A 106,445-nucleotide genomic window follows, 5' to 3' on the forward strand; every position below is an offset into this window, starting at 1 on the left:
ATGTGGCAAACCCCGAGACCCCTTGTACCGCTTTTGGCGCAATCGTTGCGGCACTGAAGCAGCGTAGAGACCAAGGGAGTGGGCCCTTTACGGTGCAAAGCTGTGACAATTTGCAGGGTAACGGAACGATTCTTCGACAGACTATCATCTCCCTTGCCCGACTGAGTGATCCAGTTTTAGCAAGTTGGATTGATGAACACTGTACTTTCCCTAACTCGATGGTTGATTGCATCGTTCCGGCTACAGGTCCCGATGAGCGATCATTAGTCCGTGAAATGGGTATCGATGATGCCGTTCCCGTCACACATGAGAACTTTAGGCAATGGGTCATTGAAGATGCCTTTTGTGCAGGTCGTCCTGACTGGGAAAAGGTTGGTGCGCAGTTCTCAAACGATGTGCAAGGTTACGAGTCACAGAAGATTCGTATCTTAAATGCTGGTCATCAAATTATCGCAAACGTCGCGGAGGTGATTGGAATCGATACCGTCGCTCAGGCGATGAAAAATCCATTGATTTCTGCTCTTTTCCGTAAGATCCAGAAGGAAGAGATAGTGCCGCATATCCAGCCCGTTCCAGGCATGACGCCGGCGAGGTATGTTGAGCTTGTTGAGGCGCGATTCTCGAATTCAAGGATAGGAGACACTATTCGCCGTATCGCTTTTGATGGCTCTTCTCGCCACACGGGTATGGTTTTACCCACTATCCGAGACGCTCTTGCTTCAAATTCTCCGGTTAGCGGACTCACGCTGGTTGAGGCAGCATGGGCTCGTATGTGCGAAGGTACCCGGGAAGATGGTTCAGAGATAGTGCCTAACGATCCTATTTGGGCTAAGCTTAATTTTGCGGCGACAGCGGCTAAGTTTTCTCCCGTTGCATGGATAGAGCAACGGCAACTTTATGGTGATCTCGCTGATAATCAGACGTTTACCACTCATTTTTCTTACTGGCTGAACCTCATTTACAGTGAGGGCATGGAAGCAGCAATAAAAAACTACTTAAAGGATGTTTGAATGAGTTTTCTTGGCATTGACCTCGGGACTTCCGGTCTCCGAGCGTTACTCGTTAACGATCATGGAGATCCTATCGGCGCTACAGAACGACACTACAAAGCAATTCACCCTCATCCGGGGTGGTCGGAGCAAGATCCTTACGATTGGATCACAGCGCTGAATGATGCAATTGACGAGATGCGAAATACCTACTCCGCTTTCTCGAACTTGCGGGGGATTGGGGTTGCAGGGCATATGCATGGGGCGACTTTGCTTGATGCATCGGGCAACGTCCTTAGGCCTTGTATTCTTTGGAATGATACTCGCTCGCACGCTGAAGCCGCCCATCTTGACTCGACTGATGGCGTGCGCGAGATTTCAGGAAATATCGTTTTCCCAGGATTCACCGCACCAAAACTAGAATGGATTCGTAAATACGAGCCTGAGGTTTTTTCCAAGATTGATAAGGTGCTTCTCCCCGCCGCCTATCTTAATTACTATCTCACCGGTGATTATGTTGCGGATATGTCGGACAGTGCAGGGACATCCTGGCTGGATGTTGGGAAACGGAAATGGTCTGAGCGCCTATTAGAGGTCAGTCATATGCGCCTTGACCAGATGCCGCGTCTAGTAGAAGGCTCGGAGGTTGCTGGTCAGCTCCGTAAAGAACTTGCGGAAAAATGGGGAGTCAGTAGAACGGTGACGATTGCTGGTGGCGCAGGGGATAATGCCGCTGCCGCCTGTGGTATTGGTGCTTTAGATGAGGGGCGGGGGTTCGTTTCGCTGGGCACTTCAGGAGTTTTGCTCACAGCACGCCGCGGATACCAGCCCGATCCCGAGACGGCGGTGCACACATTTTGTCACGCATTACCTGATCGTTGGTATCAGATGGGCGTCATGCTATCAGCGACGGACAGTCTGAATTGGCTCGCTCATACCGTTGGGAATAAGCCAGAGGAACTGACAGCGTTGCTCGGTGAAAATCTTAGTCTACCGTCTTCGGTCAGATTCTTTCCATACCTGTCGGGAGAAAGAACACCCCACAATGATGCAGAAGTTAGGGGAACATTTTTAGGACTATCTACCGGCACGACTAAAGAGGACTTAACCCGTGCAGTATTAGAGGGGGTAGCCTTTGGTCTACGAGACAGTTTTGAAGCTTTAGCAGCAACAGATGCAAAGCTCGACTCCCTTATAGCGATTGGTGGGGGGAGCGCATCTCGGTATTGGCTTAAGCTCATTTCCACGGTCCTTGGTATCCCACTTCAATTACCCGCGTCTGGTGAATTCGGTGCAGCGCTTGGTGCGGCTCGACTTGGTATGATGGCAGCCTCTGGTGAGAGTGCTGAGAACATCATGTTATCACCGAGTATTCGCTATGAAATTCAGCCAGACATAACTCATCGTGCTGTTTGGGAAGAGGCTTACGGTAAATTTCGAACGGCATATTCTGGCATCAAAGCTATTCAATAAAAGATAGGGACGGTCAAAAACATAACTTTAATTCAAGGCGCGATCCAAACACGGCCTCTTAGCCATGAACCGGTAACCCCATACGGTTTATGCGTGGGTCTCATTACCTCAAACCTATCCATTCCTTGCGAAATTTGTCTCGACTCGCGAAATTTGCCTCGAATTGAACCTATTGATGATCTCTGAATTCAAGCATCTTCAGGTGCAAGCACGTCATAACCCCTTTAGTGAAATGAGAGGAGTATCTGCTGATACGTGCGGGTATATTCTGGGAATACTCGCAGGGGATGAGTCCACCACGTCAACCATAAAAAATACCCTCAAAAAAGATAAGTCTTTCATGAGGGGAGTTCAGGTTTCCAGGCTATAAAAATATCACTGTCCATGCATACCTTATGGACAGTGATTGGTTATTTCCAGATTTATTTACGTGTGTAAGATGCTTTTCCTACACTAACCCGTCATGGTAACAAACTCTTCCGAGCCCGTTGGGTGAATAGCCACCACGCTGTCGAAGTCTTCTTTGGTTGCGCCCATCTTCATGGCGACGCCGAAGCCTTGAATCATTTCGTCTACGGCGAAACCGATGCCGTGCAAGCCAACCACTTTTTCATCGGTGCCCGCGCAAACCAGTTTCATTTTGCAGGGTTGACGATGCTGAGTCACCGCCGTGTACATGGCGGTGAAGCCCGAGGTGTACACTTTGACGTTCTCTTCGCCGTATTGAGCAATGGCTTCTTGTTCGGTTAAGCCAATGGTGCCAATCGGTGGGTGGCTGAATACCACGGTAGGCACGAGGTTGTAATCCATTTTGGCGTTTGGCTTGTTGTTGAACAAACGCTCAGACAACTGGCGACCTGCTTTAACGGCAACAGGCGTTAGCTCGATACCGCCTTCCATGATGTCGCCGACACAGTAAATGCCATCAACGTTGGTTTGCTGGTATTCGTCTACTTTGATGTAGCCATAGTCGTTGGTTTCAACACCGGTTGACGCAAGGTTGATGGCATCGGTAGCAGGGTGACGACCGATAGCCCAAATCAGGGTGTCGACGTTTTGGCTACGACCACTTTCAAAGTGGATCGTCAGGCTGCCATCGTCTTCTTTGACGACTTCTTTGGGGACTGAGTTGGTGTGAAGTGTTGGCCCTTCGGCTTCCATCACTTCCATCAACGTTTCAACGATAAGCGGATCAAAGCTGCGAAGTGGTGACTCTTTACGCACAAACAGGTGCGTTTCCGTACCCAGTGCGTTCAGTACGCCTGCGATTTCGACGGCAATGTAACCTGCACCCACAACCGCGACACGTTTTGGCTGCTCTTCTAGGTCGAAAAAGCCATTGGAGTCGATGCCGTATTCAGCGCCAGGAATGTTCGGGATGGTCGGGCGGCCGCCTACGGCGATCAGAATGTGGTCTGCGGTGTAGTGCTCGCCATTGACTTCTACGGTTTTCGCATCAACACCTTCTTCATCAACAAAGCGGGCAAAGCCTTTGATCACGGTAACATTGTTTTTGCCAAGGACTCGGTCGTAAGACTGATGAATGCGACCAATGTAAGCTTGACGGCTTTCAACCAGCTTGCTCCAATTAAACCCTTTTACGTCAACATCGAAGCCATAGTCTTCGGCATACAGATTCATTGCTTCTGCAACTTGAGCGCCATGCCACATCACTTTCTTTGGAACGCAACCGACGTTTACGCATGTCCCGCCAAGATCTTGAGCTTCAATGAGCGCGACTTTGGCACCATACATCGATGCACGGTTTGCAGAGGCAATGCCGCCGCTGCCGCCGCCGATGCAAATATAATCAAAATGTGTTGCCATGACTTTCTCCGATTATTGTTTCATTTATTATTGGGTTGCGCTCTGAATGATTCGTTCAAGCTTATTCCGGAACGATCCACTCCACCTTGAAGTGACCCGTTACTGGCGCAATTACTTCCTTTAAATATGGAAGAATTTCTTTCATTTGGCTTTCTAGCTTCCAAGGCGGGTTGATCACAATCATCCCAGAAGCGGTCATGCCCCGCTCGTTGGTATCGGCAGAGACGCCCAGTTCTATTTGTAATATCTTTCTAATTCCGAGTTTTTCAAGCCCTGAGAGCATGTCATCGATGTCGTGACGATTCACCACTGGGTACCAGATCGCATAAATACCCGTCGACCAGCGTTTATGCGATTGGGCAATGGCGTTTACCACGTCGCGATATTCGTGTGACAGTTCGTACGGCGGATCAATCAAAACAAGACCACGGCGCTCTTTAGGAGGCAAGCTTGCTTTTAAACGTTGGAACCCGTCTTCTTTGTATATACTGACTTGGCGGTCACGATGGAATTCTTGTTCCAAAAGAGGGTGATCGCTGGGGTGAAGCTCGGTCAGAACCATTCTGTCTTGCTTACGAATATGAGCCCGCGCCACACGAGGCGACCCCGGGTAATAACGTAAATGGTTATCTTGATTCAAAGATTGGACAGCTTCAAGGTAAGTTTGTGCATCTTCAGGTAGGTTGTTTGCTGTCCATAAGCGGGCAATGCCCTGCTTGTATTCGCCTGTTTTTTCAGACCATTCGTGCGTTAAGTCGTAGCGACCTACTCCCGAATGTGTATCGTGATAAACGTAAGGTTTTTCTTTTTGATTCAATGCGTTCAGGATCAAAGACTGAACAATATGTTTCAGCACATCGGCATGGTTGCCGGCATGAAAGCTGTGACGGTAACTTAACAAAATAGTCTCTTACAAGTTAGAAATGACGAGCGCAAGAGGCTCATTATATCAAAGGCAGGGTTCACTGTGTGAGCCTTGCGGACATTGGCTATTGAAAAATCCCGTCACGACCTACATTTAGTAAAAGACAAAATGATAAAAGGAATGAAAAATGTCTAACCCATTACTGACGTTTACTGATCTTCCCCCGTTTTCTGATATTAAGCCAGAGCACGTTAAACCGGCTGTTGAGCAAGCGATTGATGTGTGTCGTGCAAAAGTAGATGAAGTGGTCGCAAGCAGTGCGGCTCCAAGCTGGGACACCATTTGTGCACCGTTGGCGGAAGTGGACGACAAGCTAAGCCGGATTTGGTCTCCAGTCAGTCACCTAAATGCGGTGAAAAACAGCAACGAGCTGCGCGAAGCGTATGAAAGCTGCCTTCCATTGCTGTCTGAATACGGCACGTGGGTTGGACAACACAAAGGTTTGTACGACGCCTACAAAGCAATAAAAGCATCAGACGAATTTGAAACTTTGTCTCAGGCGCAGAAGAAAAGCATCATTGATGCGCTGCGTGATTTTGATTTGTCGGGCATTGGCTTACCTGCCGATCAGCAGCATCGCTATGGTGAAATCAGCAAACGCATGTCGGAATTGGGTTCTCAATTTTCGAACAACGTGCTGGATGCCACCATGGGCTGGAGCAAGCACATCACCGACGAAAAAGAATTGGCGGGCATGCCAGAATCGGCGATGGCAGCCGCCAAAGCTGAGGCTGAAGCCAAAGAACTGGATGGTTGGTTGCTGACGCTGGACATTCCTTCTTACCTTCCGGTTATGACGTACTGTGACAACCCAGCACTGCGTAAAGAGTTGTATGAAGCGTACGTGACGCGCGCGTCGGATCGCGGCCCTAATGCGGGCAAGTGGGACAACACCGAGCTGATCACCGAGCAGTTGAAACTGCGCCACGAAATTGCCCGTCTACTGGGCTTCAGTTCGTACAGTGAGAAATCACTGGCGACCAAAATGGCGGAAAACCCACAGCAAGTGCTTGGCTTTTTGAACGAGTTAGCGGTGAAAGCCAAACCGCAAGGTGAACGTGAAGTTCAGGAATTACGCGACTTTGCAGAGCAAGAGTTTGGTGTATCTGAGCTGAACCTTTGGGACATCGCTTATTACAGCGAGAAACAAAAACAGCACTTGTTCCAGATCTCGGATGAAGAGCTGCGCCCATATTTCCCAGAAGACAAAGCGGTGTCTGGCTTATTTGAAGTCTTGGATCGTGTCTTTGGCATGAAAGTGACGGAGCGCGAAGGTGTGGATGTTTGGCATGAGTCGGTGAAGTTTTACGACATCGTCGACAGCCAAGGCACACTACGTGGTAGCTTTTACTTAGATTTATACGCTCGTGAACATAAGCGTGGTGGGGCGTGGATGGACGAGTGCCGTGTGCGTCGCACGACGCTGGACGGCGAATTGCAAACCCCAGTGGCTTACCTAACGTGTAACTTTAATAAGCCATTGGGTGATAAGCCTGCGTTATTCACGCACGATGAAGTGGTGACGTTATTCCACGAAACGGGCCACGGTATTCACCACATGCTGACGCAAATCGATGTGTCCGCAGTATCCGGAATCAACGGTGTGCCTTGGGATGCCGTCGAACTGCCAAGCCAGTTCCTCGAAAACTGGTGTTGGGAAGAAGAGGCGCTGGCGTTTATTTCAGGTCATTACGAAACGGGCGAGCCGCTTCCCAAAGCCATGTTGGACAAAATGCTGGCCGCGAAAAACTTCCAATCTGCGATGTTTATTCTTCGCCAGTTGGAGCTCGGTCTGTTCGACTTCACGCTTCACACGGAATACGATCCTGACATTGGTGCGCGCGTATTAGAAACGTTGGCGCAAGTGAAAGAGAAAGTGGCGGTATTACCAAGCATTGAGTGGAACCGTTTCTCACACAGTTTCAGCCATATTTTTGCCGGTGGCTACAGTGCGGGTTACTACAGCTATTTGTGGGCAGAAGTGTTGTCTTCAGACGCGTATTCGCGTTTCGAGGAAGAGGGCATCTTCAATGAAGAAACCGGTCGTTCATTCTTGAATAATATTCTGGAAATGGGGGGCAGCGAAGAGCCTATGGAATTGTTCAAGCGCTTCCGTGGTCGTGAGCCTGAAATCGACGCCTTACTGCGCCACTCTGGTATTACGGCCTAAGTTATTGTGCTCAAGTAACGTCTAACTGCTAAACTCAGTAGGCGTTGCTTGGGCATAAGTTTGGTCACAAGATAGATGTCGTGAAGGTGTGTTCTCCCCTTTATTTGGGATGTTTTAGGATGGTTTGATGTCAGGTACTTTGGATAATTCAGTTACAGATAAATCCCGCCGCTCGCGCATTCGCGAAGCACATGAAGAAAAAATTCTAAAAACCGCAGAAATTTTATTTTCTAAAAATGGCTACAATGGAACAGCATTGGAAGCGATCGCCGATAGTGCTGGTATGTCGAAACAGAACCTATTGTATTATGTTCAGTCAAAAGAAAAGCTGTATCACCGTGTCTTAACCAACATTCTTGATCAATGGGTCGAAAAAATGGTGTTGCTAGATCAGAGCGAGGACGAGCCCGCGGTAATGATTGGCAACTACATAAGAGCAAAAATGGAAATATCTCGCAGCAATCCTCATGCCTCTAAAGTGTTTGCTATGGAGATCATCAATGGTGCTCCCCATTTACAAGATTACCTAAAAGCTCAACTTTTTCCTGTCCTTGAAACCGACGTAAAATTGGTGGAAGGTTGGATTGCACAAAATAAGATGGATCCAGTGGACCCTTACCATTTCTTTTTCCTGATTTGGTCATCGACTCAAGCGTACGCGGATTTTTCTTCGCAAATGCAATTGGTGCTAGGAAAGGACGTTCTCGATCACAACGACTTTGAGACGGCAACCTCTCTATTGACCCACGTCATCACAAAAGGCATTGGATTAAAATCCTGACCAAGAATACATAGCAGCTTGCCTCATAAGGCAATGGGGCAGGGCTGTAATGATATTAAAAGTTCACCAAACCCTTATACCTTTTTCCTCCCTTATACCTTCTTTTCCTGTCTTGTTCCCTCTTTTCTTGTCTATCTGATGGGCTTTTCTCGTTCCCTGATTTTCTCCTTTCATCTCCTCATAACATTTTCGTAACATCTCTATTGACCAATTGGTAAAAATAGGCTTAGTATAAATTTTACCGTTTGGTAAAAATAACCAGTTGAAGAACAGCGAAAGTACGGACACCTTAAACAAGCATTCACCAGAGTGTCAGGCAATATTGGGGACTTTGAGGAAAGATTGTTTTTCATTTGGTTAACAGTTCAAACCGAATATAGGGAAGGAAATATGGATGTTTCGTTCACATCGACTTTGACAGATAACCCACTCATGGATTTCGATCATTTGTGGAAAAAACACATTGGTATTGATGAGGGTATTCAGCGGATATTACTGAGCGTTGTTGCTGGTAATGAATTGTCGGAAAAAGAGGCGATCACACTTTTTCATACCGAGGGGAAAGAGTTAGACGCATTGGTTGCCGTAGCGAACTATTTGCGTGAGCAAGCGGTCGGAAATCACGCCAGCTTTGTGATCACTCGAAATATCAACTTTACAAACGTATGTTACATGGGGTGCACTTTTTGTGGCTTCGCTAAGCCAAAAGAAGCGCCAGACGCGGAGTTACTTAGCCTAGATGAAGTCGCGAGCAGGGCAAAGGAAGCCTGGCAACGAGGTGCAACTGAAGTGTGCATTCAGGGTGGTTTGCATCCTAGCATTCGAGGAGACCACTATCGCAGTATTCTGAAGGCGATCAAAGACGTGACGCCCAACATGCATATCCACGCATTTTCTCCTTTCGAAATGTGGTTTGGTGCTCGAAAAAGCAAAATGTCGATATCGGATTTCATTCAAGATTTGATGGATCATGGATTAGGGTCGATGCCAGGCACCGCCGCTGAAATTCTTGATGTTGATATTCGAAAGCAGTTGACGAAAGACAAGCTCACGACTCAGCAGTGGATAGACATCATAAAAACGGCACACGAACTCGGATTACCCAGCACTGCCACCATTATGTACGGTCATATTGATGAGCCTAAACACTGGGCATCTCACCTTCGTCAAATCAGAGATATTCAAAAGCAAACCGGAGGGTTTACCGAGTTTGTTCCGTTGGGTTTTGTCCATTATGAATCCCCTTTGTTTTTAAGCCGAGACGATGTGCGCCCCGGTCCCACCATAGAAGAAAGCATTCGCATGCACGCCATTTCGAGATTGATGCTAAATGGTTGGATAGACAATATCCAAGCCTCTTGGGTGAAACTGGGGCCTCAATATGCTCAAAGCATGCTGAATGTGGGAGCGAATGATCTTGGTGGCACGCTGATGAACGAGAGCATCTCTAGAGCCGCAGGTGGGAAGAATGGTCAAGAAATCCAGCCAGAAGACATGGTCAAAATGATCAGAAATGCAGGCCGGACACCGTATCGTCGAAACACCTTGTACCAAGCCTTGGAATACTTTAATGAGGAAAATGAACCTTATTATGTCTGTGCTTCATCACTCTCCGGTGAATCGAGTAGCCAGACTGGGCAGCCCACTTTAGTGCCTACGAGGGAGTGCTCACTATGAACGCCCACAAAAATCACGAACCCAAAAAGGGTTACCGCATACTGGTTTTGTGTGGCGGAGTCGGCGGAACCAAACTTGCTGAAGGGTTCAGCCACAGTAAATACCATGATCAGCTTTCTGTTTTGGGAAATGTGGCAGATGATCAAGCGTTTCATGGGTTGTGGGTTTCTCCAGACATTGACACGCTCACATATACCCTTGCCAATAAGATTGAGCGCAAGCAAGGCTGGGGAATTGAGGACGACACGTTCACAGTGTTAGAAGGATTAAAAGCCTTTGGGTGTGAAACGTGGATGTCGCTTGGCGATAAAGATCTTGTCACTCATATATTTCGAACGGCATTAAGAAATAAAAAGGTTCGCCCTTCAGAGATAGCCACCAAGATTGCTGAAAAACTCGGAGTCACCACACCTATTCTCTTGCCGACGGATGATCGAATTCAAACTCAAATAAAAACCGACCAAGGTTGGATGGGGTTTCAAGATTATTTTGTTAAAAACCAGTGTCAGCCAGAAATTCAGAAAATTACAGTGAAAGGGATAGAAAATGCAAAGCCTACCCCCGAATCACTCGCTGCCATCGCGAAGGCAGATCTGATTGTTATCGCGCCGAGTAACCCAATTGTGAGTATCAGCCCTATTCTGAGTGTGCCTAGGATCACCGAGGCGATCAAAAACGCGTCGGCTATGAAGATTGCTGTTTCTCCTCTCATAGGGGGAAACGCGATAAAAGGACCTGCTGGCGCGATGATGGAATGGGCGGGGTACAGCCGCGATGTTGTAGGTGTGGCGCAAATCTATCAAGGCGTCATTGATACATTGGTGATTGACGTAGTCGACGAGCATTACACACCGTTGATCAGGCAGCAAAATATGGACGTCTTTTCAACCAACACTCTGATGAATACGCTTGAGGATAAAGTCCACTTAGTGGACAAGATAATGGGCTATTTTCAACATAAGCAGTTCAGCTTCAATCCGCCGTATTCTGACCCCTATCGCTCCAAGTACAAATTGGATGAGAAGAGTCGATTGTTCGATCCTGAACCAAACTACCGTGTACGGCAGGGGAGAGTACGATGAACACCTGCATTGTGATACCAATGAAAGATCCCCGTCGTGCCAAAACGCGACTGTCAGGCGTGCTAAACCAAACAGAGCGCGAGAATGTTGCCCTTAATCTGTTTGAGAAAAACGTAAAATTCATCCGACAGCATTTCTTCAACTACCGCTTGGTTGTCGTGTCCGATTCACTCGTTATTAAAAACTTAGCGGAATCTTATGGTGCTCATGTATTGCTCGAAGCGCGTCCAAACGGGTTGAATGCGGCAATCGACCTTGCCACTTCATATAGCGTTAGACACCACTTTCATTCTCAATTGGTGATCCCTGCGGATATCGAATCGCTGGATTATTTGGAGATCAGTCTTTTATTGACTCACCCTAGAGCACCACGATCTGTGATTGTGTGCCCTTCTGTCGATGAGGGAACCAATGCATTGCTCTCTACACCGCCAAATGTCATTTCATTCAGTTATGGTCCGCGATCGAGCCAAGTGCATTTAAAAAACGCCTACGACCTAGGGGTGAAAGCCACGAGGTTACATCTAGAAAAGCTATCGTTTGATGTTGATAAGCCTGAAGATCTTAATTGGGGCACATTCAGACGCGGGGAACTCACCGCGTAAGGGGGAAGAATGCCAAATACGCAATCATCAGAGGTCAGTATTCAGGTGTTAAAAGGAATCCCGGATATCCATCCTGGGGACAACTTACCTGACCTGATTCTCTACAGCATCCAAGAGAATGGGATGAGTTTAGCTGATGGGGACATTTTGGTTATCGCACACAAAGTGGTGTCAAAATCGGAAGGTCAGATTGTGGCGCTTTCAGATGTTACGCCGTCCTCAAAGGCGTTAGAGCTTGCAGAAACGCTGTCCAAAGATCCGAGAAAAGTCGAAGTAATCTTATCGGAATCCACTCGTTTGGTGAGGACGTCCAAGCGTGAAGATCAGGATGAAGGCACCATTATCGCCGAGCATCGATTGGGTTTCATTTGCGCGAACGCTGCCGTGGATGAGTCCAATGTGGATGGAGAAGGACAGGTCATTCTTCTTCCTAAAGACCCTGATAAAAGTGCTCGGGCGATCTGCCAAGCCTTAGAAGAGTTAACCGGTAAGAAGTTAGGAGTGGTCATTACCGATACGTTTGGTCGCCCATGGAGAATGGGGCTAGTTAACGTGGCCATTGGGCTAGCGAACGTACCAAGCAAAGTGGATTTAGCGGGGCAAGATGACGCCTATGGTCGATGCTTGAACGTTACAAGCCCAGCCTTGGCTGATGAGCTTGCCGCAGCATCGGGGTTGTTAATGAGCAAGAACGGTAAAGTGCCCATATTGTTATTCAAAGGCATTACCTGGGAAAGAAGCAACAGCTCCGCTCTCGATTTAATACGACCAAAAACGGAGGATCTCTTTAGATGAAAGTATCGATTATAGGTGGGACAGGCCCCCAAGGGAGGGGGCTAGCGTTACGATTCGCCTCAGCTGGGGTGGATGTGATTGTGGGTTCCCGAGATGGGCAAAGAGCGGCAGAGGTGGCGGTTCAGCTCAATGAGAGCCTAACTGGGGCGGTGGGGAGAATCCAAGGGGCAGACAATGTCGCTGCAACGCTCGCCGCTGATGAGATTGTCATACTGGCGGTGCCGTTCTCGGCTCATCACTCTACTTTAGAAGGCATCAAGCCAGCGCTGAAAAATAAGATATTGGTGGATATTGTGGTGCCACTTTCGCAAGACGATCCCAAAGCGGTAGATATGCCTCCTGAAGGTTCAGCAACCGAATCAGCGCAGCAGATACTGGGCGATGTGCCTGTGGTTGGTGCTCTACACAACGTTTCTGCGACAACCTTAAATAAACTGGATCACCCCATCAACTGCGACATCTTGGTTTGTGGGAACGATTTAGCCGCCAAAAATACCGTCATGGATTTGATTTCGAAATTGGGCGTGAAGGCGTACAACGCTGGCCCCGCAGTGAACGCACGCTGCTTAGAAGCCATCACTCCGATTTTAATCCGGCTGAATATATCCAAAAAAGTGCCTTTTTCTCATGCAGGAATAAAGATTTGGGCACCGTCTAGTTAAACATCATTGTAAGGAAAAGGAGAACACGATATGGATTTCGGCATTACTTTTAAAGGGTTTATCAGCCCACAAAGAGCGAGAAATCTCGCAAAGCAAGCAGAAGAAGCGGGTTTCACCCATTGTTATTTTTATGATTCACACATCCTTTGGCGTGAGTGCTACCCAGCGATAGCCATGTGTATGGAACATACATCAAAAATAAGCTTTGGACCTTGTGTGACCAACCCCAATGCAAGAGATTGGTCACTCGCCGCAAGCTTATTCGCCAGTTTAGCTTTGCAAAGTAATGGGCGCTTTCACCTTGGGTTAGGCCGAGGTGATAGCTCGGTAAGAGTGATGGGGAAAAAGCCCGCCAACTTGGCGAGAGTCGCGGAGTTTACTCAAAAAGTGAAAGCCATGGTTCGGGGTGAAAAAGTCATGTATGGCGAATGCCCAGAACCGGTGCAGTTCCCTTGGGCTGAAGGGTTTGAGCTTCCGGTTTACATTGGTGCCTATGGCCCCAAAGCCTTAAAAACGGCAGGCGAAGTGGGGGATGGCGTGGTATTGCAAATTGCCGAACCTTCCCTAATTAAGTGGTTTGCGGAACAAGCCATCAGCGCGGGAGAAGCCGAAGGTAGAGACATGAGTAATTATCAGGTGATAGCGTCTGCCCCTGCTTACGTGGGGAACAAAGCTCTGGGAATAGAAGCGACGCGCTGGTTCCCCGCAATGGTGGGTAATCATGTTGCGGATATTGTTGAAAAATATGGCGCTACAAGTGGTGCCGTACCAGATAGCCTTACGGCGTATATAGAAAACCGCAAAGGGTATGATTATTCGAAACATGGGCAAAGTGATAACCCCTACTTGGAATTTATTACCCCTGAGGTGGTCGAGAGCTTTTGCGTTTTAGGTGACATAGAAGACCACATTGAAAAAATGAAAGAACTGGAAGCCTCGGGAACAACGCAATTCAATATTTATTTAGACAATGGTGATGAGGAAAGTATCGTTGAACAATACGGGAAACATATTATTCCGAAGTTTAGTAAAAAATGAATAATGGATTTTTAATACGCGATGCACACAGTGTTTTATCAGCTTTGCACATCGAACGATATAGTAATAAATCCAATTCATATTAAATGAAAAGCCATATAGACAGCTAATGCTGATGCGTTTTCAAATATAACTTGTTAAATCCCTTAGTTCATATTGATGATTTTTTCATATTATCTCAATCACTGAATGACGACGAATGGCCAAATGAATAAATGAGATTTAAATATAAAATTATTTCTCTACCCATTTATGAACCAGTAAGTTGGATGGACTTTCAGTTTTGTATTTCCAGCTCATTTGGGTATTTGTTTTGAACCTTATTGTAAGGGAATTAGCGGATAACAGGAGTGACTAAGTGATGAAAAATTTAGAGGTCAATACTCAACGATTGTGGAATAGCTTAATGGAAATGGGCGAAATCGGCGGCACCAAAAAAGGAGGGTGCTGCCGATTAGCATTAACCGACTTAGATAAGCAAGCTAGGGACTTGTTTATTTCATGGTGTAAGGAGGCTGGTTGTACAGTACGTATCGATAAAATGGGCAACGTATTTGCACGTCGCCGCGGCAAACATGATCATCTGCCCCCTGTTGTGATGGGAAGCCATATTGATACGCAACCGACAGGCGGGAAGTTTGATGGTGTGTATGGTGTGCTTGCCGCATTAGAAGTGATTCGAACGCTCAACGAGCATGATATAGAGACAGAATACCCAGTTGAAGCTTCAATTTGGACGAATGAGGAAGGGTCTCGATTCCCACCCGCGATGGTGGCGTCGGGGGTTTTTGCTGGAGTCTTTGACTTAGAATATGGGCTATCTAGAGCGGATCTCGATGGTATCACCATGGGGGAAGAGCTTGAGCGGATCGGATACGCGGGCAAAGAAGAGGTTGGAAGCCCAGTGAAAGCCTTCTTTGAAGCGCATATCGAGCAAGGGCCTATTTTAGAGAATGAAGGAAAAACCATTGGTGTTGTAACCGATGCGCAAGGGCAGCGTTGGTACGAAATCACGCTCACTGGTCAAGAAGCCCATGCGGGGCCCACTCCCATGCTCAGTCGAAAAGATGCGTTACTTGGGGCATCTCAGATTGTGAATGAAGTGAATCAAATCGGCTTAGCTCATCTCCCTAACGCGTGTTCTACCGTGGGGTTGATGCAAGTTTTCCCAAATTCGCGCAATGTGATTCCCGGAGAGGTTTTCTTTACTGTTGATTTGCGTCATCCCGATGATGCTACGCTATCGAGTATGGATAAACGTTTGCGAGAAGCCAGCCAAAAAATAGCGGATGAGCTTGGGTTAAGAATCAACCTGACAGAGATCTGGTATTCTCCACCCGTGCCATTCAATAAAAGTTGCGTCGAGTCAGTCAGAAATGCGGCGACGGGATTTGGCTATAGCCACCGAGACATTGTCAGTGGAGCGGGGCATGATGCTTGTTATATCGCAAGGGTTGCGCCAACAGCCATGGTGTTTGTGCCTTGCGAGAATGGGATTAGCCACAACGAGGAAGAAAATGCCACGCCGGAAGATCTGAGTGCTGGGTGCAATGTACTGCTCCATGCCGTGCTGAACCAAGCGTGCGAATTAACAGAAAATACGTTGGAGCCTGCCAAGGCATAACCACGAGTAACGCATAAACACGAGATGTAATGGTAACGACAAAAAAGGAGCACATTGCTCCTTTTTTGTCACTTCGGGTTAGGCATTATTGTTGGAGCTCTCCAACACCTACGAACGTTCAACCGGTGTCGGTTGGTTGTTTTCAGCCTGCGTTTTTAATGCATCAAATATGGGGCTGAATGTTGGTCGGTCAATGTACCTACCAGCGCCTCTTTCCGCATTCAGCACACCATTGTCCCATACGACTTTTCCTCGGCTGATGGTGTAGGTCGGGATGCCAGTAACGGTTCGACCTTCAAAGATATTGAAATCAATATTTTGATGGTGTGTTTTGGCTGAAATGGTGCGCGTGCCTTTCGGATCCCAAACAACGATATCTGCATCGGAGCCCACGGCGATGACCCCTTTTTGAGGGAATATATTGAATATTTTGGCTGAGTTGGTCGAGGTCACGGCAACAAATTCGTTCATGGTGAGCTTGCCTGTATTCACGCCCGAATCCCACATGATGGCCATTCTGTCTTCTACCCCCGCTGTCCCGTTGGGGATTTTGGAGAAATCGTCTTTCCCCGCCGCTTTTTGGTCAGCACAAAAACAGCAATGATCGGTCGCTGTGGTTTGCAAGTTGCCCCCCTGCAAGCCTTTCCAAAGAGCTTGTTGGTGTTCTTTTGAGCGGAACGGTGGGCTCATGACGTGCGCGGCGGCAAATTCAAAGTTTTCATTCCTATACACACTGTCGTCAATGGTCAAGTGACCGGCTAGGCACTCCCCAAACACGCGCTGACCTTCGTTGCGCGCGCGCGTTATGGCATCGAGCGACTCCTTACACGATACGTGCACAAGATAAATCGGGACGCCCATCACCTGTGCAATTTGAATTGCTCTGTTGGCGGCTTCACCCTCGACAATAGGCGGTCGGGAAAGAGGGTGCCCTTCCGGTCCGGTAATGCCTTTTTTGAGCATCTCCTGTTGTAGTTGAAAGACCAATTCGCCATTTTCTGCATGCACAGTTGGCATCGCGCCTAACTCCACACAGCGACGGAAGCTGTTCACCAAGATTTCATCGTCGGCCATGATGGCATTTTTATACGCCATGAAGTGCTTAAAACTATTGACGCCGTGTTCTTTGACCAGTGTCTCCATGTCTTCCGACACAGAGTCGTCCCACCAAGTAACCGCGACATGAAAGGAGTAATCCGAGGCGGACTTTTCGGCCCACTCTCGCCATTTATTGTAGGCATCAAGTAGGCGCTCTTGAGGCGCTGGAATAACGAAGTCGATAATGGTGGTCGTCCCCCCAGCCAACCCTGCCGCTGTCCCAGTGTAAAAATCGTCTGAAGCGACCGTACCCATAAATGGCAGTTGCATGTGGGTGTGTGGGTCAATACCACCCGGTATAACGTACTGACCTGTCGCATCAATCTCGGTGGCTCCCTCTGGAGTAGGGATGCGTTCTTCTATGGCGACAATTTTGCCGTTTTCACAATAGACGTCGGAGGTGTAGCTTTGATCGGCATTCACAATGGTGCCATTTTTTATAACAATAGACATAGCAGTCACCTATATAATGGTTTCTTTATAAGCTAGGTAGGGTCACAGTTTTGTGTTCGTTTGGTTTTTGGTAAGCCACCAGTAAAGCAGCCCGCCACTGATCGAGCCTGCAAACCATCCATACTGATAAAACCAATTTAGATACCCGGTTAAAATCGAAAAAATGGTCAAAGCAGCCGGGATAAAAAATGCAATGAGCCCGTTGCGGTTAAACTCGCCGTACACGCCGTTCTTTAAGTAAAGATCGGGCAAGTTGAGGTTCTGCTTTTTGATTAAAAAATAATCGACAATCATGATGCCTGCGATAGGACCCAATAAGGACGAATAGCCCAATAGCCAACCGCTGTACATGGCTTCAACGCTCAAGTCGGACGTAACCCACCCCAGTTTCTTTAACAGCTCCCAGCTCATTAAGATGATGCCAATCAACCCAGTGAGCAGAACGCCCTTGGTTTGGTTGATTTTTTTAGGGGCGACATTTTGAAAATCATTCGTTGGGGACACGATGTTTGCCGCAGTATTGGTCGATAACGTAGCAATAATAATCATAATCATCGCCAATGTTACCCAAAATGGGCTATCGATTTTTCCAATTAAGGTCACTGGATCGGATATGGTTTCGCCCACTAAGCTGGTGGATGCGGCGGTTAATACAACGCCAAGCGCAGCGAAAAAGAACATCGTAATCGGCAATCCAATCACTTGTCCTAAGATCTGATCTTTTTGTGAGCGCACATATCGACTGAAATCGGGGATATTGAGAGACAGAGTTGCCCAAAAACCGACCATGGCGGTAATGCCTGCTAAGAAGTAAGAAAAAAACGAGGCATCTTCTGGGCGATCAGCGGGTGTCGCCCACAATTCCGAATAGGAGATATGAGGGCTTGCCCACATCATTAATCCAACAGCAACGACCAGTAAAAGTGGAGCAGAAAGTGTTTCTAGCGTTTTGATTGAATTGGCACCCTTAATGACGATATAGAGGTTGATCGATAAGAAAAGAAAGAACCCAATGACTTCACCGATGCCCCCCAATAGTTCCCATCCAGGAATGAGATTGGAAAACAGAATGTTGATGGCTAGCCCACCAAACATGGTTTGAATGCCAAACCAGCCGCAAGCAACGAGCGCTCGGATCAGGCAAGGGATGTTAGAACCCACGATCCCGAAAGAGGACCTGAGCAACACTGGGAAGGGAATGCCATATTTTGTGCCCGGAAAGGCGTTGAGTGTTAGCGGAATAAGCACAATGACGTTTGCTAACAATATTGTGATGAGCGCTTCTGATACAGAAAGCCCAAAATACGCAGTGAGTACACCCCCGAGGGTATACGTTGGAACACATATGGCCATTCCTACCCAAAGCGCCGTCACATTCCATACATTCCACGTTCGGTCTTTGATTTGAGTAGGCGCGATGTCTTCATTGTAATGTTGGCTGTTGGCTACATCAGTTTTTGTGTCTAATTCATAAAAATCACCGACCTCTACAGAGGTCGATATATTTGCAGATGTACTGTCCATGGTGCTTCCTTATTTTTACTTCAACAATCCGTGTTAGCCAAGCTGCGTTGGCTAGCATTGTAATGGCTAAAAATTGACCACTTGGTAAATGTAATGGTTAGAAAATAAGGAGGCAAGATATTTTTTACAGTTGGTAAAATACTTGAGATCTATATTTGATAAGAATATTGAGTAATATTCTTGGAGCGATGAAAAGCCAAGGTGTGGTTATTTCAGGATGTGTTTACCTTAATATCAATAATATTCCTTTTAAGATAAAGGGTTAGCCATTAATAGCCAGTTTTTGTAATGAATCGAGAAAGCTAGATAATACCAAATTTGTCGGGAGTTCTTTTTTTGTAATGGCCGCGTAAGTGGTATTGAAATGCAATTGCTCTTTAAGTACTGGTTTCATACTGCCATCGTCTACCCATTTTTTTGCAAAATGCGTGGGAAGATAGCCAATATAACCCCCAGTTAAAATAAGAAAAGCGACCCCTTCTCTATTTGATGCTTGAGCACTTTTTTTAAGGTAATTGAAATGTTTTTTGGTATCGCTAGGTTGCTGTACTGATGGAAATATAGAGTTAAAATTTTGTAGACTATTTATATGGATATCTCTATTTTCATCCAAATATAATGGGTGGTTTTTACCGCAATATAAGTTGGACTGCTCATTGTAGAGATAAATGTAATTTAAGTTAGGGTGCTTATCCGTCACAGGCGCCACACCAGTATGCAGACGCCCATCCAACACCCCTTTAATCACATCCGAGGCCGGGATCATCTCGATATTGATTCTTACGCTCGGTCCTTTTTCTTGCAGCGCTTTCAAAGAATCAGAAATTTGCATGCGAGGCATCGTAACGAGGCAATCGGTGATGCCGATATCGAGATCTCCTTGCAGGTCTAAATGTATATTATTGATTTTTAATTGAAATTCTTGGTGTGAATTGAGGAGCTGTATGGTGGCTTGGTACACTTGCTCTCCTTCTGGCGTCAGTGAAAAACCACTGCGACCTCGGCTGCACAGTTTTAGCGACAGCCGTTGTTCCAAATCTGACATCGCAATGCTGATTGCCGCACGGCTAATGTTCAGTTCGGATTCGGCAGCAGAAAACCCCCCACAACGGACCACAGACTTAAAGATTTTCAGTGTGCGAATGTCAGTGCCCGCGATGTGTCCCAACGCATTTCTTTTGGTCATAACTTCACCGGAATTCCTTTCCATACGGTCAGCCCTATTTGGGAATAGACTAGCTCATGGACTTGCAATAGGTAAGTAATTACTTTCCTGAAAGTAAGCTTTTTTAAATTTAATATCCCAACGTATCGAGTAAACATAAGTATTAAAAGAAGTTGGCGGATTGAGTTAGTTATTTTCTAGGTTAACTTTTTTGGGCGTATTTTCATCTGTCCTCCAATTTGAGGTGTAAGGTAATGAATGGATTCGATAGTCAAAAAGCGGCTGGGATGAGCAGGGATCAACTCGAGGCCTATTGGATGCCTTATACTGCCAATAGGCAGTTTAAGTCGGACCCTCGCATGGTTGTTGGGGCAAAAGGTGCATTTTTGATTGATGCACAGGGCCGTAAAATCTTTGATGGACTCTCGGGGCTGTGGACGTGTGGCGCGGGGCACTGCCGCCCAGAAATCGCAGAAGCCGTATCAAAACAGATCGGTCAATTGGATTATGCTCCGTCATTTCAGTACGGTCACCCCAAAGCATTTGAGCTCGCTAATAGACTGAAGTCCATCATGCCGAATGGTTTGGATTATGTGTTTTTTACTGGGTCGGGCTCTGAGAGTGCAGACACTTCTTTGAAAATCGCTCGCGCTTATTGGCGCAAGAAAGGGCAACCTTCAAAAACCAAACTAATCGGACGCTCTAAAGGGTATCACGGTACCAATTTTGGGGGGCTCAGTGTTGGAGGCATTGGCGCTAATCGGACACTGTTTGGACTAGGGGTGGATGCCGATCACCTCCCTCATACTCTGTTGGAAGAGAACCGTTTCTCTCGCGGAATGCCCGAAACGGGTGCCCACTGCGCAGATGAACTGCTTGAGCTTATTGCCCTCCATGACGCGTCAAACATCGCGGCCGTCATTGTCGAGCCGATGGCCGGCTCTGCTGGTGTGATTCCACCGCCTAAGGGCTACCTCAAGAGGTTAAGAGAAATATGTGATAGCCATAATATCTTACTGATCTTTGATGAGGTGATCACTGGGTTTGGTCGAATGGGATCGTATACCGGTTCGGATGAATTTGGCGTTGTGCCCGACATGATTAACGTGGCTAAGCAGCTGACCAATGGTGCCGTTCCTATGGGGGCAGTGATTGCAAAATCCGAGATTTACCAAACCTTTATGGAGCACGGGGGTGCCGAGTACATGATGGAAATCCCTCATGGCTACACCTATTCCGGACACCCTGTCGGTTGCGCGGCGGCGCTTGCATCATTGGATATTTTGGAAAAAGACCAGCTGATTCCTAGAGTGAGGGAATTAAGCCCTTACTTTGAAGATGCCCTTCATAGCTTAAAAGGTACTCAGTACATCACCGACATAAGAAACTATGGTTTTGCAGGCGGAATTACCCTTGCTCCCGCCCCTGGTGAACCAGCTCTTCGCCCTTATCAAGTTGCCATGAAATGCTGGGAGAAAGGCTTCTACGTTCGTTATGGCGGAGACACGATTCAGCTGGGCTTACCCTTCATCACCGAAAAGGAACAAATCGACGACGTAATCAGTGCTCTGGGCGATTCAATACTCGAGCTCGATTGATACTTTACTCCCAGAACATGGCTTTGAGCCGTTGTCTGGGGGAACCAACCTGAGTACAGGTTACTTAGGGACGACCGCAGAACAATAGGAAGGACAGTGAGGTTGAAATGGAAACTTTAGGGCACTTTATTAATGGCGAAATGCATAATGACGACATTCGTACTCAGGATGTATTTAACCCATCAACGGGTGAAGTAATCAAACAGGTAGCATTGGCTAGCCCTACAACCGTTGAGCAGGCAATTGCAGCCGCTGAAGAAGCCTACCCAGCTTGGCGTAACACCCCGCCAGCTAAGCGTGCACAGGTTATGTACAAATTTAAGTCGCTGTTGGAAGACAACGCCGACTACATCTGTCAATTAATTGGTGAAGAACACGGAAAAATTGCACATGATGCAGCGGGCGAGTTGCAGCGTGGTATTGAGAATGTGGAATTTGCCTGTTCTGCGCCCGAGTTATTGAAAGGGGAGCACAGCCGAAATGTGGGGCCCAACATCGATGCGTGGAGTGAATTTCAACCACTGGGTGTTGTGGCCGGAATTACGCCATTTAACTTCCCCGCTATGGTGCCATTGTGGATGTACCCAGCGGCCATTGTATGCGGTAACACCTTTGTGCTTAAGCCGTCTGAAAGAGACCCATCGTCTGCTATGTATATCGCTAAATTATTACAACAAGCAGGGCTGCCTGATGGCGTCATGAATGTGGTGAATGGGGATAAAGAAGCAGTAGATACGTTACTCAACGATAAACGAGTCAAAGCGATAAGCTTTGTGGGATCCACCCCCATCGCTCAATCTATTTACTCGCATGCCACTGCACAAGGTAAACGTTGCCAAGCGTTAGGCGGTGCCAAGAACCACGCCATCGTGATGCCGGATGCCGACCTTGACAATGCAGTGAACCAATTACTTGGTGCCGCGTTTGGATCATCGGGTGAGCGTTGTATGGCTTTGTCGGTTGTTGTCGCCGTCGGGGACCAAATAGCCAATGAGTTGGTGGAAAAAATGCGCCAAGCCATGAAGCCATTAAAGGTTGGGGCATTTAGCAACAGTGACAACGACTTTGGTCCGGTCATCACCTGCCAGCACCAACAAAAAGTGAATGGCTATATCGACAGCGCCGAGCAAGATGGGGCGACAGTGGTTGTAGATGGTCGCCACCCAACCGTTGAAGGGTATGCAAATGGCTTCTACGTGGGCGCGACCCTGCTTGATAATGTCTCACCAGAAATGAGCAGCTATCAAGAAGAGATATTTGGCCCCGTACTACAAGTTATGAGAGTCGCTTCAATGGAAGAAGCCATGCAACTGATTAATGACCACGAATATGGGAATGGGACGTGCATTTTTACTCGTGATGGCGAAGCCGCGCGTTACTTTTCGGATCATATTGAAGTGGGCATGGTGGGTATTAACGTTCCGTTGCCCGTACCCGTTTCTTATCATAGTTTCGGTGGATGGAAGCGTTCACTGTTCGGGGATTTGCATGCTTATGGTCCAGACTCGATACGTTTTTACACGAGAAGAAAGGCAATCACCCAACGGTGGCCATCCAGTGGCGTGAGAGAAGGGGTGTCATTTTCTTTCCCAAGCTAGGCAGTGAGTGCGACGACCTCAATGTGGTGTTCTACAGATCTGAAAAATGGCTGTCTGAGATCGGCACACGAGGTCGTTTGAGTGTAATTGAAGTCGCTTGATGGTATGAATTTTCATGCATAATTAAGCGTCTAATAGTGTCATCTTCATCACACAACAAATGAGTGGCAAACTGGATTTGCCCAAATTGCTAAGGATCTAGAGAGAACTACGATAATCTGATTAGGAAAATATTCAGGGATGAGGAAGATATTCAGGGATGAGGAATTGCCATGTTATCTAAGGAAGATGCCATTGGGTTAGAGCACGTGTCTGATGAAACTTTTCATGATATTAGGACGCGTGCATCGCAAGTTAGGGACTCCCATTGGGGAAAAACCGTCACATATTCCAAAAAAGTCTTTATCCCCCTGACGAATATGTGTCGAGATACCTGCGGTTATTGCACTTTTGTCAAACACCCAAGCTCGCCAGAAGCAAAATTGATGAGCCGAGAAGAGGTCATGGATATTGTGTTAGAAGGGGAGCGTTTGGGTTGTAAAGAAGTACTTTTTAGCTTAGGTGAGAAACCAGAAAAAAAATTCAAAGAAGCAAAGAATGCGTTGAAGAAACTCGGATTCGAAACCATGATCGACTATGTTCAGTCGATGTGCGAAGAGGTCATTGACCGTACGAGCTTGTTGCCACACGTAAACGCAGGCACGTTGTCTGAGGCAGATATTCTAAAATTAAAGCCCGTGACAGCGAGCATGGGGATGATGCTAGAGAGCGTCAGTACCCGTTTACTGAAAAAAGGGCAGGCGCATTTTGGGTGCCCAGACAAGCTGCCAAAAGTGCGTCTTCAAACTCTAGAATTGGCCGGGCAACACAATGTTCCTTTCACCACAGGTATTCTGATTGGCATTGGGGAAACGTGGGCTGAACGGATAGAAAGCTTGATTTCAATTAACGAGATGCATAAGAAATATGGACACATTCAAGAAGTGATCGTCCAAAATTTCAAAGCGAAATCGGGCACCGCCATGGCTGATTTTCCCGAACCCAGTTGCCAAGATATGTTGATGACCTTAGCGGTCGCCCGTTTGATTTTATCCCCATCAATAAGCCTACAAGCCCCCCCCAACTTACAAGACAGATTCAAAAGTTATATCCAATCAGGGATCAATGACTGGGGAGGAATATCTCCGTTGACTATCGATCATATTAACCCAGAAAGAGCGTGGCCAAAAATCAAAGCGATTGATATGGTTACGTCTGAATGCGGGTATGCGTTGTCGGAGCGTTTGGCGATATACCCCGAATACAAGAAAAAGCTGGATCAATATGTTTCTCCTTTGATACATCATCAAATACTGGATTTGGAAAAAAACGCAGGCAAAGAATTATCTCCCGACTACACTCGCTCGGTAGCCATTTGAAGAAAGGGAAGGGAATGCTGGATTTATTAATTAAAAACGTCAACTTACCCGATGGTCAGAAAGGGGTCGATATTGCTATTCATGATGGAAAAATCAAAGAGATAGCTCCCGATATACAGGTCCCTTCTATTGAAACCATTGATGGGGAGGGGCACCTTGCTACCCCCCCTTTTGTCGATAGCCACTTTCATATGGATTCCGCTTTAAGCCTAGGAAACCCGAGGTTGAATCAAAGTGGTACTCTGTTAGAAGGCATCGCGCTATGGGGGGAACTTAAACCAGATTTAACGGTGGATTCCATCAAAGCGCGTGCACGTGAAATGTGCAAATGGTCGATTGCCCGAGGCACACTGGCGATTCGAAGTCACGTTGATATATGTGACGACAGATTATTGGCTGTGGATGCACTCATCGACGTTCGCAATGAGATGAAAGACTTTATTGACTTGCAGCTCGTCGCTTTCCCTCAAGATGGCTACCTTCGATACAAAAATTCGCATCAAAATCTCATTAGAGCGCTAGACAAAGGCGTCGATGTGATTGGGGGGATTCCCCATTTTGAACGCACAATGAATGACGGGACCTTGTCTGTGACCCAATTGTGCGAACTCGCCGCCGAGCGAGGGTTAATGGTTGATATGCATTGTGACGAGAGTGACGATCCGCATTCTCGCCATGTAGAAACCTTAGCCTACGAAACCGTTAGGCTCGGGTTACAAGGGCGCGTAACGGGATCGCACCTAACCTCGATGCATTCAATGGACAATTACTATGTCAGTAAGTTGATTCCCTTGATGGCGGAAGCCCATTTAAACGTGGTCGCGAATCCACTGATCAACATTACCTTACAAGGCCGACACGACACCTACCCTAAACGAAGGGGGATGACGCGCGTTCCTGAGCTTTTAAACGCAGGGGTTAACGTTGCTTTCGGGCACGACTGTGTCATGGATCCTTGGTACAGCTTGGGGACTCACGACATGTTGGATGTGGCATCAATGGGGTTACACGTCGGGCAGATGACCAGTATTGAAGCGATGAATCAGGCGTTTGATGCTGTGACCCAAAATGGTGCTCGTGCGTTAGGGCTAGAGCACTATGGTCTAGAGGTAGGCTGTAAGGCGGATGTGGTTATCTTACAGGCAAGGAGCCCCATTGAAGCGATTCAGCTTCGCCCAGCAAGGCTTTTTGTGATTCGACAAGGGCGGATCATCTCGAAAACAGCAGTCACTGAACCCGAGTTACTTTTGGGGAACACACCAGAAAAAGTGAGTTACTCCAAGGGGCTTTTTTGACTCAGTGATTCTTTTTACTCAGTGACTTTTGAGGGTCACTTTTGATATAGGGACAAGGAAATGTCTGAACAATCAGAAAATAAACAGTACGCAGATGTCCATGATGACTACGCGTTATCACCTGTACCAGAAAGTGCGCGTCGGGGGTTATTCTCCATGTCATCCGTGATGCTTGGGTTTACCTTTTTTGCCGCGAGCATGTGGACGGGAGGGACTTTAGGACAAGGATTTCAATTGTGGCCCGACTTAATTATCGTCATTTTGTTAGGGAACCTAATCTTAGGTGTGTACGGGGCATTATTGGGGTACGCGGCAGCAAAAACTAACCTCTCCACTCACATTCTTGCTCGGTACGCCTTCGGTAGTTTCGGTTCAAAATTGCCCTCATTTATGTTGGCCTTTACTCAAATTGGGTGGTTTGGCGTTGGGGTGGCAATGTTTGCGTACCCAATAAACAAATTCATTGGTGTGCCCAATTTACCGTTGATCATTGGTGGCGGAATATTAATGACGTACACCGTGGTGATTGGTTTTAAAGCCATTGAGTGGTTAAGTGCGATCGCCGTACCCGCCATTCTCATCTTAGGGTTTATGTCAGTAACTAAGGCCATTTCTGACACGGAAGGTGGCTTAGACGCCTTGATGAGCATGACGCCAAACGAAAGCATGGCATTTTCGGTGGGGATTGCGCTGGCAGTGGGATCGTTCATTAGTGGTGCGACGCTTACTCCCGACTTTGTCCGCTACGCAAAGAGCAAGCGAATAGGGGTCGTTGCAACCATCGTTGGTTTTACGTTTGGAAACAGCCTAATGTTCTTATTCGGCGCTATTGGTGCCATTTCAACAGGTATGTCGGATATTGCAGAAGTACTGGCGTATCAGGGGTTACTTGGCGCGGGTATTGCGTTACTGGTGCTTAATATATGGACCACCAATGACAATGCTTTGTACGCTTCGGGTCTTGGTTTAGCCAATATAACCGGTTTGAAACGAGTGCATTTGGTGGTGGTAGCGGGGGCCATCGGCACGGTATTTGCGGATTTTCTTTATAACAATTTTGTCGGTTGGTTGGTTTTTTTAAGCGTCTCTTTACCCCCCATCGGAGGGATCATCATTGGTGATTTCTATTTCCGTTGTAAAGCCAAATACGCGGCGCCTAAAGAGCACACGTTTAAATCCATCAATTGGGCTGCGATGATTGCTTGGGCGCTGGCGATAGGCGTGTCGTTCTCCTCTCCTGAAACGGGTTTTTTCAGTATCGCCCCTCTTAATGCCATCATTACAGCCATTATTGCGTATGTGGTTGCGTATAAGGTGATTTACGGAACCGCTGAACAAAGCTTAGCGGCCCCCTAATTATTTTCAGATTAAGGTAAAAGTGTCAGCAGAAGAGGCAAGCATCAACATCGGAGAGTTGGTGCTTGTTATCTTAAGTTAAGGGTTTACATTGCGGTTGATGGGGTTTTGCAGCGAAATCAGGGTTTCAGTAGACTGAACTTCATCAATGGCTTGAAGCTTGTCGATCAGCACAAATTGCAGCTCTTCGATCGATTTGCACATCAGCTTTACAAAGATGTTGTACGCCCCCGTGGTGTAATAGGCCTCCACCACTTCATCTAAGGCATTCAGCTTTTCAAGGGCAGAATGGTAGTCACGCGCGGCGTTAAGGTTAATCCCAATAAAACAGCAGACGTCGTACCCCAGCTTTTTGGTATTGACGATCACTTCCGTGCCTTCAATGACCTCCGCCGCTTTCATCTTCTCAATACGAACATGAATGGTGGCGGGGCTGACGTTGAACTGTTTCGCCATTTCAGCGTAAGGGGTTCGGGCGTCTTCCATCAGTGCCTTTAGAATTTCACGGTCCAGATCATCCAGACGTGCGGTGGCGGTTTGCATACTCATTCCCTCTAGCCATCTCATTCCCTCTATCTGTGCCCCATAAAAGGAGGAGATAAGCCTCTGATTCAATGGCTACATCCTATCTTGCAAACTCACGCTTCACAACAGCTCTTGATGCCATCATCTGGTATACTCCCTGAAATTAAATGGATAGAGAGAGCGTACCGAATGCGGATGGTAGGGGTCATACTAACGCTCATGCTGAGCTTTACCTTACAGGCGAGCGAGAACGTATTGGTGGTGCATTCATACCATCAAGGTTTTTTCTGGACGGACAATTTTCAGGCCGGTCTGGCTCAGCGTCTTGACATTCATCAGATCCCAAATCGCGTGTTCTATCTCGACTCTAAACGCTTACAAACGCCAGAATATTTTTCGCAATTAGAAAACTTATTCAAAACCAAACTGGAACAAGAGTCTTTCAAAGCCATCATTGTGAGCGATAACAACGCGCTCAATTTGATGCAAAACCTGCATGAATACGTCGGTGACACGCCCGTAGTCTTTGGCGGCATCAACCATTACTCACCCAAACTTCACCAAGATCTCAATGCCACGGGTATTTCGGAGAATGTTGACCTCTACAACAATATTCGGTTGATCAAGAAGCTTCAGCCGAAGGTCGAACGTATCGTGGTGCTCACGGATTACTCGGTGACGGGGGAGGCGGCCAGAGCCCAGATCGACCAATACTTGCAGGAGAACCCAGACGACAGAACACTGGTGGAGACGGTTGTGCCAGAGACGTTTGATGACCTATTGAATTTTGCCTCCGGCTTGAATAAGAAAAGCAGCCTCCTATTTTGGGTGTATTTTCGAGATAAGCAGGGCAATGTGATTGAGGATGTGTCGTGGAAAACCCTCAATGAGTACGCCAATGCACCTGTGTATATGGTGTATCACGCGGGTCTCGGACTAGGCAGTGTCGGCGGTTTTATGCAAGACGGGTTTGCCAATGGTGCGGCGGTAGGGGAGCTGCTCGTTCAGGTTTTGAGCCGAAAAGAAGGGGAGCCCATGCCAACGCCCCGTCCGATTCGTACCCATTTAAAGCTGGATTATCAGGTTTTGCAAAAGTGGGGGATGGAAGATACCGCCGTACTTGCCGACACCATAGTGAACAAACCAGAGCCGTATTTTGTGCAATACGCGCGCGAGATAAAAGTGCTCTCTACGGCGGTATTCCTTCTCCTTGCGATTATCGGATCGCTGCTTTATTACATGAAGCGCCTCAAGCAGAGTGAAGCGCAAGCCAAGCAAAGCCAAGCTCTGTTGGAATCGGTATTCGATCAAAGCTATCAATACATTGGCATTGTGGATCAGTTTGGCAAATTGGTGTCGAGCAACAACAAACTCCAAGATTTGCTGTACGTAAAAGGAGCGCAATATGGGCGCCCAATTTGGCAATATCGAGGATGGTGCGAAGAGTCGAAAAAAACCTTCAAAGCCTACCTTGAGCAGATAGGGCAGGATGATTCCGTTCGATTTGAAGCGGAGTTGGTGCGGCAACATTATGGGTTAAGTGTTTTGGATGTGGCGATAAAGCCATTACCTCACGAAACTGGCGAGCAATGCCATTTCCTACTGGAAGCGCAGGACATCACCGCACGTAAAGCGACCGAGCAAAAACTGCTGGCCAGTGAGGCGGACTTCCGTCACTACTATGAAAAGCAACCCGTTATGATGATGACGCTGGACGAAAATAATCGCATTCAGGCGGTGAACCGTTTTGCACAGGAATTGTTGAGCTACTCTGCGCAGCAAATGCTTGGTCGGAAATTAGACGATTTCTATGCCAGCTCGGTCGAACTGAATGCGCGACAAGTGTTGTTGCAACCTAAGCCCCACCAGCTTTCTGTTTGGCGACGCGAAATTGAATACACCACCGCAAGCGGGTTTACTGTCTGGGTTCGGGAAAATATTCGACCTTTGACAGAAACCCACCAATTGCTGATTGTGGGAGAGGACATCAGCGAAACGCATAATTTGTCGCAACAATTGGCGTATCAGGCTCAACACGATTTATTAACGGGTACCTACAACCGCAATTTCTTTGAGCAACAACTGCAAAAAGCCATGGTGGAAGTTGAAGGGCATATTCGTACGCATGCCATGCTGTTTCTCGATCTCGATCAGCTTAAAGTCATCAACGATACGGTTGGTCATAAAGCGGGCGATGAAGCCATTGCATTTTGTGCCTTGCTGATCCAACAAATATTGCCCAATAGTGCCATTTTATCGCGTATGGGAGGCGATGAGTTTGCGGTGTTACTGCGAGATTGTGCCAAAGACGAAGCGACTCAGGTGGCTCAGTCGATCATTAATCAATTGAACCAGCACCCCTTTGTTCGTGATGACCTTACGCTGAAAATCAGTTGTTCCATTGGCATTCGGCTTATCGATCACACAGCGGATTCGCCACAGATGGTGCATGCGCATGCTGATACCGCGTGCCATGCCGCCAAGGAAGAAGGCAGAAACCGCTATCAACTTTATTTGTTAGACGATGAAGAGCTTAAACAACGCAAACGCGAGATGGAAAGCGTGAATTTGGTTCATGAAGCCATTGCCAATGATCGTTTACAACTCTTTGCTCAACAAATTCAGGGCTTAGAAAAAGAGAATGCCCATCAACGTTACTTTGAAATATTGGTTCGGCTGGTGGACGCCACTGGAGAATACATTTCTCCAGGCGTCTTCATGCCCGCAACCGAGCGTTACAATATTGCGCATTTGGTTGACAAATTCGTGGTCACTCGGACGCTGAGTTGGCTGGATAATCACCCAGAGCAAGCGGCGCACCTCGACCGAGTCTCGATAAACGTGTCGGGTCAATCGGTGGGTAATCAAGACTTTATGATGACGTTGAAAGAGGCGTTGCAGCAGAGCCAATTTCCTAATCACAAGATCTGCTTAGAGATAACCGAGACCGCAGCGATTCATAGTATCAAACAAGCAAGCCAAGCGTTTACCGAATTAAAATCCTTAGGTTGTTTAGTGGCGTTGGATGATTTTGGTTCGGGATTGTCTTCTTTCGGTTATCTGAAAACACTGCCCGTAGACATCGTGAAGATTGATGGCATCTTTGTGCGTGAAATAGACCAAAATGAGAGCGACTATGTGATGGTTCGCGCGATTAACGATCTTGCTCAGCAAATGGGGAAAGTCACGGTTGCTGAATTTGTGGAGTCGTCTGCTGTGATGGCTTGCTTGAGCCAATTGGGCGTCAATTACGGGCAGGGTTATCATATTGGTATGCCCAAACCTTTGTCAGAGTTGGTGGATGAGCTCGTTTTAGAAAAGCACACATTAGTCACTGAAAGCGAATAGCTAGTCACTGCAAGCGAATAGCCTTATTCACAGCCCCGTTCGTGATTGCCATTCGTGATTATTATGTGAATCTGAGGGTATTCAGGTAAACTGACGCAAACATTTCCCCTTGGAGCCAATTGTGCAGCTGAACCTGATCTGCGAAGCCCCTGACCGACAAACTGAACTCAATGCCATCGCACAGCAGTGGGGGCTGACTCATGATGCCGAATGTGAATTTGGTTTGGTGCTTACTCATGAACGTTTAGAACTACGCAAGTTAGATGAAATAAAACTGGGCGCTATTTATGTCGACCTAGTGGGGGGAGCGGTTGGTCACAGGCGAAAATTCGGCGGAGGCAAAGGTCAGGCGATCGCCAAAGCCGCAGGTTTAAATAAAGGGGCGACACCGACCATTTTGGATGGCACCGCCGGTTTGGGGCGAGATGCCTTTGTATTGGCTTCGCTGGGTTGCCACGTTCAGATGGTAGAGCGTAACCCCGTGGTGGCCGCCCTGCTAAACGACGGTTTATCCCGAGCCAAGCTCGATCCAGAAATCGGCTCATGGGTGGGGGAAAGAATGTCTCTTCTTCATGCATCCAGCCTTGATGCATTAAATGATTTGCGCAGCAATGCCGAATTTGACGCCCCTGATGTGGTCTATCTAGACCCAATGTACCCCCACCCTGAAAACAAAAAGAAATCGGCACTAGTGAAAAAAGAGATGCGTGTTTTTCAATCTTTAGTGGGCGCGGATCATGACGCCGATGGGTTGTTGGCTCCAGCGCTGGAGCTGGCGACAAAGCGTGTTGTCGTTAAACGTCCTGATTATGCGGATTGGTTAGATGGCACCAAACCGTCCATGGCGATAGAGACGAAAAAGAATCGATTTGACGTATATGTAAAGGCATCAATGACATAACAACTCGATGCAAATTACTGCTTGCTCTGGCGCACTTCGATCTGTATATCTAAGTAAGAATGATTCTTATAGTCAATGGCTTCCGTAATTGACAGACAGCAGAGCCGGAGCAGTAAAATGGCAGAGCGTTTTTGTAAATTAAATCGTCGGGACATCAGCGCCAGTCTGGGCGACATTCATGGTTTGGTGTCTTCCCCTCAATATCTCTGCCGGTCCTGTGCGCGTGCTTCCTCGGATAAAAGGAATTTATGTAAACCTGCCGCTATTCCGCCAGCCTCCTGCATGGAAAATGCCACAAAGAAACAGACCCAATGTGGCTTGGTTGCGGAATCTCTTGCGGCTGACCGTAAATTAGAGCCAGCCGTTTCTGCGGCTGATGACACCAAAATATTGATTGAACCTGCCCAGCTCCCTCTGGCGGAAAGCAATGCATTGATGCTGTCGGAAAAAGCATTGAAGAAGCAAAAGAAAAGTCAGAACAAGCTGACGAAGGTTTTGAAAAAACAAAAGAAACTTCAGAAACAACACAAGAAACTGCTTAAGAAACACAAGAAATTAGAAAAGCGATTTAGCCAAATCCATCAAGATATGCTTACGGCGCAAACGAAAATACCCCAGCCCCTGCAAGTTCATTGATTCAGAGTGAATCTGACTGGCAAGGAGGCAAAACAATGGTGAGCGGAATACTCGCCATTTTTTATGCCTTTCCGATCACGGCAAAACCTTATCGACAGATCACACGATCCTAGTTGTCTTGCAGCGGCACAACCAGCATATCGACGGGAGTGCAGTTGATGAGTTGCCGAGTCGATGAAAGCAGCTTGCTCCAAAAATCTTGGTGATGCCCACAGACCACCAAATCTATTTTTAGGTCGTTGATGGCTTCGCATAGCCCGCCACTTAAATCCCCTGTGCCAACTAACGTGTGTTTGATGGGGTAGTCGGCATGATCAGCCAGTATTTGCAGTTGTTTTTGGGAGGCTTCTGTATTGTGGTGCTGGGTACTGGCAAGGTTGATATCGATAAGCCCGGTATAGAGCTCGGCATAATTCACATCAATATGAATAAAGGAGACGTCAGCGTTCAGAGGAGAAGCAAGTTTAATGGCTTTCTCAATCAGAATTTTGCTGTCGTCTGATAGGTCGACAGTGACCAATATATGTTGATAGCTCATAACCAATCCTCCTGACCATATTAGGGTAATCCCGTTCAACCGTTCTGATTTAAGACTAGCATTTCATTCGTCTATATTTTGCTGAACAGATCTCATTGCTGTCTTATACGTAACAATTCATATCAAATGTGGGGAGATTTTGGGTTTGCGATAGGTTTTTTAGCCTAATTATTCTTATTCTCATTGAGGAAATTGATGCATCGACGCTCCCGTATATCGTGTTATAGTTGACAGTAATTACAAGTAGTTAACAGGAGCATTCCATGCTGTCTCAGACAATGGTCGATCAACTGAACGAGCAAATAAACCTCGAATTCTTTTCATCCAATCTATACTTACAAATGAGTGCTTGGTGTGAAGATAAAGGATTCGAAGGTGCGGCCGAGTTTTTGCGCGCTCACGCAGTTGAAGAAATGGAGCATATGCAACGTCTTTTCACCTATGTGAGCGAGACAGGAGCGATGCCTATCTTAGGTGCCATTGAGGCGCCAAAACACGAATTTGATAGCCTCGGGGATGTATTTCGTGAAACGTTTGAACATGAGCAAATGATCACTCAGAAAATCAACAAATTGGCTCACGTTGCATTCACTAGTCAAGATTACTCTACCTTTAATTTTCTTCAGTGGTACGTTGCAGAGCAACACGAAGAAGAGAAATTGTTTAAAGGGATTTTAGATAAGCTGGAACTTGTCGGCGAAGATGGTAAAGCGCTGTTCTTTATCGACAAAGATCTGGCAGCCATGGCAAAAGAAGAAGGTTCGTCTTCTATCATGGACGCTTCCGCTGCAGTTTAAGTAGCGAGTTAAAGTCAATTTGATTGTCTTTTCCTTTTGGCGTCTAAGAAGATGTAGGGAGGAAAAGATGATCAGTGCCGATACGATTCTATTCACGCTTATGCTCGTCAGCTGCGTTAACATGGCGAGATACCTAACCGCGCTACGCGCACTCATTTACATCATGCGCGAAGCCCATCCGTTACTCTACCAGCAGGTCGACGGGGGTGGTTTCTTTACCACACACGGCAATGTCACCAAACAAGTCCGACTCTTTCATTATTTGAAAAGCCGTGAGTATCTGCATCATCACGATCCTGTATTTACGGGAAAATGCAATAAAGTCAGAGAGTTATTTGTGCTGACAATCTCTTTGCTTGGTGTGACGGTTTTCGCGGCTTTTATGCTCTGAACTTCCAATGGGTCAAAGACCATTGCACGGGAGTGGTAACTCACCGTAAGACTGGGTAAAATACCCGCCAGATTTGCAAGGATGTGCGAGAGTTCGCGCATCTTTTTTTGTTTGTGCGTGGTCATTTTTATACCCAAGCATAGAAAAGTGACAAGCCGTTGGAAGAAGTCATGAGTGTTCAGTTTGATGTGGTGGTGATTGGTGCGGGTGCGGCAGGGCTAATGTGTGCGGCGCAGGCGGGCAAACGTGGTCGCCGTGTGCTGGTGGTCGATCATGCGAAAAAACCGGGGCGCAAAATCCTGATTTCGGGTGGCGGACGATGCAACTTCACCAACTATGATGTGACGGCAAATCACTTTTTGTGCCAAAACCCCCATTTCGTGAAATCCGCCTTGTCCCAATACACCAACTGGGATTTCATCGCGTTGGTGTCCAAGTACGGCATTGACTTTGAAGAGCGCGATCATGGGCAATTGTTTTGTCTTGATTCCGCCAAGGACATCGTGGATGTTCTGCTAAAAGAGTGCGATCAGCCAACAATAACCCAGCGCTACCGCGCGGATGTCCATACCATTGAGCAAACCGAAAATGGCTTTTCAATGCATATCGATACCGATGTGATTGAGTGCGAATCCCTTGTGATCGCCACGGGTGGGCTATCCATGCCGAAGCTGGGCGCAACGCCATTTGGCTATCAAATCGCCGAGCAATTTGGGTTGGAAGTGATGTCCACCACCGCAGGTTTGGTGCCGTTTACGCTGCATAAAGAAGACAAAGAAGCGTTTGAACCGCTATCTGGTGTTGCTGTGCCTTCCGAAATCACCGCCGAAGACGGCACGACGTTCAAAGAAGCCTTACTGTTCACCCACCGTGGTTTGTCTGGCCCCGCCGTGTTGCAGATCTCCTCATTCTGGCGCGCGGGTCAGAAGGTGTCCATTAACCTCGTTCCAGACGCAGATGTGATGGCGCTACTGACGGAATCTCGTGAAAAACACCCAAATCAAAGCTTAAAGAATACGTTAGCCAAAGTGCTGCCCAAGCGTTTGGTTGAGACGCTTATCGATCGAAAAGAGCTGACGGATAAACCGCTAAAGCAATTTAACGACAAAGACCTACAAGCGATAGAAGCTTACCTAGAAAACTGGCAAATCCTACCTAATGGCACCGAAGGCTATCGCACCGCAGAGGTCACTCTCGGTGGTGTGAATACCGATCATCTATCCTCCAAAACCATGGAATGCAAAACCGTTAAGGGCTTGTACTTTGTGGGAGAAGTGATGGACGTAACGGGCTGGCTCGGCGGCTACAACTTCCAATGGGCATGGTCGAGCGGCTTTGTGGCTGGGCAGTGGGCTTAACCCTTACTTCCTTGTTGATGAGGGGCAAATCCCTGAAAAACACAAAAAACAAGAGAAACTCGACACCAAAAAAATAAAGACGTTAGAGCTAAACTATAACCTTCTTTTCGATTTGGCTACAAAACGAAAAATCCCTGAGATTTCCAAGCAAGCTAAAGAATGTGGCACTGATAATAAAACAATATATAGGTTGCTTAACTTATATTGGAAATATGGACAGACAAAAAACGCTTTGCTTCCAGCATATAGTTTGAATGGTGGGAAAGGTAAAATAAGAGAGGATATGCGCTGAAGCAAAAAGTTATGCTTTGGATTGTCATAAAGTGGAAAGTTACAAATTTCACTCTGCATTTCTTTACCTGCAAATTAACGAGAAAGGCTATCCACAAGATTGGTACAATCTTGAGTTAAACCGTTCAATATTGTTAATAGAGAGTTGGAGATGAATCTTATTTTCCTTGGTATTGTAAGCTGCAAAAAATATCAGGTTGTGAAATAAATGGATGTTTAGTCTAATAGCACATTGTTTTAAATAAGAGTATAACGAAAACCATCCATTGCTATCCTCCACTTTATTTAGAAGCTTTTGGTGTTGATTTATTTCCTCATTGATATTTGGAAGCTTGAGTTCTGCGTTTTTGTCTCTAGCACATGATTATCCACAAACATCCCGTTTATTTAGAGGAACTCTCTTCGTTTTTTGGCATGAGATCTATTGGACAATGAAAACATTTGACCTAAAAATTTTTAAACGACGGGTCGACAGAAGGAGAGTTTTCTCGACTCCTCTCAGGTCGCCAATCAAAGCTTGTCTGGTGAAACTATTACACTTCTGGATGGTTTAAAAAAAACTGAAAAAGCCATTGCTCCCAATTTGCTTTTTCGGTCATTAATTCTTCAGGCTTTTCCTAAGCTCTTTCTCACGATTATTGGTCTTAATATCTTTGGGAAGCTGGCGTTTTTACTTGGTTTGCTGGTCAGTGAAAACCTTCTTCGCGAGAGTAACCCTTTATACTTGTCCATTGTTTTTGGGGTTATGTTCGCTTTTTCAAAAATATTGAGCCTTGTCACGCATTATTTTTCTGGATTGTATGGTGAAAAAACCTCTAGTGCCATTGGGCTCTTCTTTTTCTCAAACATTAACCGAAAACTGTTGACAGTTAATTCACTCAACCTTGATAGCACCCAATTCTCTTCAGGGAACCTAAAAGTATTGGTCGCCTCTGATATCGGACATGTTCAAAGATTTTTCAATGGTCTTCTTTCTAGTGTTGTTCCAGCTTTAACCACCCTTGCTATTTTAGGCCCATTTCTTTGGCAAAGAATGGGCCTTGCAGGTCTGTTGGCACTAATAGCGTCTTTTGGGCTTATCCCTTTTATATTAGGGATAGTCAAAGTGATTAACAGATTCCAAAAGTCTATCCAAAAGCAAGAGGATGATCTCACCACTCTAGTGGATGAATGGATGAATGGATGAATGGCTGAATAATGTCAGGCTTGTGCGTTACTTAAGTTTAAACACAACCATAAGTAACTCCATACATAAAGCGGTACATAAATTAGTATCACTGTGCTGTAAACAACACTCTGTTGTTATTGTGAGTGATACGTTAGCTATGGTTTGGTGGATGCTTCCCATTATATTACTGTGTTATGTCGCCAATTCAATGGAAGCTTCTTATTCCCTCGCCACACTGTTTGGCTCTGTGTGGATTCTTAATCAGCTTAATTCTGAAATAAAATTTATCCCATTTTCTATACGCGATTATGCCAGTGCAAAAGCGTCTTTAGATCGGATAAAACGCTTTCTGTCATTGCCCGATATGGATGAACAATTGCTACCACCTGTGGGTATAGGATCAAAGCCATTTGAACCGGTTAAAGTTCACTTTAGAGGAGTGTCACTCAGCCCTGGCGGGACGAAAGTCTTCAGTAACTTCAATACTTCTTTCGATCTTAGAGAAAAGACCTTCATCATCGGTGCAGTTGGCTCAGGTAAGTCTGTCCTGCTAAAGGCTATTATTGGCGAGATCGCACCTGATAAAGGTGAAATTAGTATCGAGCTTGAAAACGGTGAGGTATATAACCTTTGGCATGAGGATGTGTATAAGCAGTTTCGTCAGTACCTTGGATATGTGCCACAAAGCCCTTACCTTTCTAATGACTCACTTAAGAACAATATATCGTTGGACTCCAAACCAGATATTAACCGTGTTATGGATGCAGTACATTTCTCTCAAATGCTGCCCGATCTTGAGTCATTGCCTTCAGGAGTCGAAGAAGAAATTGGAGAGCAAGGCGTTAACCTATCAGGTGGACAGAAGCAAAGAGTCAGTATTGCAAGAGCTTTTTACATGGATAGACAAGTCTTAATAATGGATGACCCTTTTAGTTCTTTAGATCAAAACACCGAAAATTTCTTTTTTAATGAACTTACGGAACATGTTAAGTCTTTCATTATTTCAACGCATCGATTATCCAATATCGATAAAGTGGAACGGGTTCTCTTACTAGAAGGTGGGCAAATATTGGAGGATGGTCATGCAAGTGATCTACTTACCAGAGAAAAGTCTAAATTTGCAAAATTTATTAATAGCACTTATCAAATCATGGGTGAAACACAATTAAAGGGGGCTTCTAATGGGTAGGTTTACGTCTGTAGAAGCCCTTAGCGATAAAGAAAGCTCAGCCAGAACACTGTGGAAGTTTATTAACGATGCTTCATTATTAAAAAAGCTCTTTCTTGTTTCTTTTTTTACATCATTTATTAGTGCCGCATTACCGCAATTATTTCTTTTGTTATTGGGCTCGATGATTAATTGCGAAGAAGGTGAAGGATGCATTAGAGAGATTGCAGTGTTTGATTGGTCATTTAGCCTCCCATTAACTTTTTCTCTCTTTTTTTGCACTCTTTGCTCTGGCTGCGGCTGCTCGCCTAATCGCTTTGTCTACTTTAGAGCTTGCTGGGCTTTGGTCTTCTCAACGTATTCACAAAAAAATGATTCGCTCACTTTTACGTACACGTACGACCTTTTTCGATGAAAATCCGTCTGGGCGTTTAATTAACCGAGTTATGGGAGAGTTTGCAGCAATAAGGCTTGGTGGACCAATGCAACTGGCAGATGCATTGCATTCAAGCACAGAGCTGTTCTGCATGATGATTATTGTGGCTCTGGTTAACCCTTTACCGGCGCTGGGCATTATCCCTATTCTTTGTTTTTACTTGTACTTTCAAACTCGTTATGCACCGATGCTTGGTCACCTACGGGAATTAATTTCACAGGCTGATGGCGATGTTCTTCACAGAGAAACGGATCTTATTGAGGGTAGAAATATTTACCGTCAATATAATCGAGAAGACCACTTACTGAGCCGAGTTCATGATTCATATAAGAGAAAACTCAATCTACAGCTTTTCCGTGGCAAACTACAAAGCTGGGGAGGGTTGTGGAGAGGAGCGGCATCGGCTGTATTTTCAATTTCAGTTTATGGCTTTGTCATCGCGGGCATTTACAATGAAAGCCTGTCATTGGCTTTAGCTGGTGTCATTATCACAGTCCTGTTTGGCCTTGAGAAGAATATTCTCTCAGTCTCGCTTTCAACAACAAGCTTAAGTCGGACAACGGCTCATATACGAAGAATCTATGAATTTATCGATCTTCCCAACGAGATGGATGAAGAAAAAGACATCAAAAAGGGACGAGTCAATGAAGCCCCACAAGCGGGGGACATTGAGTTTTGTCATTTCAGTATGTCTTATCGGAAAGACAGTGCCCCAATTTTGGAAAATCTTAGCCTTACTATTCCGTTAGGGAAGCATGTTGGCATTGTCGGTAGAACAGGCTCAGGCAAATCTAGCCTTATTCAGTCACTTTTACGTATGGTTTACGTTAACAGTGGTGACATCAAAATAGCGGGTCGTTCAATATACGACTACGATACCGAAAATTACCGCCAACTATTTGGGGTAGTGCCCCAGGATCCTTATCTCTTCAAAGGTAGTGTGAGATTTAATCTGACGGGAAGTAATGAAGCTATTGTTGACAGCAAGCTTCAAACTATACTGAATAAATTAGGTCTTAGCGTTGATCTGGACGAACAAGTTCAGGAGGGAGGCAAAAACTTGAGCTTAGGGCAAAGGCAGCTTATGTCTCTAGGGCGGATTTTAGCTTCAAATCGTCAAATTATTATTCTCGACGAGCCAACAAGTTCCATCGATATTCATTCTGACACCCAGATTCAACGAATAATTAAAGAGGAATTTGTTGGATGTACAGTAATTACGGTTGCCCACCGTACCGGAACTCTAAAAGATGCCGATATGATATTTGAAATTGATAATGGGGCGGCAAAAGAAATTACGTTAGAACAATTCACTTAGTGCTCGGAATCAAGGAGATTGTTTCGACAAGGTTATTGATTGCTAATTCCCGCAGTTTGCTGGGTTTTTGTCCAGAGGGAAAGGCCCGACATTCCGTTATTATTGCTTGGCAAATCAGACCTGGCGACATTAGAGAGCTACATGTTGGCAGACTTTATTGTACCCACACATAAGTTAACGACAATAATGGTTGAGTTTACGAAGCTCTGCTATGTGTTAAATCCGATGCTCTCAAACATTGCTCGTGTTTGGTTTTGCGATGTTGCCTTAGGTGGCGTTTCTACTCCACCGGCTCCCTTTCTTTACTCAACCCATCTATCCACGCATCCCATCTATCCACGCATCCGTTTGTTTGTTCACGTTATTGAGCTATTTGTTATTTTACATTTGGTCCTATTTCTATGGATCAGAATGTTAACGTGCTTGTAACTTCATTTAAGTTGTTGCTTTCTATGCCTGCCTGAAATTCGGTAAATCTTAAATCAATTACTCTGATCGTGTGAATGAGTGTGCTGTTAATGCCTGTTTATCAGGAACTACTTAATATTTTGTTCTTAAAAAACAATATTCTATCGTTTCATCTGGGAAGTCGATGTCCGCCGCATTAGGTTATAAAACAAGTTGTTGTATGCCTTATTGTGTATAGCATCCATTCCACGTAAGCACTGCCTATCGATTTGTTAATACGCGTGCCTTTCTGTGTCTCTGTTATTTGCAGGAGCAATGGCAATTCCGCTTCACTTCGAACACTCAACTCGAAAATGCTTTTCCAGCGCAGTGTTTAAAAGCCCAATTATCCCTATATATCCAGTGTGTTTTATGGGGAGCCGTTAATTGACTTTTCATTAAGGGACGATTTTGTTTAAAAATATTGATTTGCCTGGTTTATATAAGAATTCATCTTCTTTATTTATGAATAAACAGGTTCTGGCTATTTTCCTTCTTGCGAGTGCAAGTGCCGCCGTTAACCCCTATAAAAATATATTTGGTATTGATGTTGTTGGTGTCTCTGAGCTTTCTTACAGCTTGGTGATGTTGTTTTCTGGCATCATCATTACGATATTCAGTATTTTTTTTGGCATGCGTTCCGATATAAATGGCAGCTTCGTAAAGTACATTTATATCTGTGCTTTTTGTGGCATTGTCGGAAACCTTAGCCTGTACTTTTGGCCGAATGACATTGTTTATTTTGTTGCTAACTGCCTGTTACTCCCCGTCTTTTTTGTCATTAACTCGTTGATCTTTGGTTATGCTGCGGCAAAGCGCCAGAACGTGGAAGGGGGGGATCCGCACAGAGAAAACGCGGCATTACGCTCGGTTTACTCCATGGGCTATGTACTGACACTTGGCGTGATTGGTTCTTTAGCGTTAGAGAAGAATCAACTGATTTATGTATGGCTGTACGCAGGCATCTTTGCTGCGCTGATATTGGGTGTGTTTTCCAATGAACCCATAAGAAATGCGGAGTATCAATCCGATAAGGCTTCCGAATCCTTATTCAATGTTTTTAATAAAGAAAATGTCATTAAGTTAATTAGCGTATCTCTTGTGACCAATATGCTGTTTACATTAGATGCGACGGTCCCCCTTATTATTGTGAATCAGGTTCAAGGTGGGTATTCCGGTATCGGTGCGTTTGAAGCAAGCATTGCGATTTTCGAAGTGTTCTTTATTTTTTACTGGTCGCGTTTAGCCTCAAAAATGCAACCATCCAGTGTCATTATTATTGGGGCTGTGATTTTTGCTATTTCTATCTCGCTGCTTTCCTTCACAAAAACCATGACACATATTTATTTGCTCATTCCTATGCTCGCGCTTGGCGCTGCATGCTTAATCAGTATTCCTATTGGTTTCTTGCAATCGCTGGCAACGGGGCGTGCTGGAGTGGGTGGTTCGTTACTGTCTATCTCTTTCTTTATTTCTTCGTCAGTGTCCTCTGTGGTCTATTTCGTTGGTATGTATTACTTCGAGACCAAAGGGGCTATTTGGTTATCGTCCATCGTTGGGCTGGTTGGCTTGCTCGTACTGTATTTCATTGACGAAAAGAAACATCAATAAAAACAATACAAGGAGAAAGTATGAGTAACCTATGCGTCGTTGGTGGTGGCTTATCGGGGTTAGAGTTTGCCCTCTATGCCGCAATAAGTGGAAAGCGTGTGCACATCTATGAAGCCGGTCCAAGCCAGCGTCAAGAGCATGTGCACTTTGATACCCGAATACTAGTGGGTGATGAAAAATTAAGACCTTGGATGGCGAATAACCATTGGGGGCAAGGTGGCATCAGTGAACGGCTGGGGGGGCGATCGCTGTGTTATCACGGGGTGATGTTGCCGCTTGAAGAGGCAGCAATAGCCTCTTGGCCTAAGAGCTGGCAACGGATCTTGGCGGGCAAAAATGGCTTATATCAAGAATTAACCCAAGAGTTTTCTGCTCAATTCCCAGAGATGACGCCTTCCAGCCCCGTTGCGGATTTTTTAACACATGTCCCTCAAGCCGCTCGGTTTATGGAAGATGGCCGATTCACTTCCTACAGCCCGATGTATCTTCTGGACAGTTTTATCCGAGACGGGGTGATCACCATTGAGCGGGCAAAAATCGCGAAGGTGGCAAAATCCAATGGTCAGTTTTATCTTACAGACACAAGCGGTAAGACCGTGAATCAAACAGGGTTTTCAAAGTGTGTGCTGGCGGCATCTGCCATGGTGAACAATGCCATCATGGCCAGCTCGCTTGGGCAAAGCTTTACCTCTGAACTGACCGATCATTACTGTTTGGGCATTGCCGTCAAAGTGAAAGAAGGCACCGAAATTGGTGCCTATCGACACGAAATGTTGTGGCATGGGTACAGCCAGCATCATGACCTGAACGCCAATATTTTTGTGGTGGAGCGACCTCGAACATCGGATGGCGACCGATTGTTGTTACTGATGGCGGTGGTGGAACAAAACCCAGAAGACTCCCCGTTGAGCCAGTTGCGCTGTCAGGTCCGTGGTGGCAAAGCTGAGCTCACGATCGATGCCCACCATTCCAAGCGTGACGTCGAAAATTACAACAACGTCGCCCATCGATTAGTGGCATTTGCTCGCGAAAAGTTGAATGTGGATCTGCGTGCGTTATCCCCTACGGAAGACGAAAAGCAGGGCAAACACTTCAAGTCCTTTGGTGACTTATCCATTCAAGATGAATTCGACAATGCGCTTAACAATTTAGAGACCACTTCTCAAACCAATGTTTTTACTCGGTTCACTTTTCCTTATGGCGCTTATGAACACGAGAGCGCTTGTCACCCGTTGGCAGGAAAAGGTGTTAACGCATTAACCGAGGAACTCGAATTAGCCGCGATGCCTGGGTTGTATGCCGTTGGTCCTGGGGCGTTTCCAAGGTTAGGCATTGCAAACCCTGCATTGACGATTTGTGCTATGTCCCGTTGGCTAGCATCACACATTTAGGAAAAGAAAATGAGCAACAAAACCTTAGCATTATTCGGTGGTGAGCCGATTGTTTCTGAGCCGCTTCCAGCGTGGCCGAGTTTGGATAAATCGGTACTGGGAGACATTGAGAACATTTTAGAAACCGGAGAAATTAACTACTGGACAGGAAACCGTGGGCGCAAGTTTGAGGCGGATTTGGAGTCTTACCTAGGTGATGGCCATGTGATCACGACCACCAATGGCACCTCGGCTTTGCATACGGCATTCAGTTCCCTCGGAATCGGTGATGGCGATGAAATCATCTGCCAGCCATACACCTTCATTGCCTCTGCTTTTTCCATCATGCAAGCCGGTGCGACCCCTGTATTTGCGGATGTGGATGAAACCCACACGTTGGATGCGAGCAAGTTAGAGCGCCATATTACGCCAAAAACCAAAGCCATCCTTGTGGTTCATACCTTCGGGGTGCCAAGCGATATGGATGCCATCAATGCCGTTGCCAAAACGCATGGTTTGTTGGTGATTGAAGACTGCGCGCAAGCGCTAGGGTCGCAATACGATGGTCAGTTATTGGGTACCGTGAGTGATGCGGGGTGTTTTAGCTTCTGTCAAAGCAAGCACATCACCACCGGTGGTGAAGGCGGTGCGATATTTGTCGGTTCTGACGATCTGGCGTGGAAATGTCGCTCGTTTCGGGATCACGGTTTTGATGTGGAAAAACGCCTGCACTTGTTTGAATTGGAGCAAAAGCTCCCCTACATTCACGTGAGATTGGGTTTCAACTTCAGAATGACCGAGATTCAATCGGCGATTGGCATCAAAGAGTTAGCGAAGTTTAACCGTGGCAATCTTGAGCAGCGCATCAAAAATGGTAAGCGCTTGACCGCTTTGCTGAAAGGGCACCCTTTGGTGGCACACCTGCCTGTAGACGATGAAAAAAGAGTGAATTCATATTGGTGGGCGCCTTACATCTTGGATATGTCACTGCTAGATTGTGACATCAAAACCTTTGCCGATGCGATGGCTGCCGAAGGGGTGCCTGCGTACCCGGTTCCTTGGCCAGAGATCTATAAAGAGCAAGCGTTTGCCAATATAGAGGGCTCACCTTCCTTAGAAGAATGGCAAGCCGACTGCCCAATGGCGAAAACATTGGGGGAAACGACATTGGTATTCCATACTCACCCCGTATACGACGAGCATTTAATGGAAGCGTTCTACGCCGCCTTCAATAAGGTGTATGAGCACTACAAGAAGTAATCAAACGTTAAGACCTTCCCATCGGAAGGTCTTATTTATTCCATTCATCCTCAAATATGTTGGGATAAATCACACACTAATTCCGCTGTGGAAACCTGATGTCAGGGGTGTCTTTTCCTTGGTGCTGAAACACGTGAACGAAGCAAAGGCATCGACCATCTAAGGTTAATGTCGGCTCACCACTTCTCAGCGTGACTCCCCCCTCATTTCCCCAGCCTGTTGCAAACTGAATGCCGTTAATGGGTCGATGTCTTTCACCATACTTTCGATGCGTTGTACGGCTTCGATGGCGGATGTGTCCTTGCGATAACTCAGATAAATAGGTCTATACCACGGTTCTATGTCGTTGATTTGATGTAGCTGACCAGACGCAACAAAGGGTTCAACAATGGAAGCGGGTAAATAGGCGGCACCGCCCTTATCTAAAATGAAATCCAACGCAATACGAGCGGTTGATGTCCTGAGAATCGGCGGAGCAAGTTTGCAATGTCGAGCAGCGTGCTCCGACGCAAATCGCGTCCCCCAATCGACATACACATAGCGGTTGTTCAGAGCGCTATGGGCATCGGTTTCTCTCGTTGAAACCAACAACAGAACCAAGTCCGCTACTTTCTTACAGGCCAGCTCGTCTGACTTGAGAGGATCAAACGCAAACGCCATATCGAGGGTTTTTTCCAATAACCGTCGGTTAAGGTTCTCTCGCGCTAATGCTTCAGCTTGAAAGGCGTAACCGCTAAATGTGTCGGCGATAACACTCAAACAGTTTTGCAAATACGCATCCCAGATATTGGGTGTGCCAGCCAAGGTCAGTTGAATGGACTTATCTTCTGCCAGCGACAGTTCTGTTTTGGCTTGCTGAAGCGTATTCACCATGATCTCGGCGTAGGCGATCAATTTTTCTCCGGCGTTGGTGAGCTTAATGCTGTTACGGTCGCGGATGAATAAGCTGGTATCGAAGTGGTTTTCTAACTGTTTGATCCGAGCGCTGACGGCAGCTTGGGTGATGTAGAGGTTTTCTGATGCTCGTCCAAAGTGACGAACTCGGGCAACTTCGAGAAACGTACGGAATACTTTTACATCCATAATTTATCCAGAGTGGCTTAGCCTGTTTTGATACCCAATAAACGCGCACTTGAACCCGTGTTTTGAGGCGACTTGGGTATATGTATTTTTAGAAATGTGAGACTCACAAATCAATAATAGCTTTTTGTGTTTACGATAAAAATAATTTGTTTTTCTTTTTCTAATTTACGTCCTAATTTCACCTCATACGACACCTTTTTATTAGAATCAATACCTGAGGCAACTATGTCAGACATCGAAGTTCGTGTTGGGCAAAAACGTTTTTTCGATAATAAGAAGTTTCCACGTGGATTTGGAAAATCCGGAGACTTTACTCTTACGGAGTGCGACCTTCTCACTACCTACGGTGAAACGCTTCATGCATTACAGCACGGAGAGCTAGAACCAGAAAATAGTGAAGAAAAACACTTCCTTAAGGTGCTGGAAAACCCTGGAAAGGCAAAGACAAAACTTGAGAATGTGTGGTTAAAATACCTTAAAATCGCCTACGGTCGCCGTACTTTCCATACTCTGCATACGATCGGTAAACCGAGCGAAGAAGAAGCGGACGACTTGGTCTCAATCGACGACGAATAACCCAAGTTTAACCGCCCCAACACTATCATTTCTACAGCTAACTGTTTGTAGAGCCTACGGCACCTATAAGGTGCCGTATTTGTTGCTTGAATTCGAGCGTTACTGACGGGCTTTAGGTGTGCGTTTGATTTGCTGAATGAGTAATCCACCCACGATCATCACTAAGCCGATGAAGGTGGAAGGGGGGATCTCCTCACCAATAATGGTCGCGAGCAGCATCAACGAAATAAACGGTGATGTGAATATGAGGTTACTGATTCGAGCGGTGTTGTCCGTTGCCTTTAGCGCACTCAGCCATAAAACGAATGTTACACCCATTTCAAACAGCCCGACATACGTTACAGCCGCCCAGCCTTTTAGGCTGATTTGCCCCCAACTTGCTCCTTCATAAAAACTGAGAGCAAAGGCAAACGGCAACGCGACCAGAAACCCAAGCAACACACCCAAAATAGGATCGGCTTTGTTTTTGGTGTTTAAGATCCAATAGCCTGCCCATAACACAGTGGACAGCAAGGCTAATCCAACACCCAGTGGATTCTCAAATTCCAGTGCCAGCACATTGCCTTTGGTTGCGATCACCACCACGCCAGCATAGCCAAATAGGCAAGCCGCCCAGTCTTGCTTACGAATCTTTTGCCCTAAAAACACCGCCGCCATTAACGTCAGTGTGATTGCCCAACTGTAGTTGAGGGGTTGAGCTTGCGAAGCCGGTAACAAGTCGTAGGCTTGGAACAGAATCAAATAGTAGAAGAGTGGGTTGATAAGCCCAAGCAACAGGTAGAACCAAGGGTTGGCAGTAAATGTGCCTTTTAGTTTGTGGAGCTTTCCTTGAGCACCACAAATCGACCCTAAAGCCATGGCAGAAACCAAACTGGCCACAGTGAGCATCTGGATTGGGGTGAATTCCGCCAGTGTCAATTTGAACGCAGTGGCGACCGTAGACCATAAAAGTACGGCACTGATGCCATAAATCAACGCCTGACGCTCATTTTTCATACTTCATTTTTCCTTATTGCTGGGCGCGCAAATGAATGGGATTTCAGCCAAAACTGGACATTTATCCAGTGTAAAAATACTATCAAAGGGTTAAGTCAGAAACCTAGGCAAACATTATGCAGTGGATAGTGGAGAATCAGCAGCTTCTTTTCAGCGCTTTTGGCATTTTTGTCACTGGAATGATCATGTCAGGCTGGTGGGTGAAACAAAAAATGCGGTTGGACGTGCAGCAACAAGCGCAAGAATTGGAGACAGAGAAACAACTCCACCAAAAAACAATCGAGCAACTCACCGCAGCGCAGCACGATTTGGATGAGCTTGATACTGCCCGAGACCAATCCGCGTTTGAGTTAAAACAGGCTCACGGAAAAATGCTGGTCGCAATGGAGAAGCTGAGGCAATTAGAATCACTCCGCCAAGAGAAGCAAGAGCTGACAGCCACGGTAGAACGGCTCAGGAGTGAACTGGCAGAAGCACAAGCCTGTTTGCGTGAGCAAGAGGCCCGCCATCAGCAAGCTCAGCAAGCCAATGAGGAAAAACTCGCCTTGCTAGAAAACGCGGAACAGCGCCTTAAGCAACAGTTCGAGCACCTTGCGAACCAATTGTTTGAAAACAAAACCGCCAAAGTCGATCAACAAAATCGCCAGAGCTTAGAAGGGCTACTCAACCCACTCAAAGACCAGATTGAAGGGTTTAAAAAACAAGTGTCAGACAGTTTTGGGCATGAAGCCAAAGAACGCCATACCTTGGTGCACGAACTGCGTAACCTACAAAAGCTCAATGAACAAATGGCGCAAGAAGCACTGAACCTTACTCAAGCGCTGAAAGGGGACAACAAGCAACAAGGCAATTGGGGAGAAGTGGTGCTGGCACGTGTGTTAGTGGAATCCGGTCTTCGTGAAGGGCACGAATACCAAACGCAAGTCAGTTTGCAAGACGAAGCGGGCAAGCGCTATCAACCCGATGTGATTGTTCACTTACCCCACGACAAACAAGTGGTGGTGGATTCCAAAATGGCGTTGGTCGCGTATGAACGTTATTTCCACGCCGATAGCGATTCTGAGCGCAATGCGGCATTAAGTGAGCACCTACTCGCGTTGCGTGCACACATTAAAGGCCTCAGCCAAAAAGATTACCATAAGCTCAAAGGCATTCAGAGCTTAGATTACGTGCTGATGTTTGTGCCCGTTGAACCTGCGTTTCAAGTCGCTATCCAAGCGGATCCGAGTTTGGTAAAAGACGCCATGAGGCACAACATCATTCTAGTGAGCCCAACCACTTTGCTGGTGGCACTGCGGACCATCGACAATTTGTGGCGTAATGACAGGCAAAATCAAAACGCCCAAATCATTGCTGAGCGAGCTGCCAAGTTGTACGACAAACTCCGTTTATTCCTGACCGATATGGAACATTTGGGGGGCGCGCTGGATAAAGCCAATCAGAATTTTCAAGGTGCCATGAACAAGCTGGTGACCGGAAGAGGCAATGTGGTGCGGCAAGCGGAGAGCTTCAAAGATCTTGGGGTCGAAGTGAAACGCAGTATTCCAGATACCCTGTTGGAAATCGCACAAAATGACACGTTAGTGGAAAGACAACCGCTTGAGGATAAAGTAGACTAAGCGCTCGCAATGCCCAAGCGATTGTTTACGAGGAAAGATAATGACAGAAACAAACGTTCAGAATACCCCTGCTTCACCCGTTGACGACACAACGCATTTTGGCTTCACAACCGTTGCCAAAGAAGAGAAAGTGGAGAAAGTGGCCGAAGTATTTCATTCGGTTGCGGCGAAATACGACATCATGAATGATTTGATGTCGGGTGGTATTCATCGGTTGTGGAAGCGTTTCACGGTTGATTGCAGTGGCGTGCGCCCTGGTCAGCAGGTTCTCGATTTGGGCGGCGGTACAGGCGACTTGACGGCAAAATTCTCTCGAATTGTGGGTGAAAAAGGGAATGTCATCCTTGCCGATATTAACAACTCCATGCTGAATGTCGGTCGCGACAAACTGCGTGATAAAGGCATCGTCGGTAACGTCAATTACGTTCAAGCCAATGCCGAAGAACTGCCCTTCCCAGACAATCACTTCGATTGCATAACCATCAGCTTTTGTTTACGTAATGTGACGGACAAAGAAAAAGCCCTGCGCTCAATGTACCGTGTGCTTAAGCCAGGTGGTCGCCTGTTGGTGCTGGAATTCTCTAAACCCGTCTTTGAACCGCTTTCTAAAGTCTATGACGCGTATTCTTTCCACTTACTGCCCAAAATGGGTGAACTGATCGCGAACGATGCGGAAAGCTATCGTTATTTGGCGGAATCCATCCGAATGCACCCAGACCAAGATACATTGCAAGGCATGATGGATGAAGCGGGCTTTGAACAAACCAAATACTACAATTTAACGGGCGGTATTGTTGCATTACACCGCGGTTTTAAATTTTGAGGTGATTATGCCATTTGAACCTTTGGTCACCGCCATGGTGGAAACCACACTGAACACTCTGATTCAAGATGACCCAGCTTTAGTGAAACGCATGACTCGTCTGAAAGGGCAGGTGATCCAGGTTCACGTAAAGGAAATCAACAAAACCCTCACGTTTATTTTTAGCCAGCAGATTGACGTACTGGCGCACTTTGAAGGGAAAGCGGATTGTTACTTGTCTTTAAGCTTGAGCGTATTGCCCGAGTTGCGTGAGCAGGCAAACATTACTCAGCTGATCAAACAAGACAAGCTGGTGCTGGAAGGCGATATTCAACTGGCACAAAAATTTTCCCAATTATTGACCGACGCCAAACCCGATCTCGAAGAATGGCTTTCTCGTATCACTGGCGATGTGATTGCTCACACCGTTGTCTCCGGTGCGAAACAAAGCGTAGAGTGGATCAAAAAAAATGCAGAGAAAAAGCAAGACCATTTGGCTCAAATTTTAACCGAAGAGTGGCGTATCGCCCCGCCTCCTCTTGAAGTCGCACACTTTTGTGATCAAGTGGATGATATTGCCAGTGCTGTCGCGCGCACGGAATCTCGCCTAAATGCACTGCTGGAGAAAGCATGACGCCAGCCGAATTACGCCGCCTATATCGCATTGTCAAAGTTCAGCTTGAATATGGGCTGGACGAATTATTACCTGAACATCATCTGACTCGCGCCCCACTTCTTGCTCGTAAAGGGCTGTTTTGGCTTAAAAACAAACATCAAGACAAAGATCTCGGTCATCGTATTCGTTTGGCGCTGCAAGAGTTGGGACCTGTTTGGATCAAGTTCGGTCAAATGATGTCGACTCGCCGCGATCTGTTTCCCCCTCACATCGCCGACCAATTGGCATTGCTGCAAGATCAAGTTGCTCCTTTTGATGGTCAGCTCGCGAAAGATCAGATGGAAAAAGCACTTGGCGGCAGCTTAGATAACTGGTTTACGGATTTTGATATCAAACCGCTTGCCTCGGCTTCAATTGCCCAAGTGCATACCGCGAAACTGAAAGACAGCGGACGCGAAGTGGTGCTTAAAATCATCCGCCCAGACATCAAGCCCATAATCGACGCCGATTTGAAACTGATGTATCGGATGGCGAAAATCGTCGCCAAAGCGTTGCCAGAAACCAGACGCCTAAAGCCCGTTGAAGTGGTGCGAGAATACGAAAAAACATTGTTGGATGAACTCGATCTAAGACGAGAAGCCGCCAACGCAATTCAACTAAGGCGCAATTTTGAAGGCAGCAAAGAGCTGTATGTACCTGAAGTGATTTCGGATTTAAGCAGTGAAACCTTGATGATATCTGAACGAATTTATGGGATTCAGGTATCGGACATAGAGGGGCTTCACGCCAACGGTACAAACATGAGCTTGTTGTCTGAGCGTGCTGTGAGCGTTTTCTTTACTCAGGTGTTTCGAGACAGCTTTTTCCACGCAGACATGCACCCAGGGAATGTGTTTGTGAAGCTGGAACACCCAGACGATCCAACGTGGATAGGTTTGGATTGTGGTATTGTCGGTACATTGAACAAAGAAGATCAGCGCTACTTGGCTGAAAACTTGTTGGCGTTTTTTAACCGCGATTATCGCAAAGTTGCTGAGTTGCACGTGGATTCAGGTTGGGTACCCGCCGACACCAATGTGCAGGAATTCGAATTTGCGATCCGTATGGTGTGTGAGCCGATATTTGCCAAGCCACTGGGGGATATCTCGTTTGGGCATGTCCTCCTAAACCTTTTCAATACTGCCCGACGCTTTAATATGGAAGTGCAGCCACAGCTGGTCCTTTTACAGAAAACGCTGCTTTATGTCGAAGGGTTGGGGCGTCAGCTCTACCCTCAGCTCGATCTGTGGAAAACCGCGAAGCCCTTTCTAGAAACTTGGATGGCAAATCAAGTCGGTCCACAGGCTGTGATCAATGCCGTGAAAGATAAAGCGCCCTTTTGGGCAGAAAAGCTGCCAGAATTACCAGAGCTGTTGTACGATAGCCTTAAACAAGGTAAGGCTTTAGATCAGCGGATGGATAGGCTATATCAAGGGTACTGTCAATCCAAGCGCCAGCAAGGAACCGGAAGGTTTTTATTTGGAATGGGGGCAACCTTAATTGTGTGCGGTGCTATCTTATTAGATAGCCAATATGAACCCTTTGCTTTAAGCAGTGGCCTCGTAGGTGTCACATTTTGGTTGTTTAGTTGGCGTGCTTATCGCAAATAGGCTGTAAACTTTCGTTAAAAGACAATATTTTTAAAAAACTAACCCGAGGTGAGAGAAATGGGTATTAGTGTAACCCAACTTATTATCATAGCCGTTATTGTGCTATTGCTGTTTGGAACTAAGAAGCTGCGTAACATTGGTGGCGACTTAGGCGGAGCTATAAAAGGTTTCAAAAAAGCGATGAACGATGAAGATAAAATCGCATCTGAGAAGAAAGACGCTGACTTTGAACCACAAAATATCGAGCAGAAGAAAACCGACGCCACTTCTGATACCGCTAAAAACAAAGAGCAGGCGTAATACGTGTTTGATATCGGTTTTTGGGAACTGGTATTAATATCGGTCGTCGGGCTGGTGGTTTTAGGTCCGGAACGGTTACCAGTTGCCATTCGTAGTGTTTCTCGATTCATCGGTGCAGCGAAGAGCATGGCAAATAACGTGAAAGAAGAACTGTCGCACGAGCTGAAAGTGCAAGAGCTGCAAGATAACCTGCGCAAAGCGGAACAAATGGGGATGGAAGATCTCTCTCCCGATTTGAAAGCCTCTGTTGATGAACTCAAACAGGCGGCGCAGGATGTACAGCGGCCTTATGCGAATAAGGAAGATGCTCCAGCACCTTCAGATAAGAAAACCGATGAGTAACCTAAAGGGCTGCATCAGGTAGCTCTTTTTTGATCCCCGTTGTTGAGGTTCGATATGTCTTCTGTTGAGCAAACGCAGCCATTGATCAGTCACCTAATTGAATTGCGTAACCGACTATTGAAAGCAATCGTGTCGGTTATGTTGGTTTTTCTGGGGTTGATCTGGTTTGCCAACGATATCTATGAGTTTGTTTCCGCCCCTTTAATTGAAAGGATGCCGGAAGGTGCGACCATGATCGCGACCGATGTGGCATCGCCATTCTTTACGCCGCTGAAGTTAACCTTGGTGGCCTCGATTTTTGTTGCCGTTCCTTTGATTCTTTATCAGATCTGGGCGTTTGTTGCCCCAGGTCTTTACAAGCACGAACGCAAGTTGATCATGCCACTGCTGTTTTCGAGCTCGATATTATTCTATTGTGGTGTCGCGTTCGCATACTTTGTGGTTTTTCCGCTTATATTTGGTTTCTTCACTGCGATTTCCCTTGGTGGTGTTGAGTTTGCGACGGACATTTCCAGTTATTTGGATTTTGTTTTGGCGCTGTTTATGGCGTTTGGTATTGCTTTTGAAGTGCCGGTAGCGATTATCTTACTGTGCTGGACTGGTGCCACGGATGTTAAAACGCTCGGTGAAAAACGCCCTTACATTGTGGTTGCCGCGTTTGTCGTCGGCATGATGTTGACGCCGCCAGATATGATTTCCCAAACGCTATTGGCGATTCCAATGTGTTTGTTGTTTGAGGTAGGGCTATTCTTCGCCCGCTTCTATGGACGGCGAGAGCCGCAAGAAATCGGGCAACCTGAAGAATAAAAAAACTGCGCCATCAGAGCGCAGTTTTTATTTTTAGGTGTCTATATTTCACAAAGCATTGTGGTTCTCATAAAATCTTGTAGTTTTCATAAAGATTGTGATTTCCATAAAGATGGTGATTTCCACACAGCAGTGCTGTATCCACAAAACAGCCTTAGTTGGCGATATGGTTTCGTACAGGTCTTTACGATAAACGGAACAGTTGTTTCGCATTCTGAGTCGTGAGCTGATCGACCTGTTCTAATGATAATGCTCTAAGGTCGGCTATGCGCTGGGCAACGAGCTGGGTGTAAGCGGGTTCATTCCGTTTTCCACGATGTGGGACGGGCGCAAGGTAAGGGCAGTCGGTTTCCATAATCACGTAATCCATGTCTAAATGAGGGATGACGTTGTCCATCCCGCCATTTTTGAATGTAGACACTCCCCCTAAGCCAAGATGAAAGCCTAGGTCATTGATCGCTTTGGCTTCTTCTAGGCTCCCCCCAAAACAATGAAATACACCAGAAAGACGCCCATCTTGCTCTTTCGCCAGTAGAGGTAACGTGTGTTCTATGGAATCTCGAGTGTGAATCACAACAGGTAAATCGAACTCTTTTGCCCAGTTGAGCTGGGTTGTGAATGCTTTTTCTTGTTCTGCTTTAAAGGTTGTATCCCAATAAAGGTCAATGCCGATTTCACCGACAGCAATAAAGTGATGCTTATCAAACCAAGAATAAATTTCAGCCAGAGTACTTTCTACATCGGCGTTCACATAGCAAGGATGCAGCCCCATCATCGAGTGGCAAATATTAGGAAATTGTGCCTGTGTTTTTAACATGGGTGCAATCGAATCGAGATCGATATTCGGCATTAGAATTTGGTTTACATTTTGTTCTAAAGCACGGGCAATCACGGCTTCTCGATCTTCATCAAATTCGGTGGCGTAAATGTGAGCGTGGGTATCTATCATGTTGGTATTTGGGCGTTGATGACAAAATTCTCGTCTCAGTATACCCGAGATTTTAAAACTCATACTCGGGATTTTAAAACTCATACTCGGGATTTTAAAACTATGCGTCTAAGGGCATTTTTGTTGATTCTTGCTGGCGTGATAGGGCGAGAGTGATATAGTTTCTGCCAGAATTTTTCCAGACAAGGAGAAGAGCGTGTCTGTTTCCATCCAAGGTCAATTTCCTGGTCGCCGTATGCGACGTATGCGAAAGCATGACTTTAGCCGCCGTTTAATGGCAGAAAACCAAGTAACAGTGAACGACTTGATTTACCCAATCTTTATCTTGATGGGTAAGAATCGACGTGAACCCGTGGAGTCAATGCCGGGCATTGAGCGTTTATCGATCGACTTGATGCTAGAAGAAGCGGAGTATTTGTCTAAATTGGGTGTGCCTGCCATTGCTCTTTTCCCGGTTGTTACTCAAGACGCTAAAAGCCTATGTGCGACAGAAGCGTATAGCCCTGATGGGTTAGTGCAACGTGCTGTGAAGCTGTTAAAAGAGCACATTCCAAATATTGGCGTCATCACCGACGTAGCATTAGATCCGTTTACGACGCATGGACAAGACGGCATCATTGATGATGATGGCTATGTGTTGAATGATGAAACGACAGAAGTGCTCATCAAACAAGCGATTTCCCATGCCGAAGCCGGCGCTGATGTTGTCGCACCTTCCGATATGATGGATGGCCGTATTGGCAAAATTCGTGAAGCGCTAGAAGAAGCGGGTCATATTCATACTCAGATCATGGCGTATTCCGCGAAGTACGCTTCACATTATTACGGTCCTTTCCGTGATGCCGTCGGATCGGCATCTAACCTAAAGGGTGGCGATAAGAAAAACTATCAAATGGATCCTGCTAACAGTGATGAAGCATTGCAAGAAGTCGCGATGGACATCAATGAAGGTGCGGACATGGTGATGGTGAAGCCCGGTATGCCATATCTTGATGTGGTTCGCCGCGTGAAAAGTGAATTGCAGGTGCCGACTTTTGCTTATCAAGTCTCGGGTGAATACGCAATGCATAAGGCGGCGATTCAGAATGGCTGGTTGAAAGAAAAAGAAACGGTCTTGGAATCCCTTCTCTGCTTTAAACGCGCAGGTGCCGATGGGATTTTGACTTACTTTGCCAAAGACGTCGCCGAGTGGCTTGCGGAAGAGGGTGCGCAAGCAAAAGAGAATACGCAATCGGTATAAGTGTTGACCGATGGTTTAATGTCATTCAAAAGCTGAGCCTGATGGTTCAGCTTTTTTTCTTTAGGAGTCAGTATAAAAATTCGAACGGAATGCCGAGATAAATGCATTTAAGTGGTGAGGGTATTGAGGTGGTGAAGGCGATTCCTGAAATTGTAATAAAGGAAACCGTCGTCAACCTAGTCAAGCGGCTGCAAGACAAGACCCTCTCATCTTTGTTGCAGAGGAAGGAAAAGAGGCATAGCTCAAATGTTAAAGAAGAAGCAGGAAGAATGGGCGATAAAAAAGCGGAGACAAGCAAAGTCCCGCAACGAATTTTGTCTATGTTGAGGTTGTTAATTTCCAACAGGTATTCTATTGATATGCTTAGAAATACCTCAAAATCTCTTGAATGTCGGATTCACGTTACCAAGGAATGCATAAAATAAATGAGAAAAATTCTCGTTTATTGCTTGACCTGTAAATGAGAATCATTATTATTGAGTTTGTCTTAGGGAATAAGGAACAGTTCCAAAGGAATTGATTTCAGTTTCAAGCGAACTTGCACTGATTCTTGAATGACACGACATTGCTCACATTGCTTCCAGTGTAATTTAGCTTTAAGGCAAAGTGATATATTTATCATTTTGACCAGTTCTGCTAGGCGACATCATTCGATGTCGCTTTCTTTTATCTAAAATTTACTCCTTTCTCTCCATCGCTGTTTCATTTTCATGGCTTCGCAGCGCAGTAGCTGTACCGCACTTAGATGATAGGAGTGGAGGTAAATTCACCTCAATTGGTTCATAGAACGTTCGCTATTGATTATTCAATACTCAGCATGGTGTTTTTTGACGCCATAATCGAATGCCCTTCCTTTTCTGCTGATTAAAATATCAAATATTTCTATTGATTTTTTAGAAATTTTTCTCCGGTTCAAATTATTTTCCACAAGGCATGATCATGGGAAGATCAAAGATCTTAGGAATTAACTTTGTTTAAGTTGTTGTATTAATTGATTTTAAAATGAAAATTAGCCTATTTTACTTACTGTTAATCTTCTGTGGGTAACTTTTACCAACAGAGTTATCCACAGTCATCTCTGTCGTTTGTTGCGCAACAAACCTTTTTTTCAGGCTCGTTTTTACTGAGGGGTGATAAATGGCACTCCCGCTTCAATTTGAGTTTGCGGACGTGGTATCACAAGGCGAGTCATGGCATTCTAAGCCCATTATTTCTCGCACTGTATTTGGACAGACAGATTATGGCAACCATACCAGACAACCCTTTGATTCTCATTGATGGCTCATCTTATCTTTATCGGGCGTTTCATGCTTACCCCGGTACCATGAGCAATGGCGACATACCGACCAATGCGGTTTATGGCGTGGTGAACATGCTGCGCAGTATGATGCGCCAGTTCAGCTCGGAGCGAATTGCGGTCATCTTTGATGCCAAGGGCAAAACATTCCGCGATGACATGTATCCGGAATACAAGGCTAACCGCCCCCCAATGCCTGATGACTTACGTTGTCAGATAGAGCCTTTACACAATGTGATTAAAGCGATGGGATTGCCCCTTATTTCCATTCCTGGTGTAGAGGCTGATGACGTTATCGGTACATTGGCAAGTCAGGCGTCGAGATTGGGTATGCCTGTATTGATCAGCACTGGCGACAAAGACATGGCGCAGCTGGTGGATGAAAATGTCACACTGATCAACACGATGACGAACGTTGTTATGGATCGTGAAGGCGTTGTGGATAAATTTGGTATCCCACCTGAGCTGATTATCGACTACCTCGCCCTGATGGGGGATAAAGTCGATAATATTCCAGGCGTTCCGGGGGTTGGGGATAAAACCGCGACGGCTTTGCTGCAAGGCATCGGAGGGTTGAATAAGCTGTATGAAAATTTAGACGATATTGCCTCTCTTGGCTTCCGTGGTTCAAGAACCATGGCGAAGAAGCTAGTGGACAACAAAGAGAATGCTTACCTATCTTATGAGCTGGCTACGATCAAACTGGATGTTGAGCTGGAAGAGACACCCGAAACGCTAAAAAAAGAGTCACCAAACAAAGATGAATTGATCAAGCTGTATGGGCAATTGGTTTTCAAATCATGGCTAAATGAATTGCTTGAAGGCGGTACCGGTGAAGTGGAAGCCATTGGTCGTCATGCGTCGGGTTCGAGTCCCGTTTCTTCTTCAGATGAGATGGATACCAGTGCCGTTTCCATTGATCGCAGTCAGTACGAGACGGTATTAACACAAGACAGTTTTCACCGTTGGTTAGATAAGCTGAAAGCCGCTCCGCTGATGGCCTTCGATACCGAGACGGATAGCTTAGATTATATGGTGGCGAACCTTGTGGGCTTATCGTTTGCGACTGAAGAAGGTGTGGCGGCGTATGTGCCTGTTGCGCATGACTATCTGGACGCGCCAGAGCAATTGGATCGAGACTGGGTACTGGCACAACTCAAGCCCCTACTGGAAGACAGCAATGTGGCTAAAGTGGGGCAGAATCTAAAGTACGATGCCAGCGTATTGGCACGTTATGGCATCGACATGCAGGGCATTCGGCACGACACCATGTTAGCGTCTTATGTGTATAACAGTGTCGGCGGTAAGCACGATATGGACAGCCTAGCGCTTCGCTTCCTTCAACACAGCTGCATGTCGTTTGAATCCATTGCAGGTAAGGGTAAAAATCAACTGACCTTTAACCAAATCGACTTGGAAGATGCATCGCCTTACGCGGCAGAAGACGCGGATGTGACGCTTCGTTTGCATAATCGTATTTACAGCAACCTTAAGCAAGATGAGAAGCTCAACCATATATACCAAGACATCGAGATGCCTTTGGTTCCAGTGCTATCACGTATTGAGCGCACAGGCGTGATGATTGACGACATGTTATTAGGAGCTCAATCGCAAGAAATTGCGGTGCGATTGGATGAATTGGAACAAAAAGCGTATGAGCTGGCCGGCGAAAAATTTAACTTAAGTTCGCCAAAGCAACTCCAAGCCATATTGTTTGAAAAAATGGGCCTACCTGTTTTAAAGAAAACACCATCGGGAGCCCCGTCAACGAATGAAGAAGTCTTGCAAGATTTAGCCTTGGATTATCCGCTGCCAAAAGTGCTTCTAGAATATCGCGGCTTGGCAAAACTGAAATCGACTTACACCGATAAACTGCCGAAGATGATCAATCCGACAACCGGTCGAGTGCATACGTCTTATCACCAAGCTGTTACCGCTACAGGGCGTTTTTCTTCAACGGATCCTAATTTACAGAATATCCCTATTCGAAATGAAGAAGGTCGACGAATTCGTCAAGCGTTCGTTGCGCCTCATGGTTGGAAGATCCTCGCGGTCGATTATTCTCAAATTGAATTGAGGATCATGGCGCACTTATCGGGCGACCAAGCGCTTTTGGATGCCTTTAGCCAAGGGAAAGACATTCACTCCGCAACGGCCGCAGAAGTGATGGGGGTCGATATTGATCAGGTCAGTAGTGAACAGCGCCGCCGTGCTAAAGCCGTCAACTTTGGGCTTATCTATGGTATGAGTGCGTTTGGGTTAGCGAAACAACTGGGTATTCCGCGTGGTGAGGCACAGGGGTACATGGATAAATACTTTGAGCGCTACCCTGGCGTGATGCAGTATATGGAAGACACTCGGAGCAGTGCAGCCGAGCGCGGGTATGTCGAAACGCTCGAAGGTCGTCGCTTGCACCTGCCGGAGATAAAATCACGTAACGGTATGCGTCGTAAAGCGGCTGAGCGTGCGGCGATTAACGCACCAATGCAGGGCACAGCAGCCGACATCATTAAGAAAGCCATGTTATTGGTGGACGAGTGGATACAAGCTGAAGGAGAGGGCAAAGTGAAGCTGCTGATGCAGGTACACGATGAATTGGTGTTTGAGGTAGAAGAGTCAGTCCTTTCCGAGGTTGAAAGTAAAGTACAAAAACTGATGGAATCTGCCGCAAGCCTAAATGTCCCATTAGTGGCTGAATCTGGGTATGGAGATAACTGGGATCAGGCCCATTAGCCAAATTTTGCTCTAATTCATCAAATAACTATGAGCCAGCGCACACGCTGGCTTTTTTTTAAGTAAAATAAAGTCGTATAAAATAAAGTGTTAATGTAGTTATTACAAAATATTAATGAAAAAAAACTACAAAATAGTTTTCATCTATGTGTAAATGTTGTACATTATCTCTCGTAGGGTACAGAGGTAAGATGTTCTATCTTTCAGACCTTTTGTTTCACGTTATTGGATTAGGCTGATTCAGCCGCCCCAGTCAGTTTTTGACTGGGGCGTTTTTTATTGCATAAAAAACAATACACTGCTGTCAAAGTAAGCATATATTGCTTGTTTTCCACACGTAGTCTCATTTGTCCTCGGCATGCTTTTCAAAGCGTATCTGCCCATTTTTTTGTTGAATTATCCTTTCTTAATCAAGTTAATTATTTCGATTCCATGAGAATAAATGTCGTCAATGAATATTTAGTGTAGGGCTTTTTGTAGTAAAAAACCTTATTGTCAATAAGATGTTTTTTGTAAAAAATTAAGCTTGATCTAAATTAAGTTACGGAAGACATGAAACAAGAGGTTTATGCAAATAAGCCCTGATAGGAAAAGGTGTCAGACGACAAGGTTTTTACAAAAAGTAGAGAAAGACCTTGAGTTTTAGCGGGAGATCATGAATGCTTTTTAACTATAATAATAATACCTCCTATTTCTCTCCCGTTGCCCCACCCAAGAGGTGGGGACTTTTGTATGTATGAGATAAAGTGACTTATTATTCACCGGGTTGAATCGGGTATTCATCCTCTTGCATCTCTTCTATCAGTGCTGGAGCAAACCATTCATCCATCTTAGCTCTTAATTGGTCGACCCCAATGCCTTTCAAAGAAGAAAACACGTCTACTCTCACTTCACCACCATACGCTAACGCGGCTTCACGAATTTTTAGTAGTGTGGCTTTTCTTGCTCCGCTTTTCAGTTTGTCTGCTTTTGTCAGCAATACTTGAACTGGGATGCCGGAATCGACAGCCCAGTAAATCAGTTGTTGATCCAAATCTTTCATTGGATGACGAATGTCCATCAGAACCACTAAGCCTTTAAGCGACTCACGTTTTTGAAGGTATTCACCTAGTGATTGCTGCCATTTCTTCTTCATTTCTAAAGGAACTTGAGCAAATCCATAGCCAGGAAGATCAACAATGTGGCAGTTGTCGTATACTTTAAATAAGTTGATTAACTGAGTTCGACCTGGAGTTTTGCTGGTTTTTGCTAAACTTCTTTGGTTAGTTAGTCGATTTAGGGCACTGGACTTACCAGCGTTAGAGCGACCAGCAAACGCAACTTCTATTCCCTTATCCTCTGGCAAGTGACGTATGTCAGGGGCGCTGGTAATAAAATGTGTGTTCTGGTAATGAATTTTTGCGCTCACTGTTAACTCCATCTCGTCTTTGTGTAGTCGATTGATTACTTTTTTGTGAATTTGTGTAAAATACCCTTGCTCGGCATAAGGTCGTTTTACTGTACCCATAGCCAACCACATTATGTGGTACTGGAAGCTTGATAATTATAATGGAATGTCATGAAAAAATTAGTGCTAATCTTGAGTTTATTAGCCAGCTGCTCTGTATGGGCCCAAGGTAGTATTGAAGCTGGTAAAGCAAAATCTCTTACATGTGCGGCCTGCCACGGTGCAGACGGTAACAGTTTGATTCCAATTAATCCAAAACTGGCTGGTCAGCATGCCAAATACCTTGAGAAACAGTTACAAGATCTCAGGTTAGGCGGGCAGACAGGCGGAAAGCAAGGTCGATATGATCCTGCTATGAGCGCCATGGCCGCTCCATTGTCGGACGAAGATATCGCAGATCTTGCTGCGTATTATTCGTCTCTTACAGCCGCAGAAGGCACCACTCCTGATGAAGTGGTCGATCGCGGAAAAGTACTGTATGCCGCTGGTGACATGCAACGTGGTATTACAGCATGTATTGCTTGCCATGGTCCTCGTGGTAACGGAACAGAGCTTTCAGGTTTCCCTAAAATATCGGGTCAACACCCTGACTACATCAAAGCTCAGTTGGTGAAATTTCGCTCTGGAGAACGCAGTAACGATATGAATGCAATGATGCGTGATATCGCGAAAAAGTTAACCGACGAAGACATCGACATACTGTCGAAATACATGGGCGGTTTGCATTAAGCTTTCTTGAAGACAGCTCAATCTGTCCTCATTATGATCAAAAAGCGGCGATTTTATTGCCGCTTTTTACATTTCAATTCCACCGACCGCTCTTTTTACCACGATTATGCAGAAAGTGCTCAATAAAACTCCACTCTAACCTCACTTTCTGGTATGTTTCGCATCCCTAACTGAGGATGCCTACATGCATGTATGTCCGCTCTGCGGCTCATCGCAGACTACCGACTACTTTGAAGACCATTGTCGACGTTATCATCAATGTCAGCAATGCGAATTGGTGTTTGTTGATCCTACCCAGCGTTTGACCGCTGAGGAAGAAAAAACCATGTATGATCGGCACGAGAATGACCCTTTAGATGAAGGATACCGTCGTTTTTTGAGCCGAATGTCTGTGCCTATTGTTGAACGCGTCAAACCCCACTCGTATGGGTTGGATTTTGGTTGTGGACCTGGGCCAACGTTATCTCTCATGTTAGAAGAGAGCGGGCATACCGTTTCTCTTTACGATCTCTACTATTATCCTGATAAGACGGTACTCGATAGAGCGTATGATTTTGTAACTGCCACCGAGGTAATAGAGCATCTCTACCAACCTGATAAGGTGTGGCAGCAGTGGTTGAGTTTAGTCAAACCAGGTGGATGGCTTGGGCTAATGACCAAAATGGTGATCAGCCTTGAAGCGTTTGCTGGATGGCATTATAAAAATGATCTGACGCATGTGATCTTTTTTAGTCGTGCAACGTTTCAATACTTAGCGCGACGGGACGGGCTCCAACTCGAATTTATTGGCAATGATGTAATTTTACTGAGGAAACCCAGTAATGAGTCGAAGTAAAAAATCTAGAAAACCAGGTGCCGTAATCGGCGAGCCTGAAGTAATTGTAACGCGTAACCGCAGTGAGTCTGACATTGAAGGTCGATTGCGTAAGAAGGCGAAAAGACGCAAAGGTTTGAAGTCTGGCAGTCGTCATTCTGAAGCCTCTGAATCTAAGCACTCTGGCAGTGGTCAAAAACGGGATCCTCGCTTGGGCAGCAAGAAAAAGATTCCACTGATCATTGAACCAACGAAAAAGCCGACGAAGCAGGAACGTCGCCTTTCTGCTGAGCAAGAGCTTGAGATGTTGGAAAATGATGCGCATCTAGCCGTATTATTAGACCGAATCGACGCGGGTGAAAGTTTGGGGAGAGGTTTACAGCAGTTCGTAGATGAAAAGCTGGATCGTATCGAAGTTCTGATGAATCAACTGGGGTTGATGGAACCAGAGATTGAGGAAGTGGAAGAAACGCTGGAAGCACCGACTAAAGCGAAATCTGACGATGATTTACTCTCTCAGTTCGAAGCTCTTGATATAGACAACTTGAAAGAATAAGCGAGAAGGTCATGTCAGTAACCGTATTGGCTGTGATAGGTGGGCTCATTATTTTGGGTCTAGCTGTGTACGCAGGTTATCTTTTACTGCAACTTAAAAAGCAGAAGGAACGGCAAGCAAAGCATCAAGCACTGGCGATTGATAAGCGCAACGCTAACATTTTTGAAAATGTTGATACGCTATGTGCGGCGGGTATTCAAGGACAATGTGACCTTTCGGAAATCAGCATTCGTGTGTATTGCATCCTAGATTATGTGCAGGGTGACGATCGAATTGATTTTGACAAAGAGTACCCTGCTATTGCTGAGTTGTATCATGTTGTTAAGGATATGGCTCGCGGGGAAGATAGGCAAACACTGGCGAAGAAAGAGCGGATGCAACAGACTCTGGCTCGCCAGAAAGCAGAAGCCCGCTTAAATGATGCTATTGTTGAAGAGTTGAAAATACTCAAAGACAAGATCAAACCGCTGAACAATCAGATCAATATCAATGTGATCACTTCCTGATTTATTGAGCATCGAGTGGATCGACCCAGATTATACTCTGGGTTCTATCTCAGTTTGCGAGTGATCTCACTAGCACTTCTGAACATTTCTATTATTAAATCCGTTAGCGTATACCATCACTGTCATTGTGATATGGCAAAATACGCCCCTAAGCACTAAACCGGAAGCACAAAGCAATGCCGAGTCACACAACAATGTCGAGTCAAAAAACAATGTCGAGTGAGCAAATTGTTTGGGATCAAACTGTATTAGACAAATACAATTACTCAGGGCCGAGGTACACCTCTTATCCAACTGCGTTGGAATTTCATGAAGCCTATACCATTGCTGAGTTCGATATGGCTTGTGCGCAATACCCAGAGCGCCCTCTGTCACTGTATGTGCATATTCCGTTTTGCCATAAGCTTTGTTACTACTGTGGGTGTAATAAAGTGATCACACGTCATCAGCATAAAGCGGATGAATACTTAGATGTGCTAGAACATGAAATTCGACAGCGCGCTTCTTTACTCCATCACCGCCGTGTGACGCAATTGCACTTTGGAGGGGGCACGCCAACCTTTTTAGATGAAGTTCAAATATCGCGCTTGATGTCTCTGCTTCGGGAAGAGTTTCAGTTTGACGCAAGTGCTGAAATCAGCATCGAAGTTGACCCAAGAGAAATTGAGTTAGAGATGCTTGATCACCTGCGAGCGGAAGGGTTTAACCGTTTAAGCATTGGGGTTCAAGATTTCGATAAAGAAGTGCAAAAGTTGGTTAACCGAGAACAAGATGAGCAATTTATCATCGACATGGTTGAAAAAGCCAAACAGCTTGGTTTTCGTTCCACCAATCTGGATTTGATCTATGGTTTACCTAAACAAACCCAAGCCTCTTTCGCAAAAACATTAGAGCAAGTACTGAAAATGCAGCCGGGTCGTTTATCGGTGTTTAACTATGCTCATATGCCTCAGTTATTTGCGGCACAACGTAAGATCAAAGATGCCGATTTACCCACCCCAAGTGAGAAGATGGCGATTCTTCAGGATACCATCAGCACGTTGACGGGAGCAGGATACCAGTTCATTGGTATGGATCACTTTGCTCAACCCGACGACGAACTTGCCATCGCTCAACGAAACGGCGTTCTTCATCGTAATTTCCAGGGTTATACCACACAGGGCGATTGTGATTTGGTTGGATTTGGGGTTTCTGCGATTTCTATGATTGGAGACAGCTACGCTCAAAATCAGAAAGAGCTAAAGAAATACTATGCCCAAGTCAACGAGTTGCGTCATGCGTTATGGAAAGGTGTGTCACTGGATGCGGATGACTTGCTGAGACGCGAAGTCATAAAGCAACTGATCTGCAACTTTAAACTGGATAAGACGTTCATTGAAAATGAATTTGATATTGAGTTTGACCGTTATTTCAAAGAAGACTTGGAATTGCTGCAAACTTTTATAAATGACAAATTAGTGGAAGTGAGTGATAGCGAAATTCGTGTTCAGTTGCGTGGGCGCCTGTTGATACGAAACATCTGCATGTGCTTCGATAAATATTTGCGAGTCAAAGCGCGTCAGCAGCAATTTTCGCGCGTCATCTAAATCGGTTTGGCTGTGAGCTTTTAAAGGTTGGATAAGAAGGGGCATCATGCCCCTTTTGGTGTTTTGTGTTCGTTTTTTGCATTGAAGTGAACGTTATCTAGCGCGAGCTCGTTAGGAATTCAGTTTATTTGAGCTTTGCTAAAAATTTATCCGATTCAGCAATAGCCAATTTCATCTCTTGGATCGCCACCTCGATGTCCTTCTCTAAACTCATAAACTCACCTTTCAGTGATCCAATAGCGCTCGCATTCAAGTTGTGCTTCAAATATAACGTGTTGTCTTGCAAGGTATTAAGCACAGGTTTCATTTTTTTCTCAGCCTGTTTCATTGCTCGCAACATGGTTTTGTATGATGCTTTGGTCTGTTTCAGCTTGGATTCACTATCACGGCGAAGTTTATTGTTGGTATAAAGATTGAGCTCTTCTGCCCATTCATCAAAAAGGGCGTCAGACACATCTTCAATGGAACGGATTCGGCTGGAAACCGTTTCGGCCGCATCTACGCTGTCTTCATACTTGGCGTCGATTTTCTTATACATCGACTCCAAGTCACCGCCATCAAACTGAGTCAGAGCAGACAGCGCTTCAAGTGCACTAGAAAACTCCTCTTGAGCTTTTTGTTGTGCGGTTCTGGCATTTTCCACCCTATCGACCATGATGTCACGTTTATGAATGCCCACTTTCTCCATCGCTGAGTAATACGTGGATTGGCATCCAGTAATCAAAAATAAAGATATTGCCATAGCAAAAACAAAACGCATTTGGATTTCCTTTTCGTATAGAATTGGAAGAACTATGGACGACTTAACAAGGAGATACAAGTGAAGTTCGAAGAGATAACCGTTCATTCTCAACAATTTTTCCGCTATCTGCTTGGACGCATGGGACACGATCGTTTAACCGTGAGTGCGGGGTACATGGCGTACATCACGTTATTATCGCTTGTTCCTATGTTGACCGTGTTGCTCTCAGTGCTTTCTACGTTTCCGGTGTTTGCCAATGCAGGCGATGTGCTTCAAGAGTTTGTGATTACTAATTTTGTGCCAGCTGCTGGCGCCGCCGTGAAGTCGGCACTGAATGACTTTGTTGCGAATACCGGGAAAATGACGGCAGTCGGTGGGGGATTTTTGTTTGTGGCAGCGTTAATGCTGATTTCCAACATTGATAAAAACTTGAACTATATTTGGCGTGTAGAAAAAAAACGCCGCCGCGTGTATTCGTTTTCCATGTATTGGATGGTGTTAACGCTAGGTCCGATTCTGGTAGGAACGTCTATTGCAGCAACGTCTTATGTGACGTCTCTCAATTTGATTGAAAGCGAGACCATATCGACGGTGTACTCAGAATTATTGAGTGGGTTGCCTTTTATTTTATCTTTCTGTGCATTCATGGGGCTATACATGTTGGTGCCAAACAAGAAGGTAATGTTGAAAGATGCAGCGCTAGGCGCTCTCGTGGCTGCCATACTGTTTGAACTGAGTAAAAAGGGCTTTGCTATGTATATCACTCAGTTCCCGTCTTACCAGCTTATTTACGGTGCATTGGCGGCCATACCGATTCTTTTTGTGTGGGTTTACCTCTGTTGGTTGATTGTTCTGGTAGGAGCAGAAGTGACGGCAAGCCTTGGAGAACGAGAATTGTGGTACCATACTGAGCCTGAAAATGAAGCAGAACAATAAGGAATGGGTGGATGATCGCCTTAATTCAAAGAGTCAGTGAGGCTGCAGTCCACGTCAATGGCGAATCCGTTGGCGAGATCAACAAAGGGATACTCATCCTGCTTGGTGTTGAAAAAGAAGACGACGAAGCCAAGGCTAAACGGCTGATGGAGCGTGTTTTAACCTACCGGATTTTTGACGATGATCAGGGGAAAATGAATCTGAATGTCCAAGAAGTGAACGGAAGTGTTTTAGTCGTGTCTCAATTTACATTACCAGCGGACACAAAAAAGGGGACGCGCCCGGGTTTCTCCAAAGGTGCCCATCCCGTTGAGGCAGAGCGTTTGTACGATTATTTCTCTGATCGATGCGCTGAAAAAATCAGTACAGAGCGAGGAAGGTTTGGTGCGGATATGAAAGTCTCATTGGTCAATGATGGACCGGTGACTTTCTGGCTACAAGTGTAGGGTTTGTTGACTTTTAGAACACAGTTTAATCGAGAAAGGTAAACCGTCCCGAGCAAGATTATGCGTTCAATCTCCGTACAAGCTTTCAATTTCAGTGCAAGCTTTCAATTTCAGAAAGAGTGCTAACGAGCAAAGGAATTTCATGTTTAAACTAGTCACCCCCAAAACAGCGAATCATCTGAATAAGTATTACCACTTTCGCTGGCAAATGCTGCGCGAACCTTGGCGTTTGCCTGTCGGTTCGGAAAGGGATGAATACGATGAACTTAGCCATCACCGAATGATTGTGGACGGCAAAGGTCGCCCGATGGCCATTGGGCGTTTATACATTACGCCTGATAATGAAGGTCAGATACGTTATATGGCGGTGAAGCCGAACCGCAGAAGTAAAGGCATCGGGTCGCTGGTCATGGTGGCACTAGAGTCGTTTGCTCGGCAAGAAGGCGTGAAGCGCTTGGTGTGTAATGCACGTGAAGACGCGATTGCTTTCTACGAGAAAAATGGCTTTGAAAGCCAAGGTGAACTCAGTGACGAACGGGGTCCCATGCGTCATCAGCAAATGGTGAAATCGCTGGATCCATTGGCGAACGTGTTGAGACGGCCGGAATGGTGTGCGGAATTGCAAGATCGTTGGGAAAGTCAAATTCCTATCAGTGATAAGATGGGGATTAAAATCAATCAATACACCGGTTACCGTTTTGAGTGCAGTGCTCAACTAAACCCTAACTTAAATCCTCACAACACCCTGTTTGCGGGTTCAGCGTTTACTTTGGCGACGTTAACAGGTTGGGGCATGACTTGGTTGTTGATGAAAGAGCGTGAATTGGAAGCGGATATTGTGCTGGTGGATAGCCGCATACGTTACTGTCACGCGGTGGAGCAAAGTCCAATAGCGGCGACGTCACTGGATGGTATCAGTGGAGACTTAGATAGGTTGGCTTCAGGGCGTAAGGCTCGAGTGGTCATTAACGTGACGATTTACAGTGGTGAGCATGCCGCTGTAGAGTTCACTGGCACTTACATTCTCTTACCTAATTATCAAGGAATGCTTGGACGTAAGGAATGCCAAGGTACGTAAGGGATACCGAATATTAAGGTATGAGCTTTTCTGATGCCTGACAATCTTTGCGTGTAATAGGTGTACTAGAGAGGGGTTGGTATTGCCACTCTCCACATTCCCCCTTTAGCATGAGTGTAATGCTGCCTTTTTCTGTATTGACCAAATCAACATTCCCAAGAATCGATCCTGTAAAATCACTACCCTGAATGCGTGATTCTTGCATTGTGATTCTTCCTCTATCGACATCGATAACGAAGTCAGACACGGAAACAGGCTCTGGTTCTTTCTTGGATAGCTCAAGAGGGATGCTGGGATCCATCAGTGCAGCGAAGTGAGAGGTGGTCGTTAAGTCGCGAAATTGGGTCGAAATGAAGCCTGAAACACTGTGATTGAACGACGCGGCGTCTCCCGACAATCCTGAGAGCTCAAATTGGGTGTCAGCCAGACCTGATAAGTCGAGTGGCAGTGGGTGAAGGTACTGAAGTGTCTCGATTGGAATGCCGTCACCTTGGAATTTGAGCGTCCATGGTTGGCTATATTGACTATAATCCCATTGCCCTTGTGCGCGAATAATTCCATCGCTCACTGGGAAGATGACCTTATCCAGATAACTGATGCCTGCGTTGGCACGTGCTTCCACAAGGAGTTGAGAACCAATCAGCTTCCCAATATTGGCGCTGTTGGCTGTTAAGGTTAACTGTCCTTGCCATAAGCCAACTTGACCATTTCTTAATATATCTAATTGATTACCTTGGATATTCAATCCGGAAATCTGACGTTTTGGCTCTGAGTTTAAGTCAATGTACTGTGCGCGTTTTACCGAAAGCTGATCAATGGTCAGATTGGTGAGACGATCGATTTGCGCTTTAAAGGGGGATAGAGACAGCTCGCTGTCGGTGTACCACTCAATCCCCGTTAAGTTAAGTTGCGCTAAATGCCAAGTATCGGGCGTAAACTCACCATTGACCTGAATATACCCTTGATTCATTCCAACATTAGCACTTTGAACGGTAATAAGATCCGGTGAAAAGCTGGCTTCAAGAGCAGGCTCTAACCAAAGTTGATCGGCATACTCAATGCTTTCAGCGTCGAGTGAAATGGAACCAGAAGGCTGTTTCCATAATTGGAAGGGAAAGCGAATGTTTTCCAATGTCATGTCTGCTTGAACCATTGCAAAAGAGGGAAACTCAAGATCGCTGCGCAGTACATCTAAGCGTTTTATGACAATTTCAGCGCTGTCTGCCCATTTGAATGTCTTGATGGTTTGCCAATCATCTTTAGTGACAGTCAGTTCATTCAGCGCGGCGTTAACGACGTTCCAGCGCCCGTTTTTCCATTCGGCTTGTCCTGATAGTGCGCCACCACGCCAATTGAAAGAGAGCCCATATATCTTTTTGCTGTCTCCAAAAATGTCGGCATCCAAAAGGACATTATTGAACGCTTCATTTTGCCAATAAATTTGATCGGCGCTCAATTGAGTTTCGCCGTACCAACGCCAGATAGGATGATCGCTAACAACGGGTTGTTTAATTTGGAATTTCAGCCCTCTTACAATCCATTCAGGGCTCGAGAAATCGAGGTTGTCTACGGCGAACTGGTGAACTTGAACAAAAGAGAGGGGGCGAATGTTAGGCACTCCCTTTTGTAATTGCAGCCCACTAAGCTGCAAACTCGCAATGCTGATTTTTGTGCCACTCAAGAGTTCAGAGTCGAGCCAGATGTTTACGGTTTCGATGAACATGGGTTCAGGCTGCGTTGAAAGTTCAACGCCATAGAGTGTTAATTGGTAAGGGGATTGATACTCCACGTTTTCAATTTGGATGGTGAGGTTGCTCAGCTGATTGGCAACAAAATTCACCACTGGCGTGGCGTAGCGGGTATGCAGGCTGCCAAATAATGCCAGCACTGAAACAACGATCAGCAGTAAGAATAAAACCACAACCGTAGAGGCTTTTCTCATCTTCCTTGTTCCAAATTTTTCAATCCAGCTTTCAGATTGGCTCAATTATTGATTGGATTCAATAAAAAGCCCCTCGAAAGAGGGGCTTGGTAATGGATTTGCTACTTTAATCCACTTTCATAAGCCTTAACCGAGTTGAGGCCCTGCTGCAACCAACGATTTACCTTCATCGTTGTCAGTGTATTGAGCAAAGTTTTTGATGAAGCGATTGGCTAAATCTTCGGCTTTGCTGTCCCACTGAAGTGGATCGGTGTAGGTATCTCGAGGATCAAGGATATTCGCATCAACGCCATGTAACGCAGTTGGCACTTCAAGGTTGAAGACGGGAATGACTTTCGTATCCGCATGGTCAATCGATCCATCCAGAATTGCATCGATGATTCCGCGAGTATCTTGGATTGAAATACGTTTTCCTGTGCCATTCCAACCAGTATTGACGAGGTAAGCTTCTGCTCCAGCTGCTTCCATGCGTTTCACCAGCACTTCAGCGTACTGGGTTGGGTGCAAGGTTAGGAATGCCGCACCAAATGCAGCAGAGAAGGTTGGGGTGGGTTCCGTAATGCCACGCTCTGTGCCTGCCAGTTTGGCAGTAAAACCAGATAAGAAGTGGTACTTCGTTTGCTCAGGCGTCAGTTTCGATACCGGAGGAAGCACACCAAAAGCATCGGCTGTAAGGAAAATCACTTTTTGGGCATGGCCTGCTTTCGATACCGGTTTAACGATATTATCGATATGATGAATGGGGTAAGAAACACGTGTATTTTCCGTCTTAGAGCCATCATCAAAATCGATTGACCCATCAGCACGAACGGTTACGTTTTCTAGCAATGCATCACGACGAATAGCATTAAAAATATCCGGTTCGGCTTCTTTGGATAGGCGAATCGTTTTGGCGTAGCAGCCTCCTTCAAAATTGAAGATACCGTCATCGTCCCAGCCGTGTTCATCATCGCCAATCAGTTCACGTTTAGGATCGGTGGATAAGGTTGTTTTACCTGTGCCAGACAAACCGAAGAAGACAGCAACATCTCCCTCTTTACCCACGTTAGCGCTGCAGTGCATTGAAGCAATCCCTTGCAAAGGAAGAAGGTAGTTCATAACGGCAAACATGCCTTTCTTCATTTCACCGCCGTACCATGTTCCTCCGATGATTTGTACACGCTCTGTAAGATTGAAGGCAATGAAGTTCTCAGAGTTCAAACCTTGAGCTTCCCAATTCGGGTTGGTTGCTTTCGCTCCATTCATCACAACAAAGTCTGGATCGAACGAGGCAAGTTCCTCATTTGTAGGTCGGATGAACATGTTTTTAACGAAGTGGGCCTGCCATGCCACTTCTGTAATGATACGTACACTTAAGCGAGTATCTGGGTTAGCACCACAAAAACCATCAATAACAAAAAGACGCTTACCAGAAAGCTGATCCGTCACCAAGTCTCTTAGTTCTGTCCATATTTCTTGCGTAATCGGTTTATTGTCATTCTTACCTTGATCAGACCACCATAGCGTGTCTTTCGTCACCTCATCTTTAACGATGTATTTATCTTTTGGTGAGCGACCAGTAAAAATCCCAGTGTCGACAGCAACGGCACCAAGTTCTGTAACGGTGCCTTTTTCGTAGCCTTCTAGTTCTGGGCGTGTTTCTTCTTCAAACAACTGCTCATAACTTGGGTTACGTAAAACCTCAGTCACGCCAGTGATTCCGTGTCGGGTAAGATCGATGTGTGCAGCCTTTGTATGTTCCATAACGGTCATAGGTGCTCCTTGTAGGGTATAAATTGTAGGGGTTTTGTAATTATTTATAGTTTTCTGCTCACCACTTTGGCAACTTTGAGCCATTCTCATCTCAGGTCTTGTTGAATATTTTATCCCTGGGTTGAGTAGGGTTTTTATGCTCTTGTCACAGTTTGGCATGCTTATTTTATCGCTCGCGCAATCCTTTGCGCTAGATCAAAAGGATTAATACTTTGACAAAAATAAGTATAGCGTACGGTGATATAAATACGTGTTTTAGTAGCGAAAAGGCATTAAAAAAGCCAGCATTGAGCTGACTTTAGAAAGTATTCTTACCGCTTATTAAAGCATGAAAAATAATGGATCAGTGAAGAGTGTCGCTGCTGTTAGAGGCTTGCTCATAAAGCTCAGACACTTGCTTTTCGTCGAACGAATAATCTGTGCCACAGTAATCACAATGTAAAGAAACGGATCCTTCAGTCGCTAAAATGTCATTAATTTCATCTCGTGAAACGGTGATAATGGCGGCGCCACTGCGTTCGCGTGAACAGCCACAGAAAAACTCGACGGGTTGCGCTTCAAACAACTGTACTTTCTCTTGGTTATAAAGACGATAAAGTACATCGTTAGCTGGTAATCCAAACAACTCTTCATTTTTCACCGTGTTAGTGAGTTGCTCTAGGTGCTCAAAATCGTTCGGCGAGCCAGTGCCATCAGGCATGATTTGTAACAACATGCCAGCGGCATGCGCTTTACCTTCATGCTCACCAAGGCGGAACCACAGGCGAGTTTTAAGTTGCTCAGAGCGTTCAAAATACACTTCAAGGACATCAGACAATGTTTCGCCTTCGAGCCCAACGACACCTTGATAACGCTCCCCTTGCTTAGGCGCAATGGTGATGACGAGGTGCCCATTACCCGTCAATTGATGCAATGTTGCATCGTCCGCAATAGTGCCTTCCCATCGTGCCACACCGCGAACTTTCTGATCATGATCGCCATTGATCACGACGAGAGAAACAGGACCGTCCCCCTGCAACTGAAGTGTGATAGAACCCTCGAATTTTAGAGTGGCGGTCAGTAAGGTTGTGGCAACAAGAAGCTCACCCAACAGGTTTTGAACCGGTACGGGGTACTCCTTGCTTGAAATGATTTCTTGGTATGTGCTATCCAGTTGTACCAATTCGCCACGAACGGATAAATCTTCGAATAGGTAGCGATGCAATTGGTTGTTTGCCATGCGAGGAGCTCCAGCATTTATTGATTCTTGAACTTAATGATGTCACGACGCTGTTTTTTATCCGGGCGTCTTTCCGGGCTTGGGCTGTGCAGGGTATTCAGCTTTCTTTTTTGTGCATTATCTTCACGTTTAAGAAGGCTATCTTCGGTTTCTCGGTAAAGCAGTTGAGCTTCTGGAGCGCCGCGACGTTGATCGGATATCTTTTCAATGATCACCGTTTTTTCTTCATTCCCCTGTCTTAGCACGATGGTTGCGCCAAGTTCGACAATCTTGCTTGGCTTGGAACGTTGACCATTATAATGGACTTTTCCGCCATCAACCATATTCCGTGCTATAGATCGCGTTTTGTAGAAACGTGCCGCCCAAAGCCATTTATCGAGCCGAACCGTGGCAGTATTTGAACTCATAGTAAATTCGTGCTTCTAATGATTGACTTGCTTCATTATTTACACAATGGTGACGAGTACAGGGTTTTTCAACCTAAAATGGATGAAACGGAATCAGTCTAAAGTCTGTTAATGTGAATTGTTGCTAATCTTTATAAGAATGACATTTGGTATCCATCAATTTATATGACAATGTGTCGGCCTTTGTGTAGGCTTTGGCTTTTATTTATCAGACTGCCTTAACATATCTAAAGTTTTATTATAGGGAGCGCAGGGTACATGTCATCTTCTGTGGTGCAAAAATATCAATTAGATCAGAAGTTTACTGCTTTTCTGACGTTCATCGTCAAACGACAAGGAAAGCTGAGTGCCTGGTTGACATTATTGCTGATAGCCATCTCCGCATGGATTGTCGGGCAGCTAAGTTGGCAATGGGTTCCTCAAGATACAGGGAAAGCTCGTTGGTCACCGACGACCGTGGTTTCACAGGCTGGTCCAGGTTCCAATGATGGGGTATCGGGTGATGCTATTGCTTCTTTACTCGATGCTCATTTATTCGGTCGTTACTCCGATAAACCTGAGGCACAGCCAAAGCCAAAACCAGTGGTGAAAGATGCTCCTAAAACTCGTTTAAGTTTGGTTTTAGTTGGAGTGGTAGCAAGCTCCCCTGAAGACAGAAGTTTAGCGGTTATTGCTAATAGAGGTCAGCAACAAACCTATGGTATTGGTGAGCAGATTGAAGGCACGAGCGCTTCTCTAAAAGGCGTTTGGGTGGATCGGGTGATTATCGATAATCAAGGTCAGGACGAAACTCTGATGTTTGAAGGTGTCGAATACAGCAAGCTGGAGCCAAAAGATTCATTCGAACCACAAGATTCACCGGCACCGCCGCCATCTGATGATTCGAATATCGGAAATTTGTCTGATGTAAACGACATTGAGCAGGTCAGACGCGAAATTTCACAAAATCCTCAACAAATAATGCAATACATTCGCCTTTCGCAGGTCAGAAGAGAGGACAAAATCATTGGTTATCGAGTTGGACCGGGTAGCCAACGAGAATTGTTTGATGCGGTCGGGCTTAAAGATGGCGATATAGCAACGCAACTTAATGGGGCGGATCTGAGTGACCCTTCAGCTATGGGAAAAGTATGGCAAACCATATCTGATATGACGGAATTGAACCTGACTGTCGAGCGAGACGGTCAAAGGCACGAAATATTTATTGAGTTTTAAACCTGCGCAAAGCTGCGTTGGGGTATGAGTGGGAGTATCACGTGAAACAGTGGTTAAACAAAGGAACCTGGTTGCTTGCTGGTAGCCTTGCTTGGTCACCAGCATTGGTGGCAAGTGAGTTTAGTGCCAGTTTCAAGGGAACCGATATTAAAGAGTTCATCAATATTGTTGGACGTAACCTCGAAAAAACCATCATTGTCGATCCGGCAATTCGAGGAAAAATCGATGTTCGAAGTTATGACGTGTTGAATGAAGAGCAGTACTACCACTTTTTTCTAAATGTTTTGGAAGTATATGGCTTTGCAGCCGTTGAAATGGAAAATGGTGTACTGAAAATCGTACGTGACAAAGACGCCAAAACGGCGGCTATCCCCGTTGTAGGGGATGAAACGCGTGTACAAGGCGATGCAGTCATCACACGAGTTGTCGCGGTACGAAATGTTTCTGTGCGAGAACTTTCTCCATTGTTACGTCAACTGAATGACAATGCGGGTGCAGGTAACGTTGTGCACTACGACCCAGCCAACATCATTTTGATTACTGGTCGAGCGGCCGTAGTGAACCGTTTGGCTGAAATTATCGAGCGTGTTGACCGAGCTGGTGACAAAGAAATAGAAGTAGTCGAACTTAGGAATGCTTCTGCAGCAGAAATGGTGCGTATTGTTGAAGCATTAAATAAAACCACTGCTCAGCAAAACACTCCCGCTTTCCTAGAGCCTAAATTGGTCGCGGACGAACGTACTAACTCGATTCTTATATCGGGTGATCCACAAGTTCGTAAACGCTTGCGTAAGCTTATCATGCAATTGGATGTTGAAATGGCAACCAAGGGCAACAACCGAGTGGTCTACCTTAAATATGCGAAAGCAGAAGACCTCGTTGAAGTGCTTAAAGGCGTATCTGACAATCTACAAGCCGAAAAGCAGAGCGGAGCTCCAGGTGGCGGTGGTGCTAAAGCGCGTAACGAAGTCATGATTTCTGCTCACGTTGGTACCAACGCCCTAGTCGTCACGGCTCCGCCGGATATCATGCGTGCCATTGAAGATGTGATTTCCCAGTTGGACATTCGTCGCGCGCAAGTTCTCATCGAAGCCATGATCGTTGAATTGGCGGAAGGTGATGGCACAAACCTTGGTGTTCAATGGGGCAACCTAAATACAGGCGCAATGATCCAATACTCCAACACCGGAGCCTCGATTGGTGGGGTTATGGTTGGATTGGAAGAAGCGAAAGACACCACCGAAACAAAAGCGGTGTATAACTCCGATGGCGAATTTTTACGAAATGAAACCACCACAACGAAAGGCAGCTATGACACGCTAGCCAAAGCCCTTGGTGGTGTGAATGGCGCCGCACTAAGTTTGATGGCCGGTGACTGGACAGCGCTGGTGAGTGCCGTTGCCAGCGATTCCAATTCGAACATTCTTTCTTCGCCAAGCATTACTGTTATGGACAACGGGGAAGCGTCATTTATTGTGGGTGAAGAAGTGCCGGTTTTAACTGGCTCTACAGCGGGTTCTAACAACGACAACCCATTCAGTACGGTCGAGCGAAAAGAAGTCGGTATCAAACTGAAAGTGGTGCCACAAATTAACGAAGGCGACTCAGTACAGCTGACTATCGAGCAAGAAGTGTCGAATGTATTAGGGGCGAACGGCGCAGTCGATGTTCGATTTGCTAAGCGTCAGCTCAATACGTCTGTGATGATTCAAGATGGTCAATTGTTGGTGCTCGGTGGTCTAATCGATGAACGTGCTTTAGAAAGTGAAGCTAAAGTGCCGCTGTTAGGGGATATTCCAATACTGGGTCACTTGTTTAAGTCCACCAGTACTCAGGTTGAGAAGAAGAACCTGATGGTGTTCATTAAGCCCACGATCATCCGAGATGGTGCGACTGCAGATAGTATTAGCCGACGTAAATACAGCTACATTCGTGCAGAGCAAATACTGAAAGCAGAAGAAGGTCTGAAGCTGATGGACGATTCTCTTGTACCAGTATTACCGAAATACGGTGAAGATATTCGCCATCCTGAAGAGCTGCGAGCATTCATTGAGCAGCTGGAGGCGAAATAATGGCGGATACGCTGGTCGTTTCTGAGGGCTTTGTTCGCTTGCCCTTTGCTTTTGCTAACCGACATAAAGTGGCGATGGAAGCCGCCACTCAGCCGGGTGCTTTACCTAGCCTTTATTATGTAGAGCCTTTGGCGCTAGACGTACTTACTGAAGTGCGTCGAGTTGTTCGAAAGTCATTTACGCCGGTTGCTCTTGTGGCTGAAGATTTCGAAAGCAAACTGACAGAGTTGTATCAACGCGACTCTTCGGAAGCTCGCCAGTTGATGGAAGACATTGGCGCGGATAACGACGACTTCTTCTCCTTGGCAGAAGAGCTGCCACAAAACGAAGACTTATTAGAATCAGAAGATGATGCACCAATCATCAAATTGATTAATGCCATGTTGGGTGAGGCGATCAAAGAAGGTGCGTCGGATATTCATATTGAAACCTTCGAAAAATCCCTTTCCATTCGTTTTCGTGTGGATGGCGTTTTGCGGGAGGTGCTCGCACCAAGCCGGAAGCTAGCACCGTTATTGGTTTCTCGCGTTAAAGTGATGGCGAAATTGGATATTGCGGAGAAGCGAGTTCCACAGGATGGTCGTATTTCATTGCGAATAGGTGGACGAGCTGTCGATGTTCGTGTGTCGACGATGCCTTCATCTCATGGTGAGCGAGTGGTGATGCGTCTTCTTGATAAAAACGCGACACGCCTTGACTTGCATAGCCTTGGTATGACGCCTCGCAATCGCGATAGCTTCCAAACTTTGATCAAACGCCCTCACGGTATCATTTTGGTGACGGGTCCTACGGGGTCAGGTAAATCAACAACGCTGTATGCGGGTCTTCAGGAGCTGAATAGCACCGAAAGCAACATTTTAACCGTGGAAGATCCGATTGAATTTGATATCGATGGTATTGGTCAGACTCAGGTAAACCCAAAGGTAGACATGACCTTTGCCCGTGGTTTGCGTGCCATTCTGCGTCAGGATCCCGATGTGGTGATGGTTGGGGAAATACGTGACTTAGAGACCGCACAGATTGGCGTTCAAGCGTCATTAACCGGTCACTTAGTGATGTCGACCTTACACACCAATACTGCAGTGGGTGCGATCACTCGATTGCGGGATATGGGTATTGAGCCGTTCTTGATTTCGTCTTCTCTACTGGGTGTTCTTGCGCAGCGGTTGGTTCGCACACTTTGCCCTGAATGTAAGCAGCCATATCAAGCGGATAAAGAGCAGAAAAAACTGTTCAACTTAACCGAATCTGAGCCCCTGACGTTGTACAAAGCGTGCGGTTGTGAAGCGTGTAACTTCAAAGGTTATCGTGGACGTACTGGCATTCATGAATTGTTGGTCATCGATGATGACGTTCAAGAGCTGATTCACAGTGAAGCTGGAGAACAAGCCATTGAGAAACATGTTCGTAGTGCCACGCCAAGCATTCGAGATGATGGATTGAGCAAGGTCCTCCAAGGGAAAACGACCCTTGAAGAAGTCGTGCGGGTGACCAAGGAAGTATAATGGCGGCATTTGAATACAAAGCTCTGGATGCGAAAGGGAAACAGAAAAAAGGGGTTATCGAAGGGGATAACGCCCGCCAAGTTCGCCAAAAGTTGAAAGAGCAGGGCTTGATTCCCGTTGAAGTGATTGAAACAAAAGTAAAAGAAGCCAAGGCTTCTTCGTCTGGTTTATCCTTTAAGCGAGGCATCAGTACCAATGATTTAGCGTTGCTTACTCGCCAACTGTCAACACTCGTACAAGCGGGGATGCCGTTGGAAGAGTGTTTAAAAGCCGTTGCTGAACAAACTGAAAAAGCACGTATCCGTACCATGATGGTTGCGGTTCGCTCCCGTGTTGTTGAAGGGTATACGCTCTCTGAAAGTTTGGGTGATTACCCGCATGTGTTTGATGATCTTTTCCGAGCCATGGTGGCCGCAGGTGAAAAATCAGGGCATTTAGATACAGTGTTGGATCGCCTCGCCGATTACGCAGAAAATCGGCAGAAGATGCGTGCTAAGCTTCAACAAGCCATGATTTATCCCATCATGCTGACGTTGATCGCGGTCTCTGTTATAGCCTTTCTTCTCGCGACCGTTGTTCCTAAAATTGTCGATCAATTTGTCCAAATGGGGCAAAAGCTGCCTGCTTCCACTGAATTTTTGTTATTGGCAAGTAACTTTGTTCAGAATTGGGGGGCGGCTTTAGTGGTCGTGATTTTGGTCAGTATCATGTTGTTCCAAGCTGCGCTGCGAAAGCCGACTATTCGTTTGAAGTGGGACCGTTGGATTCTCAGCGTGCCTGTTGTCGGCAAAGTCGCCCGTGGTCTGAATACTTCTCGTTTTGCCCGAACACTGTCGATTTGTACTTCCAGTGCCATTCCTTTGCTAGATGGTATGAAAGTAGCGGCTGACGTAATGAGTAACCAGTTTGTAAAAGAGCAAGTCCTGTTGGCGGCGGATAAGGTTCGAGAAGGGGTCAGTTTGAGAAAATCCTTGGAACAAACTCGGCTTTTCCCACCCATGATGTTGCATATGATTGCCAGTGGAGAGCAAAGTGGCGAGCTTGAGCAAATGTTGACCCGTGCGGCCGACAACCAAGATCGGGATTTTGAATCTCAAGTCAACATGGCGTTAGGGGTATTTGAACCGCTATTGATTGTTTGTATGGCCGGTATTGTTTTGTTCATTGTGGTGGCGACGCTGATGCCATTACTAGAGCTCAACAACTTGGTGTCAGGTAAGTAGAAAATCACGTTAACGAAGACGCTTTGTCTTAATTATTGAGTTTTATTTGTGTTTGAAGCGGTTCAATGTATTGAATCCCGCTTTTAGTAGGTTGGATATCGGAATGTAACGTGTGCGTAGAATGATCGAAGCGCACATTTTGGAGGTAATATGCATAACAAAAGTAATAAAAAGCAGTCTGGCTTTACGCTATTGGAAGTCATGGTTGTAGTGGTGATTTTGGGTATTTTGGCGAGCTTCGTTGTCCCTAACTTACTGGGTAACAAAGAAACGGCAGACCAACAGAAAGCCATTACAGATATCGTGGCTCTAGAAAATGCTCTGGACATGTACAAGTTGGATAACAGCGTATACCCGACAACGGATCAAGGATTGGAAGCGTTGGTTTCTAAACCGTCTGCTTCACCAGAGCCACGTAACTACCGTGATGGCGGGTACATCCGACGCCTACCGAATGACCCTTGGGGGAATGAGTATCAATATTTGAGCCCAGGTGATAACGGCACAATCGACGTCTTTACATTAGGTGCCGATGCTCAAGAGGGCGGCGAAGGAGCTCAAGCGGATATTGGCAACTGGAACATGCAGGACTTCCAGTAATGTCACTGGTTTCCCATTTTGCATTCGGTCAGTAAGCAAATGCGCAAGCAACACGGCTTTACGCTGATAGAGATCATGTTGGTCTTGGTGTTGTTGTCGCTCAGCGCGGTGGCGGTTATTACGACACTGCCTTCCTCAAGTGATGATCGACTTGAGGAGCATGCTCAGCGATTTTCTCAGCGCTTACAGCTTCTCAACGAAGATGCCATGCTTAATGGGAAAGATTTTGGTGTTTGGTTTGATGAAGATAAAGGACAGTACCGGTTTGTCATGCTCACCAGTGAAGGTTGGGAAAAAATGGCGGAAAATCGGTACTACTCCGAGTCGGACTTAGAAGCTGAATTTGCGATATCTTTGCAATTGGGCAGTGATGAATGGGGCGACGACGATCGCTTGTTCGAACCAGGAAGTCTATTTGATGAGGAGATGTTTGCCGATGAAGAAAAGAAAAAGCAATCACCTCCGCCTCAAGTTATGGTGCTTTCAAGTGGCGAGATAACCCCTTTTCAAGTCGCATTTTATCCCAATGTTGGGGATGAATTTCAAGACGGATGGCGTATTAAAGCCGCAGATAATGGGCTAATAAGCATACTCAAGCCGGGAGAGCGCGATGAAGAGGAATAGGCCAAGTGCCCATCGTACTCGTGGTATGACGTTGATAGAAGTACTGGTAGCACTCGCAATTTTCGCAACGGCTGCCATCAGTGTGGTGAGAGCGGTCACTCAGCATATCAACACGCTCGGTTATCTAGAGGAAAAAATGTTTGCGGCTATGGTTGCAGATAACCAAATGGCAAAAGTCCTCCTTGATAAAGCCCCAAAAAAAGAAAACAAAGGCAAGGAAGAATTGGCCGGACAGACGTGGTATTGGCTCGTGAAACCTGTCCCAACGGACAATGGTGTGATCAGCGCTTTCGATGTGTCTGTTTCTAAAGAAGCGGATGGCAAAAGCGCCATAGTGACGGTGAGAAGTTATGCGTCACCATAAAGCGTCAGGATTTACTCTCATTGAAGTGCTGGTGGCTATCGCAGTGTTTGCCAGTCTAAGCATGGCGGCGTATCAAGTGGTCAATCAGGTACAACTGAGCAACGCTCAGTCGATTGAAAAAACAGAGCGTCTGCAAACCATGCAGAGAGCACTTATCTGGATGGATAACGACTTCAGACAGATGGCGTTACGCCAAATGAGAACCAACGGGGAGTCGCCGTCTGACACGCTGGTAAACTACGGTGACTACGTCTTAGAATCTGACAACAAAGGTATTGTCTTTAATCGGTTAGGTTGGCAAAACCCACAAGGTGTCTTCCCGAGAGGAGAAGTGACCAAAGTAGGGTATCGGATTCGTGACGAAAAACTGGAAAGGGTGTGGTGGCGATACTCCGACACACCAGCAGGTCAATTGCCATTATCTCGCCCAATATTGGAAGACGTTGAAGCATTTTCAGTGACGTTTTATGAAAATGGTGAGTGGAAGGAAGAGTGGACTAAGCCTCGAGCATTACCAGCTGCAATTGCTGTCACATTGACATTGAAAGACTACGGTGAAATCGAGAGAGTGTATCTGACCCCTAACGGTGAGCTTTCTATTGTCACCTCTCAATCGCAACAAGAATCTGATGGGAAAGATAAAGATTCTGATGACGGGAAAGAGTCTGATGATGGGAAAGAGTCTGATGATGGGAAAGAGTCTGAGGGCGAAAATAATGGTTAAGCGTTCTCCTCAGTCTGGCGTGGCTTTAATCGTTGTTTTGCTGTTACTTGCTGTCATGACGGCAATAGCGGCATCAATGTCTGAGCGCTTATTCATCAATTTCCATCGAGCTGGTAATCAGGTTAATCACCAGCAAGCGTATTGGTATAGCCTTGGTGTTGAAGCCTTAGCTAAAGCTGGTATTGAGCAAAGCTACAAAGATAATGAAACCATCAACCTGAGTCAGCCTTGGGCACTAAAAGAGCAGACATATCCGTTGGATTACGGTACTGCGAAAGGGAAATTGGTTGATATGCAAGCGTGTTTCAATATTAACGTATTGACCAGTGTGAAATCTCGTGTTGAAACAGCACAAAAGCCATTTCTTGTGAAAGTGTGGCAAAACCTTATCGAACAGCAAGACATCGAACCCTATATCGCTGAAGTGATCGCGGATTCGAGTTGGGATTTTGTCGATAATGACACCAATGTGCTCACAAGCTATGGTGCAGAAGACAGTATTTATGAAGGTTTTCAACCTCCTTATTTGACTGCAAATGGATTTTTGGCTGATCGCTCAGAATTAAGAGCGATCCAGCAGGTAAGCGCACCTATTATGGATAAATTATCGCCTTTAGTATGTGCCTTACCAACTAATGAGTGGAAACTCAACGTCAATACCATTTCCGAAGATCAGGCCGACATTTTGGCAGCCTTATTTCAGCCGCATTTGAGCAGCAGTAACGCCAAAGAGCTTATCGCCAATCGAAAATTTGATGGGTGGGACAGCGTAGACAATTTTATGTCAGAGCCAGTTATTAACGGAATCGAAGAAAAAGTGCGTAAGGAAGCACAAGCGCATATTGCAGTAGACAGTCGTTACTTTGAGCTGGATGCTCAAGTGATGGTCGATGAATCAAGGGTCAGGATACGTAGCCTGCTCTACAGTAAGGATAGAAAACAAGCGACGGTTGTCCGTCGTAGTTTTGGAGGAATCAGTGAGCGAGTTTCTGACCGTAAGAGTAAGTAGTCAGGTAGACGCCCCAATACAGTGGCTGGTTTGGTCTCCGAGTCAGCAAGAGGTGATCGCAAGCGGCGAACTGAGTCATCGTGACCAACTGGGTGACATCGCCACCTACGCCGAACAGCGCCCAACCATTGTATTGTTGTCTAGCAGTGATGTACTGCTTAAAGAAGTCGATGTGCCTGCGGGTGGCACAAGGCAGCTAAACACCATGTTACCGTTTTTGGTCGAAGATGATGTCGCGCAAGACGTTGACGAGTTGCACTTTTCTGTATTGGCAAAACGAGGTGCGAAAGCCGATGTTGCCGCCGTAGATCATCAATTTGTCGATAACCTATTAACGGATTTACGAGAGCAACATATCAACGTCAGGCAAATCATACCTGACTGTCTCGCGCTACCTTGGCAAGACGGCACGGTAAGTGCGCTTCAAATTGATCATCAATGGCTTTTCCGTACGGGAGCCCATTCTGGATTTACTCTTCAAAGCGAGTGGCTTTCATTGTTGCCTTTGGAACCATTCCACTTGGTTTCAAATCAAGACGATGATTCAGAATCGTCTTCGGACGAAGAGTCGCTTCAAGAAAAAGTGGTGTCCAGTTATAGTCCTCTACCTGAGGGGCATGAACAACTTCCTGGTCGTTGGAAGCCAGCCAACGCTGAATTGGTGATGTTGCTGCTGACGCAAGGCGCACTGGCATCGAAAGTGAATCTTCTTACCGGTAGCTTTAAACCGTCGTCTTCGTTGACCAAGCACTGGAAAGTTTGGCGAAAAGCCGCCATTGCCGCCGTACTTTTATTGGGCGTACTGACAACAAAGAATGTGCTTCAAGTGAACGCTTTTGAAGCGCAGGCCGCAGAATATCGCGCTGAAAGTGAGCGTATTTTCCGTCATATATTTCCAAATAAGCAGAAAATACCGACCGTCAGTTATCTAAAAAGGCAAATGAGTGATGAAGAATCTCGTTTGTCTGGCGGGGGAGGTGATGAGTCTATGTTGGTTTGGCTCTCTCAATTGCCACAAGCCTTGAAAAAAAATGGTGCCATTGAAATATTGAGTGTGAAATATGACGGCGCTAGAAACGAAATCCGTATTCAAGCGAAAAGTAAAGATTTTCAAACCTTTGAGACGGCTCGAGCCGATCTAGCGCAACAGTTTGAAGTTGAGCAAGGTCAGCTGAATAGAAGTGGTAGCGAAGTGTTTGGCAGTTATGTGATAAGGAGAAAACCATGAATAAAGTCAACGCATGGTGGCAATCTATATCGCAAAGAGAGCAGCGTCTGATGGCTGGCTGCAGCTTTTTGGTATTGGCGTTTGCCATATATTGGGGCGGTATCGTGCCATTAAATGAAAGAGCCGATGCTGCACAGACCAAAATTTCAACTGAAAAGCAGCTTTTAGACTGGGTGACAAAAAGCGCGAATTCTATTACGGCGCTCAGAGCAGCGTCAGGTGGAAGTGTGAATGTATCTGGACAGCCGCTTAACCAGATCGTTTCTTCGACCACCCGCCTTTATCAAATTGAACTCATTCGAATGCAGCCACGCGGCGATAGTTTACAAGTATGGGTTCAACCCGTTCCGTTTAATCAGCTGGTATCTTGGTTAGCGGACTTGCGTGAGCAACATGGCATTGAAGTGGAGTTTCTTGATATCACTCGCACAGAAACCACGGGTCAAGTTGAAGTGAACCGATTACAGCTAAAAAGAGGCCGTTAACTTGAAGCGTATAATTGGGTATGTGTCCGTTTTTGTTTTGGTGCTCATTGTAAGCCTTGTTGTGCACGTGCCAGTTGCATTTGTGTACCAGTATGCGCCAAAAATGCAAGCTCTGAAGGTGGGGGAACTGTCTGGGACATTGTGGCGTGGACAGGCTTCCACGGTGGTGTGGCAAGAGCAAAACGTTGGCCAACTTAGCTGGGATTTCCAACCTTTAGCACTCCTGACGGCGAAGGCTGAGTATCATGTGCGCTTTGGTCGTGGCAGTGATCTTCAATTGCACGGCAAAGGAGCGTTTGGTTTGGGGCTAGGAGGGTTTTATGGCCACAGCATTTTTGCCTCTATGCCCGCGGAGAAAATATTAGGGCTTGCGCAGGTTCCAGCTCCTGTTCAAGTGGAAGGGCAACTTGAACTTGCCATTAAAGAATTTCAATATGCTCAGCCTTGGTGTGAAAGTGCAACGGGTAATTTGGCTTGGAATGGCGGGACGCTAGGTACACCGTTAGGTAATCTCATCTTAGGTGAGGTGACCTCCGATCTTGCATGTCAAGATAATAAGCTGACCGTAAAAGGTGAACAGAAACATGCTCAAGTGACCAGCGCGTTTGATGCGAACTTAACGTCGGATCAGCAATACAGCGTGAACGCCTGGTTCAAACCGGGAGCAGAATTCCCTCAATCGATGGGGAGTCAGCTGAGTTGGTTAGGCAACCCGAATGACAAAGGGCAATTTCCCTTTCAGTACTCTGGGCGCCTATAGAGATATAGAGACGATTAGAGGAATAAGAATGGCTCAGCATTGCTGGGCCATTTTGTTACTGATATCGTTATACTTAAACCACCTCACGCAGTGAATGCCAAATCCAGCCTCTTGAGGTGATTTGAGTGTCGATTGAGCTAATGCGAACAAAAATCAATCTCTAAATGCCAACAGTTCATTATTTTTGATGATATATTGTTCCATGTTAATGGTTGGGTCAGATTTTTAAGGAAAGGTTATGGCAAGTGAAAAAAAGCCACAAATTTTAGCTACAAAAACGGTCGCCCAATCTAAACTGTTTACTATAGAGTCGCTTGACTTACGCTTTTCTAACGGAGAAGAACGAGTTTATGAGCGAATGAAGCCTAGTGGTCGTTCAGCGGTCATGATTGTGCCTGTAACGGAGCAAGGAGATTTACTCTTAATTCGTGAATACGCAGCAGGAACGGAGCGCTATGAGCTTGGATTTCCTAAAGGTTTGGTGGATCCTGGTGAATCGCCAATGGAAGCAGCAAACCGAGAATTAAAAGAAGAAATTGGGTATGGAGCGACAGAATTAACCCCTTTAAAAGAGGTGGTGCTGGCTCCATCTTACTTCTCAAGTAAGATGACGCTGTTTCTGGCACGTGATTTATACTCAGAATCACTGGAAGGGGATGAGCCGGAGCCTCTCGAATTGGTACGTTGGCCATTACAGCAAGCTGATGAGCTGCTGACCCATCTGGATTTTTGTGAAGCCCGCAGTATTACTGCACTGATGTTAGCTCAGCGGTATTTAAACACGTCTGAGTAAGGAAATGCCCAATGGCGGAAGATCTTTCTTACCTTATCCCTTCAGTTATCACCGTTGCCCGCAGTGCCGGTCAGCTTATACATGATATCTACGAAAACAAACAATATGAGGAATACACGAAATCGGATGCGACGCCGGTGACGAGTGCAGATATTGCCGCGCACAAAGTGATTCTTGAACAGTTGACTGAGTTGACCCCAGAGATTCCTATTTTATCGGAAGAGGATGCGGACATCAGCCTAGAGAAGCGATGTCAATGGAGTCGTTACTGGCTTGTCGACCCATTAGATGGCACTCAGGAATTCATTGCGCGCAGTGGCGATTTTGCCACTATTATCGCTCTGGTCGAAGACAATGAACCAGTCATGGGGGTGGTATACGCTCCCGTGTCGGGTGTGACTTACTATGCTTACAAAGGCAAAGGGGCTTGGAAAATCCCAGATATGGATGAAAGCGTGGCGATTAAAACGCATCGACACCACAGTGACAGCCAATCTTTAGCCATTGCCATTAGCCGTCGACAAGACATCAACAGCATTACCAGTAAGCTGTGCCCATCTTGGAATTTTGATTTAGTGCCTTTAGGTTCGGCAGCGCTCAAAGCGTGCTTAGTCGCAGAAGGCGCCGTAGATTGCTATCTAAGGCTTGGACCAACCGGAGAGTGGGATACGGCTGCGACGCAATGTATCGTCAGTGAAGCGGGTGGCCGCATTCTCAGTACCAAATTAGAGCCACTTTCCTATAATGAAAGAGAAACATTAGAGAACCCTAACTTTATTGTTTTAGGGGATGAAAACCTGCCATGGGATTCGATTTTACTGGCTTAAAGACAGTTCAACCTTTCTTTCTTTTCTATGTGCCCATTATTTGAGGCACCTCTCATATATTATGGTGAAATACCTTTCAATTACAGTGTTTGGTTCTGTAATTGAAAGGCGGTTAACTAATAAAATCTTATTGATAAACAAGTCAATTACCTTTTGTTAAAAAGGCGGCCGCAGTATGGGATTTTTCTGTTACCCCTGCCTTGGTTTTTTCAAAAAACATGTTTGTTTATTAGGTGTCGCCAGTTAGTGAAGAGCGGCATTAAACAAAAAAAACATGAGGATAATATCTTGAAAATAACAAGGAATATGGTTCTAGTTACAGCCATGTTTGTACCGATGATATCCATTGGCGCAGAAATACAGGGTACCAGCTTCGACATTTCACCACGCATTGTTGGTGGTGGTAACGCAAATACTGCCGACTGGGGGTTCTATACCCAAATTGTTTCACGTTACGGAAACCGATCTTACTGTGGCGCTAGTTATTTAGGTGACGGTTACGTGCTAACCGCAGCACATTGTGTGGATGGGGATTCACCTTCTGGCATTGCCGTTAAAGTGGGGGGATTCATCTATAACGGAACGGATGGTCAGCGTGCCAATGTGAGCAAGATTTACATGCACCCTAACTACGATAAGCGTACATTTACAAACGATATCGCGGTATTGAAATTAACCAACGATCTTCCATCCGCAGTAAGAGTAGAGATTGCTGATGGTTCCTTAAGCCAGTATGCAGGCATTGGAGATATGTTGAGCGTTGCTGGGCTTGGGCGCACTTCAGAAGGGGGCAGCTCACCTTATCAGCTTCAGTCTGTTGATGTTCCTTTGATTTCTGATGCGACGTGTCGAGCCGCTGGAGGAAGTTACACTAATGTCGGTGATGTTGCATTTTGTGCTGGTTTCCCTGAGGGGGGCAAAGATTCATGCCAAGGCGATAGTGGTGGTCCAATTGTGATTAATCGCTCCGGTGTAATTACTCAGCTGGGTGTTGTAAGTTGGGGGATTGGCTGTGCACGTCCTGGTAAATATGGTGTGTATAGCGATATTGCTGCTCTACGTGGCTGGTTGAATACAGTGATCACCGCTAATCCTAATCCTAATCCTGGTGGAAGCTACGCCGTTGGATACACGAAGAACCAGACATTGTCTTCGTTTAAGGTTGGTGAAACAAAATCTCACACGTTTAGTATTACAAACAATGGCACACAGTCGTTTACGTTGAACAATATTCGCGCATCGGCATCGGGCGTGGCTACGTCGCCAGTTGTTAGCCGTGATACATGTTCTCAAACGACTCTGACTGCGAAGCAAAGCTGTCAAGTTGCTATCGAATTTGGTGCAACAAGTGCAGGTCTTGCAAAAGCACAGCTTTCATTCTCAACCGATCAGGGGACAAGCACGTATCAAGCGAACGTGAGTGCTGATGCAACATCAACGGGTGGCGGTACCGGTGGTAACTATGATTACGTGTACCCAGAAAATATGAGCAGTTATACATTTGGTACAGTGGTTCTGGCTGAAGACGGCAATCGTTATCAGTGTCTAGGATTCCCTGGCGGCCTTTGGTGTTCTGCTGGTGGAGCATACGCGCCAGGAACGGGTTGGGCTTGGAGTGATGCGTGGAGTAAGCTGTAATCGATAGGTTCTAAGTTGGCGGTCAGCGCCGTTAACCCCAATATAAAAAGCCGGGAATCATCATTCCCGGCTTTCGTATGTTTGGTTCTCTTTACCAGCGACTATCTAGTGCCTAATAGTAAGAATGCTCGCCTCGGTCGTGCTCAGTTGAGTCACGTACCGCCGTGAGTTCACCTTCGAACTGGGCTAAGAGTTCTTTCTCAATACCTTCTTTCAAGGTGACGTCAACCATGGAGCAACCGTTACAGCCGCCACCAAATTGAACCAGTGCAACGCCGCTCTCTGAAATCTCAATCAGGCTAACGTGACCGCCGTGCCCTGCAAGCTGAGGATTAACTTGAGTTTGAATGGCGTATTCGACTCGCTCCATGAGTGATGCATCATCAGACACTTTGCGCATTTTTGCGTTCGGTGCTTTGAGTGTGAGTTGAGATCCCATTTTATCGGTGACGAAGTCGATCTCGGCATCCTCAAGGAATGGTAGGCTGAGTTCATCGACAAACGCAGAAAAGAGTTCAAAGGTTAATTCAGTATCGCTGGCTTCCACAGCTTCTGGTGGGCAGTAAGAGACGCCACACTCAGCATTTTGCGTTCCTGGGTTGACCACAAAGACGCGAATGTTTGTGCCTTCAGGTTGCTGCTCAAGCAATTTCCCAAAATGCGATTGTGCGTTTTCCGTAATAGTAATTGTATTTGACACGACCAATACCCGAGTAATTTTGTAAACTATTTGCCCATTCTACCCCTGTCGATATTTCGATCCAGCTTTTTAAGTCACAACTTATCTACGCTACATGGGTTCAGGGGTTCGGCATATACAATAAATATCGACGGTTTCTACCCCAACATCAAGTAGTAATTGGCATAATTGTCGGATGGTGCTGCCTGTTGTCACTACGTCATCAACAATCGCCATGTGTTTTGCCACGTGAGACGAATTGAGAGTGAATGCATTCTTTAGGTTGAGAAGTCGGGCTTTTCTATTGAGCCCCTGTTGCGCGCCAGTGTGTTTGATACGGTTGAAGACTTGGTTGTCAAAGCGCTCGACGACACCAAGGTGTTGGCATAATGATTTGGCTAAGTGATCACTTTGATTATAGCCTCGCCAAAGCTGTCGACGCCAATGGAGTGGGACGGAGGTAATGATCTCTGCGGGTTGAGAAATTTGCGCAGCCAGTAGATAGGTAAGATCGTCAGACAGCCAAAATTGGTGTTGATGTTTGAAATGGTGAACGTAATTAGATAATGGTGGTTGATAATCCCCGACACAGTATAAACGGTGCCAAGGAGGCGGTGTAGAGAGGCATTGACCACACTGCTCAACCGTGTGTAGGGTGGGTAAACCGCATTGTAAACATCGGTGCTTTTCTCTCAAATCCTCTAAACAAACTTGGCACCATCTTGTTGTTGGCGTGTTTTCTTCAATGTTCAGACCACATGAGGGACATTGGAGTTTAAAATGGCGGTGAACTTGAAGTTTCAACCAGTGAGAAAAAGCCATATAAAGTTGTTCATATTCATTGGGTTGATTATGTTACTAAATACAGTCGCAGTACTAAATACGTTTTAAGGGAAAAAGCATGACAACATCGTTGTATTGGCAATCATTCGGACACGGTCCGGATTTGATATTGCTTCATGGATGGGGAATGAATGGTGCGGTGTGGCAACAAACGGCGGAACGTTTGGCTCACCATTTTTCTGTTCATGTCGTGGATTTGCCGGGGTACGGTCATAGCCGCCATGTTCATGCAAAAGACTTAGAAACCATCGCGAACTGTATTTTGCAAGATGCTCCGGAAACAGCGATTTGGATGGGATGGTCATTAGGTGGTTTAGTGGCTACACACATCGCTCTGAAACATGACGAAAGAGTATCCAAGCTGATCACGGTAGCCAGTTCGCCCAAATTTGCGGCTGAAAAGCCATGGCGTGGCATTCAGCCAAATGTACTGACGTTGTTTACTGAGCAATTGGTTGACGACTTCCAACAAACCGTTGAGCGATTTATGGCACTTCAAGCCATGGGCAGCCCATCCGCTCGCCAAGATGTGAAGCAATTGAAACAAGCGGTACTATCACGGCCATTACCGGATACTAAGGCGTTGCTAGCGGGTTTAGAGATGTTAGCGAATATTGATCTCAGAGCCGATGTCGCGGGAATCAAGGTGCCTTATTTGCGAGTTTACGGACGCTTAGATGGTCTAGTGCCCATTAGCGTCGCAAAAGACATGCAAATATGGGCGCCACAGAGCCATCAGCACACGTTCGAACAATCATCCCACGCCCCATTTATGACAGAGCTCGAACCGTTTTGTGAAAAGATCACCGACTTTTGTAAATAAATTGAACAATCTGCCGTTATAAGAGTAAGCAGGCTAAACTGTAACCAGATTGGTTTTGCTATTGTCATCATTGGCAAGAGGCTGTGAGATCCGCTAAATGAACGTGTTTCACGGCAATGTTACCGTTGTGGGAGGTTTGTTATGTTAGTGAATCCGACCAGTGCCAGCGCTCCGCTGATTGCCCCGTCGGTCAATATACAAACCGAACAAGTCGCACGCGACAACAAAGTGAAAGAGCCTGTAGCTCCCGCTGCAGAGCTGACTAAGTCGAGTGCAGAGCGAAAGGCAACGCTAGAGGAAAGGCGTCGAAAACGTGCCGCTTGGAACGCAGAAGAACACCCCGACTACGAGTTGGATTCTGATGCAGAAACGGAGTATCACGAAAAGCCTATCGACAAGCTTGAACGGTTGTTTGATTTAATAGCACTGCAATCTTACAGTGCCCAGCAAGGAAAAGGGTATACCATCCGTTTCCGGTTGCCAGCCAGCGTGCTGAACGATGCGATTAATGAAGGGAAGATGGCGAAACGCCGCACCATTATTAAATATCATTATGGGCATTCTGTCGCGCCTCATACGCCATCAGAAGTGATTGCGATAACTTAAATCGCCAAATCAAAAAGACCACCTTTTCGGTGGTCTCTTTTTCACTGTTTGATAGCTTATTAGTGTTGTAATTGCTTATTCGCTTTCTGATTGTCGACTTTCTTGTATGGTCAATTTGACTTCCGTAGGCAGCAGTTTTGACAGTGTTTCTGCCAACTGTTTGGTCTTGTCTAAATCACATTGCCCGTCGATGTTTAGGTAGCCTTGTTCTTTCAGGGTACTGAACAGGGCTGCAAACACCCCTTTATCAAAAAATTCTGGCGCGTTGATGCCATGCAAACGTCCGAGCCTCTGTGCGACTTGTTGGCTGCGTTGTTCTAGCTCAGTTCTGCCTAATTCGGGCGCTGCGACAAGTTGGGTAATGGCAATGGAGTAACGCTGCAATGTTTCCTGAATGGTTCTGGCGTATAAAATCAGGGATTGTATTCGGCATTGGCTTAAGGACACGTTCTCATCATTCAGAGTCACAAGCTCTTGTCGAGAAAACTCTTCGATTGTGTTGGTCACCACATCCGCGATGTCACTTTCATCATAATGGATAAACAGTTCTTTCTTTAAGAAAGGGTGCAAGGTTGTGACGGAATCAATGATGGACGACAACTTGATGTTTTCATGCTGAACAACCAATTGAGCAATCAAAGATGGGATAGCAAATAAATGGATGATGTTATTCCGGTAGTAGGTCATCAAAATGGACTGTTGGCGATCCAATGATATGATGTCGCCCATGCTGTCTGGCTCAATGACAAACTTATCTAAGCTAATGGCGTGATGAACCAAGTCCTCTGCGTTGCTATCGGGTGTCGTACTGGTGCTGGAATAGGGGACGTGACGAAGCAACGCCAGATAGCTGTCCACCTGTTGAATCAAAGTCTCGCGAGACAAAGCACGTTGTCTCGATGCGGATAAAGCAAGAGCGCACAATGTTAATGCATTGGTAGCCGCGGCGTTATTGATGTGCGTCATCATTTTCTCAGCCAATTGATTGACCACCGGTGTCATCCACTGGGGTTTAGGGCTGTTAACGGCATCAATGTCGTTTGTCCAATCAGGCACATGTTCATTGAGGTATTGGTTCAGCGGAATAGGTTCACCAAAGTTGACGTACCCTTGCCCAAAATTGCGAAGCTTGCGTAAAGTCTTCAGAACAAGCCCTGCGTTTTCTTTTTCTTTCCGTTTGCCTCTTAATTCCTTAGCGTAGGTGGACACTTCCATAACATGTTCATAGCCAATGTACACTGGTACTAATGTCACTGGTCGATTGAGCCCTCGAAGCATCGCCTGAATGGTCATTGCTAACATGCCAGTTTTCGCTTGCAATAAGCGCCCTGTTCGAGAGCGACCACCCTCACTGAAATATTCTACGGAATACCCTTTGGCAAAGAGCTCTGCCAGATATTCACGGAAGATAGTGGAATACAGTTTGTTCCCCTTGAAGCTTCGACGAATAAAGAATGCTCCACCTCGGCGGAAGATAGGACCTGCGGGGAAGAAATTCAAATTAATACCGGCGGCAATGTGCGGTGGAACCATCCCTTCCTGATACAGTACATAGGACAAAAGTAGGTAATCCATGTGGCTACGGTGACACGGTACGTACACAATTTCGTGACCATCTTGCGCCAGCTTTCGTACGGTGGACGCGTTATGGATACTGAGACCTTGATAAAGTTTATTCCACAACCAACCTAAGAAGCGCTCACTTTGTTTCACCAAAGAGTAAGAAAAGTCAGCGGCAATTTCATCCATGATCGCTTTGGCTTCTTTTTCGGCTTTTTCTTGGCTAATGTTTTTGCTTTTTACTTCGTCTGCTACCGCTTTTTTAATGGCTTCAGATTTCAGCAGGCGTTGAAATAACACTTGGCGGTTAGGAAGATTGGGGCCCGATGCCGCCAGTTTTTGACGAGAAAAATGGATTCTAGCCACTCGTGTTAACTTATGAGCGATGGTTTGATCGGTACCGTGGCTGTCAGCCATCAAGCGCAGTGACACCACAGGGCTGAATCGCACTAAACAGTCTCGTCCAGAAAGCAACAGTGCTTTTACTTTTTGAGGGCCATTTAAGCTTTCAAGATACGGCTTTTGATTGTCTTCTTTGCCTGGCTTTCTGCCCCAAAGTACGCTGACAGGCAGCACTTGAACGTCTAAATCACGGTCATGGCTGTGCAGCCCGAGCAGTTTCGTGAACAAATCAACGGATTCTGAGGGGGCATCATGATCATTTTGAATCAAAGTCGGGCGTGAGGAGGTAAAGACAAAGCGTCCAAACGGTTGACCATTAATTTCTAGCTGAGTCAATGGATCCGGTAACCCTTGCTCCAAGGCATACCTTTGGAATGTCAGTAGATCGACGTTAGACCGAAACGGCAGTGCGTAAACAATGGGTTTGGAAATATCGATACCCAAATCTTCCACTGGATCCGATGGGATAGTTGTCCCTTTTACCAATACAGACAAAGGTAACTTCATCAAAGTTCGAGAAAGAGATTGTCCAGAAGACATAGTGAATGTTTGCCTCAACAGGTTTGTTTCGATGGCGATGTGTTTAAAACATCGCCACTTGATTAATAACGCTGCAAGGATAGCAGAAACTGGTCTAACCTTTTATTCAAATTTGTCACTATCTCTAAAGCGTTACATCGGCTCGCATCAATGCAACGAAGATGAGTCTCGCCCTTATATGGTGCTGCCTATTGAAGGCGGATAGGCATTGTATGAGCGTAAAACAACCAATCCGTTAAAAAATAGACAATTGTCTTTGATTTCGACGATTTACTGGATATACTCACAGTTAACTGTATAAAAAGACAGGTGGACCATGAAGCCATTAACGCCGCGCCAACAACAAGTTTTCGATCTGATCAAAGATAAGATCGAAGCATCCGGTATGCCACCCACTCGTGCAGAGATTGCCCGTGAGTTGGGGTTCCGTTCTGCCAATGCAGCAGAAGAACATTTAAAAGCTCTTGCCAGAAAAGAAGTGATCGAGATTATTCCCGGTGCATCTCGAGGCATCCGAATTCTTCTGGAAGATGAAGAAAATGGTTTACCCTTGATTGGTCAGGTTGCAGCAGGTGAACCTATTCTGGCTCAAGAACACGTTGAAACGCACTATCAAGTCGATCCGACCATGTTTAAACCACAAGCCGACTTTTTGCTTCGTGTTAATGGTATGAGTATGAAAGACATTGGCATTATGGATGGTGATTTATTGGCTGTTCATAAAACATCAGATGTGCGTGATGGGCAGGTTGTTGTGGCTCGAGTCGATGACGACGTAACAGTAAAACGTCTTGAACGCAAAGGCTCGACGGTTCTACTTCATGCAGAAAATGAAGAGTTTGAACCGATCAAAGTCGACCTTACCTCACAGCACTTAGCGATTGAAGGTATTGCTGTGGGTGTGATCAGAAATGCTGATTGGATGTAATTAAACTTTGATTTATTAAATGATAGTCATTATCATCTTACTATTATTGTAGGGAAGATGATAATGACACAACCTCACTTCAAACGACCTAAGTCTCACTACCAGATTCCAGCGAATTTGCTTCAGCCTATGTGGTTGCGAAGCAGAGAAAGCATGGTTGATGATGGGTTGGTTTACGATCCTATTGCGGCCAATGCTTGCCAGCGTTGTGAACTGGCACCGGAATGTTTGTCTGGCGACGTTGATCAAAAGCAACTTTTGAATGCCACACTTACTCAATTGTGTGATGAAAGAGTAAAAAGCTTTTTGATGGATAACCCTGAAGCTTGGATCTTGAATGTTGGAGCTGGATTGGACACCCGCTTCTACCGTTTAGATAACGGCCGCTGCCATTGGCTGGAGCTGGATATCAGCGAAAATTTACTCTGGCGTCAAAAGCTCTTTCACCCTAGTGAGCGTTATCAGCTTCGATGTGGCAGTGTCGTCGATACTGATTGGCTTAATGATTTACCCGTTCCTGAATCTTCCCCTGTTCTCATTGTTTGTGAACATGCCCTCCTCGACTGTGACGAATCTCAGGTTGCCCAATTTATCCGAACATTAGGTCGTCGATTTATCCATGCCCAAGCGTGTTTCGTGTTAGCTGGTGACTTAGCAAACTCTCATTGGGGGAAAAAGCTCGGTGGGGGAGGCTACAAACATGCGATTAGGCAACCGAAAGAGAAGCTACTGAACTGGCTTCCTTGGTATCAATGGGTGACGCTTCATTCCCCCATGGATAAAAACTGCAACCGATGGAAACGTTGGCAACGTTGGTTGTCCAAAATGTCCTTCTTCAAGCACCGAATGACTCCTGTTCTTTTGCACATGCGATGGTGATTGATTAATCAATCGCTAGGCGCTAACCTCGACGCTATCATTGTCGAGGTTTCATGTGATCAAATCCCAACCGTTTTCCTTTCTTTCTCATTGGTCTTTGCACAAGCAAGTGCTTTGGCTTGCCATTCCCATGGTGTTATCCAATATCACTATCCCTTTGCTTGGGCTGGTGGATGCGGCGGTTATCGGACACCTTGAACATGCTTGGTATTTGGGCGGAGTCGCATTAGGCGGCACAATGATCAGTGTGTCGTTTTGGCTGCTGGGTTTCTTGCGAATGGCAACAACTGGGTTAGCCGCGCAAGCAACGGGCGCAAAAAGTGGAGAGCTACTTTGCCTTGTTTTGCTTCAAGGTTTAATGATGGCTGGAATATTCGCGTTATTATTTCTTTCGCTCCACCCGTGGGTTTCAGAGTGGGTGTTTGTGCTGAGTGACGCGAGTGATCAGGTTAAATTTTACGGTCAACAATACTTTTCAATCCGCGTTTGGAGTGCGCCAGCCGCTCTCGCCAATTTCGTTATTCTCGGGTGGTTATTAGGAACGCAAAACGCGAAAGCACCAATGTGGATAGTGATTGTGTCCAACCTTACGAACATTGTGCTCGATCTGCTGTTCGTGATCGGTTTTGGTTGGAAGGTGGAAGGAGCAGCATTGGCATCCGTACTGGCCGATTATCTGGGCATGTCACTCGGTTTATTTTTTGTTTATCGCACATGGATTAAACTCGCGCTGCCATCTGTTTTTAGCCAACTAGGGGTCATAACCAATGGAATAGGGCGCTTTGTTCGTCTTAATCGCGACATATTTCTACGCTCATTGTGTTTACAGGCAGCGTTTGTGTTTATGACTTTTCAAGGTGCCAGCTTTGGCGATGATGTGGTGGCAGCCAATGCGGTATTGATGAGCTTTTTGATGATGATTTCTTACGGCATGGATGGGTTTGCCTATGCGATGGAAGCAATGGTAGGGAAAGCCATTGGAGCAAAAGATAAGAAGCAGTTGAAACTGTCGCTGATCGGAACGTTTTTCTGGAGTTTAATGATTTGCGCGGTGCTGACGTTGGTGTTTGCCTTTGGGGGATCGCTGCTGATCTCGATGATCACAGACATTCCTATCGTACGAGAACATGCCAACGCTTACTTACCATGGTTAATTGCGATGCCGTTGGTTTCTATGTGGTGTTTCCTATTTGATGGCATTTTCATTGGTGCAACAAAAGGCAAAGAAATGCGCAATAGCATGTTTGTTGCGACAAGCAGTTTCTTCCTTGTTTTTTTCACTTTTTCCGATCTCGGTAATCATGCTTTATGGCTAGCTATGCTGAGCTTTATGGGGATGAGAGGGTTGGGGTTAGCGGTGGTGTTTGTCTATCAATGGCGAGGAAATCGGTTTCTAGCGTAGTATTTGTAGCGGTATTGTTTGTAGCGGTATTGTTTTAAACACAAAAAGAGGGTCAGCGTATGCTGACCCTCTTTTTTGATGCTTTGACATCAGAACAAACGGTTTAAACCATTCAATGCCGCGACTCGGTATGCCTCTGCCATTGTAGGGTAGTTAAAAGTAGTGTTGACGAAGTACTCAATGGTGTTCGCTTCGCCTTTTTGCTCCATAATGGCTTGCCCGATATGGATAATTTCCGCTGCACGCTCACCAAAACAGTGAATACCCAGTATTTCTTTTGTCTCACGGTGGAAAAGAATTTTTAATGATCCAATGTCTTTTCCGGCAATTTGCGCCCTTGCAAGATGCTTAAATGACGATCGACCCACTTCATACGGGATTTTCGCGGCGGTGAGCTCTTGCTCGGTTTTGCCCACAGAACTGATTTCAGGGATGGTGTAGATCCCCGTCGGAATGTCTTCAATCAAGTGATTGTCGGCTTGCCCTTTGGTGATGGCCTGCGCCACAAATCGACCCTGATCGTATGCCGCACTCGCAAGGCTTGGGTAACCAATCACATCGCCAACTGCGTATATGTGCTCTACATCCGTTTGGTAATTGGTGTTCACGCTGAGCTGACCTCGTGAGTCTGGCGTGAGACCTACATTCTCTAAACTCAACTTATCCGTATTGCCTGTTCGTCCGTTAGCGTAGAGGATACAATCGGCACGCATTTTTTTACCCGACTCCAAGTGAATCACCACACCTTCATCGGATGCTTCAATGCGTTCATACGTTTCATCGTTGCGAATGATCACGCCACTGTTCCAAAAGTGGTAAGACAGTGCGTCGGAGGTTTCGTTGTCTAGGAAAGAAAGTAGTCTATCGCGAGTGTTGATGAGGTCGGTTTTCACACCAAGCCCGCGGAAGATGGAGGCGTACTCACAGCCGATAACGCCAGCACCATAAATGATGATGTGTCGTGGATCATGCTCGAGCGACAAAATAGAATCGCTGTCGTAAATACGGTCATGACTGAAGTCAACATCAGCGGGTCTGTAGGGTCGAGAGCCAGTAGCGATAACAAACTTATCGGCGGTGTATTGTTCTACAGTGCCATCGGGTTGCAGCACTTCTACCGTATTGCTGGCAATGAATCGTGCTTCACCAAAAATCAGAGAGCACTCATTGCGGTCGTAGAAACCTTGTCTTAAGCGAGTTTGTTTGTCGATAACGCTTTTGGCGTGGCCGAGAATATTGGAAAACGTAGAGTGTAGGCTGGAATTATTGTGGCAGAAGAGAGGATTATTATTGAATTCTATGATGCGGCTAACCGCATGTCTCAGTGCTTTTGAAGGAATGGTACCCCAATGAGTACACCCCCCGCCCACACTGCTCTCCCGCTCAATGATTGCAACGTTTAACCCCGATTTTGTTAAGCCCATTGCCGCCCCTTCACCACCAGGACCGCTGCCTATTACTATTGCATCGAAGTGCGTTGAGGTCATATATTTGCCTTTTGTAATGATAGTTAACATTGCTGTAGCGATATTTTAACGACTTCATTTTACAGGTAAATGGCCTCACCAGTAGACAGTGGAGAGGATCACGTTGTGTTTCAATCAGAATTTGTGAAGTCATCAGTAACTTCGAGTAACAGGCGAGCAATTCCGTGAAAAATCCGTAAAGTATCCACCGTTGTCTCATAGACTCTTACTGCATTCACGGTATAGTAAGGCTTGCCTGTTAGGTCAGTTTCTCTATAAAGCGTAGTTAAGAATGACAAACGAGAATATAAAAAAGAGTTTGGGAATCCGGGCTCAACAAAAAGAAAAAACCCGACGCTCAGTAATCGATGCCGCTTTTAGTCAGTTAAGTGCCGATCGCAGCTTTTCTAATCTAAGCTTACGTGAAGTGGCGAGAGAGGCGGGCATTGCGCCGACCTCTTTCTATCGTCACTTTAAAGACATGGATGAACTTGGATTGACCATGGTTGATGAAGGCGGTTTACTGCTTCGTCAATTGATGCGTCAAGCTAGGCAGCGCATTGCCAAAGAGGGCAGCGTGATTAAAACCTCGGTAGACACGTTTATGGAGTTTATCGAGAGTAGCCCAAACGTTTTCCGGTTGCTGTTGAGAGAGCGTTCGGGGACATCGTCTGAGTTTCGTGCGGCGGTTGCTCGAGAAATCCAGCACTTTGTTGCAGAACTTACTGAATACTTGGTGATCAATGGTGTGTCTCGAGAAGGTGCTTACACTCAGGCAGAAGCATCGGTGACGCTGGTTTTCAGCTCTGGCGCAGAAGCGCTGGATTTGGAAAAAGATGAACGAAATGAGCTGGCGAATCGCTTGATCACTCAGCTCAGAATGATTGCAAAAGGTGCCCATGTGTACCGAAAAGAAAATGAACTAAAGAAGAATAAGGCAGGACAAAGCAATGTCGAATGAAGCTCCTATCTCTGACCAAGGGTCAGAAAAGAAAACTCTCCTCTTAGCTCTAATTGCGGGTATGTGCAGTAATGCTCTGTTGTCAGCACTGACAGTCAGTGAAGTGGCTTTTTCAGTGTTCCCAGTCATAGCATTGGTATTGGCAGTACAGAACCTGTATCAGGAATATCTACGTCACCCTGTTTCTGAAGATATCCCGATGGTGGCTCTGGCATGTTTCTTTGTTGGGGCGTTTGGGTATTCTGCTTTCCTTGGAGCACAATACCCAGAATCAGGCTCCAATTTCTTCTCGATTATCGTAACCCTGCTTCTCCTTGTTTGGGTTGGTAAGAAACTCGGGTATATCGCTAAGCCTCAATAGATCACCCGATCACCGAAACGCATAAAAAAACCGCTCCGATGAGTGGTTTTTTTTGTTTATGCTTTTCTTTCTAAGAACACACCCGCTTCCATGTGGTGGGTGTAGGGAAATTGATCAAACAAGGCAAAGCGAGTAATACGGTGAGTTTTACTCAAAATATCCAAATTGTCTTTCAATGTGTCTGGGTTGCAAGAAATGTACATAATACGTTCATACCCTTGCACCATCTTACATGTGTCGATATCCATGCCAGCGCGAGGTGGGTCGACGAAGATGGTGTTGCAGTTATAGCTTGTTAGATCGACATTCTGCTGCTTCAAGCGGCGAAACTCTCGTTTGCCTTCCATGGCCTCGGTGAACTCTTCGGCGGACATCCGAACAATTTGCACGTTGTCGATGTTGTTCGCTTCAATATTAAACTGTGCAGAATCGACAGAGGGTTTAGCCAGTTCGGTTGCCAATACGCGATCGAAATTCTGTGCCAGTGCCAACGAGAAGTTTCCATTACCACAATAGAGTTCTAGAAGATCCCCTGTACTCTCTTGAGTGCAATCTACTGCCCACTCCAACATTTTTTGCGCAACGATCCCATTTGGCTGTGTAAAACTGTTTTCTACTTGCTGATAGACGTAAGTTTCGCCATGAACATTCAGTTTTTCAATAACGTAATCTTGATCCAGTACGATTTTCATTTTCCGAGCTCGACCAATCAAATTGAGGTTGAACCCTTCATCATTGAGCCGCTGTTTTAGGGCTTTTGCCTGTGAAATCCATTCATCATCTAATTGACGGTGGTAAAGCAAAGACACCAAAATCTCGCCACTGAGTGTGGATAAAAAGTCGACCTGAAACAGCTTTCGGCGCAACGTATCGTTATCTTTCATCGCGTCGATCAACAAGGGCATAAGATCATTGATTAAACGGCTTGCCGCAGGGAAGGTATCCACGCGATATTTTTCACGCGTCTCTTGATTGAACATGATGTAGTAGAGCTCTTCACCTTCGTGCCAAACTCGAAACTCCGCTCTCATGCGGTAGTGCTGATCTGGAGACTCATACACTTCCAATTCTGGTGCATTGAAAGGAGCAAACATCTCAGTCAGGCGCTGGGTTTTATCCGCAAGTTGTGCTTGATAATGCTCTGGGTTTACATCAAGTGACGCCATGGAGTCATGCCTTATTGCTTAGGTACAGGGAGCGCAGATTTTATTCAATCCACTTTATTTGTCCAGCTTTGTCTTTCTGGTGGATTCATGAGATGGATCAATCACTCTTGTTACAATCAATTTGATGAATGTTTGTGCTATTGACGAGAGTGATAATAGGTTAGAAGAAATACGTCTAGACAGTCATAAGAATGCGAACTAGTATCCTCGTTCAAGCTGGTGGTCAAATTTTGACTGAAAAGGGAATCTGGTGGAAATCCAGAACTGACGCGCAGCGGTAAAAGAGAACGAACACCTCGGATTGAATCCAAACACTGCTTACGGTTTGTAAGTGGGAAGTGAGGTGCTAGGTATCTGAATCTGTATGGAATTAGTGTTCCTGTAGATTAGGGTGAGCTCTTAAGTCCGAATACCTGCCAGCAATAAGAACCAAGCGGATAGTAGCCACGTAGAAACGTACTGCTTGGTCTTAGAAGGATTCTCGCGATTTAGGAAATGACAATGAAAAAAACTCTTCTAGCGACCACAGTAGCGTCGCTGCTTACACACGCCTCCATTTCTGTTGCTCAAGAAGCGGCAGATACCGAAACTCTCGTAGTGACAGCGAACCGATTTGAGCAAAGTACTCAATCTGTTCTTGCACCAGTAAACGTTGTCACGCGTCAGGAAATCATTCAGTCGCAAGCTAAAAGCCTACCTGAAGTATTACGTAAACTTCCAGGAGTGGAGATCGCTCAAAACGGTGGGCGAGGTCAGCTTGCGAGTGTGTACGTACGTGGTACTGGCTCAGATCAGGTGCTTGTGCTCATCGATGGCGTGCGTATGGCTAAATCTTCAACAGGCAGTGTGGACTTTAACCAAGTGCCTGTTTCACAGATAGAGCGAATTGAATACGTCCGTGGTGCTCGTGCTGCAATGTATGGCTCTGAAGCTATTGGTGGTGTCATTAATATCATCACTTATTCGAATACTAAGAACCAAGCTATATCTAACTTATCTGTTGGTGTCGGTAGTCGCAGTCAAGAAGCAAACTTTGATTCGGTTATTTCTACGTCTGAATCTGGCAAACTTGCAGTGACTGCGGGCTATGAAAAAGATGAAGGCTATAATGTAAAACCAGTACCAGGTGTGAACGATGGTGAAAAGCATGGCTTTTCTTCCATCAATGGTTCACTGGGTTACAGACATAATTTTAATGACGTAATAGAAGCATCTGTTTTCGCGCGCGTTTACGATAATACGTATCAATATGACAACAATAGCTCTAGCTCTCGTAAAACATCTGAGTCACATGTTTCAAGTCAAGTAATTGGCGGCTCTATTGGTTATACAAAAGATCAGCTTGCATCTACATTTTCTTACTCGAATGAGTTTGGACGTTCTAATACATCAAATCCATATGATCTAAGTGCTAGTGATCAATATCGAAATGTTTATAAGCAAGATAATGTCAGTTGGATCTCTAGCTATGAAATTAATGAGTCAACTCAGGTCTCAGGTGGTTTAGATTGGAGAAAAGACTTTTATAAAGACGATAAAGCAGATTCTACGCAAGATCGTTCAAACACAGGTGTGTTTGGTGTGCTATCGACCAAGCAAGAAATTGTGACAGTCGAACTATCTATTCGTAGTGATGACAACCAAGATTACGGTCGAAATACCACATATAATGCAGGATTAGGTTTCGACATTACTGAAAGTATTCAAGTCTTTGGTTCTTATGGAACGGCTTTTAAAGCCCCAACGTTATCACAACAAAATGGTTCTGCTTGGGTCGGGGAAAATAAAAGTTTAAAACCTGAATCTTCGAAAAACATAGATATTGGTGTTAAAGGAACGGTCAAGGATATTGATTGGGCTGTAACGGGATACGATATCAAGATTGATGACTTGATTGATTATGACGGTAATAAGCGACAATACGTAAATGTTGAAGGACAAACCCGAATCAAAGGTGTTGAATTAGAAGCTGCCTTTGAAACAGGTTCGATATTCCATGCGTTCTCTATTGACTTGAAAGATCCAAAAAATGATGAAGGCAAATTGTTGGCTCGTCGTTCAAAGGGCGCATTTAAATGGAATGTGAGTACTTCGTTTGACGATGTAGATCTATCACTGAGCTATCAGTACTACACAAAACGAAGAAATAGTGATTATGACGCAACTCCAATTTATCTGAAGCCGTATGATTTGCTAGATGCAGCAGCGACTTATTGGGTTGAGCCTAATGTTGCGATTCGTGGACGTGTTGATAATCTACTAAATGAAAAGTACGAGACTGCTAACGGATATCCGGCATCAGAACGTACTATCTATTTAAGCATTGCTTACCAATTCTAATTCCAAGCCGCCTTAGGGCGGCTTTTTAATTTCTATGAAAAACGAATCTAAAAAAGTCATCGTCAGTTGGTCATCAGGTAAAGATTCCACGCTAACGCTCATTCGTCTACTCGAAGACCCTCAATATGAAGTCGTCGGGTTGTACACGACTCACGTAGACGGCGAAGTCCCATTTCAAGTCACACCCATTTCGGTTGTAAAAATGCAAGCGGAACTCGCCAATTTGCCGTTAGTCACGATTCAACTTCCAGAAGTATTTCCACCCAACGAGGTGTATCAGAGTTATATAGTTAAAGGGTTAAAAAACTCAAAGCTAGAGATAGATGCCGTTGCGTTTGGCGATATGTTTTGTAATGGCATCATGGAATATCGAAAAAGCTATATTGAGAAAGCAGGGTGGGAGTGTGTATTTCCGTTGATGGGGACACCCAGTACAGAATTAGCGAATGAAATACTGGATAGAGGCATTGAAACCATTGTAGTGACAGTGGATGGGAACAAATTGCCTTCCAGCCTATGTGGTGAGTGGTATAGCAAAGAATTGATCGCTAACTTACCTAACGAAATAGATCCTTGCGGAGAGAATGGTGAATTTCACACGTTAGTGACATCGGCTCCTTGTTTTAGCCATAATTTATGCTTGTGGTCTATTTCCATTGAGTGCACCGAGCGATTTCACCACTTACGTTATGTGGCGAATATTGGCGAGGAGTCACTTTACCAGTAATATACGTCCAGCTTTTATTGGGGTAAGAACGAACGTGGATAAAAAAACAGAAAAGAGAGTGCTCATTTTTGATTCTGGTGTTGGAGGTCTCTCCGTATACATAGAATTGAAAGCGTTGCTTCCGCAATTGGAGTACCTCTATCTTTTTGACAACGCGGCATACCCATATGGAGAGCTGGATGGCGATACGCTGGTATATCGCGTTCAAACCTTGATCACTCAATATTGTCGAGAATACGATATCGACTTAGTGGTTATCGCTTGTAATACGGCCAGTACATTGGTCTTACCCCACTTAAGGGCTGCGTTATCCATTCCTATTGTGGGAGTAGTTCCCGCTATAAAACCAGCATCATTGATCTCCAAAATAGGCGTCGGTCTGATTGCTACTCCCGCAACGATAACCCGCGACTACACACACGATCTCATCAAAGACTTCGCGAAAGACACAGAAGTAAAGCTATTAGGTTCCACGAAACTGGTGGAAATGGCCGAGCGAAAGTTGCGCTCGGAAACAGTTTGTCCGGAAGAAATGAGAGAATTACTCGAACCGCTTATTAACCAAATCGATGTCGCAGTATTGGGGTGCACGCATTTTCCACTATTAAAAGATGAAATCAGTCGAGTGTTGAACGGCGTTGTATTAATCGATTCCGGTAACGCTATTGCTCGTCGCGTCGCTTTTCTTTTGAAAGCAAGCTCGGGGTTAGAGAGGAAACAGTTAAATCGGATTTTTTGTAGTGCACCACCACGAGGCGATGATGCACTTAACTCTACATTAAAAAAGATGGGTTTTTCAGAAACGGTTATTCAGCCGTTTCCGGGTGTTTAGGATCGTTGGCGACTCTAACTTTAAGTGTTCTCTCCATATAGTCCTGTTCATTTAGTCCTTGAATGACATTATCTGTGTCTTCCCTTGATACAACGACAAAGCCGAAACCTCTACGTTTACCTGTACGTTTGTCTTTCATTAACCTAACCGCGAATACTTGTCCGTGTTTAGAAAACAATTGCCGAACATGGGTCTCGTTAGCTTTATAAGGAAGGTTCCCCACATAAAGAGTGGTCGTAGCTGATTTGTCATTACTTGCATGCTCTGAAGAGGGGTTAGAAAGGGATAAGATAAGCGCGCAAGTAAAAACGCCAATAATAAAAGCGGTAGCTGGTGGTGCTGCAATTTGTGAAAAGGCTGCAGCGCCCAATACTGCCAGTGCGATAACGAATAAATAAGATTTTTTTGAGTTCATATCTGAATACTACATTGAAAGTGTGAAGTAATAAGATGCAAAGCGCTATTAACAAAATAGACACACAGATCTTACGTTTAAGCATGATGAAATTCCAACCAATTGCTGTGATACCCTTCAAATGTTGAAATTTTATTCGATATTTCGAGTTTTGATTGAAAATTATTCACTTGGAAAATAATTTAAAGAAAAGACTTGTCATCCATTCCTATCTCCCTATAATGCCGCCTCACCGACACGGAGTGAGATGGAAATCACACGACGAGCGGGTAAGAGAGAGAAAGAAAGTTTAAAAAAATCTTGACTCTCAAAAATGGGAGCGTATCATTCGCACCCCTAGCGGCCAAGCGCAGAGCGCTAAGTATCGTTAGAAAAAGCTCTTTAACAATATAGACCTATCAATCTGTGTGGGCACTCGTTGATGATAATCCAAAACGTTTCTTAGGAAACACTTTAGGTTTCAATGAACTGAGTGACCAACCAAGACTTCTTCTGGAAACATAAGAAGACTTAGCACAGTCAATTCAACATTTACTTGTAAATGTAATCAGTATTCATTGAGC

Annotated in this window: 96 protein-coding genes, 1 pseudogene and 1 riboswitch (1 of these 98 only partly in view); of the genes and pseudogenes, 75 read left to right on the top strand and 22 right to left on the bottom strand. The window is 45.7% G+C overall.

The annotated features are described in order from the left end of the window. Both HC752_RS16665 and xylB read left to right on the top strand, forming a co-directional pair. Positions 1-1,010, top strand: partial view of a mannitol dehydrogenase family protein gene (locus tag HC752_RS16665; protein ID WP_190336294.1) — the 3' portion only. Its footprint begins 463 nt before the window's first position; only the last 1,010 of its 1,473 coding nucleotides appear in the window; its start codon lies beyond the left edge, outside the window; its stop codon occupies positions 1,008-1,010. Beyond that, positions 1,011-2,462, top strand: a complete 1,452-nt coding sequence (xylB, locus tag HC752_RS16670; RefSeq protein ID WP_190336295.1) for a xylulokinase — start codon at positions 1,011-1,013, stop codon at positions 2,460-2,462. It begins immediately after the preceding gene. 453 nt (positions 2,463-2,915) lie between these two features. Here xylB and gorA read toward each other — a convergent pair whose 3' ends face one another. Further along, the gene (gorA, locus tag HC752_RS16675) at positions 2,916-4,289 is read right to left on the bottom strand and encodes a glutathione-disulfide reductase (RefSeq protein ID WP_190336296.1); all 1,374 of its coding nucleotides are present in this window, start codon (positions 4,287-4,289) and stop codon (positions 2,916-2,918) included. A gap of 61 nt (positions 4,290-4,350) precedes the next feature. Further along, complete coding sequence (locus tag HC752_RS16680; protein WP_190336297.1) at positions 4,351-5,190, bottom strand: 23S rRNA (adenine(2030)-N(6))-methyltransferase RlmJ; 840 nt, start codon at positions 5,188-5,190, stop codon at positions 4,351-4,353. Positions 5,191-5,341: 151 nt separating this feature from the next. On the opposite strand from HC752_RS16680, the gene prlC reads away from it, so the two are divergent. The 9 genes from prlC (at position 5,342) to HC752_RS16725 (ending at position 15,648) form a co-directional block, all read left to right on the top strand. Further along, the gene (prlC, locus tag HC752_RS16685; RefSeq protein ID WP_190336298.1) at positions 5,342-7,384 is read left to right on the top strand and encodes an oligopeptidase A; all 2,043 of its coding nucleotides are present in this window, start codon (positions 5,342-5,344) and stop codon (positions 7,382-7,384) included. Positions 7,385-7,511: 127 nt separating this feature from the next. Continuing rightward, the gene (locus HC752_RS16690) at positions 7,512-8,165 is read left to right on the top strand and encodes a TetR/AcrR family transcriptional regulator (protein ID WP_190336299.1); all 654 of its coding nucleotides are present in this window, start codon (positions 7,512-7,514) and stop codon (positions 8,163-8,165) included. A 390-nt stretch (positions 8,166-8,555) separates the two neighbouring features. Next, positions 8,556-9,842 (top strand): 5-amino-6-(D-ribitylamino)uracil--L-tyrosine 4-hydroxyphenyl transferase CofH, encoded by a 1,287-nt coding sequence (cofH, locus tag HC752_RS16695; protein ID WP_202987905.1) that lies wholly within the window; start codon positions 8,556-8,558, stop codon positions 9,840-9,842. Beyond that, entirely contained in the window at positions 9,839-10,924 is a 1,086-nt protein-coding gene (cofD, locus tag HC752_RS16700; protein WP_190336300.1) for a 2-phospho-L-lactate transferase, read from the top strand. The genes cofH and cofD overlap by 4 nt, the downstream gene beginning before the upstream one ends. Further along, on the top strand, positions 10,921-11,529 hold the full coding sequence (cofC, locus tag HC752_RS16705) for a 2-phospho-L-lactate guanylyltransferase (protein ID WP_190336301.1): 609 nt from the start codon (positions 10,921-10,923) through the stop codon (positions 11,527-11,529). The genes cofD and cofC overlap by 4 nt, the downstream gene beginning before the upstream one ends. Before the next feature lie 9 nt (positions 11,530-11,538). After that, positions 11,539-12,324, top strand: coding sequence for a coenzyme F420-0:L-glutamate ligase (cofE, locus tag HC752_RS16710; RefSeq protein WP_190336302.1), 786 nt, complete (start codon positions 11,539-11,541; stop codon positions 12,322-12,324). Next, positions 12,321-12,986 (top strand): NADPH-dependent F420 reductase, encoded by a 666-nt coding sequence (gene npdG / locus HC752_RS16715; RefSeq protein ID WP_190336303.1) that lies wholly within the window; start codon positions 12,321-12,323, stop codon positions 12,984-12,986. The genes cofE and npdG overlap by 4 nt, the downstream gene beginning before the upstream one ends. A gap of 30 nt (positions 12,987-13,016) precedes the next feature. Further along, on the top strand, positions 13,017-14,024 hold the full coding sequence (locus tag HC752_RS16720) for a TIGR03842 family LLM class F420-dependent oxidoreductase (RefSeq protein ID WP_190336304.1): 1,008 nt from the start codon (positions 13,017-13,019) through the stop codon (positions 14,022-14,024). A gap of 361 nt (positions 14,025-14,385) precedes the next feature. Beyond that, positions 14,386-15,648, top strand: a complete 1,263-nt coding sequence (locus tag HC752_RS16725) for a Zn-dependent hydrolase (protein ID WP_190336383.1) — start codon at positions 14,386-14,388, stop codon at positions 15,646-15,648. Between the two features lie 108 nt (positions 15,649-15,756). On the opposite strand, the gene hydA is transcribed toward HC752_RS16725, so the two are convergent. From hydA to HC752_RS16740, 3 genes are all read right to left on the bottom strand, one after another. Beyond that, positions 15,757-17,199: a dihydropyrimidinase gene (hydA, locus tag HC752_RS16730; RefSeq protein ID WP_190336305.1), complete on the bottom strand. Its 1,443-nt coding sequence runs from the start codon at positions 17,197-17,199 to the stop codon at positions 15,757-15,759. A 42-nt stretch (positions 17,200-17,241) separates the two neighbouring features. Further along, positions 17,242-18,723 (bottom strand): NCS1 family nucleobase:cation symporter-1, encoded by a 1,482-nt coding sequence (locus tag HC752_RS16735; RefSeq protein WP_190336306.1) that lies wholly within the window; start codon positions 18,721-18,723, stop codon positions 17,242-17,244. Between the two features lie 262 nt (positions 18,724-18,985). Continuing rightward, positions 18,986-19,909: a LysR family transcriptional regulator gene (locus HC752_RS16740; RefSeq protein WP_190336307.1), complete on the bottom strand. Its 924-nt coding sequence runs from the start codon at positions 19,907-19,909 to the stop codon at positions 18,986-18,988. Between the two features lie 233 nt (positions 19,910-20,142). Between HC752_RS16740 and HC752_RS16745 the strand changes: the two genes are divergently transcribed. The 5 genes from HC752_RS16745 (at position 20,143) to codB (ending at position 27,153) form a co-directional block, all read left to right on the top strand. Continuing rightward, positions 20,143-21,486 carry an aspartate aminotransferase family protein gene (locus HC752_RS16745; protein ID WP_190336308.1) on the top strand — a complete coding sequence of 448 codons (1,344 nt, stop codon included), beginning with the start codon at positions 20,143-20,145 and terminating at the stop codon, positions 21,484-21,486. Between the two features lie 107 nt (positions 21,487-21,593). Continuing rightward, positions 21,594-23,084 carry a CoA-acylating methylmalonate-semialdehyde dehydrogenase gene (locus HC752_RS16750; RefSeq protein WP_190336309.1) on the top strand — a complete coding sequence of 497 codons (1,491 nt, stop codon included), beginning with the start codon at positions 21,594-21,596 and terminating at the stop codon, positions 23,082-23,084. 272 nt (positions 23,085-23,356) lie between these two features. Beyond that, complete coding sequence (gene cofG / locus HC752_RS16755; RefSeq protein WP_190336310.1) at positions 23,357-24,502, top strand: 7,8-didemethyl-8-hydroxy-5-deazariboflavin synthase CofG; 1,146 nt, start codon at positions 23,357-23,359, stop codon at positions 24,500-24,502. Positions 24,503-24,516: 14 nt separating this feature from the next. Continuing rightward, a complete protein-coding gene (locus tag HC752_RS16760) occupies positions 24,517-25,797 on the top strand; it encodes an amidohydrolase family protein (protein ID WP_190336311.1) in 1,281 nt (426 codons plus the stop codon). Between the two features lie 60 nt (positions 25,798-25,857). Further along, positions 25,858-27,153, top strand: a complete 1,296-nt coding sequence (codB, locus tag HC752_RS16765; RefSeq protein ID WP_190336312.1) for a cytosine permease — start codon at positions 25,858-25,860, stop codon at positions 27,151-27,153. Between the two features lie 78 nt (positions 27,154-27,231). Here the strand turns inward: codB and asnC are convergent, their stop codons facing one another. Continuing rightward, positions 27,232-27,696, bottom strand: coding sequence for a transcriptional regulator AsnC (gene asnC, locus HC752_RS16770; RefSeq protein ID WP_190336313.1), 465 nt, complete (start codon positions 27,694-27,696; stop codon positions 27,232-27,234). Between the two features lie 171 nt (positions 27,697-27,867). Here asnC and HC752_RS16775 point away from each other — a divergent pair, with 171 nt between their 5' ends. The 3 genes from HC752_RS16775 (at position 27,868) to HC752_RS16785 (ending at position 32,563) form a co-directional block, all read left to right on the top strand. Beyond that, on the top strand, positions 27,868-31,026 hold the full coding sequence (locus HC752_RS16775) for an EAL domain-containing protein (protein WP_190336384.1): 3,159 nt from the start codon (positions 27,868-27,870) through the stop codon (positions 31,024-31,026). 121 nt (positions 31,027-31,147) lie between these two features. Next, positions 31,148-31,927, top strand: a complete 780-nt coding sequence (locus tag HC752_RS16780; RefSeq protein ID WP_190336314.1) for a class I SAM-dependent methyltransferase — start codon at positions 31,148-31,150, stop codon at positions 31,925-31,927. 117 nt (positions 31,928-32,044) lie between these two features. Next, positions 32,045-32,563, top strand: coding sequence for a hypothetical protein (locus tag HC752_RS16785; RefSeq protein ID WP_190336315.1), 519 nt, complete (start codon positions 32,045-32,047; stop codon positions 32,561-32,563). A gap of 109 nt (positions 32,564-32,672) precedes the next feature. On the opposite strand, the gene HC752_RS16790 is transcribed toward HC752_RS16785, so the two are convergent. Then, on the bottom strand, positions 32,673-33,101 hold the full coding sequence (locus tag HC752_RS16790) for a universal stress protein (protein ID WP_190336316.1): 429 nt from the start codon (positions 33,099-33,101) through the stop codon (positions 32,673-32,675). A 263-nt stretch (positions 33,102-33,364) separates the two neighbouring features. On the opposite strand from HC752_RS16790, the gene ftnA reads away from it, so the two are divergent. The 11 genes and pseudogenes from ftnA to HC752_RS16840 all read left to right on the top strand — a co-directional run bounded on the left by ftnA (position 33,365) and on the right by HC752_RS16840 (position 44,716). Beyond that, a complete protein-coding gene (gene ftnA / locus HC752_RS16795; protein WP_190336317.1) occupies positions 33,365-33,898 on the top strand; it encodes a non-heme ferritin in 534 nt (177 codons plus the stop codon). A gap of 67 nt (positions 33,899-33,965) precedes the next feature. Further along, a complete protein-coding gene (gene uspB, locus HC752_RS16800; protein ID WP_190336318.1) occupies positions 33,966-34,289 on the top strand; it encodes a universal stress protein UspB in 324 nt (107 codons plus the stop codon). Between the two features lie 170 nt (positions 34,290-34,459). After that, entirely contained in the window at positions 34,460-35,647 is a 1,188-nt protein-coding gene (locus HC752_RS16805) for an NAD(P)/FAD-dependent oxidoreductase (RefSeq protein ID WP_190336319.1), read from the top strand. Beyond that, positions 35,625-35,939 carry a hypothetical protein gene (locus HC752_RS16810; protein WP_190336320.1) on the top strand — a complete coding sequence of 105 codons (315 nt, stop codon included), beginning with the start codon at positions 35,625-35,627 and terminating at the stop codon, positions 35,937-35,939. The genes HC752_RS16805 and HC752_RS16810 overlap by 23 nt, the downstream gene beginning before the upstream one ends. Before the next feature lie 516 nt (positions 35,940-36,455). Beyond that, positions 36,456-37,124: an ABC transporter ATP-binding protein gene (locus HC752_RS16815; RefSeq protein ID WP_190336321.1), complete on the top strand. Its 669-nt coding sequence runs from the start codon at positions 36,456-36,458 to the stop codon at positions 37,122-37,124. Further along, complete coding sequence (locus HC752_RS16820; protein ID WP_190336322.1) at positions 37,117-38,295, top strand: ATP-binding cassette domain-containing protein; 1,179 nt, start codon at positions 37,117-37,119, stop codon at positions 38,293-38,295. Before HC752_RS16815 ends, HC752_RS16820 begins: the two co-directional genes overlap by 8 nt. 254 nt (positions 38,296-38,549) lie before the next feature. Beyond that, positions 38,550-39,185 (top strand): annotated as a pseudogene (locus HC752_RS25140) (ABC transporter transmembrane domain-containing protein); the annotation flags it as partial. A gap of 213 nt (positions 39,186-39,398) precedes the next feature. After that, positions 39,399-40,028, top strand: coding sequence for an ATP-binding cassette domain-containing protein (locus HC752_RS25145; RefSeq protein ID WP_274602145.1), 630 nt, complete (start codon positions 39,399-39,401; stop codon positions 40,026-40,028). Between the two features lie 858 nt (positions 40,029-40,886). Beyond that, positions 40,887-42,086, top strand: a complete 1,200-nt coding sequence (locus tag HC752_RS16830) for a hypothetical protein (protein WP_190336324.1) — start codon at positions 40,887-40,889, stop codon at positions 42,084-42,086. 20 nt (positions 42,087-42,106) lie between these two features. Continuing rightward, positions 42,107-43,477 carry an FAD-dependent oxidoreductase gene (locus HC752_RS16835; RefSeq protein ID WP_190336325.1) on the top strand — a complete coding sequence of 457 codons (1,371 nt, stop codon included), beginning with the start codon at positions 42,107-42,109 and terminating at the stop codon, positions 43,475-43,477. A 9-nt stretch (positions 43,478-43,486) separates the two neighbouring features. Further along, complete coding sequence (locus tag HC752_RS16840; RefSeq protein ID WP_190336326.1) at positions 43,487-44,716, top strand: DegT/DnrJ/EryC1/StrS family aminotransferase; 1,230 nt, start codon at positions 43,487-43,489, stop codon at positions 44,714-44,716. A gap of 186 nt (positions 44,717-44,902) precedes the next feature. Here HC752_RS16840 and HC752_RS16845 read toward each other — a convergent pair whose 3' ends face one another. Beyond that, positions 44,903-45,799, bottom strand: coding sequence for a LysR family transcriptional regulator (locus HC752_RS16845; protein WP_190336327.1), 897 nt, complete (start codon positions 45,797-45,799; stop codon positions 44,903-44,905). A gap of 225 nt (positions 45,800-46,024) precedes the next feature. On the opposite strand from HC752_RS16845, the gene HC752_RS16850 reads away from it, so the two are divergent. Next, on the top strand, positions 46,025-46,375 hold the full coding sequence (locus tag HC752_RS16850; RefSeq protein WP_190336328.1) for a DUF413 domain-containing protein: 351 nt from the start codon (positions 46,025-46,027) through the stop codon (positions 46,373-46,375). Between the two features lie 99 nt (positions 46,376-46,474). Here HC752_RS16850 and HC752_RS16855 read toward each other — a convergent pair whose 3' ends face one another. Continuing rightward, complete coding sequence (locus tag HC752_RS16855; protein ID WP_190336329.1) at positions 46,475-47,371, bottom strand: DMT family transporter; 897 nt, start codon at positions 47,369-47,371, stop codon at positions 46,475-46,477. A 116-nt stretch (positions 47,372-47,487) separates the two neighbouring features. On the opposite strand from HC752_RS16855, the gene rmuC reads away from it, so the two are divergent. The 7 genes from rmuC to tatC are packed head-to-tail and all read left to right on the top strand — an operon-like array spanning position 47,488 to position 53,506. Then, complete coding sequence (rmuC, locus tag HC752_RS16860; RefSeq protein ID WP_190336330.1) at positions 47,488-48,990, top strand: DNA recombination protein RmuC; 1,503 nt, start codon at positions 47,488-47,490, stop codon at positions 48,988-48,990. Positions 48,991-49,030: 40 nt separating this feature from the next. Next, entirely contained in the window at positions 49,031-49,813 is a 783-nt protein-coding gene (gene ubiE, locus HC752_RS16865) for a bifunctional demethylmenaquinone methyltransferase/2-methoxy-6-polyprenyl-1,4-benzoquinol methylase UbiE (protein WP_190336331.1), read from the top strand. Positions 49,814-49,820: 7 nt separating this feature from the next. Beyond that, positions 49,821-50,426 (top strand): ubiquinone biosynthesis accessory factor UbiJ, encoded by a 606-nt coding sequence (locus HC752_RS16870; RefSeq protein ID WP_190336332.1) that lies wholly within the window; start codon positions 49,821-49,823, stop codon positions 50,424-50,426. Continuing rightward, positions 50,423-52,057, top strand: coding sequence for a ubiquinone biosynthesis regulatory protein kinase UbiB (ubiB, locus tag HC752_RS16875; protein ID WP_190336333.1), 1,635 nt, complete (start codon positions 50,423-50,425; stop codon positions 52,055-52,057). The genes HC752_RS16870 and ubiB overlap by 4 nt, the downstream gene beginning before the upstream one ends. Before the next feature lie 57 nt (positions 52,058-52,114). Beyond that, complete coding sequence (gene tatA, locus HC752_RS16880) at positions 52,115-52,357, top strand: Sec-independent protein translocase subunit TatA (protein ID WP_190336334.1); 243 nt, start codon at positions 52,115-52,117, stop codon at positions 52,355-52,357. Positions 52,358-52,360: 3 nt separating this feature from the next. Next, on the top strand, positions 52,361-52,699 hold the full coding sequence (gene tatB / locus HC752_RS16885) for a Sec-independent protein translocase protein TatB (RefSeq protein WP_190336335.1): 339 nt from the start codon (positions 52,361-52,363) through the stop codon (positions 52,697-52,699). A 54-nt stretch (positions 52,700-52,753) separates the two neighbouring features. Then, on the top strand, positions 52,754-53,506 hold the full coding sequence (tatC, locus tag HC752_RS16890; RefSeq protein WP_190336336.1) for a twin-arginine translocase subunit TatC: 753 nt from the start codon (positions 52,754-52,756) through the stop codon (positions 53,504-53,506). 184 nt (positions 53,507-53,690) lie between these two features. Here the strand turns inward: tatC and HC752_RS16895 are convergent, their stop codons facing one another. Next, positions 53,691-54,455 (bottom strand): TatD family hydrolase, encoded by a 765-nt coding sequence (locus HC752_RS16895; RefSeq protein ID WP_190336385.1) that lies wholly within the window; start codon positions 54,453-54,455, stop codon positions 53,691-53,693. Positions 54,456-54,651: 196 nt separating this feature from the next. Here HC752_RS16895 and hemB point away from each other — a divergent pair, with 196 nt between their 5' ends. The 4 genes from hemB (at position 54,652) to HC752_RS25485 (ending at position 59,964) form a co-directional block, all read left to right on the top strand. Beyond that, a complete protein-coding gene (hemB, locus tag HC752_RS16900; protein WP_190336337.1) occupies positions 54,652-55,695 on the top strand; it encodes a porphobilinogen synthase in 1,044 nt (347 codons plus the stop codon). A 101-nt stretch (positions 55,696-55,796) separates the two neighbouring features. Beyond that, positions 55,797-56,120, top strand: a complete 324-nt coding sequence (locus HC752_RS16905; protein ID WP_190336338.1) for a hypothetical protein — start codon at positions 55,797-55,799, stop codon at positions 56,118-56,120. A gap of 815 nt (positions 56,121-56,935) precedes the next feature. Further along, the gene (gene polA / locus HC752_RS16910; RefSeq protein WP_190336339.1) at positions 56,936-59,725 is read left to right on the top strand and encodes a DNA polymerase I; all 2,790 of its coding nucleotides are present in this window, start codon (positions 56,936-56,938) and stop codon (positions 59,723-59,725) included. A gap of 191 nt (positions 59,726-59,916) precedes the next feature. Beyond that, positions 59,917-59,964 (top strand): hypothetical protein, encoded by a 48-nt coding sequence (locus tag HC752_RS25485; protein ID WP_438356636.1) that lies wholly within the window; start codon positions 59,917-59,919, stop codon positions 59,962-59,964. Between the two features lie 515 nt (positions 59,965-60,479). On the opposite strand, the gene yihA is transcribed toward HC752_RS25485, so the two are convergent. Then, complete coding sequence (gene yihA, locus HC752_RS16915; RefSeq protein ID WP_190336386.1) at positions 60,480-61,133, bottom strand: ribosome biogenesis GTP-binding protein YihA/YsxC; 654 nt, start codon at positions 61,131-61,133, stop codon at positions 60,480-60,482. 150 nt (positions 61,134-61,283) lie between these two features. On the opposite strand from yihA, the gene HC752_RS16920 reads away from it, so the two are divergent. From HC752_RS16920 to hemN, 5 genes are all read left to right on the top strand, one after another. After that, positions 61,284-61,901: a c-type cytochrome gene (locus HC752_RS16920; RefSeq protein ID WP_190336340.1), complete on the top strand. Its 618-nt coding sequence runs from the start codon at positions 61,284-61,286 to the stop codon at positions 61,899-61,901. 184 nt (positions 61,902-62,085) lie between these two features. Then, the gene (locus tag HC752_RS16925; RefSeq protein WP_190336341.1) at positions 62,086-62,736 is read left to right on the top strand and encodes a class I SAM-dependent methyltransferase; all 651 of its coding nucleotides are present in this window, start codon (positions 62,086-62,088) and stop codon (positions 62,734-62,736) included. Then, entirely contained in the window at positions 62,723-63,271 is a 549-nt protein-coding gene (gene yihI / locus HC752_RS16930; protein ID WP_190336342.1) for a Der GTPase-activating protein YihI, read from the top strand. Before HC752_RS16925 ends, yihI begins: the two co-directional genes overlap by 14 nt. Positions 63,272-63,282: 11 nt before the next feature. Continuing rightward, complete coding sequence (locus tag HC752_RS16935; RefSeq protein ID WP_190336343.1) at positions 63,283-63,777, top strand: DUF2489 domain-containing protein; 495 nt, start codon at positions 63,283-63,285, stop codon at positions 63,775-63,777. A gap of 194 nt (positions 63,778-63,971) precedes the next feature. Continuing rightward, positions 63,972-65,363: an oxygen-independent coproporphyrinogen III oxidase gene (hemN, locus tag HC752_RS16940; RefSeq protein WP_190336344.1), complete on the top strand. Its 1,392-nt coding sequence runs from the start codon at positions 63,972-63,974 to the stop codon at positions 65,361-65,363. Between the two features lie 124 nt (positions 65,364-65,487). On the opposite strand, the gene HC752_RS16945 is transcribed toward hemN, so the two are convergent. After that, positions 65,488-66,123, bottom strand: coding sequence for a DUF2959 domain-containing protein (locus tag HC752_RS16945; RefSeq protein WP_190336345.1), 636 nt, complete (start codon positions 66,121-66,123; stop codon positions 65,488-65,490). A 60-nt stretch (positions 66,124-66,183) separates the two neighbouring features. Between HC752_RS16945 and HC752_RS16950 the strand changes: the two genes are divergently transcribed. The 3 genes from HC752_RS16950 (at position 66,184) to HC752_RS16960 (ending at position 68,565) form a co-directional block, all read left to right on the top strand. Further along, positions 66,184-67,041 carry a virulence factor BrkB family protein gene (locus tag HC752_RS16950; protein WP_190336346.1) on the top strand — a complete coding sequence of 286 codons (858 nt, stop codon included), beginning with the start codon at positions 66,184-66,186 and terminating at the stop codon, positions 67,039-67,041. Positions 67,042-67,052: 11 nt separating this feature from the next. Further along, positions 67,053-67,487: a D-aminoacyl-tRNA deacylase gene (dtd, locus tag HC752_RS16955; protein ID WP_190336347.1), complete on the top strand. Its 435-nt coding sequence runs from the start codon at positions 67,053-67,055 to the stop codon at positions 67,485-67,487. Positions 67,488-67,629: 142 nt separating this feature from the next. After that, positions 67,630-68,565: a bifunctional GNAT family N-acetyltransferase/hotdog fold thioesterase gene (locus tag HC752_RS16960; protein WP_190336348.1), complete on the top strand. Its 936-nt coding sequence runs from the start codon at positions 67,630-67,632 to the stop codon at positions 68,563-68,565. A 13-nt stretch (positions 68,566-68,578) separates the two neighbouring features. Here the strand turns inward: HC752_RS16960 and HC752_RS16965 are convergent, their stop codons facing one another. The 4 genes from HC752_RS16965 to hslR form a co-directional block, all read right to left on the bottom strand. Beyond that, the gene (locus HC752_RS16965) at positions 68,579-70,507 is read right to left on the bottom strand and encodes an AsmA family protein (RefSeq protein ID WP_190336349.1); all 1,929 of its coding nucleotides are present in this window, start codon (positions 70,505-70,507) and stop codon (positions 68,579-68,581) included. A gap of 126 nt (positions 70,508-70,633) precedes the next feature. Further along, positions 70,634-72,259: a phosphoenolpyruvate carboxykinase (ATP) gene (gene pckA, locus HC752_RS16970; RefSeq protein ID WP_190336350.1), complete on the bottom strand. Its 1,626-nt coding sequence runs from the start codon at positions 72,257-72,259 to the stop codon at positions 70,634-70,636. Between the two features lie 343 nt (positions 72,260-72,602). Next, positions 72,603-73,478, bottom strand: a complete 876-nt coding sequence (gene hslO, locus HC752_RS16975; RefSeq protein ID WP_190336351.1) for an Hsp33 family molecular chaperone HslO — start codon at positions 73,476-73,478, stop codon at positions 72,603-72,605. 17 nt (positions 73,479-73,495) lie between these two features. Then, positions 73,496-73,885, bottom strand: coding sequence for a ribosome-associated heat shock protein Hsp15 (gene hslR, locus HC752_RS16980; protein ID WP_190336352.1), 390 nt, complete (start codon positions 73,883-73,885; stop codon positions 73,496-73,498). 258 nt (positions 73,886-74,143) lie between these two features. Here hslR and gspC point away from each other — a divergent pair, with 258 nt between their 5' ends. The 15 genes from gspC (at position 74,144) to HC752_RS17055 (ending at position 88,952) form a co-directional block, all read left to right on the top strand. Then, positions 74,144-75,100, top strand: coding sequence for a type II secretion system protein GspC (gspC, locus tag HC752_RS16985; RefSeq protein ID WP_190336353.1), 957 nt, complete (start codon positions 74,144-74,146; stop codon positions 75,098-75,100). 41 nt (positions 75,101-75,141) lie between these two features. Then, positions 75,142-77,172 carry a type II secretion system secretin GspD gene (gene gspD / locus HC752_RS16990; RefSeq protein WP_190336354.1) on the top strand — a complete coding sequence of 677 codons (2,031 nt, stop codon included), beginning with the start codon at positions 75,142-75,144 and terminating at the stop codon, positions 77,170-77,172. Continuing rightward, on the top strand, positions 77,172-78,677 hold the full coding sequence (gene gspE / locus HC752_RS16995) for a type II secretion system ATPase GspE (protein WP_190336355.1): 1,506 nt from the start codon (positions 77,172-77,174) through the stop codon (positions 78,675-78,677). The genes gspD and gspE overlap by 1 nt, the downstream gene beginning before the upstream one ends. Further along, positions 78,677-79,900 carry a type II secretion system inner membrane protein GspF gene (gene gspF / locus HC752_RS17000; RefSeq protein ID WP_190336356.1) on the top strand — a complete coding sequence of 408 codons (1,224 nt, stop codon included), beginning with the start codon at positions 78,677-78,679 and terminating at the stop codon, positions 79,898-79,900. Before gspE ends, gspF begins: the two co-directional genes overlap by 1 nt. 150 nt (positions 79,901-80,050) lie before the next feature. Then, complete coding sequence (gene gspG, locus HC752_RS17005) at positions 80,051-80,500, top strand: type II secretion system major pseudopilin GspG (RefSeq protein ID WP_190336357.1); 450 nt, start codon at positions 80,051-80,053, stop codon at positions 80,498-80,500. A 39-nt stretch (positions 80,501-80,539) separates the two neighbouring features. Next, a complete protein-coding gene (gene gspH, locus HC752_RS17010; protein ID WP_190336358.1) occupies positions 80,540-81,124 on the top strand; it encodes a type II secretion system minor pseudopilin GspH in 585 nt (194 codons plus the stop codon). Next, the gene (gene gspI, locus HC752_RS17015; protein ID WP_190336359.1) at positions 81,111-81,488 is read left to right on the top strand and encodes a type II secretion system minor pseudopilin GspI; all 378 of its coding nucleotides are present in this window, start codon (positions 81,111-81,113) and stop codon (positions 81,486-81,488) included. The genes gspH and gspI overlap by 14 nt, the downstream gene beginning before the upstream one ends. Then, positions 81,475-82,212 carry a type II secretion system minor pseudopilin GspJ gene (gene gspJ / locus HC752_RS17020; protein WP_190336360.1) on the top strand — a complete coding sequence of 246 codons (738 nt, stop codon included), beginning with the start codon at positions 81,475-81,477 and terminating at the stop codon, positions 82,210-82,212. The genes gspI and gspJ overlap by 14 nt, the downstream gene beginning before the upstream one ends. Continuing rightward, positions 82,205-83,221: a type II secretion system minor pseudopilin GspK gene (gene gspK, locus HC752_RS17025; RefSeq protein WP_190336361.1), complete on the top strand. Its 1,017-nt coding sequence runs from the start codon at positions 82,205-82,207 to the stop codon at positions 83,219-83,221. Before gspJ ends, gspK begins: the two co-directional genes overlap by 8 nt. Next, on the top strand, positions 83,190-84,449 hold the full coding sequence (gspL, locus tag HC752_RS17030; protein ID WP_190336362.1) for a type II secretion system protein GspL: 1,260 nt from the start codon (positions 83,190-83,192) through the stop codon (positions 84,447-84,449). The genes gspK and gspL overlap by 32 nt, the downstream gene beginning before the upstream one ends. After that, positions 84,446-84,934 carry a type II secretion system protein M gene (locus HC752_RS17035; RefSeq protein ID WP_190336363.1) on the top strand — a complete coding sequence of 163 codons (489 nt, stop codon included), beginning with the start codon at positions 84,446-84,448 and terminating at the stop codon, positions 84,932-84,934. The genes gspL and HC752_RS17035 overlap by 4 nt, the downstream gene beginning before the upstream one ends. Before the next feature lies 1 nt (position 84,935). Further along, entirely contained in the window at positions 84,936-85,694 is a 759-nt protein-coding gene (locus HC752_RS17040; RefSeq protein WP_190336364.1) for a type II secretion system protein N, read from the top strand. A 238-nt stretch (positions 85,695-85,932) separates the two neighbouring features. Further along, positions 85,933-86,487 (top strand): ADP compounds hydrolase NudE, encoded by a 555-nt coding sequence (gene nudE, locus HC752_RS17045; RefSeq protein WP_190336365.1) that lies wholly within the window; start codon positions 85,933-85,935, stop codon positions 86,485-86,487. 11 nt (positions 86,488-86,498) lie between these two features. Further along, a complete protein-coding gene (cysQ, locus tag HC752_RS17050; protein WP_190336366.1) occupies positions 86,499-87,314 on the top strand; it encodes a 3'(2'),5'-bisphosphate nucleotidase CysQ in 816 nt (271 codons plus the stop codon). 306 nt (positions 87,315-87,620) lie between these two features. Next, positions 87,621-88,952 (top strand): serine protease, encoded by a 1,332-nt coding sequence (locus HC752_RS17055; protein ID WP_238930541.1) that lies wholly within the window; start codon positions 87,621-87,623, stop codon positions 88,950-88,952. A gap of 112 nt (positions 88,953-89,064) precedes the next feature. Here HC752_RS17055 and nfuA read toward each other — a convergent pair whose 3' ends face one another. Continuing rightward, on the bottom strand, positions 89,065-89,652 hold the full coding sequence (nfuA, locus tag HC752_RS17060; RefSeq protein WP_101114522.1) for a Fe-S biogenesis protein NfuA: 588 nt from the start codon (positions 89,650-89,652) through the stop codon (positions 89,065-89,067). Between the two features lie 90 nt (positions 89,653-89,742). Then, positions 89,743-90,453 (bottom strand): ComF family protein, encoded by a 711-nt coding sequence (locus HC752_RS17065; protein ID WP_190336367.1) that lies wholly within the window; start codon positions 90,451-90,453, stop codon positions 89,743-89,745. A 79-nt stretch (positions 90,454-90,532) separates the two neighbouring features. Here HC752_RS17065 and bioH point away from each other — a divergent pair, with 79 nt between their 5' ends. Both bioH and HC752_RS17075 read left to right on the top strand, forming a co-directional pair. Next, a complete protein-coding gene (gene bioH, locus HC752_RS17070) occupies positions 90,533-91,297 on the top strand; it encodes a pimeloyl-ACP methyl ester esterase BioH (protein WP_190336368.1) in 765 nt (254 codons plus the stop codon). Positions 91,298-91,438: 141 nt separating this feature from the next. Beyond that, a complete protein-coding gene (locus tag HC752_RS17075; RefSeq protein WP_190336369.1) occupies positions 91,439-91,903 on the top strand; it encodes an ATP-dependent Lon protease in 465 nt (154 codons plus the stop codon). 75 nt (positions 91,904-91,978) lie between these two features. Here the strand turns inward: HC752_RS17075 and plsB are convergent, their stop codons facing one another. Continuing rightward, positions 91,979-94,405, bottom strand: a complete 2,427-nt coding sequence (gene plsB, locus HC752_RS17080) for a glycerol-3-phosphate 1-O-acyltransferase PlsB (protein ID WP_190336370.1) — start codon at positions 94,403-94,405, stop codon at positions 91,979-91,981. Positions 94,406-94,721: 316 nt separating this feature from the next. On the opposite strand from plsB, the gene lexA reads away from it, so the two are divergent. The 3 genes from lexA (at position 94,722) to dinF (ending at position 97,614) form a co-directional block, all read left to right on the top strand. After that, positions 94,722-95,333 (top strand): transcriptional repressor LexA, encoded by a 612-nt coding sequence (gene lexA, locus HC752_RS17085; RefSeq protein WP_190336371.1) that lies wholly within the window; start codon positions 94,722-94,724, stop codon positions 95,331-95,333. Positions 95,334-95,396: 63 nt separating this feature from the next. After that, positions 95,397-96,212 carry a class I SAM-dependent methyltransferase gene (locus HC752_RS17090; RefSeq protein ID WP_190336372.1) on the top strand — a complete coding sequence of 272 codons (816 nt, stop codon included), beginning with the start codon at positions 95,397-95,399 and terminating at the stop codon, positions 96,210-96,212. A gap of 55 nt (positions 96,213-96,267) precedes the next feature. Beyond that, positions 96,268-97,614 (top strand): MATE family efflux transporter DinF, encoded by a 1,347-nt coding sequence (gene dinF / locus HC752_RS17095; protein ID WP_342029488.1) that lies wholly within the window; start codon positions 96,268-96,270, stop codon positions 97,612-97,614. Positions 97,615-97,703: 89 nt separating this feature from the next. Here the strand turns inward: dinF and sthA are convergent, their stop codons facing one another. Beyond that, a complete protein-coding gene (gene sthA, locus HC752_RS17100; RefSeq protein WP_190336373.1) occupies positions 97,704-99,101 on the bottom strand; it encodes a Si-specific NAD(P)(+) transhydrogenase in 1,398 nt (465 codons plus the stop codon). Between the two features lie 271 nt (positions 99,102-99,372). Between sthA and fabR the strand changes: the two genes are divergently transcribed. Beyond that, the gene (fabR, locus tag HC752_RS17105) at positions 99,373-100,041 is read left to right on the top strand and encodes an HTH-type transcriptional repressor FabR (RefSeq protein WP_190336374.1); all 669 of its coding nucleotides are present in this window, start codon (positions 99,373-99,375) and stop codon (positions 100,039-100,041) included. After that, positions 100,031-100,402 (top strand): YijD family membrane protein, encoded by a 372-nt coding sequence (locus tag HC752_RS17110; protein WP_190336375.1) that lies wholly within the window; start codon positions 100,031-100,033, stop codon positions 100,400-100,402. Before fabR ends, HC752_RS17110 begins: the two co-directional genes overlap by 11 nt. Positions 100,403-100,458: 56 nt before the next feature. Here HC752_RS17110 and trmA read toward each other — a convergent pair whose 3' ends face one another. After that, complete coding sequence (gene trmA, locus HC752_RS17115; protein WP_190336376.1) at positions 100,459-101,568, bottom strand: tRNA (uridine(54)-C5)-methyltransferase TrmA; 1,110 nt, start codon at positions 101,566-101,568, stop codon at positions 100,459-100,461. Between the two features lie 200 nt (positions 101,569-101,768). Beyond that, positions 101,769-102,003, top strand: a riboswitch (cobalamin riboswitch). A gap of 66 nt (positions 102,004-102,069) precedes the next feature. Between trmA and btuB the strand changes: the two genes are divergently transcribed. Genes btuB through murI form a run of 3 tightly spaced genes read left to right on the top strand, consistent with a single transcriptional unit; the run spans position 102,070 to position 105,467 of the window. Next, positions 102,070-103,908: a TonB-dependent vitamin B12 receptor gene (btuB, locus tag HC752_RS17120; RefSeq protein ID WP_190336377.1), complete on the top strand. Its 1,839-nt coding sequence runs from the start codon at positions 102,070-102,072 to the stop codon at positions 103,906-103,908. A 34-nt stretch (positions 103,909-103,942) separates the two neighbouring features. Then, entirely contained in the window at positions 103,943-104,635 is a 693-nt protein-coding gene (locus HC752_RS17125) for an adenine nucleotide alpha hydrolase (RefSeq protein WP_190336378.1), read from the top strand. 34 nt (positions 104,636-104,669) lie between these two features. Continuing rightward, on the top strand, positions 104,670-105,467 hold the full coding sequence (gene murI, locus HC752_RS17130) for a glutamate racemase (protein ID WP_342029489.1): 798 nt from the start codon (positions 104,670-104,672) through the stop codon (positions 105,465-105,467). Here murI and HC752_RS17135 read toward each other — a convergent pair. Continuing rightward, positions 105,442-105,882: an RNA recognition motif domain-containing protein gene (locus HC752_RS17135; RefSeq protein ID WP_190336379.1), complete on the bottom strand. Its 441-nt coding sequence runs from the start codon at positions 105,880-105,882 to the stop codon at positions 105,442-105,444. The genes murI and HC752_RS17135 overlap by 26 nt on opposite strands. Between the last annotated feature and the right edge of the window lie 563 nt (positions 105,883-106,445).

It is taken from the genome of Vibrio sp. S9_S30, from assembly GCF_014694455.1.
In the GTDB taxonomy this organism is placed as follows: Bacteria; Pseudomonadota; Gammaproteobacteria; order Enterobacterales; family Vibrionaceae; genus Vibrio.

Coding starts and splice junctions, on each gene's coding strand:
- xylB (WP_190336295.1), top strand. CDS start 1,011: ATGAGTTTTCTTGGCATTGACCTCGGGACTTCCGGTCTCCGAGCGTTA.
- gorA (WP_190336296.1), bottom strand. CDS start 4,289: ATGGCAACACATTTTGATTATATTTGCATCGGCGGCGGCAGCGGCGGC.
- prlC (WP_190336298.1), top strand. CDS start 5,342: ATGTCTAACCCATTACTGACGTTTACTGATCTTCCCCCGTTTTCTGAT.
- HC752_RS16690 (WP_190336299.1), top strand. CDS start 7,512: ATGTCAGGTACTTTGGATAATTCAGTTACAGATAAATCCCGCCGCTCG.
- cofH (WP_202987905.1), top strand. CDS start 8,556: ATGGATGTTTCGTTCACATCGACTTTGACAGATAACCCACTCATGGAT.
- cofD (WP_190336300.1), top strand. CDS start 9,839: ATGAACGCCCACAAAAATCACGAACCCAAAAAGGGTTACCGCATACTG.
- cofC (WP_190336301.1), top strand. CDS start 10,921: ATGAACACCTGCATTGTGATACCAATGAAAGATCCCCGTCGTGCCAAA.
- cofE (WP_190336302.1), top strand. CDS start 11,539: ATGCCAAATACGCAATCATCAGAGGTCAGTATTCAGGTGTTAAAAGGA.
- npdG (WP_190336303.1), top strand. CDS start 12,321: ATGAAAGTATCGATTATAGGTGGGACAGGCCCCCAAGGGAGGGGGCTA.
- HC752_RS16720 (WP_190336304.1), top strand. CDS start 13,017: ATGGATTTCGGCATTACTTTTAAAGGGTTTATCAGCCCACAAAGAGCG.
- HC752_RS16725 (WP_190336383.1), top strand. CDS start 14,386: ATGAAAAATTTAGAGGTCAATACTCAACGATTGTGGAATAGCTTAATG.
- hydA (WP_190336305.1), bottom strand. CDS start 17,199: ATGTCTATTGTTATAAAAAATGGCACCATTGTGAATGCCGATCAAAGC.
- HC752_RS16735 (WP_190336306.1), bottom strand. CDS start 18,723: ATGGACAGTACATCTGCAAATATATCGACCTCTGTAGAGGTCGGTGAT.
- HC752_RS16740 (WP_190336307.1), bottom strand. CDS start 19,909: ATGACCAAAAGAAATGCGTTGGGACACATCGCGGGCACTGACATTCGC.
- HC752_RS16745 (WP_190336308.1), top strand. CDS start 20,143: ATGAATGGATTCGATAGTCAAAAAGCGGCTGGGATGAGCAGGGATCAA.
- HC752_RS16750 (WP_190336309.1), top strand. CDS start 21,594: ATGGAAACTTTAGGGCACTTTATTAATGGCGAAATGCATAATGACGAC.
- cofG (WP_190336310.1), top strand. CDS start 23,357: ATGTTATCTAAGGAAGATGCCATTGGGTTAGAGCACGTGTCTGATGAA.
- HC752_RS16760 (WP_190336311.1), top strand. CDS start 24,517: ATGCTGGATTTATTAATTAAAAACGTCAACTTACCCGATGGTCAGAAA.
- codB (WP_190336312.1), top strand. CDS start 25,858: ATGTCTGAACAATCAGAAAATAAACAGTACGCAGATGTCCATGATGAC.
- asnC (WP_190336313.1), bottom strand. CDS start 27,696: ATGCAAACCGCCACCGCACGTCTGGATGATCTGGACCGTGAAATTCTA.
- HC752_RS16775 (WP_190336384.1), top strand. CDS start 27,868: ATGCGGATGGTAGGGGTCATACTAACGCTCATGCTGAGCTTTACCTTA.
- HC752_RS16785 (WP_190336315.1), top strand. CDS start 32,045: ATGGCAGAGCGTTTTTGTAAATTAAATCGTCGGGACATCAGCGCCAGT.
- HC752_RS16790 (WP_190336316.1), bottom strand. CDS start 33,101: ATGAGCTATCAACATATATTGGTCACTGTCGACCTATCAGACGACAGC.
- ftnA (WP_190336317.1), top strand. CDS start 33,365: ATGCTGTCTCAGACAATGGTCGATCAACTGAACGAGCAAATAAACCTC.
- uspB (WP_190336318.1), top strand. CDS start 33,966: ATGATCAGTGCCGATACGATTCTATTCACGCTTATGCTCGTCAGCTGC.
- HC752_RS16805 (WP_190336319.1), top strand. CDS start 34,460: ATGAGTGTTCAGTTTGATGTGGTGGTGATTGGTGCGGGTGCGGCAGGG.
- HC752_RS16820 (WP_190336322.1), top strand. CDS start 37,117: ATGGATGAATGGCTGAATAATGTCAGGCTTGTGCGTTACTTAAGTTTA.
- HC752_RS25145 (WP_274602145.1), top strand. CDS start 39,399: ATGTCTTATCGGAAAGACAGTGCCCCAATTTTGGAAAATCTTAGCCTT.
- HC752_RS16835 (WP_190336325.1), top strand. CDS start 42,107: ATGAGTAACCTATGCGTCGTTGGTGGTGGCTTATCGGGGTTAGAGTTT.
- HC752_RS16840 (WP_190336326.1), top strand. CDS start 43,487: ATGAGCAACAAAACCTTAGCATTATTCGGTGGTGAGCCGATTGTTTCT.
- HC752_RS16845 (WP_190336327.1), bottom strand. CDS start 45,799: ATGGATGTAAAAGTATTCCGTACGTTTCTCGAAGTTGCCCGAGTTCGT.
- HC752_RS16850 (WP_190336328.1), top strand. CDS start 46,025: ATGTCAGACATCGAAGTTCGTGTTGGGCAAAAACGTTTTTTCGATAAT.
- HC752_RS16855 (WP_190336329.1), bottom strand. CDS start 47,371: ATGAAAAATGAGCGTCAGGCGTTGATTTATGGCATCAGTGCCGTACTT.
- rmuC (WP_190336330.1), top strand. CDS start 47,488: ATGCAGTGGATAGTGGAGAATCAGCAGCTTCTTTTCAGCGCTTTTGGC.
- ubiE (WP_190336331.1), top strand. CDS start 49,031: ATGACAGAAACAAACGTTCAGAATACCCCTGCTTCACCCGTTGACGAC.
- HC752_RS16870 (WP_190336332.1), top strand. CDS start 49,821: ATGCCATTTGAACCTTTGGTCACCGCCATGGTGGAAACCACACTGAAC.
- ubiB (WP_190336333.1), top strand. CDS start 50,423: ATGACGCCAGCCGAATTACGCCGCCTATATCGCATTGTCAAAGTTCAG.
- tatA (WP_190336334.1), top strand. CDS start 52,115: ATGGGTATTAGTGTAACCCAACTTATTATCATAGCCGTTATTGTGCTA.
- tatC (WP_190336336.1), top strand. CDS start 52,754: ATGTCTTCTGTTGAGCAAACGCAGCCATTGATCAGTCACCTAATTGAA.
- HC752_RS16895 (WP_190336385.1), bottom strand. CDS start 54,455: ATGATAGATACCCACGCTCACATTTACGCCACCGAATTTGATGAAGAT.
- HC752_RS16905 (WP_190336338.1), top strand. CDS start 55,797: ATGCATTTAAGTGGTGAGGGTATTGAGGTGGTGAAGGCGATTCCTGAA.
- polA (WP_190336339.1), top strand. CDS start 56,936: ATGGCAACCATACCAGACAACCCTTTGATTCTCATTGATGGCTCATCT.
- HC752_RS16920 (WP_190336340.1), top strand. CDS start 61,284: ATGAAAAAATTAGTGCTAATCTTGAGTTTATTAGCCAGCTGCTCTGTA.
- HC752_RS16925 (WP_190336341.1), top strand. CDS start 62,086: ATGCATGTATGTCCGCTCTGCGGCTCATCGCAGACTACCGACTACTTT.
- yihI (WP_190336342.1), top strand. CDS start 62,723: ATGAGTCGAAGTAAAAAATCTAGAAAACCAGGTGCCGTAATCGGCGAG.
- HC752_RS16935 (WP_190336343.1), top strand. CDS start 63,283: ATGTCAGTAACCGTATTGGCTGTGATAGGTGGGCTCATTATTTTGGGT.
- hemN (WP_190336344.1), top strand. CDS start 63,972: ATGTCGAGTCAAAAAACAATGTCGAGTGAGCAAATTGTTTGGGATCAA.
- HC752_RS16945 (WP_190336345.1), bottom strand. CDS start 66,123: ATGCGTTTTGTTTTTGCTATGGCAATATCTTTATTTTTGATTACTGGA.
- dtd (WP_190336347.1), top strand. CDS start 67,053: ATGATCGCCTTAATTCAAAGAGTCAGTGAGGCTGCAGTCCACGTCAAT.
- HC752_RS16960 (WP_190336348.1), top strand. CDS start 67,630: ATGTTTAAACTAGTCACCCCCAAAACAGCGAATCATCTGAATAAGTAT.
- HC752_RS16965 (WP_190336349.1), bottom strand. CDS start 70,507: ATGAGAAAAGCCTCTACGGTTGTGGTTTTATTCTTACTGCTGATCGTT.
- pckA (WP_190336350.1), bottom strand. CDS start 72,259: ATGACCGTTATGGAACATACAAAGGCTGCACACATCGATCTTACCCGA.
- hslO (WP_190336351.1), bottom strand. CDS start 73,478: ATGGCAAACAACCAATTGCATCGCTACCTATTCGAAGATTTATCCGTT.
- hslR (WP_190336352.1), bottom strand. CDS start 73,885: ATGAGTTCAAATACTGCCACGGTTCGGCTCGATAAATGGCTTTGGGCG.
- gspC (WP_190336353.1), top strand. CDS start 74,144: ATGTCATCTTCTGTGGTGCAAAAATATCAATTAGATCAGAAGTTTACT.
- gspE (WP_190336355.1), top strand. CDS start 77,172: ATGGCGGATACGCTGGTCGTTTCTGAGGGCTTTGTTCGCTTGCCCTTT.
- gspF (WP_190336356.1), top strand. CDS start 78,677: ATGGCGGCATTTGAATACAAAGCTCTGGATGCGAAAGGGAAACAGAAA.
- gspG (WP_190336357.1), top strand. CDS start 80,051: ATGCATAACAAAAGTAATAAAAAGCAGTCTGGCTTTACGCTATTGGAA.
- gspH (WP_190336358.1), top strand. CDS start 80,540: ATGCGCAAGCAACACGGCTTTACGCTGATAGAGATCATGTTGGTCTTG.
- gspI (WP_190336359.1), top strand. CDS start 81,111: ATGAAGAGGAATAGGCCAAGTGCCCATCGTACTCGTGGTATGACGTTG.
- gspJ (WP_190336360.1), top strand. CDS start 81,475: ATGCGTCACCATAAAGCGTCAGGATTTACTCTCATTGAAGTGCTGGTG.
- gspK (WP_190336361.1), top strand. CDS start 82,205: ATGGTTAAGCGTTCTCCTCAGTCTGGCGTGGCTTTAATCGTTGTTTTG.
- HC752_RS17035 (WP_190336363.1), top strand. CDS start 84,446: ATGAATAAAGTCAACGCATGGTGGCAATCTATATCGCAAAGAGAGCAG.
- nudE (WP_190336365.1), top strand. CDS start 85,933: ATGGCAAGTGAAAAAAAGCCACAAATTTTAGCTACAAAAACGGTCGCC.
- cysQ (WP_190336366.1), top strand. CDS start 86,499: ATGGCGGAAGATCTTTCTTACCTTATCCCTTCAGTTATCACCGTTGCC.
- HC752_RS17055 (WP_238930541.1), top strand. CDS start 87,621: ATGGTTCTAGTTACAGCCATGTTTGTACCGATGATATCCATTGGCGCA.
- HC752_RS17065 (WP_190336367.1), bottom strand. CDS start 90,453: ATGGCTTTTTCTCACTGGTTGAAACTTCAAGTTCACCGCCATTTTAAA.
- bioH (WP_190336368.1), top strand. CDS start 90,533: ATGACAACATCGTTGTATTGGCAATCATTCGGACACGGTCCGGATTTG.
- HC752_RS17075 (WP_190336369.1), top strand. CDS start 91,439: ATGTTAGTGAATCCGACCAGTGCCAGCGCTCCGCTGATTGCCCCGTCG.
- plsB (WP_190336370.1), bottom strand. CDS start 94,405: ATGTCTTCTGGACAATCTCTTTCTCGAACTTTGATGAAGTTACCTTTG.
- lexA (WP_190336371.1), top strand. CDS start 94,722: ATGAAGCCATTAACGCCGCGCCAACAACAAGTTTTCGATCTGATCAAA.
- HC752_RS17090 (WP_190336372.1), top strand. CDS start 95,397: ATGACACAACCTCACTTCAAACGACCTAAGTCTCACTACCAGATTCCA.
- sthA (WP_190336373.1), bottom strand. CDS start 99,101: ATGACCTCAACGCACTTCGATGCAATAGTAATAGGCAGCGGTCCTGGT.
- fabR (WP_190336374.1), top strand. CDS start 99,373: ATGACAAACGAGAATATAAAAAAGAGTTTGGGAATCCGGGCTCAACAA.
- HC752_RS17110 (WP_190336375.1), top strand. CDS start 100,031: ATGTCGAATGAAGCTCCTATCTCTGACCAAGGGTCAGAAAAGAAAACT.
- trmA (WP_190336376.1), bottom strand. CDS start 101,568: ATGGCGTCACTTGATGTAAACCCAGAGCATTATCAAGCACAACTTGCG.
- btuB (WP_190336377.1), top strand. CDS start 102,070: ATGAAAAAAACTCTTCTAGCGACCACAGTAGCGTCGCTGCTTACACAC.
- HC752_RS17125 (WP_190336378.1), top strand. CDS start 103,943: ATGAAAAACGAATCTAAAAAAGTCATCGTCAGTTGGTCATCAGGTAAA.
- HC752_RS17135 (WP_190336379.1), bottom strand. CDS start 105,882: ATGAACTCAAAAAAATCTTATTTATTCGTTATCGCACTGGCAGTATTG.